Source organism: Acetivibrio cellulolyticus CD2 (genome assembly GCF_000179595.2).
GTDB classification, from domain to species: Bacteria; Bacillota; Clostridia; order Acetivibrionales; family Acetivibrionaceae; genus Acetivibrio; species Acetivibrio cellulolyticus.
In genome coordinates this window covers 966,959-1,082,301 of the sequence record NZ_JH556653.1, presented here as the reverse complement: position 1 = coordinate 1,082,301, position 115,343 = coordinate 966,959, and the positions used below count along the sequence as shown (strand labels likewise).

Here is a 115,343-nt window from a genome sequence, read left to right as displayed (position 1 = left end):
GAAGTTATATTTCATCATTGCTATAGATATAACCCGGGGTTAGAAAGACCAGTGTGTTCGGGAAATCCACACATTATATTGAGGTCCTGAACGGCTTGACCGGCGGCACCTTTTCCGAGATTATCCACTGCTGATAAAATGATAACACGGTTGAGTCGTTTATCTACAACAATACCTATATCAATATAGTTTGAGCCAGCAACATGTTTTGTTTCAGGAAGGTTGCCTTCATCCAGTATCCTAACAAAGAATTCATCCTTGTAGAATTCCTTATACAGGTCAATCAACTCTGAAGCTGACTTATCGCAGGATAGATTAGCATAAATAGTGCTAAGCATTCCTCTCTTCATAGGAGCAAGGTGCGGAGTAAACGAAATCATAATTTCTTCACCGGCTAGCAGTGACAACTCCTGTTCAATTTCTGATGTATGTCTGTGAGTAGACACTTTGTACGCCTTAAAGCTCTCAGTGCATTCACAGAACTGATTGGCCAGCTCAGTACTTCTGCCTGCGCCAGTTACACCTGATGCAGCGTCAATTATAATATTTTTAGTTTCTATTAGTTTATTTGAAAGCAAAGGGGCAATACCTAAAATAGAACATGTTGGATAGCATCCGGGATTCCCGATTATTTTTGCAGTTTTAATTGCTTCGCGGTGAAGTTCAGGAAGTCCATAAACAGCAACATCCAATAGCTCAGGCATGCCATGTTTGGTATTATACCATTTTTCATATACTTCTACATCTTTATAACGGAAGTCGCCGCTGTGGTCGACAATTCTTTTGCCCTTTTCAATGAGCTTTGGTATAACATCTTGAGATACTCCATGAGGGAGTGCAGTTATAAATATATCAGCTTTTTCCGAAATTTTATCTATATCAAGTTCTTCGCATTCCATATCGAATACATTTCTTAAGTTCGGATAAACGTCAGAAATTTTTTTTCCGACAAAACTTTGGGATATTACAGTGCTTATATTGATTTCGGGGTGATTTTGAAGAAGTCTTACTATTTCTATTCCAACATAGCCTGTAGCCCCTATTATTCCTACATTTATCATAGTATTTTCCTCCTCTTATTGCTATATGATTTATAATTATACAAAACTATGTATAAAAATTCAATATTATTTATAAATATTCATGGTGAAATATTTAATTTGGAAAAGCCATATTTTCAAGATGTTTGTATAGAGTTTATGCAAAGTTACTAATCTACAAAAATAAATTTTGTTAAAAAGTATACTAGTTGGGGGTTGGCTAAAGTGTTATATTTAATATGTAGAATAGATCGGAATAATTGGGAGGGGAAAAGATGGCAAGCGTTAAACTAAAAAACATATTCAAAAGATATGCAGGTGGGGTTACAGCTGTTAATGATTTTAATTTAGACATCGAGGATAAGGAATTTATCATATTGGTAGGTCCTTCTGGATGTGGAAAGACTACAACTCTTAGAATGGTTGCAGGTCTTGAGGAAATTTCAGAAGGTGAATTGTATATAGGAGACAAACTCGTTAATGATGTTGCTCCTAAGGATAGAGATATAGCAATGGTTTTCCAGAACTACGCTCTTTATCCACATATGAGTGTATTTGACAATATGGCATTCGGATTGAAACTCAGAAAGTTGCCAAAAGATGAAATTAAGAGAAGAGTTCTTGAAGCTGCAAAGATTCTTGACATAGAACACTTACTTGAAAGAAAGCCAAAGGCATTGTCCGGAGGTCAAAGACAGAGGGTTGCGCTCGGTCGTGCTATCGTGCGTGAACCAAAAGTATTCTTGATGGATGAGCCTTTGTCAAACCTTGATGCTAAATTAAGGGTTCAGATGAGAACTGAAATCAGTAAATTGCATCAAAGACTTCAGACAACAATCATATATGTTACTCATGACCAGACAGAAGCCTTGACAATGGGTACAAGAATTGTTGTTATGAAAGATGGATATATTCAGCAGGTTGATACTCCATCAAGCCTTTATGAAAGACCAAACAATATGTTTGTTGCAGGATTTATAGGAAGTCCTCAAATGAACTTTATAAATGCAAAAGTTGAAAAACGTGGAGAAGAAATGCACCTTCTGTTTGGAAGAGAAGATATCAAACTTCCAGAAGGAAAAGCTAAGAAACTTGAAGGCAGTGAATATATAGGTAAAGAAGTTGTTATGGGTATCAGACCTGAAAATGTTCATGACGAAGCTATGTACCTTGAAACACTTTCAGACAGCATTATAAGTGCTCAAGTTGAGGTTGTAGAAATGCTTGGTTCTGAAACATTGCTTTACTTGGTAGTTGATGAAATTGACTTTGTTGCAAGAGTTAACCCAAGAACTAAGGCAAAACCTGGCGATACTGTCAAACTTGCGTTTGAGACTAATAAAATCCATTTGTTTGATAAGGAAACCGAGAAGACAATAATGAATTAATTGACATAACAAAATTTGATATAAAGGGAAAGATTAAAATTAATCTTTCCCTTTTAAATTTTTTGTGTATAATTATATATGTACTACAAATCCCTTATTAATGATGGACTTATTTTTGATATATCTTAATAGAATGATAGGGGGGATAAAATTGGCCGTTAAGCTTTATCAAAGTTTGGTTAATCAAGTAAAAGATATAGTTAATGAAGAGTTCGGTATTATGGATGACACTGGGCTTATTTTGGCGTGCTCAAATGAAAAGGTTATTGGTCAGAATAATGCTTTGGCTCTTGAAGTAATGAGATCCAAGGATCAGTTTGTTGTTATAGACGGACAGTCTTTTCTTAAGGTTTATATAAAAAGCAAACTGGAATTTATTACTTTTATAAACTCACAGGATAAGGAGAATTACAAATACCTGTCTTTGATATCAGTAAATGCAATTAATATGAAAACTTATTATGAGGAGAAATATGATAAGTTAAACTTTATAAAAGGAATAATAATGGATAATATTCTACCCGGTGATATTACTCTTAGGGCTAAGGAACTTCATTTAGCTAATAATGTCAAGCGGGTTGTTTTTCTTATAAATACGGAAAAAGCCAAAGATATATATACCCATGAAATAATTGAAGGATTGTTTCCAGGGAAAAACAAAGACTTTGTAATTATTTTGGATGATGAGAGTACTGTTTTAGTTAAGGAGATTAAGCAGGAATTTGATTACAAGGAAATAACCAAGACATCAAGGATAATTATTGATACTCTTTCTTCAGAGCTTGTGAAGGCTAAAGTTGGGGTGGGTACTGTTGTAGATAATATAAAGGATATTGGCCGCTCATATAAGGAAGCTGAAATGGCATTACTTATTGGGGGGATATTTGATGATGACCAGCCCGTTAATGATTATAACAGGTTGGGGATAGGAAGGCTGATTTATCAACTACCTACAACATCATGTACTCTTTTCCTTAATGAGGTTTTTAAAGACGGGTCTTTTGAATCGCTCGATTCGGAAACAATGTCTACTATACAGAAATTCTTTGAAAATAACTTAAATGTAAGTGAGACATCAAGACAGTTATATATCCATAGAAATACTCTGGTTTATAGGCTGGATAAAATTCAAAAGATCACAGGACTTGACTTGCGAATGTTTGATGACGCTATAATTTTTAAGGTTGCTATGCTTGTGAAAAAATACCTTGATAGTAATAAAAGGTTTATGTAGACACGAGCAATATTTTCATCACAGTAGAGATTAACGGCAAAAGAGGGTTTTTAAGGGGTGTGTAGAATATATAATCTATATATTGCACTGTTTTTAGGAGGTTAAAGTGGTAGAATTCAGATCAGTTACAAAGGAATATTCTAATGGAACTGTGGCACTTAACAATATAAATGTTAATATAAACAAAGGTGAATTTGCTTTTATAGTAGGACAGAGCGGTTCTGGAAAATCTACTATGCTAAAGCTTATCTTAAAGGAAGAGGATCCTAGCGAGGGAGAAGTTTTTGTAAATGGGTATAATGTTTCAGCATTGAAGAGGAAGGAGATACCATACCTCAGAAGAAGTTTGGGTGCTGTTTTTCAGGATTTTAGACTTTTACCCAACAAGACAGTTTATGAAAATGTTGCTTTTGCAATGCAGATTACAGAAGCTCTTCCTAAGGAGATCAGGAGACAGGTACCGATGGCATTGGCTTTAGTAGGACTTAGCAAAAAAGCAGATGTATATCCCGGGCAACTTTCAGGAGGGGAACAGCAAAGAGTAGCTTTAGCAAGGGCTCTGGTTAATAATCCTGCACTGCTTATTGCTGATGAACCTACAGGAAATTTAGATCCTGAAACTTCCTGGGAAATAATGAAGCTACTTTCCGAAGTTAATTGCAGAGGTACAACTGTGATTGTAGCCACTCATGAGAAGGGAATAGTAGACTCAATGAAGAAGAGAGTAATTGCTATTGACAAAGGTTCTATAATCAGGGATCAGGAGAAAGGACAGTACGGAGATGAAGTTAAGAACAACCAAGTATATAATTAAGGAAGGTATGATAAATACTTATAGAAATGCCCTGATGTCTCTTGCATCTATAGGTGTTGTTACAGCTTCAATGATTATATTGGGTGTATTTCTGGTAATTACAATAAACTTAACACATAATACGGAGATTTTGAAGGCGCAACCCCAAATGCAGGTTTTTTGTGATCCTGAGTTAGATGACAGGCAGGTTATAGTCATTGAACAGGCTATTAGAACTGACTCCAGAGTTAAAGAGTATACATTTGTCTCAAAAAAGGATGCTTTTTCGAAAACAAAAGAATTGCTGGGGAACGATACGGATGTATTGCAGGGCCTTGAAGAAAGTTTTTTACCTGCTTCGTATGTTGTTGAATTAAAAAATTCTCAAGATGCGCAGGCTGTAGTTGAATCGTTCAAGGAAATTCCAGGTGTATCAAACGTAAGGTATTCCCAGAAAACAATAGATATGATTTCGAAGGTAGCAACCTGGGTTCAGGTCGGAAATGCTGCGCTGATAATTATTTTACTTGTTGTAGCTATGTTTATTATATCTAACACCATTAAATTAACGGTATTTGCTAGACGAAAAGAAATCAGCATAATGAAATATATTGGGGCAACAGATTGGTTTATAAGGTGGCCATTTGTCGTTGAAGGTGTTATAATAGGTTTAATTGGTGCAGTAATAGGATTTATAGTTGTTAGTATCGCTTATGGAACGTTTGCAAGCAAGTTTTCTGCAGGTGTTAACATTATCAAGCTTGTTAATTTAGGAGACCTTCAATTTGAAGTGATTTATATCTTTTCATTGGTAGGTATTGTTGTAGGCGCTCTGGGGAGTACTATTTCCATTAGGAAATATCTGCGTGTTTAGGGCATGTGACAAAATAATCCTTTTCATAATTCTCTCTTTAGACGCTGTTTCTTCGAAATAGTCTATGGGAAAAAGAAAGGTTGGTTATAGTCGAAGTCCTTAGAAATCTAACAAAGGAAAAAAGTTATACTAGGAGGTAGTAAACGTGAAGAAAGCTTTATGCATTTTTATTTCTATTGTAATGGTTACGTCACTTATGATGCCGGCTTTTGCTGATAAGCTCACGGATGCTAAAAGACAGAAAAGAACTGTTGATAAAAAGATCAGCGATTTGGCCAAGCAAAAGAAGACCGAAGAGAAGAAATTAAAATCAGCAAAGGAAGTAAAAGAAGAATTAGAATCAGCACAGAAAAAAGAGAATAAAGAATATCAGGGGTTATTAACTAAATTAAATGAAATAAATGATGGCATAATAGACCTCGATGAAGCAATTGCGGCTAGTGAACAGGAATACAATGATAAGATGGAGATCTTAAAAGTACGATTGAGGATAATGTATGAAAATTCCGATTTTACATATATAGATACACTGGCAGAATCAAAGAATGTTGTTGATTTCTTAGAAAGACTTGAATTGGTATCAACAATAAGTAAAAAAGATAAAGAGATAATTGATGGAATTAAAGAAGTTAAGACTGATATAGAGTACAAGAAACAAGAAGCAACTAATGAAAAAGAAAAGTTTCAGGAAATTGCTAATCAGTCTTTGAAAACGATAAATAACTTAAGTGCTTCAAGAGCAAATGTAGACGAAGAGATAAGGGATATTAATTCACGCCTTGATAAACTTGAAGATGAAGAAGATAAGCTGCTGAGTCAATCAAATGCTTTAGTAAACCAGATTAAGAATCTTCAGAGAAAAGGATCATATGCAGGTGGAAGTATGACCTGGCCATGTCCTAGTTCTTCGAGGGTATCCTCTTATTATGGAAATAGACTGCATCCTATACTCAAAAAGTATAAAATGCATACAGGAATAGATATTTCGGCAAACCAAGGTGTTTCAATAGTAGCTGCAAATAAAGGAACTGTTATTATGGCAGGTTGGCAAAGTGGATACGGAAATACAGTAGTAATTGATCATGGAGGAGGCATAACAACCTTATATGCTCACTGCAGTAAGTTGCTGGTTAGTGTCGGTGAGACAGTAAAAGCAGGCGAAACTATTGCTAAAGTTGGAAGTACCGGGATGTCGACTGGACCACATCTGCATTTTGAAGTGAGAAAAAATGGTTCTACAACTGATCCTTTAAGATATGTAAGTAAATAGTAAAATAAAATGAACCTATAGGTTTGTGCAATAGGTCCGGATAACTCCGGACCTTATTTAAATTTTTTTACAGGAAGATGAGCTATTATATTATTAAATCAACAAGCATATGATATAATGATTAAGGCTTTTAAAATAGTAACATTAATTTAAAATTAGCTTGACTTATTACAATATAAATCAGACCCTAGGGGGAAATAAAGGGAGTGTTCAGACTTTGGAAAAAAACATATTTACCGGAAAAGTTTTACCGATTATTGTTGCAGTTATAATGACAAATGCTATTACTGTGCTGGGGTTTTTATTATGGCACTATTTCAATCCGAATTATGTAGTTATACCTGATGTTACCACACAGGATCAAGCAAATGTTGCGGAGTTTAATCCAAACTATGCAATCCAGTTTAACAATAAGAATGTCCAATATGAAAATGTAAAGAAATTTGATAAAGTAAGGGATTTACTTGAAGAATACTACTATAAGGATACTAATGAAAATGAAATGCTTGAAGGTGCAATTTCAGGCATGACAGAAGCCTTGAATGACCCTTATACAGTATATTTTACAAAAGATCAAATGAAACAGTTTAGTGAAAAGTCACAGGGTAGTTATGTAGGTATAGGAGTACAAGTGCAAATGGATGAAAATGGTCTTCTGACAGTAGTGGAACCTTTTGAAGGGTCGCCAGCACTTGAGTCAGGTGTTGCCAAGGATGACAAGATAGTGAAGGTTGACGATAAGGATGTTACAACTGTTAGAGATGAAGATATGATCATAAGCATGATTAAGGGGAAAGAGAACACAAGTGTTAAGATAACAGTTTACCGACCATCTGAAGGGAAATATCTGGACTTTAACGTTACAAGGAAAAAAATAAAGGTTGTAAATATAAAAAGTGAAGTGTTGGCAGATAATATCGGATATATAAAGATTTCGATGTTTGACAGCGAGATCTCTAAATACTTTCAAGAACATTTAAATGGCTTACTCGAAAAGAATATAAAAGGACTTATAATTGACTTGAGGGATAATCCTGGAGGTGATTACGACCAGGTTTCATCAATAGCAGACAGGTTGGTACCTGAGGGGTTAATTGTTTACACAGAGGATAAGAAGGGAAATAAACAGGAGAAAAAGTCAGATGCAACTGAGTTGAATGTACCAATAGCAGTATTGGTAAATGAAAATAGTGCAAGTGCATCCGAGGTTCTTTCGGGAGCGCTTAAAGATCACAATAAAGCCACTTTGGTTGGAACAAAGACTTTTGGAAAGGGCCTTGTTCAAGCAGTAGTTAATCTGGATGATGGTTCAGGTCTGAAAGTTACAATTGCCAGGTATTTTACACCTTCAGGTGTATGCATACAGGGTGTAGGTATTGAACCAAATGTAAAAATTGAGGTTCCGGAGAAATATAAGGGTACAGCTGTATCCCAAATTCCAAGGGCTGAAGATAACCAACTTCAGAAAGCTATCGAAGTGGTTAAAGGGGCTATTAAATAACAGATTATATACATTTACAAATCAAAATTTAAATCATAAATGGAATACGTATAAAAGGCGTATTCCATTTTTTGTGTATATTTGGGTGAATTATGTACATAATACTGTTAGGAGGTGTTAATAAATGAAGGATGTAGACGAAAAATTAAAATATGAGGTAGCAAATGAGCTTGGATTGTTTGAAAAGATTAAGAAAAACGGTTGGAAGAGCCTTACTGCAAAAGAAACAGGCCGTATAGGCGGATTGATGACAAAGAAAAAAAAGATGCTCCAAATGGAAAAGGGCCAATAGATATGCATACATAATAAAATTGCTCTTTATATGTTTATCGCAATGGTATTTACTGCAAAATTGCAGATTGCCACTGCGATATATTATTTTGTAAGGATTTTTTGATTGTTGCTCTGATTGTTACTGCTGTCTTGATATGTTATAATGAAAAAGTTGAAATTTTCTTTGATGGGGGTGGAACCAATTTACTCTAACTTTGCTTATATATATGACAAGCTCATGTATGATATAGATTATACAAAATGGGCAGATTATATTGAAGAAATATTTAAAATTAATAATCATAAACCATCGTTGATCCTTGATTTGGGGTGTGGCACAGGCAATTTTTGCATTGAAATGGCTAAAAGGGGCTATGAGATGATAGGTATTGATATGTCGACCGATATGTTAAGCTGTGCTAAGTTTAAGAGTGAAGAGCAGGGGTTAAATATTTTATATCTGAATCAGGATATGACTAACTTTGAGTTATATGGTACTGTTGATACAATAGTGTGTCTTATGGACAGTCTTAATTATATACTCTACAAAAAAGATATAAAAAGAATGCTTAAGCTTGTAAAAAATTATTTAAATCCGGATGGATTATTCATTTTTGATATAAATACACCTTACAAATTTGAAAATATATTTGGAGAAAATGTGTTTTATGATATTTCTGATGAAGCAACCTACATATGGCAGAACTATTATAACAAAAAGTCAAAGGTTTGTGAGTTTGAATTGACTTTTTTTATCAAGGATTCCGAGTGCTATAAAAAGCATGATGAAGTCCATTATGAAAGGTCATACGATAAAAATGAACTCAAAGACTTGATAAATGATAGCGGATTAAAGCTTTTAAATATATATGATGAGTTAAAGTTAAGCTATCCTTCTAAAAAAAGTCAAAGAAATTTCTATGTATGTAGAGCCAACAAGATCTGACGTATTTTATAACAAGTTTATTTTAAGTTAAATTTATGTTGGAGGTTTTATGGCGTTTTTTGAAGACGTATATGAGGTAGTGCGGAAAATTCCGAAAGGTAAAGTTGCAACATATGGTCAAATTGCTAGAATACTGGGCCAGCCAAGGCGAGCTAAGATTGTTGGGTGGGCGTTGCATAAAAATCCATACTTTGGTGATGTGCCGTGCCACCGTGTAGTGAACAGAAACGGGGAAATTAGCTCGGGGTTTGCATTTGGAGGTTTGATGGAACAAAGAATATTGCTTGAAAATGAAGGTATAATTTTCGAAAAAGACGGCAAAATAAATTTGAAAAAATATATTTGGGAGCTTTAGAAATGCCATTAATTTTATAAATATAAAAATTATTGGATTGACAAGCTATAGCAAATTATGATAAACTGTTAAAGATTTAGTAATCGCATGGAAATATGCATGCTAAGTTAAAGTATCTAGTTCAGGAGGAGTGCAGGATGGAGAGAGGAAGAGTTAAATGGTTTAATGCTGAGAAAGGATTCGGCTTTATCGAAAGAGATGGCGGAAATGACGTTTTCGTTCATTTTTCAGCAATAAACATGGATGGCTACAAGACATTAGAAGAAGGTACAGAAGTTCAGTTTGAAGTTGTTGAAGGTGCTAAAGGACCTCAGGCTTCAAATGTAACAAGAGCCTAATCGGTGTCTTAAAATATTATATAAAGATGGCCGAACTCACCCCGGTATATTATATACCGGGGTTTTACATTTCTAAAAGTATATTTTTGAGATAGTAGAAAACAATAATTCAATATTTTTGTAGAATTTAAAACTTAATTTTTGTAATATATAATATGGATAAACGATTGTAATTTTAACAAAACTATGGTTTAAGGGGAAGGGATAGTTTTTATGGAAGACTATGTAATTAGGGCGACAGCGGCAGAAGGTACTGTTAGAGCAATTGCGGCAATTACTACAAATATGGTAAAGGATGCAATGAATATTCATGGGTTATCTCCGCTTGCTTCCGTTGCATTAGGAAGGACAATGACTGCTGCTTCATTAATGTCTACATTTTTGAAAGGCTCGAAGGATACACTTACTATTCAGATAAAAGGAGATGGACCTCTTGGTGGAATTGTTGTAGTTTCTGATTCAAGCGCAAATGTTAGGGGCTATGTACACAATCCATTAATTTATTTACCGCTTAATGAAAATGGTAAATACGATGTTGCAGGAGCAATCGGCAGCAATGGATACCTTAATGTTATCAGGGATCTTGGACTAAAAGAGCCATATATTGGATATGTTGATCTGGTAACAGGGGAAATAGCTGAGGATATTGCATATTATTTTGCTTCCTCTGAACAGGTGCCTTCTGTAGTAGCTTTAGGGGTACTTACAAATTCCGAAGAGTTTATTCTTAGTTCAGGTGGATTTATAATTCAACTTATGCCTGGTGCTGACGAGAATACAATTAGCCTTATTGAGGAAAAAATAAGCGGAATACCTTCTGTAACGAAGCTCCTTTCGGAAGGAAAAACTCCTGAAGATATTCTTGAACTCATTCTAGGCGATATGAATCTAAAAATCGGAGAAAAAGCTCCATGCAAATATCAATGTAATTGCACTAGAGAGCGTATGGAAAGAAATATAATGAGCCTTGGCAAAAACGAAATAATGAGTATGGTTGAAGAACAGCACGGTGCTGAAACACAGTGCTATTTCTGCAATTCCAAATATCAATTTTCAGAAAAAGAATTGCTGGATTTAATTGAATAGGGGCATCAATGTAAAGGATAATTTATAAGGAATTTTGTAGAGAATAAAAATGTATAAGAATGAGTTGTAAGACTGTGTAATAAAGAGTATATGAAAGCTTTTTAAAGGAATAAAACAATAAATTTAAATTAATAGCATTTTGGGTGTTGACTTAAGCTGATTAATTTTGTATACTATCAATTGTCGCTGAAACGCGATACGGTGGTGCGGGCGCTTAGCTCAGCTGGGGGAGCACCTGCCTTACAAGCAGGGGGTCATAGGTTCGAGCCCTATAGTGCCCACCATAAATTGGCCCGGTAGTTCAGTTGGTTAGAATGCCAGCCTGTCACGCTGGAGGTCGAGGGTTCGAGCCCCTTCCGGGTCGCCAATTTGCCCAGATAGCTCAGTCGGTAGAGCAGAGGACTGAAAATCCTCGTGTCGCTGGTTCGATTCCGGCTCTGGGCACCAAAGATTCCTGCATAGCAGGAATTGATTATGCGGGTTTAACTCAGCGGTAGAGTGTCACCTTGCCAAGGTGAAAGTCGCGAGTTCAAATCTCGTAACCCGCTCCAAAATAATACAGGATAGAGTTGCTAAAGTCAGAGAAGATATCTGACTTTTAGCATCTGAATCCAGTAAAAATATGGCGCCATAGCCAAGTGGTAAGGCAGAGGTCTGCAAAACCTTTATCCCCCAGTTCAAATCTGGGTGGCGCCTCCAATGATACCAAGCCCTCAAGGGTTTGGTATTTTTCATTATGAGGGCAAATACCGACACTTTACCGACAACCCGAAAAGTTACCGACATTTCTACCGACAGAAAACGGACAAATAAAAAAGCCCCTATACGGAGCCGGATGTTTGATACTCAATTTGCTTTGTTCCCTTGCTGCTTATCCTCACTCTGGGGATATAGTTTGTCCATATGTACTGCTGCTTCCTCATCACGTTTTTTGAAAGCATGTGCATAAATACTTAATGTTGTATTACTGCTGCTATGGCCGAGCCTCTTAGCGACAGATACAACATCCTGTCCGCAGGAGATGAGATAGGATGCACTGGTATGCCGTAGCCCGTGGAAGGTGATCTTGGGTAGGTCTGACTTATCGATGAATGCCTTCCATTGTTTAGATAACCTGTTAGGGTACATAGGTGATCCGTCTGCTCTGGTGAATAATCTATTAGGCCTGCCATCATATTCCCTTTCAGCTTTATCCTTGATATTACCTCCCTGCCATTTGTTTCCCAGCTTCACTTTACTGACTTTTTTCTCATATTCCAGATGAGAGATCATATCCATAACAGGTCTTGGCATCGAAACAATACGCTTAGAAGTTTCATTTTTAGGGTCTTTTGTGAATACGCCCTGTCCAGGTATATACTGACCTGCTTGTCTTATATCTATTGTGCATTTATCATAATCAATATCAGACCACTCCAACCCAAGTAATTCACCCAAGCGGCACCCAGAAGCAAGAGTGACATGGACGGCAGTTTTAAATTGAATGTCTGTATCTTCAAGAGCAGCAATAAGGGAAGATATCTGCTCTTGATCGTAATACTTAGGTTCTTTCTTCTTAACATGTGGCACATCGGTTCGGGTGATTGGGTTTTCCTTTATTAAGCCTTTTCTGAAAGCTGTTTGCAGTATGGTGCCAATTAATCTGTGAATATGCTTTATAGTTTGCTCAGATAGGCTATAATCTTTTATTTTTTCAGTTCCATCCTTTTTTCTATATTTTCTCTGCTTCAGCTCCCGCATATTATTATAAGCAGTATCAAGCAGCAAGGCATTTATCTCTTCCAGCTTATAACCACCTATCTCAGGAATGATATGCAGCCGGAGAAGATTGCAGTACCGATAGAACGTCAGGGGTGCTAGTTCCCGCTCCTTACTTTTCTTCCATTCCTCAGAATACTGGGCGAATGTGTACTTTGTTGGGGCTTGGAAGTTGCCAGATTCAACCTCGGCAACAAACAAGGCCAATTGCTTCTCCGCATATTTCTGTTGCGCCTCTGGGGTTTTCCCTTTTGCTTGAATAGTCTTGTATGCTTTATTACGCTTGCCGCCCCCGGTGTGACCTTTGCTGACTTCAAACTGGAACTTTCCGTTCCCAAGATCTCGCATGTAGCCTGGCATTATTATTCCTCCTCTGTGACCGCCCTTGCCTGTGACTCAAGTTCTTTTCTTGATTCATCGAATACCTGATCAATTTCTTTCAGTATTTTCTCTTGCAGATCCCTATTGACTTTATCTATACGACTTAATATCGGTGTAGTTTTAATCCTGATTTCATAAATCCTAGATGCTGCTATCTCATTAATAGATTCATAATTCCAATACCTCGGATCCCAGTTTTGCTCCAAACAATTCTCCTGCGTTTTCTCATATTCTTTATCCACTAAATCAATAAACTTATAGTATTCGTTAAATATCTCTTGTAATGTATCAGAATAGGCATCGTGCTCCAGTAAATACTCCGTTTTTTGCCCAAGATCAGAGTGGCTAATATTTGTTCTCCCTAATAGAAAATCTGTAGATACATTAAAATAATCTGCAAGTTTCAAAAGGACCCCATAACTCGGCTCTCGTTCACCAGCTTCATAATTTGATATGGTTTGATTTTTTACTCCTAATATTTCAGCCAGTTGATGTTGGTTAATTTTATTTTCCTCACGTAGCTGTTTTATTCTCTGACTCATAAGGGAATTTGCTTTTTCTTTTCTACGCATACTACACATCCTTTCATAGGTATTTTATCAAAATGTGAGCATAAAGTCAACGCATAGCATATGTTTGCTGTTGACATTTGCTAACGTTTATATTATAGTGTAATAAAAATATGCCGAATGTTGTACAAAATATAGTAAAACAACAAAGTGTGAATATAATTAAAAGGCTAGGAGGTGTGCCATATGAGAACTATAATTGCAAAACCGGATAATATCATTCAAGCTCGCTTAAAAAAATGTCTCAGCATGAGGACATTATCTAAAGAGGCTGATGTTGATGTCGCAACAATACATCGAATAGAAACTTGCAAGACTAAAAGCGTATCAGTTTCTACAGCCGGGAAGATTTGCAAAGCATTGGAAATCGACTTCGATGAAATATTCCAGATCATAGAGGGCTAGATAGGGGAGGTGCAAATAGTTATGGCTAAGCGTGAACTTTTTACAATAACAGAGCTTGTTGAATACATGGATGGAAAACTAACTAAGGATACTGCAGGAAGACTTACAAGAGAAGGAAAGATTCCTTATATAAAATTTCCTGGTATAAGGAGATACTTTTATGATCGAGAAGCTATTGATAACTGGCTGAGCGAACTTCAATCCAATTCTGTAGTGGTTCCTGATAATAAAAATGCTTTGAGAATGGTCAGGTGATGACATAATGCTTGAAATATCATTTGGGAAAAACCGCTCAGATACCAATTGGAAACCAGACTATCCAGAGTGGGCAGATCTAGTTGATCGTTTTAAAAGAGTACGCCGGACTAATGAAACTATGGCCGAATATGATGTTATGGCGAAGGAGAATCGAGACAGAATCAAAAATGGCCCAGCATTTGTTGGTGGTTTCATTAAAGGCGGGCGTAGGAAAAAGGAAAACGTTGAGAACAGATGGCTTATAACGTTAGATGCTGACAACGCAGACAATAACTTCATATTTACATCAAGCCTTATGCTCGATGGCACTGCTTATGCTATATATTCAACTCACAGCAGCAGACCAGATAAACGAAAATACCGCTTGGTAATACCCGTTGATCGAGCTATGTTGCCTGACGAGTATGCAGCAGTAGCTCGAAAGATGGCAGACAGAATCGGAATGGCATACTTCGATAAAACCACATTCGACGTACATCGGCTTATGTACTTTCCTAGCTGTTCCAAGGATGCAAAACCAGAATTATCTATTGGAGAGGGCGAGCCTTTAATAGTAGATGATGTATTGAACGAATACGCAGATTGGAGAGACCCCTCAGAGTGGCCAAAGCATCCAGACAGTGAGAAGTCGATTAATGCAGAACTCAAGAAGTTAGGTGACCCTGAAGAAAAGCCCGGTGTTATCGGTGTGTTCTGTAAACTGTACAGCATCCAAGATGGTATAGAAGCATTCATCCCAGATGTATATCTACCAACTACATCGGATGACCGTTGGACTTATGCTGGAGGCTCTACCTTCGGAGGCATGCGAATATATGATGATAAATGGATGTACAGCGAGCACCAAAGCGACCCAGCCAATGATGGGCATTGTCATAATGTATTTGACCTTATACGTATACACAAGTTCGGGCATCTGGATGAGGATGTGAAAGAGCACACTCCTAGCAGCAAATACCCAAGCTATAAGGCTATGATGGAGTTTGCGGCGAACATCCCGGAGGTAAAAAGGGAGCGTTTGGCGGATGTACAGGATGACTTTGAAGCTATTGGCACTGATCCTGATGATCCTGACGCATGGAAAATACATCTTGAAGTTGAAGCAAAATCTGGCATACCATATCCAACATCGAAGAATGCTGAATTAATACTTAGAAGTGGGGCTTTCAAGGATGTAATCGCCTATGATGCGTTTGGTAATACAGAGGTAGTTAAGCAAGATCTACCATGGAGAAAACGAGAAAGACCAAACCAAGAGTACGAGCCATGGCTTGGGTCCGATGACAAACGAATGCTGCACTATTTCGGAAAGCACTATGGCTTCAAATCAGCTGCAACAGTTCAGAACGCATTTACAGAAGTGGTACACTCCAACACATTCCACCCAATAAAGGATTATTTGGAATCAGCGATATGGGATGGAACACCTAGAATAGATTATATCTTTCGTGATTATCTTGGGACTCCCGACGGGGTCTACGAGCGGGAAGTATCTAGAAAAATACTTGTAGCAGCCTGTAAAAGGCTTTATGAGCCAGGGTGCAAATTTGATGAGGTTGTAGTTCTGGTAGGTCCTCAGGGATCACATAAAAGCAGTTTTATAGCAAGACTAGGAGGCGAGTGGTTTTCTGACAGTATCAGAAACTTTGATAATAAAGAAGCAGGCGAGCATTTGCAGCGTGCTTGGATTATTGAACTACCTGAGCTATCAGCCTTGAAAAAAACAGAATCAGAAGAAACAAAAGCCTTTCTATCGAGAACTACAGATCGTTATAGAGTTGCTTATGATCGAGTTGTTTCTGACTTTCCGAGGAAATGCGTATTTTTTGGAACAACCAACACCTTTGATTTCTTAAAGGATAATACCGGAGGACGTCGGTTTTGGCCTATAGAGGTAATTCCACAGAATCGTAAATATATCCATTTTGATCATCTTACCGATGCACTACTGGCACAGATATGGGCTGAAGCTTTGCACTATTATAAGAATGGTGAATCTGTAAGGCTTTCACCAGAAGCTGACGCTATCGCAAAAGAACGACAGGAAAATCATACAGAGATAGATCCAAGGCTAGGTAAGATTATGGAATACTTGGAAACGCCAATCAGCGATAACTGGGCACAGATGGATAAATATGAACGTAGAAATTACTATGCTTCACCAAATGGGAATATTCGCCGAGATCGGGTTAGTGCTATAGAGATATGGGTCGAGTGCATTGAAGAGAATGGAAGTATACCTAATTGGGAAGCGAGGGCAATTATCGGACTCTTATCTCGCATTCCGGGATGGGAACCATACAAAGCCAATAAAGGTCAAGCGAAAGTGCCGGGCTATGGTCTTCAAAAGGTATATGTTCGAACACAAGATAGGTAAGTCGACAGGTAAGTCGAGGTAAGCGGAAAGAATTTCCAGAGGTAAGTCGAGTAAGTGGATGGTAAGTCGAAAAAACAAGTATCGACTTACCGGGTGCAATCCAGTAAATACAATGGGTGTAGCCTTGTTGGTAAGTCGAGTAAGTAGATATTTAGTAAAAGTAATGAAATAGAGAATAAGTAGTGTATAGGCATATAAATATACACTTAAAGTAACTTAAACGTTATGTATATATAGGAAGCATAAGAATTCACTTACTCGACTTACCAAAAATGATGTAACCCTTATATTTACTGGATTGCATCGGTAAGTCGAGAGAAATAGATGGAGGTGCAGCGATTATGGAAAAACAGAAAAAGCCGGATCCTGACGCATGGAAAGCACATCTTGAAGTTGATGCAAAGACCGGGAGGCCACTCCCAACTGCTATTAATGCTGAATTAATACTAAAAAGTGAGTTCAAAGATATACTCGCCTATGATGCTTCTAATAACATCGTAGTTATAAAGGGTCCGCTTCCATGGCGAGATAGGGAAAGTCCCGATCAAGAGTATGAACCATGGCTTGGTTCAGATTACAATCGTATGCAGCATTACCTTGATAAAACATACGGATTCAGGTCAGAAAAAACTATAAAAAATGCTTTTATAGAAGTGACACGGCGAAATAGCTTCCATCCTATTAAAGACAGAAAAAAGCAGAAAGAGCCCTTGTTAGGCAATCGGATGAAAGCCGCTCTCGAATATCTGGGGGACTCCTACAAAATCAAAATGATTGATAAAGAAGACTGTATATACATCTATATAGGCAATGGCTATGATATTGAGGTTTCTGGGATTGCTCATTCACGAAAAGGCGTTTGCAATTATGTATGTGTATGGAATATGTCAAGAAGGCTATCAGTGGATTATATATGGTATCCGCAGTCATTACTAGAGCTTAAGCACATCCTTGATAGCCTAGTAAGCAAGTATGGTAGGAGGTCAAAATGAGTAATGAGGAACTTGTTCAGAAAATCAAATCAGGAGAAAAGGACTTCATGACCGACCTATGGGATCAGGTAAGACGATTTATCCATAAACAAGCGTACTTATTTATACAGCGTAGCGGTAATACAAAGGTTGAATTGGATGATCTTGTTCAATCTGGATATCTGGCTTTGTGTAGTGCAATAAAGAACTACGACCCTGATGCAGGATGTTCATTTATAGGATATTTAAGCTTCTACCTCCGACACCAATTTAGGAAAGAGATAGGAACCCGAACTAGCCGAAGGGATGTATTACTTACAGCAGAATCACTAAACAAACCAATCTCAGAAGATAATGACGAGTTGCACTTAATAGATGCTGTACCTTGTCCAGAGGCTGAATTAGCATTTGATGATATGCTCGAGCAGTTAGAACATCAACGTATTATGAATATTGTTTTTGAGTGCATGCAAAGGCTTTCACCAAGGCATAGAGATATTTTAATTCTAGCTTATTTGAAGCAAGCAAAACAAGACGAGATAGCGGAACAGTTGGGCATTGTATATGGCAGTGTTCGTCGAATTAAAAAAGATGCCTTGAGAGAATTAAGGAAAAAGCCCGCAATAGCTAGAATTCAAGCAGAACGTATATTGGATGGACTTACTAACTTCTATAAACGTAAAGGGTACACAGCTTTCAATTCAAGTTTTAGTTCAGCAGTGGAAGACCTGGTACTTAAAAGAGAGGAACTAGCTAGAAGGGCGGATATTTGGGATTATGAATCCTTGCGTAGGGGCTTCTAATTCAAGTTTTGGGGTGGTTATCATGAAGTGTATTTAATCGGCCTTCGGTATGAGGCATTAAAGAGCATACTGAACCTGTTTTTCGCATCAGTGAATGAAAAAGCGGTACCGTGATTTTTCTTGTGTGTGTTGTCCTGGGTGCTGGACGTTAAAGAGAACACCCTACCCGGCGGGTGAATGAACGCGGCTTTGTGCTTTTATGTATTATCTAATATGTATTTAGGGGCGATTAGGTTTCGCTTCTCGCCCCAAACTTTCTTTTTAGAGGACTATAGTAAAAACATATATCAAAGAAAGAAGAGGATCGAATATGCAGAGAGCAAAGAATTATATGAACGCATACGTAAGTTATGCAAAATCAGAAAGAGAAAAGTTCGAGGTAATGAAAGGCAGTAATATGTATTCACAGGAGTATTTGTTGGATGCAGAAAAGAAGATGAACCAAAAACTTGAAAGTAAACGGCAGGAATACATTAAAGGCATTAATGAGGTTATAGACGGAAAGCTTGCTGACATCACAAAACCGGATACAAGTAGCGTAGAGTATCAGACAGTAGTTTCTAACATTTTTACAAAGATGCAACTTATCGGAAGAGGGCTGACACCTAAACTGTTAAACGAGATAGTAGCACCGGCAATTGAGAAGCAGGATAACAGTACCATAGAATCAGTTAGAAGCTTTATAATGGGTATTGCGGACTTTCCAGGTGGGGCTCCAGTGAAAAGATCTTTACTGGAAAGCTTGCCAAGAGTGGTAAACCAATCTGAGTTATTAGAGAATGCAAGAGCTGAAATTAATAGAACCTTCAGCAGCAGCTATGGTGCTGGAGATATAATTAGCGGTATAGCAATCCACTACTTAGAACAGAGCGGAGTATTCAAACTGTAAGGAGAGGTGATGGTAAAATGATAACAACCTCTGAGCTATATAAAAGCTACATTGGGCTACCAAACAGAGAGTTTGAAGCGCAGGCTATCATAGGTGGTCTAGTGTATGGCAGTGATGAGGTAGTAGAATTCACTGTTGAAGATATGATTACTGGTGGGGATGAGCTAACTATCGGCACAGTCATACCTGCTAAGCTAAGTATGAAGCTAAAAACAGCAAGCGTAATATCTACTAATGCGAAGATAGTTCCCGAGATTAGGCTTAATGGTAGTGGGGGCTATACAGAATGGATTCCTATGGGCGAGTTCTATATTGATGCAAGAAAATATCAAAATGGCGTCTGGAGCTTTGAATGTGTAGATAAACTCATAACAACAGAACAGCCATACATATCTAGCTTAACGTATCCAGTGTCGATGGCTTCAGTTTTTGATGAGATATGCACTATACTGGGCATTGATTCCGATGTAGTAATTAATCCTGCTTTCCAGATCCCGTATAAGGATGAGACTATAAGCATTAGAGAAATGTTGTCCTGCATTGCATCAGCTCATAGTGCTAACATAAAGCTGAATAGAGCTGGGGAATTGATATTTGTACCTCTCACAACAAGCTTACCTGTTGCAACCATAACAGCATCCAGCTATATACGAGCAGAACAAACAAATCCTCAGAAAACTTATACTAAGCTTCAGGTAGTACATAATGCAGAAGGAGAGGTATTGGAACTTGGTACCGGAACTGATGACAATACATTGAAGTTTGAGAATCGGTTCATGTTCTTAGAGCAGAGCCAGTTCAGTAATGCGTTTTCTGTCGTGGATGGGCTTTCTTATGTTCCGTTCAATATGAGCTGGCGTGGTAGACCAGATCTGGAGACAGGGGATGCCATAAAAATAGTTTTACTTGATACAACAGAGATCACAAGCATACTTGCCGTTAACAAAATCAGCTTCAAAGGTGGTTTGCTTCAACAGAGCTCGGCACCTTCCAAAAGTGAGCAGCAAAGTGAATTCAAGTTTCAAGGATCCCTTACAAAGCAAATGGCACAACGAGTTGTAAAAGATCAAGTGTATAATGGTGCCAGCTTTGGACCCGGTTACGGGCTAAAGGTTGAACGTTCTGACGGAAAAGCTCATGTTCTTGCAAACGCGATAGAAGGAATAAGCATATATTCAAATTCTGGAAGCGGTCTTGAAAGGAATTTTTTCGTTGATACTGACGGAAGAATAAAGGCTAAAAATATTGACATCGAAGGCTCTGGAACATTTGGCGGAAATATAACGGCTGCAAACGTAACTATGCACAATGGATCCGGCACGGGAAGCCTTAACTTTAATCTTGGACCCGATCAATATATAGTATTGAAAACAGCTTATACAACAAATGGCAATACTTTAATAATAGGCAAATCCGGTATAGTTGGTGGAACACCTGCAAAAATGGAACGTATAGATTTTATGGCGGGTACTTTGTACGTGTATGATAATTTATACGTTGCAAACAATGTAACCTGTCTTAAAATTAATGGTGTTGATTCTACAGAGTACTTACATAGCAAAAACCTGACAATTAGTGACGAAATAGACCATACAACAATGTCATTTTTTGAGAATGAAACATTTAGATACAATGCTCCAATGGAAACAATGTATGGTTTAGGGAATCACGACTATTCAAATGCAAACGTAACTGGGGTAATTCCTGTAATGACTCAAGCTGAGGCTGCCGCAAAAACTGATTGGCTACCAAATCAATTGGTAATTGTTATTGACGGCGAGTAAGAAGGAGGATTCGAAATGGCACAAATTCTAAATAGATGGAATGGAACTGACTGGGTTCCGGTTTCGGTTTCAAATGTAAATGATGCAATTAAAACTTGGGATGCAGCAGCTATAACTGAACTTGAAGCCCTTGAGGCAACTTTAAAAGCGGACTATAACAGATATCTTGATTCATTAGCAGCTTATGTTGCAAGGGTGAAGGCCATTAATGACGCAAGGCAGAGCTTTTTTAAGATTATTCAGATTAGTGCGGCAGCTTCAATTAAGAATCAAGCTGCAAAATATATTCTTGATAATGGTGGATCTCTTATGCCTTCAATTCACATTGTGAATTCTTGCGATTCAGACAAACTACTCAACAGAAAGCAGCCATAATATACTGGCAAGCACAAAGCCCTTTACACTAGCTAGCGAATATATAGGACTTAAAACAAAGAAAGGTGGATTAACCATGGCTAAAGTATGGAGCACTTTAACAGACGGATATAGCAATGAGGATCAACTTACAATTCCTTTTATCAATGGAGTTGGATGGGTTCGAGATGGCGTACATATGAACCAGCTAGAAGCATGGTATGGGTATCATGTTGATAGGTCAACAGACGAGCAGCCGGATGCATTAGATAGAGCCACAAAGGCAGAAACAACGGCATTATGTGCCCAGTATTCTATTGACATGTCCAATAAGCCAAAATGGACAATTATAGCTGAATTAAGAGCCGCTATTGGGGTTGTTGCCCCAGCAGCTACTGAGTTTAAATACGGCTATGATTTAAACAGATGGCTGGAAGCTCATGAGCTAAAAGAGTAAACACAATGCCCTATACACTGGCTAACTAGTGTATAGGGCTAAAACAAAGAAAGGTGATTTAGATGGCACAACTTACATTGAAACAAAGAATATTTGTAGATGAGTACCTGATAGATTTAAACGCCACTCAGGCGGCGATTAGGGCGGGGTATTCTAAAAAGACGGCTTATAGAACTGGAGCCGACAACCTCATAAAACCTCAAATCCAAGCACAAATTCAAAAACGGATGAAAGACAGAGAAGAAAGAACAGAGATAACGCAGGATTTTGTCCTGCGAGAGCTGTATGCAATAGCAAATGCTAATGGTGCCGACTTCGCTAAAGTTGTTAAAAAGTCAATCACGCAGCCTGTGCTTGATGATGAAGGTAGCGTTATTCAAAAAGAGGAGTTCTATAATGTTGTAGAGATAGAACCAACAGACGAAATTCCAGATGAAAAGAAAAAAGCTATCGCAGGAATTAAGCAGGGCAAGCATGGAATTGAAGTAAATACCTGTGACAAGATAAGGGCTTTGGAACTGCTCGGAAGGCATCTAGGAATGTTTACGGATAAAGTGAAGGTAGATGTCGGTAGCGGTTTTGATATGCTAGAATCAATCATGATTCAGTTGAAGGAATGAAGCTGAGCTCAAATTTGAGCTCTGGTAATAGACGGCAAATCAGAATACGTTGATTATGCTGGGTAGTATTCGAGGAACTCCTGCCCTAGTTTTTATGGGCTGTAAATCAGGAGGGGTTAAATGAGTAATGAAGAAATAGTATTGGCTTATCAGACGGCAACAACGGACACTGACAAGATTAAAGCAATTAATGATCTGACAGAAGCAAATATAAAGTTACTGCATTACTTTGCTAATAGATCAGGGGGAACAGTGATAAGTGCCTGTGGTGACGTAATAACCTACGAAGATCTAATTCAAGAGTCATGGATTGCTTTACTTGGAGCAGCTAAAAGCTTTAAACCGGATAAGGGTGCATTGTTTACAACATGGGCGTCCCATTATATTAAGAACAGAATCAAACGGCACATTGGTGATTACACGCCAAAAGTAACCACGATTAGTACCAATACACCTGTAGAGCCTGACAGTGATATAACCTATGAGGATATGATACCAGATTCAGAAGCGGAAAAGAGATTCTGGAACTATATACACAATAAAGAGTTACGGTTTGAGCTTGAGCAAGTCATGAGTGGTCATCTGACAGAGCAACAGCAGGAAATAATAAAAATGTTCTATGGGTGGAATGGTTATGAATACACATTTGCACATATAGCTGGTATATACTCATGTAGCAGCGAAAACATACGGCAAATACACAACAAAGCACTACGCCAAATAAGGAAATCAGAATGGGGTCAGAGGATGCTTGCAGAGCACGAGGCTGAGATTCGGTCAAAGAAATATAACGTTAGAAGGGGAAAGGCTGTAGATATGGCAATCTTAGATGATTATTACAAGTTTGCGTATTGAAACTAGTGTGTTATAATTGGGCTTATAGGGGTGAAGTGATATGGATCGGTACATACCTGTGGAATGGTTAGTCAATAAAGACAACGATCACAAAATACGTGAGATACTCAACAAAAGATACTTTACTGATGTGGTACTTGTAAATGACCCACGACCGACAGCAGAGGAAATAGCACAGGAGCTGCAGGATATCGGTGAAACTATCATAGCTCAAAAGGTATTAGAAGGATATTTTTACGCAGACGCATAAAGGGAAGCACTCTTTAACAGGGTGCTTTTTTAGTGCTTATCTGATGAATTAATAGAATGCTTGAAAATAAAGGCTTCAACCATGTCACCTTTGAGAAACGGCGGTATTAAATCGGGGCTCAAATTTGAGCTACGTGAAATAGACTTGGTTGCTTCGTCCGTTTTAAGGACACCTCTTTTTCGCTCAACCCATATTTGGGGTAAGTGTTAATTTTTGAAATCACTCAGTCCAAATTTGGATTGAGTACCTGATAGCGTCACCATATCTTGCGGCGGCTGTACCAGTACAATCTTTTCTTTAACTAAACGCAAATTTGCGTTGAGCATCTACACCACAATCTACTGAGCCGAAATTTGGGCCGAGCATCTACACATCTACTGAGCTGAAATTTTAGCCCTGTGGCAAAAAAAAAAAGAAGGAGCAGATCGCTCTGCCCCTTATGACTTATTTTTTATTTAGTTCTTCTAGTTCTTTAATCTCTTTTCTGGCCTGAAATACATAATCAGTGATGATATCTGTAAACGTCTTGTATCTTGAAAACTCATATACTATAGCAAATTTAGCATCTTCACTACTATCAGAATACTTGTGGAAATACTCTTCTGTAAGCTCTTGTAAGACCACAAAAGCCTTTTCTAACCTATCCGACACTCTCCAAAGTCTTCTTTCAGTATCTACGGTGTTTTCAGTTTTTAATTTTTCCATATACCTTAACCTCGCTTTCTAATATATATAGTAAATATTCTAGGCTTTTGTTATATCTTGCCAAAGGTTCACATAATGCAATTATGACTACTATTTGACTACTGTAAATACAAAAAGATATTTAGAATTACCTAGAAACTCATGCAGTTCATTAGTAACTTAACTGCGTCTGAAAATCCCTGGCTATATGCTGTATCTGTGACCTCTGCTTCAACATCAGCAACCTTATTACATATTTCAGATTTAAGCTTTGGATCGTTTGAAAGTTTATTATGAATCTCTTCTATGTAGTTATTATATTTCTTGTTGCTCTTTAACTTTTCACCGATATCCTCGTATACATCTTCCATGCTCCTGCTTGTTATTAGGTCAAATAAACTTGTTTCTTTACTCATAATATTATCCATCCTTTCAAGATTAATTTTTATTTGCCTTGAAAGAGCTAATTAATGTATAATAATTGTGTCCTGCCCTGTCAAGGGTGGTACAGTGCCGGGTATTCTCTGCCATGTGAGAGTGGAAGAGAATATCCGTTTCTTAATTTTCACTTTTTCTGATTCATTTCATTAAGTATCATATTGCCGAAAATCTCTACCAAAGGCTGATGGTATTCGTCTTCATCAACCTCTTTTTCACCGATGGCTTTCTCGCCCAACTTCTGGCCTGTTTTTCTGTCAATTGTGATTTGAATAATGTGAACTTTCATAAGTAGCCTCCACTATGCTGACTGGTCAGACTTGAATAAATACTTTGATTAGTCATAAGAACCCTCCTAAAAATTTATTTGGTTTGCTCTGACTATTGATGTTATACTAATTATAACATGACACGTCATGACACGTCAATACGAATTATGAATAAACTTGATTAATAATTACTTTTCATGTATAATGTAATTAGAGGTGGTTTGATGGATAGTAAAAGGGCACCATATGCAACCAAAATACTTAAAGAGTACAAAGAGCTCATGCAGGAATTATCTACGGAAACGAGAATCCCACAAAGTAAACTGCTAGATGAAGCTATCGAGGATTTATTAAAGAAATACGGAAAAATAAAAGACACCTGATTGGTGTCTTTTTATCTTAGAAGTTGTTGTGCTTTTTTTGTTATAATAGAGAAAAAGAAGAGGAGATGGTTTTCAGATGGAATCAATTTATTGTTCAGCCATCAAAGAGGATGTAGTAGTGCATAAAATAAAAGGGAACTATTCTTGTACAGCTGGCAGGAGAGCCGAAAATTACAGAAGGTGCAGGGATGAGATACAATGCAAGTGTATAGTAGGCAATAATGGAAAGTTCAACCCATTTGAGCCTAAAAAGCCTTAATAGTGATGGGCTGAATTATCATGGTAAGGGTTTATTGTCGGTATGGGTAAGGGTTTTTTCTACCGACATTTCTACCGACAGCTTTTATAGAAAATGACCAATTTTAATCAACCATCACAAATTGTTGATGTCTCAGAAGCCGCTTATATCAATCGTTGCAAATCAGCACAAATTTTTATAAATCGTGCTTTATGGGTCTGCAAAACCTTTATCCCCCAGTTCAAATCTGGGTGGCGCCTCCAAAAGAGAATCCTCAAAAGGCTTAAATTCAAGACTTTTGAGGATTTTTATTTTACCGGGAGGTTTTATCAACTCAGTAAATTTCGGTGGGTTTTATTTTAGTCAAGTCAAAGGAATATGATTTTTATAATTGAGAAAAATATTTGTTGATCGTTGATTTGCGTTTTGTTATTATAAATTTCATAACTATCAAATATCATAAAGTTATTGACGTTTTGTGTTAATTAGAATATCATAATAGTATAAAGGTTAGTTTTTTAGAGGGGAGGCTTAGTTATGAAAACGTTATCTGCTAAGAAGTTAGCTGAAACAGTGACAAAGCTTAGAGAGGAAAAAGGACTTACTAAAGAGGAATTAGGAACTTTGACAGGCATAAATAGAATTATGATTGGCCGTATCGAACGTGAAGATTTTGTACCATCTATTGTTCAATTTGAGGCGCTAGGTAATGTTCTTGGGTTCGATGTTTCAAATATGTTTGTTGAAAAAGAAACAACCAACTCTTTTATTGCGCTTAGAAGCGAAACGATAAATGACACTGAAAAAGAAGGCGTGGACAGACTCTTTAAGATGATGATAGCACTGAGGCAACAAATTATTTTAAGGAGAAAATACGAAAATGAATCAATCCATAATGCTTAATGAATGTCAAATTGATGAAATACGAAAACTTGCAAAAGCTAAGCGCCAGTCTTTAAGCATAATCGGTGAAATCCCAATTGCTAATGATATTTTTACAATCTTGGAGCAGCTGAATATTAAATTGCTGGAGTATCCCATTCAATCAGAAGGTGATGGGCTAGCTTTTTCTGCTGCGATTATGTGTTCTGAAGAGGATGGGGAAGAACTGGTATTTATTGGGCTAAATACAGCAGACTATTTTGATAAACAGATATTTGCTATAGCACATGAATTATTTCACTATTTTACCAAAACAGCATCCCATTTAAGTCGATTAGGTGATATAGAAAATACCTTAATTGAAGCAAAAGCTAATCGATTTGCTGCTGAATTCTTATTTCCGGAAGCGGCATTAAAAAGTATAATTCTTGATGAATTTAAAACTTCAAAATTAGAAAAAGTGGCAGAGAAAACGATTCTAAGATTTATTGCAAGACTTCAATGTACATGGTGGTTACCTTATCATTCAATAGTTAAAAGGTTACATGAAATTGGCGCCATTTCAGAAGAACAATACGGAAAATTATACGGTATTGATGAAAGAGATTTGTATTCAGAATATGGTAAGATGGGAATGGCTTTTAATGAGGAAGTTTTCAAAAAACTTAATAGTAAAACAAATTCAATTGGTACTTCGATGAGGGATATAGATATTATTATCAGGAACTTTGAGGACGGATTAATTAATGAGGATAAGTTAACTGTTACTTTAGGTCTTTTTAATAAATCACCTGATGATTTTGGATATAGAGTAAATGTGTCAAATGAAGATGAAGAAGAATTTGATGCTTTCTTTTCTGGGGGAAGCTCCGATGAAGATTAATTTAACGGAAGTGAATCCTTCTCTAAAAAGTATTTTCAATAATCCAAATCAAATTATAACCCTCGATGCAAACTTTCTGATTCCACCTGATCGAAGTAGGATTACTAAAAGAGGTTTTGATTTTCCTTTATTTAAGAAAGTATGGCTTGATCCGATTTTTACAGCGTTTCCGAAGATTGCAATTCATGAGGCTGTTTATGATGAATTAGTTATTACTTCTCTTCGCGAATATGTAGAAATGTTGAAAGTTGAAAATCCCCCAAAAATTATAATTCATTCTGACTCGGAATTGACAGCTGTCGAGAAAAATCTTCGTGATTCAATCGAAGATAAAATTTACCCACATACAAATTACGATCCTAAATTAGACAATAAAGATGACCGTGGGGAGGTAAAATCGCTTTCATATATTGCAGTAAAAGGGCTTTTGTATTTTGCAGCGCATGATAATAATGCATTGCAGCTCATTGAAAAGGCAGAGCAATGGTCTACTGGACTGGATAATGTGAAAGCGATTCAGATGTATGAGCTTATATTTTATTTATACACCAAAAATCTGGGAGATAAAGATTCATTAAGAATGCTTTATAAATATCAGTACTACTTAACAGATCATGAAAAGAGGACAAACCCTGAGTGGGGTGAGTTTACTAGTACAATGGGAAGTCTATACAAATGAGATCATAGCTTAATCATAATGAAACGAGTCATTACGCCCAAGTTATAGAGAGCTGCTGCATTTTACCAGCTCTATCTTTTCTTCTACACCTGCTATAATGTTGGATTTGGACTAATCGATTCCTGTATAGGTAAAGGATATAAACAACTATATGTAAAAGAGTAAAATAAGTTAGGGGAATCAATATCCCCTAGCTTATTTTATTGTTTTTACATTTTTTATTGACAGTAACATCTATAGGTAGTAGACTGTGAATATAGCACTTATGGGTATTGTATATTAAATTTAAATGAAAGGAAAATGTACTATGGAAAATTCCCAAATAGCCAAGATAATTAAGGAAGAGCTCTTGAAGGCAGAAGAAAGAATTATTCAAAGGTTGACTTCAGATGAACCACCACAGCAAAGCGATCCATCCACCAGTCCCCGTAAACCTCTACCTGGAAACGATAATTACGCGAAGGCTTTGGCATCTTACTTAAATGGTGGAACTCACTCTGGTACAGCTAAAGAACTCGGTGTCAGTATGGCACAAGTCAAAAAGTATTACAATTGGCTTGTTAAACACGGATATCTCGAAGTAGAGAATGCTGAGTTATCCGAAGTTGAACAGCATGTAGTTAACTGCATTTACAAAAAGAAAATGTCCCTACGTGAAACGGCACAAGAACTCGAGTGCTCTGTTAGTAACGTTACTTTTCGTAGGGATAGCGCCATTCGAAAGGGATATGTGCCAGAAGAACCAGACGCTAAAAAATAAGAAACCCTCTATCGGTGTTTACTGACCTATCAATTCACTACCACAACGGTTAGTGCGGCGGGGGTCATTACGATCCCCAGCGCATGATTTCCATAATTGCTGTTGGTATGCTTTTTGACCTGCGTTGAGATTGTTGATCCCGACGGGTATATAAGGGCGAAAAGTTGAATACTGTAATATTTTGTGATACGATAATTCTGTAAAAAAGAACATATTCAAAGAATGTGAGGAAACTATAATGACGGACATTTATAGTAGCAAACAGACAACTATCAATATATCAGAAAAATCAAATATGATTTGGAACAATGCCAACCACCTTGTTGGTTTATATAAACCCCATGAATATGGAAAAGTAATTTTGCCAATGACTGTAATCAAGCGTTTTCATGATACTTTACTCCCTACTAGAGACAAGGTTTTAGAAACCTATGAAAAGGTTAAAAACTTTGAGGTTAAGGAAGGATTCTTGGAAAGTGCTTCTGGATATAGCTTTTATAACACAAGCAAATTTACATTCGATTCTTTACTTTCAGATGCAGAGCATATTGAGGAAAATTTCCGTACATACTTAAATGGCTTTTCTGACAATGTGCATGACATATTAGCCAACTTTGAGTTCGATAAAGAAATAACCAAACTTGCCAACAATAATATTTTGTTTTTTATTATTCAGGAGTTTAATAAGAAGACAAGCTATTTGGGAGCAGATTTAATTACTTCTGTTGATATGGGTTATATATTTGAAGACCTTATCAAAACATTTTCTGAAACATATAACGAAGAAGCAGGAGCACATTTTACATCAAGAGATATTATCTATTTAATGACGGATTTGCTTATCTGTGATGAAAAGGATTCAATGCTTGAGAACGGTGTAGTAAAAACAGTATATGACCAAACAATGGGGACTTCACAGATGTTGGGTTGCATGGAAGAAAGACTACATGCTCTTGATGCTGATGCGGAAATCAGACTTTTCGGACAGGAATTTAACCCTGAAACCTATGCTATTGCAAAGGCTGATATGCTTATCCGTGGTGGCAATGCGGATAATATGAAATTTGGTGATACATTATCTGATGATAAGTTTAGCGGGTACACTTTTGATTATTGTATTTCAAATCCACCATTCGGCATAGATTGGAAACGTGAAGAAGAAGCTGTTAAAGCAGAAAACAAGCTTGGAGATAAAGGCAGATTTGGAGCAGGGCTACCTAAAATTTCTGATGGACAGATGTTATTTATGCTAAATGGTGTTTCTAAGCTGAAATCCACTGGAAAAATGGCTATTATACAGAATGGTTCTCCGCTCTTTTCTGGTGATGCAGGTAGTGGCGAAAGCGAAATTAGAAGGTATTTAATAGAAAATGATTGGATTGATGCAATTATTCAGCTTTCAACCGATACTTTCTACAACACAGGCATTACTACATATATTTGGATAATTACGAAAAACAAACCTGCTCATCGTGAGGGCAAAATTCAGCTTATTGATGCATCAAAAATGGCTGAGCAAAGAAGAAAATCTATTGGGAATAAGCGTTATGACATAACAGACGAATGCAGGGATCTTATAGTAACGGCTTATGGAGAATTTCTAAATAAAGTTTATACATTGGGTGACAAAACTTGTGAAAGCAAAGTAATTGATAATGTTGACCTTGGTTATCACAAAATAACTGTTGAAACTCCATTGTATGATGAAAATGGTAATATAGTCATAAAAAACAAAAAGCCAGTAGTAGACACAAGTAAGCGTGATACCGAAAATGTACCACTAACAGAGGATATTGATGTTTACTTTAAAAGAGAAGTTAATCCATATAACAAAGATGCCTTTATTGATAAGAGCAAAACAAAAGTTGGTTATGAAATCCCCTTCACAAGATATTTCTACAAATATTTAGCTCCTGAAAATAGTGAAGATATTGCTAAAAGAATCAGCACTCTTGAGACGGATATTACTAATTCATTGAAGAAATTGTTTAGAAGGACGGTGTAGACAATGGAAAAAGCAATGAAAGATAGTGGCATTGAGTGGATTGGAGAAATACCGCAGGAGTGGGAAACGATAAAAATTAAGTATTTATCACCAGTTCTTAGGGGGGCAAGTCCGAGACCCATTGATAACCCTATTTATTTTAATGAAAACGGGGAATATGTTTGGACTAGGATTGCTGATGTATCAAAATGTAATAGGTATTTTGAAAAATACTACGAATATATGTCTGATTTAGGAACAAGCAAATCGATAAAGATAGAGCCAAATTCTTTAATCGTAAGTATATGTGCAACTGTAGGAAAACCAATCATAACTAAAGTAAAATGTTGTATACACGATGGCTTTGTTTATTTTCCTTTATTAGACCCAAAATACAATGATTTTTTATATTATATATTTAATAATGGTAGTTGTTTTGCTGGTTTGGGTAAATTAGGTACACAACTAAATTTAAATACAGAGACTGTTGGAAGTATAAGTATTCCTATAATTGATGATTCTGAATTGAAAAGTATAATCAAATATCTTGATGAAAAATGTTCCGAAATTGACAATATTGTTGAAAACACAAAAGCTTCTATCGATGAATATAAAAAATACAAGCAATCTGTGATTACTGAAGCTGTTACAAAAGGACTTAACCCAAGTGTAGAAATGAAGGATAGTGGAATTGAATGGAACAGACATATCCCTTTACATTGGAAGGTTGTTAATGGACGTAGATTGTTTGAACTCCGTAAAGATAAGGCTATGCCAGAAGATAGACAACTAACAGCATCACAAAAGTATGGAATAATGTATCAAGATGAATTTATGCAATTAGAAAATCAAAGGGTTGTTACTGTTCAAAAGGACTTTGATATATTGAAACATGTTGAGCCAAATGACTTTGTAATAAGTATGAGAAGTTTTCAAGGTGGATTAGAATACAGCCAGTTAAGGGGATGTATCAGCTCTGCTTATGTTATGTTGATACCGAACGAAAAAGTATATTGTCCATATTTCAGATGGCTATTCAAGAGTGTAAAGTATATAAATGCTTTGCAGAGCACTTCAAATTTAGTTAGAGATGGTCAAGCTATGAGATTTTCCAATTTTGTTCAAATTCCTCTTTTCCTTATACCAATTGATGAACAAAAGAGAATAGCTGATTATCTTAATGCTAAGTGTGCAGAAATAGATAATATTATTTCTAAAAAACAGCAAATTGTAACCGAACTGGAAAACTATAAAAAATCTCTAATATATGAATGTGTGACAGGAAAAAGGAGTGTCCAAACGGAGGAAAACAATCAAACGACAATGACTGTTTATCCTTTATTTCCTGTATTACTTGCGACTGATAAAAAACGCTTTGCTCAAGCGGTTTTGGCAAGCAAAATTATTGATATGACTAACACATCACAATTTGGGCGTGTTAAGCTTGAAAAAATACTATACACGGTTGAAACACATATAGGCTTTGATTTTGATACTGATTATAAGCGACAAGTTGCAGGTCCGCTTGATGGCTCAATTTATCAATGTGAAAGCATGATATCCAAAAGAAATAAGTGGTTTAATATTAATGAAAACAAAAAAGCTGTCGAATATAGTCCTGCAAAGGACATAGCTAATTATAATAATTATTATAATAAGTATTTTGTTGACTACAGTACTGAAATTGAAAGAATTATAAACATTTTCAAACCACTTTCCACTGACCAGGCAGAAATTATTGCTACATTATATGCGTCATGGAATGATTTCATCATTATAGGTAAGGCTTTTACTGATGAAGATATTGTAAATGATGTATTAAATAATTGGCATGATAGCAAAAAAAGATTTTCAAAGGATATATGGCTTTGTACTATTGACCAAATGAGAAAGCTTGACCTTGTTCCAAAAGGTTATGGTAAAAAGACAGCTATGGCATAAGGAGATGTAATAAGTGGAAGATAATGAAAAAAGATTTGAACAGGATATCGAAAGCTTTTTAACCTCCGAAATAGGTGGTTATGGTAAAGGTAATCAGAACACATATGACTTTGAAAAAGCTATCGATATGGACAAGCTTATCTCTTTTATCTCTAATTCTCAGCCGAAAGAATGGGAACGACAAGTAAAAAGGGATGGTGTAGAAGCTGAGAAAAAACTATATAAATGCCTTCAAACAAATATTGATAATGAAGGGTTAATATACGTTCTGCGACATGGAATTATTGATAGAGGTATAAAGTTTAAGTTTGTGTCTTTTCGAGCAGAAACGGCACTTAATGAAGATGTTATCAAAAGGTATAATCAGAATATTTTAACATGCACAAGGCAGTTTAGATATTCCACTCAAAATAGTAATACCCTCGATATGGTTTTGTCTTTGAATGGTTTTCCGATTATTGCCGTAGAGTTGAAGAACCAACTCAAAGGGCAATCGGTTGATAATGCAAAAAAACAATTCATGTATGACAGAAGTGAAAAGGAGTTTGTTTTCCACTTTAACAACAGAATCCTTGCATATTTTGCCGTGGACCTATATGAAGTTGCAATGACTACGCAATTAAAAGGGAAAAATACATTTTTCTTACCGTTCAACCAAGGCTCAAATGGTGCTGGTGAGGTGGGCGGAGCAGGTAATCCAGCCAGAGTCGGCAAACCAGGAGATTATGAAGTTGGTTATGTAACCTCCTACTTGTGGGAGAATGTTTTACAAAAAGATGCTTTACTTGATATTTTGCAGAGATTTATCCATCTATCAGTGGAAGAAAAAACCGAGAAGGTTAATGGCAAAAGGATTAAGAAAGTCAGCAAGAAAATTATTTTCCCTAGATATCATCAACTCGATGTAGTTACAAAGCTTATAGCTGATGTCAAAACCAATGGAAGCGGAAAAAACTATCTAATTCAGCATAGTGCGGGAAGCGGAAAAAGTAACTCTATTGCATGGCTTAGTTACCGCCTCGCAACTCTGCATAATAATAACGATAAAAATATTTTTACTTCAGTCATTGTAGTAACTGACCGTAGGGTGCTTGACAGTCAATTGCAGGATACTATTTCTGGATTTGACCATATTGAAGGTATGGTTGAAACAATCGATGAAAAGAAATCATCAAAAGATCTCAGAGATGCAATAAATGATGGTAAAAAAATAATAATCACAACATTGCAGAAGTTTCCTGTTATTTATCAGGAAATTGATGATAATAAGGGCAGACGATTTGCAATTATTGTTGATGAAGCTCACTCTTCTCAGACTGGTAACAGTGCCAAAAAGCTAAAGGCGGCTCTTGCAGATGTTGAAGAAGCATTAAAGGAATACGCTGAGATAGAAAGCTCTGAAGAAGCTGAGAATGATGCAGAAGATAATCTAGTTAAAGAAATGGTAACTCATGGAAAACACAACAACCTGTCCTTCTTTGCATTTACTGCTACGCCAAAGGAAAAAACACTTGAAATGTTTGGAGAAAAACAAACCGATGGATCATTCAAGGCGTTTCATATCTATAGTATGAGACAGGCGATAGAAGAAGGCTTTATTCTTGATGTGTTAAAAAACTATATGACATATAAGACTTGCTATAAGATAGCCAAGAATACACCAGATAATCCGGAAGTGCCAACAACAAAAGCGGTCAAAGCAGTTAGACGCTATCAGGAATTACATCCTCATAACTTACAGCAAAAGACTGCCGTAATGATAGAACAATTCAGAGAGGTAACAAAAAATAAAATTGGCGGCAATGCTAAAGCAATGGTTGTAACTGCATCAAGACTTCATGCAGTCAGGTATTATCATGAATTCAAAAGATACATTGAAAAGAACAAGTATGATGACATAGATATTTTAATTGCATTTTCTGGTGTTGTTAATGATGTAAACATCAAAGGCGATAGTGTTGCATACACAGAAGAAGGTATGAATAAAAGAGCTGACGGAACAACAATTAAAGAAAAACAGCTTCCAGAAGAATTTCACCATGATTTCAATTGCCTGATTGTTGCTGAAAAATATCAGACAGGATTTGATGAACCTCTGCTACATACAATGTTTGTTGATAAGAAGCTCGATGGTGTTAAAGCTGTTCAGACTCTTTCAAGGTTAAACAGAACTTGTAATGGCAAGGAAGATGCTTTTATACTTGATTTTGTCAATACCGCAGATGATATGAAAGCATCATTCTCAAGGTTCTATGAAGCTACAACATTGGATGAGGAAGTAAATGTAAATCTCATTTATCAGACACAAACAACACTTAGAAAATACAAGCTTTACAATAATGATGATATAGAAAATTTTGTTACCATTTACTATAAAGATGGAAAGCAGACAGATAAAGACCTTGGCAAAATGACTGCACTATTGAAGCCGGTGGTAAATAGGTACAATGAGCTTGAAACCGAGGACAGATATGAATTTAGAATGACTATCAGAAGTTTCAACAAGTGGTATTCCTATATTGCACAGGTGGTTAGACTGTTTGATAAAGACCTTCAGAAGGAATTTTCATTTACTTCGTATCTTGCCAAAATGTTACCAAAAGAGCCTGATAAGAAAATTGATTTGGATGGGAAGCTAAAACTGGAATTTTATAAATTGCAGGAGACATTTGCAGGATATATTGTTCTTAATCCGACAAAAGAAGACACTACCCTAAATAATGTGAAAAGCTTTATTCCTCAAGGGGTTACAGTAAGTGATGATGAATTGCTTGAAAGTATCATAAAAAGGATAAATGACCGATTCAATGGTGCATTTACCGAGGGTGACAGGGTAATTGTAGAAACTATATATAATAGGGTGATTAAAGATAATAAAAAGCTAAAGACCTATGCAAAAAATAATGATGCCGAGGTATTTGAAAGAAGTATTTTTCCTGAAATCTTTAAAAAGATTGCACAGGATTGTTATATGGAATCGATGACTTCATTCGGGAAACTATTTGAAGATAAGAAATTCTATAATTCAGTGATGGAGGAGATAGCCAAGGCTTCTTATAAAGATTTGCGGAGCGCTAAGTAATTATAATTTGACTGATCATGTCAGAAATGAGGTTGAGAAAATGGACAGCCGAATTAAAGTCAATAACATTAACTTATATTCATTATAAGAATCGCCCTTCAGAAGGGTGATTCTTATAATGAATATCAACGTTTCCGAATTACCTATACGGTTAGGTCAGTCCCAAAAGTCAGTCCCAAAAGAACTTTGGAAAGAAGCTGAAGCGTAAGGCTATTGCATTAGAAGAACTTAAGGCCATAGCAGGTGTATATAATTAAATTAATTGAAGCATTCGATTATATCAATCGCATGATAGAGGATAGGTGTTACAATGGGAAGTAGTGGAGAATATGCTGGTTTAATTTGGGAAGCTAATTTCACAGATGTGCCTACAAGATACGGAATTAACCAGGGGCGTGTTTATTATTTAGAAATTAAGAAAGTTGAACATCATGATGGTTATACCACGAATCAAATATTTTATAGGTTTGAAAGAGGTTGGGTTACAATCGATCGAAAATACAGTATTATTTCTGAAGTTGTCAAACATGTTATGGAATTGTATGAATAAAATGCAGTAAAGGTGATAGATACATGTTAAATATTAATTTGTGATAACAGCGGTAGATATAGATTTAATGCAATGGAGGAGCAAGAACTCAACAATTGGATGACTACCAATGCGGTATCGGCTACTGGTGAATTAGTAAACGCAGATGAATTTATTCTGGCATAAAGGTGTTAATAGAAAATATTAGGAGAAGAATAATGGCACTAGTTCAAGATGAATTAATAATAACAAAATTAAAAGACTTGCTTGCTATAAATTTGACCTTGCCATCATATCAGCGGCCATATAGTTGGAGCGTCAAGTCAACCAATACCTTATTTATTGATACATATGAGGCGTTTAAAGAAGGAATCAACGAATATCGTCTTGGATCGGTAATCTTACACAAAGAAAGCTTTGAAAAATATAATATTGTCGATGGGCAACAAAGGCTAACTACATTATCAATTCTGCTTTATTGTTTAGGCGATGACAAACAAAGTCTGTTGAAAGAAAAATACAGCAAACTATCGAATGATGTTATAGTCACAAATTTTGGCGTCCTTTCTAAAAGAGCTAACGAATTATCCTATGACGAACGTCAAAAATATAAAAATTATCTTTTAAATCAATGCACAACGGTTCAAATTGTCACAGACAGTGAGCAAGAGGCGTTTCAGTTCTTCGATTCACAAAATTCTCGTGGCAAAGAGTTAGCTCCTCATGATTTGTTGAAATCATACCATTTGCGAGAAATGAATAATGAAGATGAAAATCAAAAGGTTAAAATCATTAATCGTTGGGAAAACATAAACCAAGACGATCTAGACGATTTATTTAAAAACTATTTGTACCCACTGACTCAATGGTATAAAGGAAAAGAAGGTTTAGGTTATTCTTCAAGCAAAATTGATTCTTTCAAAGGAATAAAGGGAGCAAATATCTACAATTATGCAATATACCATAAAGCTAGTAATCTTTATGTAGAACAATTCAATGCTAACGGAAGTAATGAATTGCTTGCAGTAAAGTTTTTGAATCAATTCCAATTGACGCAACCTTTGATAGCCGGGAAACGATTCTTTAATTACACACTTCATTACGGAAATTTATTAGAAAAAATACAAAAACAAATTAATCGTTTTCATGAACGAGATGAAATTCCAAGTAAGCGTTCTGGTGATATTTACATTAAGCAGCTGTATGAATGCTCGTTATTATTCTTTGCTGATAGGTTTGGTCTTGAGAGCATAACCCAGTCTGTGATGCAGCAGCTTTACTCGTGGAGTTATTCATTACGAATGGCAATGAATGCAGTGTATCCGCAGACCATCAATAGATATGCAAAGGGTCAACATGAGCGAGCAAATTATGGAATCGATATGTTTTCTGCGATCAGTGAAATGGCAGAACCAGAAGGATTGAAGTTACTTGTGCTTAAACAGCCAGATATTGATGACAATAATAAAGAAAAATACAATGCAGTCTATCAATTGCTTTGTAAATGGAATAGGTGGTAGGAGATGACTAAAGATTTAAAAAAAATATCGGTGTCACAAATTTTTGAGAATATTAATTACCTAGTGCCGATTTATCAACGTAATTATGCTTGGAATGAAACGCAAATAGAACAATTGATTGAAGATATTGAAAGTTCTAATAGAGACTACTTTTTAGGGAATTTGATTGTTAATCAAACGGATAACAATGTTTATGAAGTGATTGATGGGCAGCAGCGATTAACGACTTTATATCTTCTTGAAAAATATTTAGGGCTTGTATTTGCTAAGGAAGCTCTGCGTTTTGAGGCTCGTGAAAAATCAAATCGCACCCTTTCTTTTGTTAGCGATAGGAGTAATCCAGGATTAATAGAAGAATTATCATCACCAGAAATCTTGAATGGTTTTCAAATCATAGATAACTACTTTAAGACGAAAAATATCGATAAAAGTAGATTTGTTAAAAAGTTGGAGAGAGTTTTTCTTATCCAAGTTCAAGTTCCACAGAATATTAATTTAAACCACTACTTTGAAATTATGAATACTCGTGGAGAACAATTAGAACTTCATGAAATAGCTAAAGCTAAGTTATTAGAAGTGCTTAAAAGCAATGAAGACAAAAATGTAGCAGCTATGATTTGGGAAAAATGTTCAGATATGAATTCGTATGTTCAGATGAATTTTGATGTTGATGTGAGAAAAAGTATCTTTACTAAGAACTGGAGCAGTCTAAGTCAATCAATTGAAGATTTTGATTCTATAAAAAGTAAAGTCTCTTTAGTGAATAAATCAACAGATAAAAAAACATTGATTGATATCTTGAGAGAGAATAGATTACTTAATGCGTCAACTACGCAATACCAAGATGAGAATGAACGATTTGAATCAACTGTTTCATTTCCAAACTTCTTATTGCAAGTCAATGCTGTCATAAGAAAACTTGGAGAAGAAGATACAAGTCTTGATGACAAACACTTCCTTAATAATCTATCTTGGGCATGGTCATCACCTAGAAAAGCAAAAGATTTTTTGTTCCATTTATTGAAGTGTAGAGTAATATTTGACAAGTATGTGTTAAAACGTGAGTTTGCTAGAGATTACAAAGAAACGGGTAAATGGTCCCTGCAACGTTTAGAAAAATATCATGATAACAAGAAAAATAGTGATAAACCTAAATATGTTGGCACTTTTGGGGATGAAGGTAATGATAATAAGAAGTTAAGAACACTTCAATCTTGTTTGCGTATTACTTATACATCACCAAAAACTATGCACTGGATTACCATTGTTTTATCTAACTTGTTAGAAAACGAGGAAACTGACATTGTTGGCTTGTTAGAAGATTATTGTAAGAAGAAAGTTGATGATTCCGATTACCAAAACAGGAATGGTTTTGGAGTTGAACGAATTGTATTTTCATATCTTGATTATTTAATCTATCGAGATGGCTATTCATATGGCAAAAAAGAAATCATATCTCCTTTTCAAGATGATTGGCAATTCCAGTTTAGAAGTTCCATTGAGCATTTTCAACCACAACATCCGGCAGAAGGAGAAACTTGGGAAGAAGAAGACTTGGACGGATTCGGTAATCTAGCCTTAATAACAGTTTCAGGGAACTCTAAGTTTTCTAACTTACCACCTGCTGGAAAAATCAATTCATATCCAAGTATCATCAATCAAAGTTTGAAGTTAAAAATCATGCAGAAAATGACAAGCTTTGGCGATGGGAAGTGGACAGAAGAAAAGGCAAGTAGACATAAATATGAAATGTTCAAAATTTTGAAAAATAAAGGGTAGAATAATACTCAAGGAATAAGGGAGGTTGCTATGCCGCGAAAGAGTAAGAATAAATTTGATATACATGGTGATACAATTTCAATAATGCATGAGGGCTGGGACCATTTGGCTTTCGCAACATATCGAGAGGATTATTATGAAGAACTATCAACACATACATGGAAACTATCAAATGGGTATCCTTCTAATGACACACTTGGCGGGGGGCTTCACCGATATATGATGGCTAAGTGGTATGGTGATGATGTTCTAAGGGATTTAACAGGAAAAGGATATGTTGTTGACCATATGAACAATGATCATATGGATTGTAGAATATCTAATTTGGAATTCTTAAAGCACAATCGTAATGTCGCTAAAGGAATGTATTTGGATAAAGAAGCTAAGAACATGAGTTATAGGCTTGCGGTGAGCCTTTTTAAAGACTTTTCCACTGGATGCTATCAGATTACAATAGGCTGTAATGACCACATTGTGACGAAAGACAGTACTGGGCAAGAGCGCCATATAAATGCAATAAAGCTCTTGTACAATTGCGACTATTCGTTGGTAGTACTTGATGCAGAAGCTATTATTACAGAATATGAAGCTGCGGGAAAGTTTTCTGTTGCAAATCTACATTGTTGCGACAAACGAATTGAAGAAGCGATTGATATTAAGTTAACTGATGAAGAGAAAAATCAAGCTTTTGTAATTCGTGATGGTGTGCCTTATTTTATTATAGGAAACGGAAAGACCTTCCTAAATTCAATACACTACGAAGCAGGATGGCTTCCACCTGAAAAGAAGTAAATGGTGTTGATATGTTCCCGAGTACCATAAAATTGTTAATATATTTCCACTACTACGAAAGAGCTTGAAAACGGTTGACATGTTCGAGCATACTGTGAAAAGCTTAATGAAAAAGATATTATGACAGATGTAACTTTGATAAGATTAAAGGTACCCTTGATGCGCTAGACTAAAAGAACCGTTAAAAGAAAAAATTGAGGTATTCAAATGCTTACTATTGAGGAATACATTACCCGAAGGAAAAAAGAAGATAAGCTCAATGAGTTTGACCTTGATGCACGCACTCAAAACATGAGAATTTGTGTTGATTATGTATTTGAGTACTTTAATAACTATCTGAATACTACAGAAGCTGATGAAAAAACTGTACTACATAATGAAAAGCTTGAGAAGTATCGTAGGCAGCTTAGGGAGTATGAGCCTGAAGTTAGGGAATGGGTTGTCGGCATATATAATGAGTATGGGAAGCAAATACATAAGTATATTGGAAACATTATGAAGGAGAATGATCTGTTCTTTTTATTTGATACTGACAGTGAATTTAGAAATGTATCATATGATTGCTATTCAAGGCTTATTAAAAAATTATCGTTTCTTAAGGATCAGACAGAAATGTTATTTCTTTTAATTAAAGACTATCACAGGGTTGAGAGTGAGCAGCGGTTTGGCTTTGGTATACCTTCAATATCCGAAGAAATAACTAATTGGGTCGATAAAACCTGGGCAAAGCACCAGGTTAATATTCTTGCTTTTGCTTACAGCTGGATAAATAGTTTTTATGAAAATGATGATATTTGGCCTTCAACACATAGAAAGAAGAGCCAATATACTTGGAGAAAGTATGATTACGATTATAAGCAGAAAAGTAATCTCTTTAACCTGGATTCACTGTATAGAAAGATGCCTAAAAAATTATTTATCAAAGGGAGGAAGCAAGAATTAGAAATTCTATTTATGTACTATTGGCTTCATGAAATGGAGGGTGATAATGATTATTGGCAGGAGTATTTAGAGGCAGTTTTGCCTGGTTTGAAAATGGAATAATACTGAGGTTATTAAAGGCAAAATACAGATAATCGCATGCTAATTTTAGGAAGAGAAATATAGGTGAGATCGAGATGAATAAAAGCAATTGTATAGATAATAAAATAATTGATAAATTGGCTCAGTATAGAAATAACAGTAAAATTATTCGGAGTAATGAAGAAAGAGAACATTCTCAAGTTAAAGTAAATAAGCATCCTCATAAAGATGAAATGTTTGTGGACCATAAATATGATAATTTGGATTGGCGGAAAGAACCTGTTGAATTTGAGAAGGAATCGTATATTTTATGTAATTTTACAAGCTGTAAATTTGGTAAGACGGCTGTCCTAGATGAAAGTAGAATGTATCATACTAAAACATCATTCTGGAATGTAACCTTTGAAAATTGTATTTTTGAAAATGTGTATTTTGAAGCATGTTATTTTTGGAATTGTATTTTCAAGAACTGTCAGTTTAAGGAGTATAAGGTGGTGTTTGAACGTTGCTGCTTCAGAAATATTAAAACTATTTATAATGAAGCAAAAAAGGAGCATGAGAAATATTATTCATCATCGGAGTTTATTAACTGCCAGTTGACCGGAATTGAGTGGCGGGAGTGTTTTGGAGATAACCTTATATTTGAAGGGAATACTTTAATACGTTCCGCTTTCAAGGATTGTGAGATGCCTGGAGTTATAATGAAAGATAACATGTTCTATTCAACATATTTTAATAACTGTGATATCAAAGATTTGAGTATAATAGGAATGCGGTATGCTGATTTAGAATTCCACTTTACAGAAAAAAGTAAAGATATCTGTATGCATAAAAATATCTATGTTGGTAAAATGGATACAAAATACTTAAATAAACATGAAGATTATGAGATCGCTAGTAAGTTTTATTACACCTTACTAGAGTACCTTGGGATGAGGAATATTGATACACAGAATATGAGCGAATACAGGTATCGTTACAACTACTATTCTATGAAGGCCAAGCCATGGTGGGAACAGATTTGGGATAGAATCAGTTGTTTACTTTGTGGCTATGGAGAAAAACTATGGAGGTTTACGATAGCATTTCTGTCTATTATTATACTGCCAGCTATTGGATACTTGTTATGTGGTTTGAAAGTTGGTAGTGAGATATATCCCTTGAAATATCATATTGGTGGAGAAGGAACATTCAATTTAATTAACCTTGTGAAAGATTTTGGTAAGTGTCTGCATTTTAGTATAGTTACATTTTCTACTGTAGGGTATGGAAATATTGTCCCGTATGGATGGAGTTATGTTATTTCAGCGGTACAAATTCTTATGGGTGTGGTGTTTATTGCGGTATTCACTTCAGTTGTTCTCAGAAAGATTCTTAAATAATAAGAAAACAATCGAAATGTTACCAAGAACGCTGACATCAATAATGGCCGATTACAAAAAATAATTGGGTACTATTTGGGTACTACTCAAATAAAATCATACCCAATAATATAACATCTTACATATGGTCTGCTAATGAAAAACCTTTAAAATACACGGGTTTGGTATGGCTTTTAAAAATGCAAAACAGCTAATTGAGTTCTGTAAAACATTTATCCCCCAGTTCAAATCTGGGTGGCGCCTCCAAAAGAGAATCCTCAAAAGGCTTAAATTCAAGACTTTTGAGGATTTTTATTTTACCGGGAGGTTTTATCAACTCGGTAAATTTCGGTAGGTTTTAGTCAAAGGAAACTTTTGATATATTTCCAGTCCATAAATCTTCTTGAAAAACTTCCCCTGTAGTATCTGAAACCCAATAACGTGCTAGTGTCGTAGTATATTCTTTATTATTAGGGTCAATATATGCAATCCTTATAATATAATAAGACATATTATCTTCGGTAGTAGTTCCAAAATTCTGAACTTCGCAATTAGGTTGAGTTAATATGATTTTATTTTCCCTAATTAAATCGTTTATAATTGTAATAGCTTCATCTTCGGAGATTTTCATTCCTTTATCAGCGGCTTTTGAAGGTTCACTTACCTTATTTGCATTTTCCTTCCTCCATTGTTCTAATGTTATCAAATCACCTGTTATAATGCCCTCAACCATTATTTTATTTAAATCTTCATTAACATAGAAAGTATTCCACCTGACGGTATGATCTGGATGATTTTCACCAACATAAATGCAATAGAAATCTTTATATTGACTATCGCTATATTTATCAGGGACTCCATCTAATCTCATAGTTAAGGTTACTTTTCCGGTGCTATCCTTTGAAAGCTGTTCCTCAAACTGCTTTATCTCCGGAACTGCTTTAGTTAAATACTCTGTAGCTTTATCCCAATTATTAACCATTTGGCCATTATAATCAATCATTTCTTTTAATAGACTACTTTTGCCATTAACAACTATTTCAATAACATTCTTTTTTTCTTTATTACATTCTACGTCAAAAACAAATTTGTTTTTATCATCAACAACTTTGAAATTCCAATATCCATTTGCGGAAGCAATACTTTTCAAAAGAGTATCGAAATATTTTGCACCTTGAGTATCTAACCTGTATACAGGGTCAAATTCAACATTGAAAATTGGGTATTGTTTGTTATTTAGCAATTCGATTTTCATTATTCTAATATTGTATTTATTTAGTACATCTTTCACAGGATGATTCCAATTTGCAATATCTGTGATTACTTCACTACTAGATGGATTTCCATTGGTTGTTTGAGAAATGGTTTCCTCTAATTTTGGTGTACTATCACCATTTGGTAAAGATTGATTATTAACCTTATTTCCGTTGCTAGCTGAATTATTTCTGGGATTGCTGCAAGAAACAAGAAGAAAAGCAGATAAAATCAATAATCCAATCAAAGAGTTCTTTAATAATTTAATTATCCCCATAATATCCTCCTAGAAGTCAATAGTATATCAAAATCATTAATTAATACTATATCATAATTTGAATTGGAATTTACAAGGAGTTTTATCAGGTTGAATTTTTTGTAAAAATTATTGACTTACCAAAAGAGCAGGGTGTATTCTGGTAATATGTACCTTATTCATTAAAAAGATTTATGACAATTTGCGAGATGTATTTCCACACCATTACTTAATTTGCTGGAAGAAATTATATCAGAATATGAGGTGAGACTATGAGAAGAGCAGATAAAGAAATAACAGATAAAACGCTCATTGATAAAATTTTGATAGAAGCTGAAGTCGTTAGACTTGCCATGGTTGATGAAGGAACCCCATACCTGGTTGCTATGAATTATGCATATGTCGATGGCTGCCTTTATATGCACTCTGCTATAGAGGGCCGGAAGATTAACATATTAAGAGAAAATAATAATGTAGCATTTCAGACGGATACAGATGTAGAACTCGTACTGAAGGAAGAAGCATGCAGCTGTAGTACAAAGTACTTGAGCGTTTTTGGAACAGGCAAAGCAACTTTTATAGAGGACAAAAAAGAAAAGGTAAAAACTTTAGATGCAATAATGACAAAGCATACCGGGAAAGCAGGATTCGAATACCCGGAGAAAATGCTGGAAAAGACGCTTATCATTAAGGTGCAAATTGAATCTGTGACAGGCAAAAAGTCTGGTTATTAAGGAGTGTGAAAGACCCTGAAATGCTTACAATAAGCACTTCAGGGATTACGGCTTTCCTATCAATTTCCTAAAGAATATTAAATATTTTGTTCTTATTTTAGTTAGGGTAATGGTTATATTTACGTATGACATGGAACTTCTTATTCGTAACGGCAGGGACAAGATATTTCAAATAAACAAGCACCTATTCATAATGACAGGTGCTTGTTTATTCAGCTTATGCTGTAAGTATATGTATCACTTATTTAAAAGTCCTTCTTTCTAAAGGTGGCTTGCCATACCCCATCTTTAGCCACTTTTTATGTATTAATTTGCACCTAACCTGCGCTAAAGCAGGGACATCAAACTTGCCAAAAAGTTTAATATAAAATGTGCAAAACTTTTTACATCTTTCATTGAAAATATATTGACTGAATTTTTCTATATCACAGTCGGCTTCTTTAAGAGATTCTGTAGCATAACCCAAGTATGAATAGGGATTGGAATCTGGTTTTTTATGATATTCGTAAAAGTCTTTAAAACAGGTGCGCTCCGTTACTGCTTGATATTTTTTTGGATCATCAAACAATGGAGAGGCAGGCTCTAATTGAACAGGAAGTACTATCACAGACATAAGGTATTTAAACTTTGCTCTTAAGTCTTTTGTCATAAGTTCAGTGTCGTTTAAATCTTCAGAGGATTCTCCTGGAAGCCCCATTGTTAAGTATATCAACATGGGGATTTCCAGTTCATCTATATATTGCATGATTTTATACATTTCATCATTTGTATAGAAGAAGCCTTTATTCATTTTTCTGACTTTTTCAGAGTAACTTTCAGGAGATATGGCAATATATGAAGTCCTCTTATCAAAAGTCTTTTCAAACTCGTCTACAAATTTTCGAGTAGGTAGCCCCCAGCATTCAAATCCCATTCCGCAAGATAGTTTTCTTCTTCTGATTTCTTGGAAAAGTTCAACAAAGTAGCTTTCATCATTAGGGAATGGGTCGAAACAAACTACAAAAGACTCATATCCATAGCTTAAAGCTTGTTCCATAGTATCAACAACTTTATTTGCGGGACGGAATATTGGTTTTGTGCGTCTACATATTTTAAATTGTGCATCTCTCCCACCACCGCAAAAACTGCAATTAACAGGACATCCTCTGCCAACCATCAATGGAAAAGTTGAAGTTGCGCCACTAACCTGTTTTTTTATATTTTCCTCTACACTTAAATTCAAGGACCAGTACATAGGTATTTTAAAATAATCCCTATACCCATTATAATGGTCAAGATAACTGAGATTTGCATAATCAACGTTTCCCAACTCGGCATAATCAGCAAGATAGGTTATTTGGTTGTCAATTATCTCACCGTTTTTTCTGTAAATGCAGTTGGCGACATTTTGGAAATCATTTCTTCCTTCCTTCAATAGCCTGGCAAGATCCAGCATGCCTTTCTCACCATCTCCGGCAATAATAAAATCAATGTGATCATAATTCTTCATTATTTCATTCGAAAACAAACTTGCAGTATAACCACCTAATATAATTTGTGTTTCCTTTGAAACTTCCTTAATTCTTTTTGCAACCTCAATTACATCATAGGACTGAAAATGCCAATGCAAGGATAGTGCAACAACTTTAATGTTATTTTCTTTAACGTACTCTGCAATGGAAAAGTTTTTATCATTGATGTATTCCAGACCCAGGTGCTTGATTTTTGATGATATTCCTTTTTTATTTAGAATATCACATAACGCAAAAACTCCCATTGGAATATAATTGATAAACATAAATTCATCCAATGGCTTGTAATAGCTAGAAAATTTAGGAACGTGGATAAACAGGAAATCGGCACAATCATTTTTAATTTGCGACATATTTCTATCCCTCCCAAAATCAATCTATTTTCTTCATTATATCATATATATGGCATAATATGACTTGAATTAATAATTTATTCTATAAAATTTTGATGATTTTTGTAATGTTTTGAATAGAAACTTTCTATATACAAAACTATTTCTTAGTTCAATACTGAATTTATACGTTACTTTCGCGTTACCTATTCGTTACTTCTGGCACTAGTTGCCAAAATTTCTTTTTTCTATAATTAAATTATCCATTGAGTTGTATTTTTTATATTCCTAAACAATTTATTATGAAAGGGGAGATTATTGTGGCTGGAAGTTTTGAAAGGAACCTAGAGGTTTTAGTAAACTTAAATGAGTTTACTGAGGAGAATGAAAAACTGGATATCTGCGCCTATGTCTTCAGTAAATCCGGGAGATTACTTGAAAAGAAGAAAGTAATCTTTAATGAAGAACAGCAAGGAGTTGGAACAGCAAATTTCAATCTTAAATTAAAGAACGACAATGTTGTTGTAAAACTTGGACCCGATGTTGAAGTACCATCAAAGTTGGTCAAACATGCACCTTTGGTTGAGAGTATCCTGTTGAAGGATGAAAAATCTTCATTATCCCTTGAGATTAAGCAGCCAATATGGACTGTTTGGAAGAGAAAACCCTATTTTATCCGTGGAAATGTTGTAAAGTCGGATAATGGTAAAGAACTTGATATACCTTATGGTGAAGTGGACATCTATGACGTAGATATCGGCTTTTTCACAAGATTAAGCGATGACATAATAGAAAGACTTAGAGACGCATTAATAGACGTTATAACAAACCCACCACCAGTATTGAATGGTTTTAAAACTGAGGAGATATTCAAACCATCCTGGTGGAAAGATGATTACTGTGGTACACATAAGCCTATAGAACCAATGCCTCATAGTTTTGAAATTGCTAAAATCCTAGAGGAATTACCTCAGGAATGGGCTTTTTCGCGTCAAAGATATGACGGGCTTTCAGAGGTTAGAGCGAGAATAAACAAAAAGATTGAATCTATGGATGCGGAAGAAAAAGTTAAATGGCTGGAATGTCAAGTTATTGAGGATGTAAAAATTTCATCAATAATCTATACAAACACTGCGCAATTAAAAAAACTACTTGTGGATAAGTTCCAATCATTCAGATATTGGCTTTGTTGGTTTCCATGGATTTATTGGATTTGGGCACCACATTTCTGGTGCAGCCTTGAAAAATTGGGAACGGCTAAAATCAAACAGGACGGGAGCTTTACAAAGTTATTATGGCTCTCTGTAAATAGAAAAGATATTCCCGATTTGTGGTTTGTTGTGCGACAACAGATAAACGGAGTGGATAGAAGAATTTATGCCCGATACCCTATTCCTTGTAATACACATTGGAATCATCCAAGTTGGGATTCGGTAAAATTGATAGTTACAGATCCTCTTGCTATTGCTTTGCACACCGAACACGATATTTCAGAGGATGACGAGCTTTGGGTTTGCCCGCTTGCTATTGGAAATTACTCCTTAAAGAATGTATATGGAACAGGGGCAGATTATGGTGCTATATCACCTTATGATTTGAGAATAGGCAGATATAAAGAGATATCAACAGGCCTTGGTGGCTCATTAGACCTATTTAAAGATGGGCCTTTTGGGGGACTAATTGGGTTAAGAGTTCTTTTCTCCTCTGCTCTTTTAGAAAAGGGTGTTAAATTCTATAAAATCAAGTACCGCTCTAATGGAAATGGTGATTGGATTTCAACAAACCATGAGGTTAGGAGGCATTATTCTCATTATAACATTGCTACGAAAGTATTAGAGTTTTTGCCATACCAACTAGGGCCTCAGACATTTGGTCAAGAGAGCAATCTGTTTGAAATACGGCCTAAACTGCCGCCTAATATAGACGATGAGCCTAATGCTGACTGGTATGTACTGGATGCAAAAGTCGATTTAATTAGTGGTTATATTGATACAACTTTACTTTCAAGCGGTTTTATTGAAATAAAGCTTGAACTCTATGACAAAAACGGTACAAGGATAAATCCACCTAACTTCGACACCGGTATCCAATTTAAATTGCCTACCAATGTAGATATATCTGATACTGTTGAGACAGAGTTGGCGTATATTGTAAATCCCGAACTTATAAAGCCTGACCCTGAAAACAATAAGTATACAGCATTTGTATTTAAGCTGCAGATTGACAATAGAACGCCTACTGCTGTAATTGAGGCTCCGATAGTAATGAGCAGTAACAATACTTCGACTGACTGCGGTATAGTGCATTATAAACCTGGAGATGCTAAAGTCAAGCTCTCTTATGAGGCTAGACATCCTAATAAGTTCGCCATGTACTCTTTTAAGGTTATAAGATGCATAGATGAAGTAATAAGTACTTCAGGTCAGGCAGGCGATATGGGTGATAGTGGTCTTTTTGAAATAAATCCACTTATTAAAAAAGATACAAACATTCCTAAATACCCTTATTTGTTGAAGTGTCACGAGGATGCTGCTTTCAGTATGAATCTCATGGTTTGGAATATGTCTTACGATGGATGGAACAGAGTAGGGAAGGATGTGCCTTATGTAAGAGCTTTTGCACTTGTACCGGAAAAATAATAATGGTTATAATTACATTTAAAAGGGGCCGGGATGGCCCCTTTTATTGTGCTTCTTCCGAACGGAGTGAAAGAGCAAAAGAGAAGAGGCTCGATGCCCCGGAATTTTTATTGTGAAGATTATGTTGTAAATGGGTCGCATATCGGCTTGTTAGGGGATTGAGATCAAACTGTTGTCGAAATTACATACTGTTATAAATTAAATTTGGTATAAAGTTCTAGCCGGACAAAATTTGACTATATAATTTGCTGGGAAATATAGATAGTAAGAGCTATGCTAATTAAGAGGGAGATATTGCCTTAAAGTGAACTTTAGGGAAATAAAATAGTTATTGGCAGTTGTTTTTGGGAATTTATTATCTAAAAGAAAGGTATTATAATTATGAAATGTTATTCTCTACAAAGATAAACTGCAAAAGTGAAGAATGTGGAGTATTTTTCACATTCGCTTTAGTAGTTTATTATTTTTGGAAAATTTAGGGGAGTGGATGGTAGTTTTATGCTAAAAAAACTAAAAAGATTTCTAATTGGTAGACCTTTAAAAAATGAGGCAGCGGGTGATGAAAAATATGGTATACTTTGGGGACTACCGATTCTTGCTAGTGATGCGATTTCATCAGTAGCATACGCTGGACAGGAAATGTTAATGGTGCTTATACCGGCGGTTGGTATGGCAGCGTATGCACAGGTTTCTTATATATCGCTGGCTATTATTGGTTTGTTGATTCTACTTATGCTTTCATATCGACAAACAATAGAAAACTACCCAAATGGTGGTGGGGCATATCTAGTAGCGAAGGACAACCTTGGAGTTCTTCCAGGTGTAATCGCTGGTGCTGCATTATCAGTGGATTATATATTAACTGTAGCAGTTAGTATTTCATCCGGTGTAGAGCAGATAACTTCCGCGTATGCACCTTTGAAGAAATATGCAGTTATTATTTGTGTAGCTGTTGTCTTGTTATTAATGATAGGAAATCTAAGAGGAGTAAGAGAGTCTTCCAAGGTATTTGGTATACCTGCTTATGCTTTTATAATTGCGATGTTATCAATGATTGTTGTTGGCTTTATTAGGCTCAAGATGGGTTATGTACCTACTCCTCCTCCTACAGTAAAAACTATAGTAAAACCAATATCAATTATCCTTATGCTGAAAGCTTTTTCAAGTGGTTGTACTGCATTGACAGGTGTTGAAGCAGTGAGTAATGCAGTACCTAACTTTAAGGAGCCTTCAACAAAAAATGCAAAGACTGTCTTGCTGCTTCTTTCAATAATTATTTTGACTTTGTTTGGCGGAACATCAATACTTGCTAATTATTACCCTGTAGATCCGGATAATGGAGCTGTTCTTATTCAGATAGCAGAAATGATTTTTGGCAGAAACTTTATGTTTATTTACATTACAGCGACTACTTTTATAATCCTTGTAATGGCAGCAAATACTGCATATGCAGGATTCCCATTGTTGATAGCTGTAATGGCAAAGGATGGTTATGTACCAAGACAATTAAGTATGAAGGGCGATAGATTAAGTTATTCAAATGGAATAATTGTTTTGTCTGCTGTTGCAACATTTCTTATTGTATTGTTTAAGGCGAATGTTTCATCATTAATAGGTTTGTATGCTATAGGCGTATTCATTTCCTTTACTTTGTCGCAGTCTGGAATGTTTGTAAGGTGGATGAAGTACAAAGGAAGTTATTGGGTAGGAAAGGCTTTAATTAACGGTGTCGGAGCTTTGGTTACTGCAATTGCTGTTGGAATAATTGCCTGGGCAAAATTCCACGAAGGTGCGTGGATAGTAGTAGTGCTTATTCCAATTATGGTTTTTGCAATGCTGAAGGTCAAAAAGCACTACATTGCTGTAGCAAAGCAGCTTCGATTTAGACCAGAGGAATTAATGGCTATTAATGTTGAAAGAGATGTTTATAGAAATCGTGTTATAGTACCTATTGATAGTGTAAACAAATCAAGTGTTAGGGCTTTAAGATATGCAAGAACGATATCTGATAATGTAGTAGCTTTTAATGTTTCTATAGATGCTGAAAGCGGAGAAAGAATTCAGGAAAAATATGCTATGCTTAAAACGGACATTCCGTTGATTGTAAAGTATTCTCCTTTCAGAAAAGTTGTTGAGCCGTTGCTCAAATTTATAGAATCTGCTGAATATGAATACCAGAAGGGCGATATGATAACAGTAATATTGCCGAAATTTGAAACAAAGTCCTGGTGGCATAAGATGCTGCATAATAATTCCAGAATCTTTATTGAGTCCGAGCTTCTCAAACACAAACATATTGTAGTAGCTGTTATGCCTCTGCAGCTTAAAGATGATAATTATGTATTAAAGAACCCAAAGTATAATTAACAATATAATCGTAAGCTTGAGATTTAAACAGATGCTGCAGTATACAACAAATACATTAATAGAGCACTCCAAATTGGAGTGCTTTTGCTTTGCTTACTTCGTTTGAAAGAGGCGAAATAAAGAGAAGAGAATTCTAAATAGAATCCTCTTCTTTGGTCTCATATAAATTATAGGTAATACACTTTGATGCTTTTCTTATTCTAGTAGGTTTGGCCTTGACTTCCAAATTGTCTTTTTTTGCCTTAGATTTCTTTGTTGTTGAGGCACCGTGCTTGCCGGCTGCTCTATTGCTGCAATTTTTGTTTGTGCAAGAGCCGTCCAACACTAATGAACCGCATGTACAAAATTCTGCCAATAATATCACTCCCTTATAAATATAAGTATATCACAAAACAACACTTTTTAGTTATTAATTTGCTAATTATTGTTTGAATAGAATATAATAATATTAATAATATAAACTTTTTAAATAAGAATGGCTCGATAGCTTTTCAAAAAGGAGATTTTAATATATAATATTTATAATTAATATTGTTTTCTGAGTACTTTTTTCCGATATATATTACGGTGGCTTCACAACTATACTTCAATGGGAGTTCTTATTCATGTTTAAAAAAAAGATTTTAATAATTGATGATACTGAATTTATGACAAAGCTAATCACTGATATCTTAAGTAGTGCGGATTATGATGTCGTTATTGCCTCGAATGGTCTGCAGGGGATACAGAAGGTTAGGGAAGAAAAGCCCGATCTGGTAATTCTTGATGTTGTTATGCCAGGTATGGACGGTTTTGAAGTTTGCAAAATTTTAAGAGACGATGAAAGTAATAATCTAATGCCTATCATTATGCTGACTGCTCAGGATAATGAAGATGATAAGCTGGCTGGACTTGAAATAGGAGCGGATGATTACATTATCAAGCCCTTTAACGGCCGTGAGCTTGTCAGCAGAGTGCGAAATACCCTAAAGCGTATTGATAGGAATAGATGGGCTAATCCGCTTACAGGTCTTCAGGGAAATATAGAAATTCAGACAGAGATAAACCAAAGAATAGCAAAGCGTATGTTGTTTGCAGTAATATATGGTGACCTTGATAACTTTAAGGCGTATAACGACGTTTATGGCTTTGCAAGTGGTGATAGGGCAATTAAGCTTACTGCGGATATAGTAGTGGATAATGTTCATAACTGTGGAAACCAGGGAGACTTTATAGGACATATCGGTGGAGATGATTTTGTTATTATCAGTACCCCTGATAAAACGGAAGCCATATGCAGAGGAATAATTAGTGACTTTGATGAGAAGATAAAGACCCTTTACTGTGATGAAGATGTTCAAAGGGGATATATCGTTACAAGCAACAGGCAGGGGCAGGTTATGAAGTTCCCGCTTATATCGATTTCACTGGCAGTAGTTACAAATGAATCAAGAGAATTAATCAGTCACATACAAATTGCAGAAATAGCTGCTGAAATAAAGAAAAAGGCTAAATCGTTGCCTGGAAGTACTTATGTAAAAGATAGAAGAAAGATTTAATGTAAAAGTTAGTGGAAGTTATGCTTTCACTATTACTAAAATGGAGGCTTTGGAGTTGGAAAAGGCGGAAATATTGTTCGAAAGCTACAACATGGCTGTTGAGGAAAGTTACAACAAAATTTTCATGAGTAATAAGTCACATGAACTTTTAAATATTGAGGATGAGACCATAAGGCAGCATCTTGCTGGAGACCTTGAAAAATGGGCGAGTACTCCTATGATAGAGCTTGATGGTATTAGTCCCGAGGGTTATTTTAAATCCATTGCAGATATGGCACAGCTTGTTGAATTGTTTAAACTTGCAGCACAGCTATGCGATAACGATATACCGGACCCGCTTAACGATAGATTAAAAACCTTTAATGAAGATGCAGTTAATGAATTATTAGCACTGGCAGCTGACAAGAGCCTTCTTTGCGATGATGATGATCAAATAATCTCATTAATGGCAATCAGGACTATTGGAAAGTGGCAATCTGTTAGTTCTTTGGAACCATTAATCAAGCTTATGTTTGAGCTTGAGGAAGATAATGAAATAGTAGTTGAAGAGATCTGCGGTACTATGATTCAGTTTGGCTCGGGTGCGGCAAATCGTATTATTGAGATTCTGGATGAAAGTAGCGATATTGGAAATTTGGAAGAATATCTTTTAGACACTTTGGTTAAAATCGGATTTACAATAAAGGATAAAAGTTTATATGATTTAATATTCAGGACAATTAAAAGTGTTTTTAATAAAATGGATAATAAGCTCTTTGGGGCAATTTGCCTTGGAAACTTTGGTGACGGGAGGGCAATACCTGCTCTTCGCGGTTTTGTAGAAAAGAATAAAAATTCTATTGATTATGAGACCTTTCTCGAAATAAAGTCATCTGTCCACAGGTTAGGTGGAAATATGGATGATATACATTTTTAATTAAGAATAAATATAATATTACCTATGATCTTTTAGCTTTTCATTTTTTCTCCTTACAATCTATTAATTGTTAAATAGGTAGTGGGAGAAAAGTTTAGAAAGGGTTATTATCTTTTAAACTCCACTTCTTAAGGTATACCTTCAAATTTGGCATTCTGTCGTTTTTTAGCAGTCAACTTGTGTATATCATTAAATATCCTGTCAAGTACTGAAAAACTTACAAGGGGGATTTGCTGTCATGAGGTTTAACAAAGGCATTTTGGTACTTATAATATTTTTAATGTGTTTTAGCATGTTTTTTACAGGATGTAATACTAAAGAGGCAGTTTTGCAGGAGATATCAATTAGTCTTGGGGGAGAGCCTCAAATATTGGATCCGCAGCTAGTTACCGATGTTATTCCTATGAGAGTGGTAAATGCAGTATTTGAAGGCTTGTGCCGAAAGGATAAGGAAGGCATTCCGATGCCCGGGGTTGCGAAATCATGGGATATTAGCGAGGATAAACTTGTATATACTTTTCATTTAAGAGAAGCACGTTGGGCAGATGGCTCACAAATTACGGCAACTGACTTTAAAGAGGCGTGGCTAAGGGCACTTGATCCTAAACCTGCAGATCATCAGCCTGCACTTTTAGGGTATTTGCTCCTTTGTATAGAAGGAGCCGAACAATATTCTTATGAAGATGGAAAGAAAGAAGCTGTAGGTATAGAGGCCAAGGACGACAAAACTTTGGTTGTAAAGTTAAAGCAGCCTACTCCATACTTTCTTGACCTTGTATGCAGCAGCGTATTTATGCCGGTAAATATGAAGTTCTATGGAAACCAGCCGCTGGTTAGCAAAATAAGTACATATGGGGCAGAAGCGCAAAACATATTGGGCAACGGGCCTTTTGCCATAAAGGAATGGAATCACGGTCAGAATATAGTGCTTGAGAAAAACGAGAACTATTGGAATGAGGAAAATATCAAGCTTGATAAAGTTAATTTCAGAGTAATTGCTGACAATTCTTCTGCTATAACGTCATTCAAAGCGGGAGAAATAGATGTTGTGAGTATTACAGAAGCTCATCAGATTGATGAACTTAAGGCTAATGGAGACAAGGTAGAGAATTATAATGTTGGAGCAACTCAGTATATTTCAATTAATAATGCAGATCCGCTGCTTAAAAATGAAAATTTGAGAAGGGCTATAGCCTTGGGCATTGACCGTAAGAACCTTGTTGATAAAGTAGTAAAAGATGGCTCAAAGGAAGCTTTAGGATTTGTCAATCCTGTTGTAAGAGGGGTGGACAAAGCTTTTAGAGATGAAACGGGTGATCTTTTTAGAGGGGATAATACAGCAGAAGCTGAAAGTTATGCTTTGAAATCTCTTGTTGAGTTGGGACTTAAAGATATGCCGAAATTGACCTTATTGGTAGAAGATATGGAAACATCAAAAAGGGATGCACAGGCCATTCAGGAGATGTGGAGAAAAAACCTGGGTATGGAAGTTGAAATACAAACAATGTCCTTTGAGTCTATTCAGGATAAAATGATGCAGAAAGATTACCAGATGGCACTTCTGATGTGGTCAGGAGATTACAACGATCCCACTTCATTTTTAGAGATCTTTGAAACAGAAAACTATTTTAATGTTGCAGGCTATAACAATCCCGATTTTGACAGTATTCTTAGTAACGCCAGGAAAGAAACCGATGACAAAAAGAGAATGAATTTGCTTAGTGAGGCTGAAAAACTATTATTTAAAAGTATGCCGATATGTCCCTTATATTATATATACAATAGTTACGCATTAAAGCCGGATGTAAAGGGCTTTTTAAGAGGAAGCAGTGCTATACAGGATATAGAGTTATACTGGACTTATATAGAATGACAAAAGTATTGTAGAGAAGAATAGTATAAACTTCTACTAAAGCAGGTGAAGGCAAAAGTGCTCAAATTTCTCATCAGAAGGATAATTCTATCTCTGATTACTGTGTGGATGGTTGTGACGTTTACATTTATGCTTATGCACCATCTGCCAGGTGATCCTTTTGTCTCAAAAAAGGCTGTGCCTCCTCAGGTATTGCAGAATGTCAACGAAAAGTATGGACTTGATAAGCCCATACTTGAACAGTACTTCATATACATTGGGAATATCTTTAAAGGAGATATGGGAATATCTATGAAGTATGCAAATAAAAGTGTCAATTCAATAATTGCCAGAGCATTTCCCGTATCCTTAGATTTAGGTTTAAGAGCACTTTTTATAGCAATTTTTATGGGATTACTTCTAGGGATTGTGGCAGCACTAAACAAAAATAAACCCTTGGATGATATAAGCCTTTTTATTAGTGTAATTGGAATATCTATACCTGGTTTTGCGTTGGGTACTCTTTCACAATATCTGCTGTGTTATAAATTTTCCGGTTTTTTAGCCAAGGCAATGGGAAGTAGCTGGAGGCTTTTTCCTGTAAGCGGTTGGGGTGGATTTAGCTATACAGTAGTTCCATCCATGACTTTAGCGTTTGGAGCAATGGCGCTGATAATAAGGATGATGAGGGCCAGTTTGCTGGATGTTATAGGGCAGAATTATATAACAAATGCAAGGGCTAAAGGATTATCCGGAAAGGAAATAATACTTAAGCATGGAATAAAAAATGCCTTATTTCCTGTAATATCAGTGCTTGGACCGTTAACTGCATCAATACTGCTTGGGTCCTTTGCAATTGAAAAGATTTTTTCAATACCTGGCCTTGGGCATTACCTTGTTTCAAGTGTGCAGGAAAAGGATTATACAATGGTTATAGGATTGTCGCTGTTCACATCGCTAATAGTAGTGTTAGTCAACACAATAACTGATATTTTGTATTCTATTATGGACCCTAGAGTTAAATTGTAGGCAGAAAATCAATAGCACTATAGAAAATAAATACGTAGATGAATAATTTTGGGCATAAAAATATTAAAAGCACCGGGTGATTACCATGCAAATATACAGAGCTGTAAAAACCGTACTTAAAAATAGAATTGCTGTAACAGCATTGGTTTTTCTAGGTGTGGTTTCTGTTGTTTCTATTATAGGACCTCTCTTATCTGAATATAATTACTATGCTCAGGATTTGAACAATTCTTTTTTGCCTCCATTTAGGGGCAAACACTTTTTCGGAACGGATAATTTTGGAAGGGATCTTTTCATTAGGGTGTGTGAAGGTGCCAAAATCTCACTAACCATAGGGATAGCTGCTGCAATGATTCAGACGTTTATCGGGGTATTATACGGGTGTACAGCAGGGATCACTGGTGGTATAGTTGATGAGGTTCTGATGCGGGTTGTTGATATGATTCATTCAATTCCCAATTTAATAATAGTAATTCTTTTGACCGTTTTTATGGGACGAAGTGAAATGACAATAATTATTGCTCTTTCAATAACAGATTGGACGGCAATGGCGAGAGTTATGAGGGGTCAAACACTTTTGCTAAGGGAGATGGAATTTGTGCAGGGTGCCAAAGTACTTGGAATAGGAAGGTTTCAGATTATTTTGAGGCACATTATTCCAAACTGCATGGGACCTATTATTGTAAACTTAATGTTGAGTATACCTGCAGCAATCTTTTCCGAAGCTTTCTTGAGTTTTTTGGGACTTGGGATAGAAGTTCCTAAAGCAAGCTGGGGAACTCTTGCAAGCGAGGGCTTTGTCTATGTTTCATCATATCCATGGATGATTATAGTTCCTTTGAGCTTTATTGCTGTTACTATGATAAGCTTTTATATGTTGGGTGATGCTATAAAAGATGCCTTGGACTCTATAGCATAGGGTGGTGGAGTGACATATGGAAAACCTTCTTGAAATATGCAATTTTTCTTTGTACTCAAAAGAGAATATAATTCTGGATAAAATAAATTTAAGCGTTGCAAGTGGCGAAATTGTTGCAGTTGTAGGAGAGTCTGGCAGCGGAAAAAGCATGCTTGCAAAATCTATTTTGAATATTGTCATCAGTGGACATTTCAGGAGAGAGGGAAGAATACTTTTAGAGGGAAAAAGCATAGAATCGCTGCCTGAAAGGCAGATGGTACAGGTAAGAGGGAAAAACGTCGGTATGATATTTCAAGAGCCCTTATCATATTTAAATCCAACTATGAAGGTTGGCAGGCAGTTGGCTGAACCGCTTGTAAAACATTGCAGTGTTAATTATAAAGAGGCAGAAGACAAGCTAAAGCTGCTGTTGGACAAACTGAAAATAAATGACCTTAAGGGATATTTGAACAAGTATCCGCATGAGTTGAGCGGCGGAATGGCTCAAAGAGGTATGATTGCCATGACAGCTTCGTGTTTGCCCAAAATAATTATAGCAGATGAGCCAACCAGTTCTTTGGATTCAATAACGCAGCAATCTATTGCAGAACTGCTTAAGAGCTTGTCTTGCGATTTTGGCATTTCAGTGATATTTATTACCCATGATCTGCTGCTGGCGGACAGGATTGCAGGTAGAGTTATTGTCTTAAGCAAGGGAAGGGTTGTTGAGGAAGGAAAAACTAGAGAAGTGTTTGAAAATCCAAAGAGTGAAGCTACATTAAGGTTGGCAGCCTCAGCACTAAAAAATGTGTGTGCGCTTGAGACAGACAGGGAGTTTAATGATAAAGAAGTATTATTAAGGGTTGCATCGGTCAGTAAACGTTTCACAAAGTGTGAGGGCGATGTATTGCAGGATATATCCTTAAGTTTGCATAAAGGAGAAACAGTCGGGTTGGTGGGGGAAAGCGGATGCGGAAAATCCACACTTGCCAGAATGATTGCAAGAATTATTAAACCATCTTTAGGAAGTATTCTTTATAAGGATAACAATATATATAAGAATAATAGATATCCGGAACTTGTTCAGATGATATTTCAAGATCCGTTTTTGTCACTGGATCCTCATATGATGGTCAATGATATAATTTTGGAAGGTGCCCGGAGAAAAAAGCATTTTACCAAAAAGGAAGCTATAGAGATGGTAGGAACATATCTGGAAATGGTAGGACTGGATTTCGCTTTGGGAACAAGGTATCCTCATCAACTCAGTGGTGGGCAGTGCCAGAGAGTTAGCATTGCAAGAGCTTTAACAATGAATCCTGAGTTAATAGTATGCGATGAGCCGACTTCAAGTCTGGATACAGTTTCGCAGGCTCAAATTCTAGATCTGTTTAAAAGGCTGAAAAGAGAAAAGGGTATGGGGTATTTGTTTATCAGCCATGATATAAGGTTATTAAGCAACATTTGCGACAGAATAGCTGTTATGCATAATGGCAAAATTATAGAATCAGGAAAGTGTAATGAAGTACTTAGTAGTTCTGCTCAACCATACACAAAGTTGCTTATACAAGCCACATATGGATGTGCAAGTACTTAAGGCCTAGAAATGCTAAAAATACAGCTTCGAATATATTTTTACTCAAGGCCTTATTGCTACATAGGAATATAAATCATAATACTTGTTCCCTGTGCTGGAGCGGAATTTATATCAAATCTTCCTTTAAGCAACTCAACGCGTTCCTTAAGTCCTGCAAGGCCAAATCCGCCATTGAGAGTTTGGTGCTTTTTAGATTGGGTTTCCATATCAAAACCTACCCCGTCATCAGTTATATGAATAGAAATACCGTTACCGTAGACTCTGAAATCAACTATAACGTTTGTTGCTTTTGCATGCTTTTGAATGTTTGTAAGGGTTTCCTGTACCATTCTGTATAGTGAATAGACAATGTAGTATTCAATTGTGGAATCATCTCCTGAAACAATGAAGTTTACATTCAGACCAGTACTTTCTTTAAACATTGCAAGCCTGTTTTCGAGAGCCTTTACTAGACCATCATCAAGATATGATGGCTTTAAGTCATAAAGAATAGTTCGTATCTCTTTCGAGGTAGATTTAATACTTGCGTTTAGGAAATTCAACTCTTTAAAGCCTTCTTCCGGCATATCATTTTGTAAATACTTTTTAGCAAGCTCAAGCTTAAGAGAAAGATTTACTACAGCCTGAGCGGGTCCGTCATGTATCTCTCTTGCTATACGTTTTCTTTCCTCTTCATGTGCCTTAAGGATTCTCTTGCTCAATATATCCAGCTCAGCGTTCTGCTTTTTTAAGTTATCGAGAAGAAGTTTCATATTGCTGTATAAAAGGTTGTTTTCAAGTACAACAGCAGCCTGTCCTGCAAGGGAACTCATAATATGCTCATCAGAAAAGTCATATGTAATGATGTTACTCAAGGATGCTTCATTTTTGTAATCTATTTTTTCGTTTTCGTTTTTCTTTTTATTAATTAGCTGAATAACACCAAGTATATTATTTTCATGGTCTTTCATAGGTATTGTAAGTATAGATCTGGTAACATAACCTGTACGTAAATCAAACGAATTGTTATGGTGATATTCAACCGTTGAATCCAATTTATAGGCATCATCAATTCTTAACGGTTTACCTGTTATAACTGAATAACCAAAAATACTGTCCTTGGTTATAGGAGATGTAAAGGTTTCAAGGTCAATATCTATGCTCGTGTTCCTTGATATTACGAATTTGAGGAGTTTATCTTTATAATTTTGATCCTTAATTGATGTCCAGTTATAAGAATTTTTATCGATAACAAGGTATATAGTACCCGCGTCCGAAGAAGTTAATTTAATACTGCTGGCAATTATCATTTCTAATAGTTTAACGGTATCTTTTTCTGAAGAGAGGGATTTACCAATTTCATAAAACTCCCTAACTTCGTACTTTAGCTGTGTAATGCTCTTTCTGTTATGTATTTCATTTGAGAGTTTATTTGTAAGGAATTTTTCATTGAGTTTTCCGGTGTTAACAAAATCAAAAATATTGCCGAAATTACCTATAGAACTTTGATCTTCACTATCAAACCCAATTAGTACATAACTTAAGTTGTCAAGGTTATTATTGAGGTAAGGGCTCATTTCAGCTAAAAAGGGATACTCAACAAACATTATTAAAGGTCCTGTGTCAACAGGGGAATATTTTGAAAGATAGTTTTCAAGGCTGTTAATTAACGTAGTACTATCGTTAATAATTGTAAATTTGTAAAAGGTATTTTTTAGAAAGCCAATAAAATTATCATAAACACTACTTGAACTGCTCAGGAAAAATACATTTTCGCTTAGCATTTTATGACTCCTTATTTTTTTGACTTGGGCATTATAAAATAAAAAAATTGCAATTGAAATAAGTTGATAAAAATATGAAAGATATATATATTATACAATAAAATATCGGCCAATTCAAATAAATATTTGATGATAATGCTTGTAGATAACATTAGTACCTAATAGGTGGGGGTTATATGATTTGTTTTAATTGCGGAATTAATCTTCGAAGTCAAGATGAGAAAGAATGCCAATTGTGTGGGGTTAAATTTGCATCCTATTGTCCAGCTTGTTTATTTCCAAACCCTGCTATGGGCAAATTTTGCTTCAACTGCGGAACTAAGCTTGAAAGTATTGAAAGCAGGAGCTCCGTTCAAAACTTTGATACGTTGTCTGAAAACAGGAGAAATGTAGCTGTCATATTTGCTGATGTTTCAGGATTTACGGCACTTTCTGAAAAGCTGGACCCTGAAGAGGTCAGGGAGCTTATAAATGAGTGTTTCAGCTTTATCACAAAACCTGTGTATGAGATGGAAGGTACGATTGATAAATACATTGGTGACTGTGTTATGATTCTTTTCGGTGCAAAGTATATACATGCAGATGATGCTAAACGGGCGGTTTTGTGCTGCATGAGGATGATGAAGCTTATAAGTGAGTTTTCAGAAGAAAGGCTCTCATCACAGGGAATTTCTTTGAACCTTTCTATTGGAATAAATTATGGACTTGTTGTGACGGGAAGTATAGGAAATACGTTTGACAAAGACTATACAGTTATGGGGGATATAGTTAATACAGCCCAGAGACTGCAGTCTAATGCACAAAGGGGGAATATACTGGTTTCAGAGTCTGTTTTTATAGAGACAAAAGATATGATTGGTTATTCTGAACCAATGGAAATAAAGGTAAAGAATAAGGAACATCCAGTAAAGTGCTATAATCCGTTGAAAGTTAAAGATGAATATTATTATGAAAATAGGACTGTCTTTGTAGGGCGTATAAAGGAGCTTAATGAACTGGTTACAACCTATAACAGCGTTCAGAATTCTGGTACAAAATGTATTAATATTGTTGGAGATGCTGGGTTGGGAAAGACAAGCATTATAAAGCTGTTCTCAACGAAATTGGGAACTGATGTAAAAAAAGTCTGGGCAGACTGCAGCTCACTGCACCAAAATAGAGCATATTATACAATTTCAAGTATCATTATGAATATTATGAACATTAATCCGGGAGATAGTATAAGTGTGAAACAGCATAGGGTATCGTCATTTCTGGATTATATTCTAAAGGACAAGACTGAGGAAGAGATAAAAAGAAATACGGATTTTATCGGTCTGGTGTTGGGACTTCCTAGAGATAATGATTTTCAGAATATTCTTAATTCAATGAATTTTGATAATGTTAGAAGAGAAATTGTCAAACAGCTATGTATTTTCTTTGTTCATTTGTCAAAAAGGTATAAGTTGGTTATTGTTGTTGATGATATTCATTGGTGTGACTCTAATTCACTTACCATAATTAGGGAACTCGTTGAGATGCTGTCAAATGCCAATATCACTTTTATTTTTTCTTCAAGGTATGAGTTGGAGGAATTAAAGAAACTTGAGAATAAGAAATATAGAGTTCTTAAAATAAGGAAATTGGACAAAAAACTCATTAAAGAAATGACCTGTACTCTTTTAAATTGTAGGGATTTGGATGAGGTGTTTTTGCATATTGTAATGAAGTTTACCAATGGGAATCCGCTATACATAGGCGAGTTTATCCAAAAGATAAGAAGAATACATAGTTTTGCAATAGTCGAAGGTGTTGCTGTTATAGATCCTTCTGAGGCTACTTCGATTCCAGGTAATATACAAAGTTTGATACTTGCAAATATATCTGAGCTTGATGATAAAGCAAGAAATTTACTGCAAGCAGCATCTGTAATAGGTAAAGAATTCCGTTTTTCTATTGTATGTGCATTAGTGGGAATGAATGTTGATGAAGCCTTTGCCTCTTTAAGGCTTCCCATACATATGAACATTATCTCGCTAAAGACCGCATATACTGCTTTTGGTGTTGTTGAAAAGGAATTCATGTTTAATCAGGATACAGAAAGAGATGCCATATATAACAATATATTAAATAAGGATAAAAGGGAATACCACAAAAAAACGGGAGACATAATTGAAGCAAGGTATGCCAAGGAAATTGAGGACTATTATGAAATACTTTTTACCCATTACAGCAAAGCCAATCAGGTAAAGAAGGCAGCGCACTATGCTTTTAAGACTGCTTTAAAATACAGGAATATATTTGATATGGAAAGTTCACTAGAATACTATGAACGTTTTCTTACGCTGACGGGGGAGGAAAAAGACTCCGTTGATGAGGCAAGAGTGGTACAGGCATATCAGGAAATAGGTTATATCAATTTTATTATGGCTGATTATGACAGGGCGCTTGGAAATCTTCACAAAGCGCTTGAAAAAGCTAAACGTTATGATGATATTTACTCTATTAAGCTTATGATTGCCGATATTTACAAGGAACAGGATGTTTATGAAAATGCGTTGAAAATACTTGAAGATATACAGTCTAAATTAAAGCCGGAAAATATACTGTACGGCAAGCTTTTACAGATGAAATGCAATATTTACAGGATAATGGGCAATCCTGAGGCTTTAGATATTGCTCAAAAGTCAGAGAAGCTTTTAACTAAAACCAGGGACTATGAAAACTTTTCAGAGATGATGAACCAGGCTGGTATCATATATTATACCAAGGGAGACATCGAAAATTCCTTGCTTTGTTTGGATAAATCATATAAATATGCTGAAAATATAAATAACCTTGCTATTATGTCAAAGGTTTCGGGGAATCTTGGGGCTATCTACCATGCTACAGGTATGATATCAAAAGCCCAGGAGTATTTTGACAAATCAATTTATATTTCAAAGAAGATATCGGACCAGCAAGGAAATATTGCAGGATGCATAAATCTTGGGATACTGTATATGGACAAAGGTTTATTTGACCAGGCAGAGATCCTTTTTAACGAGTCACTGGAGATTTCCAAGGAAATAGCAGCCAGGTTAAATGAGAGCATCATACTTACAAACCTGGGTGACATTATGTATGAAAGAGGCTTTATGGATAAAGCTCTGGATTACTATGACAAGTCCCTTGGGATAGTTAAGGAGATAAATGTGCCTATCGGGGAAGGGATTAACTATATAAGCATTGCAAGGCTTTTTATTAATGTTGAGAAATACGAGAAAGTACAGGACACTTTGAAAGCTGCATATGATATATTTGTTGAAGCAGATGAAATTGCTTATATAAGTGATTACTACAGATATATGTCTTTGTATAAGCTTAGTACAGAAAATATAGAGAGTGCTGCGGAAAACTGCGATAAAGCAATTTCGATTTCAGATGAGATAAAGAGTGATATAAGGAAGCTTAAAGCGCTGAGGCTAAAATCTAAAATATTGGCAAAGAGCTGTGAATTTAACAAGGCTATAGAACTTTTAGACGAGTCTATTACATTGTCTCACCAATTGGAATCTGACTATGAGGCTGCAAAAGGTTATTTTGGCAGATGTGGACTAAACAGTCAGTTGGGGAATTTTGAAGCAGCACAAAAAGATCTGAGCCTTGCTCAGGTATATATAAGTAACGTAGACAATTGTAGATTTGCTGAAATTGTTAGGGCGATATCATAAATAAAATTGCAAACTTTTGTTTGTAACTATACAACCCTGCTCGATTAAATGCGCTTGCCGAAAAAGAATTCCTATATACGGAATTAAGAAAATCTGATAGAATTTTTATCGAAGGATTATATGTATTATTTAATTACGTAATAGTCCCAAAACAGAGATAATAAGTAATGTAAAGGGGAGAAAAATAATGTTTAGTAGTAAAAGAATGATTTCTTTAGTCATTTCATGTGTTTTTGTTGTCCAAATTCTAACTTCAACTCTGTTCAATTCAAGTAAGGTAGAGGCGGCTTCACTGGATGGAGGTTATGAAACATCACAGTCTATAGGATCTTCTGAAGAAGAAAGCAAGGAATCAACTCGTAAAGGTGATGTGGATGGAAATGGAGAAGTAACTAGCATAGATTTTGCCCGCATGAGAATGAAGTTATTAGGATTGATAGACAGTTTTCCAGTTTCAAATGGTACTTGGGCGTCAGATGTAAGTGGTGATGGGGTGTTCAATAGTATAGATTTTGCGTTTATGAGGCAGTATATACTGGGGATTATAACCAAGTTTCCTGCAGAAGCAAATAATGTAACGCCCACACCAAATGTTAGTATAACACCAACATCAACATTAACAGATACTGAGCCACCATCAAAACCGACAGGTTTGAATTACTCATTGGTAACAGGTACATCAGTTTCAATTTATTGGGGACAGTCAACGGATAGTGATTTAAAAGATTATGCAATTTTTAAAAATGGCGAATTTGAAGTATTAACTGCTGGAGAAACAAAGTACACTTTTACAAACTTGATACCTAATGAAACTTATGAGTTTAAGGTTTGTGCAATAGATACATCAAATAATAAATCAGAATTTAGTGATGCTTTTGTTATAACAACAAAAGTAAGCAATATGGAAGAACTAAAAATGGCTTTGATTCGCAATTTTTATGACAAAGGAACGACTTATAGTTTGACTTATGATGGAGATACAACTGATCTTGAAACAAAAGTGAACCAAGCAATTTTAGATGCAGTTAATGAAAGTAATGAACCTTTTATGCTTTTAGGAGATGTATCTTGGAATACAAGCGGATATCTGGGAAATTTACAAATAACATTTGACTTTGTTTACGATGATAAAAATGAATACATGATTGTAGCCCGATCAACTGATGAATTAAAAAGGGCTTTATTATGTGGATTTTATAATAGGAATCAGAATATCAATATCATATATAAAGGAACAATTACAGAAAGTGATATAAGTGAAGCAGAAAATTCAATATTAAATGATGATACATATTTGAATGCTTGTATTGATAATTTTGATTATACTATTGCATTGAATCAAAGTATGGGGATTACCGCAATAAGATTCAACTGCAGTTATAAGACAACAAAGGAACAGGAAGAGTATATTGATAGTACGATAGAGTTTATTGTATCAAAACTGACAAATACTGATATGACTGATGATGAAAAAGAAAAACTTATACATGATTATATTCTGACTAACATTGAGTACTCGGAAGATGATATATACGGAAATCCCTATAGCGCATTATGTTATGGAAAAACTAAGTGCGATGGGTATGCAATGCTGACATACAAAATGTTGAAAGCTGCAGGTATAGAAAATATTATCGTTACAAATGAAAATCATGCATGGAATGTTGTTAAAATAAATGATAAATGGTATCATTTGGATACGACTTGGGATGATAGTAGAGAAAAAGATAATGGTTTTTATAAATACTACAATTTGACAGATGCTGAAATTTTGGAGAGTAGAAATTATAGTAATTCATATGGCAAGGAGTGCATATCAAATTATATTGCTGATTTGAGTGAGCGTAATATTGAGAATAGTGGGAAATATGGGGAGATACTAAAGGAAATTCAACAGAATGAGGACTATGTCTTTGTAAATAGCTTTAAGAATAATGCATCACTAAATTTACTATATAATGAAGTGGTGCTAAAAGAAGGAGAAAACATATCTTTAGTAGATTATGAAATTCCTGCTGAATTATATGAAAATTCATATCAATGGTCTTCAAGCAATTCAGATTTAGCAACAGTGGCTAATGGAGTGATAACAGCTAAAAAAGCAGGAACAGTAATGATTTCTGCACAATCGATGTATGGTATGTTTTATACATCAAGTCTTTTTTGCAAAGTTCATGTAATGCCTGTTGAATCGGGAGATGGTAAAACACCTCAGGTCTTATCACAGGAAAAAATCAGTGGATTTACAGACCCGAGTGTTAAGTTACAGCTAACAATTAACAGCAAGGAGGATATAAATAGCACAACAGCAGTAACAAATGCCACCGATTTATTAAGCGGGAAAATAGGATTTATTGGTGAACCGGTAAATATTACAACTACATCTAAGTTTAATTGGGCGGAAATAGGATTTAAGTTGGGCGAAGAGCCTCTTGCGAATGTTGATATAAAAGATTTGGTAATTTATTGGTATGATGAGGAAAGTGGCACAATAGTTCCTCAGGCAACAATGGTAGATGAGGAAAATGGAGTGATTTCTGCGACAGTAACTCATTTCAGCACTTATTTTGTTGCTTCCAAACAGGTGCAGAATACCACTACTACTATTGCATTTGTAATAGATAGTAAATATTCTGATCAAGCTAGTCTAAATACTTTTAAAACTAATATCTATAATACAATTATAGAATTAAGAAAAAAATCAAATATAAGGACAGTTTTTATAGATGCTCAAACTAACGAAAGCATATATAACTTATATGTTCCGGCAGAAGGAATTTATACCGGGGAAATTAATATTTCGACAAATATTAACAGTGCTTTTAATTATATAACTCCTGGATGGAAGACACCTAGCAATCAGGAAATTTTAGGTACTGTAAGCAGTGGTATGGCAAGCGGGAATGAAGAGCTGAGCAGTATTAATATAAGCGGTGTTAAAAACAGTAAATATGTGTTGATATATACTCGATGGAATGGAATTTTTGTTGATAATAACGCTATACAAATAAAAATGGGAGATACAATAGGTTTGATAGTAGGAAAAACAGTAGGGTATTATGCAGGTGGAGCAATATCCTATAACCAAACCGATATCATCCCATTGGTAGAGTTTTTACTGGAAGGGAATTATACCCAGTTAACATCCTCAAATACAAACAAAACCCCTTGGGTGCTAAAAGTAGATGGAAACAATATTGAAAATGACGTTATTGTTTTGCAAAAAATATTAGTATCACTTGGATTGTTGGAAATGCCAATAGACCCTAATACTAAGACATATGTACCGTTTGGCACCTATGCAGGTCTTACGGAGAATGCGGTTAAGAAGTTTCAGAAGAAAAATGGATTAGATCAGGACGGTAAGGTGGGTAAAATTACATGGAATAAGCTAATGCTTCCGTGGGATGAGAATAGTGCACAGCCGGACAGAAATAGTTGGAGTTATATTTATATTTTGCAAAACGATAGATTCTACACTGCAATACCACAAGTTACATTGAGCACTCCTACAAAGGGAACTAAAATAAAGGTAGGTGAACCATTAAGAATAACAGCAAACGGAACTAATTGCCACCACTTGGCAGTATTCATTAATGGAGAGTGGAAGCTGACTGTATATGGAGGCAGTAACACTACAACTATAAATTTGGTATATGACTATGTAATACCTGAAATTGGAACATATACCGTACAGGTAAAAGGAAGGAATGTACCCGGCAGCAGTAGTGGAACACTTGCGTGTTCAGAGATAGTAGAAATTGAGGGATCCCTTGAAGATGAAGAGGCTGAAGAAGATGCAAGTGAAGTGTTTAGGTTTTATTTCCCAGAAACGAGGGGAGATTCTCCAGCAACTTCTGCAAATACTAATGTAACTCCTGAAGTAGCAATTGAAGTGTTGAAAAATCTTTCGAAAGGGGAACTTCCATGGCGTCCGGAACTTTCTGAAAATGGTGGTTCAGCTTTCTTTACAACTGAGGGCAATCCATATACAGGAATTGATCCAACAAAGAATTTTAAGATTGATGTTGAACTTGTAATTCCTCAAAATAAGCTTGTTTTTGATGAACAAGCATTGCTTCAGATGTATAATAAACATAAAGAGGCATGTAAGATTGAAGCTGAAACAAAATTTCGAAATTATAAGAATTTGCCATCAGATACATTATTTAATTCAAAAAACTTAAAAGCCTTTAATAACTTCCACCATAAGTTTGCTGAAAGATTAATGTGGAATGAAGTTGGGGAAAAGGTCAGAAAGTCATCGGTTAAGGTTGGAGAAGTAGTTTTAAAAGATAGTTTCTTTTCAAAGCAAGGAGATGGTAAGTTTGTTGTAGTAGCAGATGCATCAAAAATAAAGGTTAAAGGTGGTATAGCCAGATTATCCGAACTCGTTGAAGCACGAGGAGTGGAAGCTGAGCCAGTAGTGATTGAAGCTGCTGAAGCAATGGCAAAAAAACTTAAGTGGACAGGAAGGGTTAAAACCGCATTTCGATATGGTGGAAAGATATTGATGGTTGTTGGCATAGCACAAGATGTCTACAATGTATATGTCGCAGAAGATAAGGTTAAAGCAGTTGTTGAATCAGCCGGAGGCTGGGCGGGGGCAAGTGCAGGAGCTGCAGCTTTTGCCGCTTGGTGGACTCCGGCAGATGTAGCAGGACCATGGGCTTGGGTAGTTCACGGGGTTGGAACTCTTGTTGCTGGTGGAGTTGGCTATTGGGTTGGATCTGGTGTAACAAGAACAATTTACGAACTTGTACTCGAGGATTAAGGCGTTATGTTAAGTGAAAGGGTGATACGTAATGAAAAGAGATGAATATATAAGGATTTTATCTGAATTAGCTGGACCACTTGGGCCTTTTGGAACTATAGAGTACAGTGATAAGAAAACAAACGATTGGTACGATACTTTTGATACTGACTCAATAGACGTACTAATTGATCTTTTATTAAACCCTCCAAGCAAAAAAGAACTAGGATATGAAATTCCAGAGTATTTTGATGTTGAGCTCGATGATGCCTTAGTTTCGATAGGAAAGAAATTTTTTGCCATTTTTTTAGAAAAAATTAAGGTGTTGATTGAATTAAAGCATTTAAGAGTAACGATTATCTATATTCTTGGGGGAATTGGACATCAAGAAGGTTTAGGTGTATTATCAGGTTTTATAGAAAATAGCAATGACTTAACTGATGACGAAATTTTTGGATTAATTGATTCATTAGGTAGAATTGGAGGGATAAAGGCTGAGGAAAAGTTAGAGCAAATGAAAATTATGTATTCTGATCAAAATGATATTTTGAAGCAAATAGAAATATGGTTAAAGAACATAAAGAATAAAGATAAATAAGTGGAATATCTAAACGATACATGAAAAAATGCAATATTATAGGAGTGGCACTAGCACTGGTTCGAGATGTAATTAACCCTGAAATTAGAATTTATGAACTTTTACTAGTTACAGACGGGAAATATAAATGGCACTAAGATATAATCTACTATGTTGAAAAATATAATATAGTGTTACCAGAAGAATTTATTTAACATATATTCAATCAAGTAATAATGAAGAAATGTTTATTCCCTGATTCTGGTGCAATGTTTTCTAAATAACTGTGCAAACAACATGCGATAACGCCCTTATATTATAAAGTTTGAGAACATATGTCTCTTGGTTAATAAAAAACATTGTACTAGTTATTCAGCTTTGGGGTAATACTTTATGTCTTTGCAAAGACAGATAATTTTATTTAAATATTTACTTTTTAAAAGCTGGTTATATATAATATAACTGGCTTTAATAATTCAATAGGAGATGAATACATGGCAATAAAGAAATCTGAATTATACAGTTCTCTTTGGTCAAGTTGTGATGAATTAAGGGGTGGTATGGATGCCAGCCAGTACAAGGATTATGTGTTGGTAATGCTCTTTGTTAAATATATAAGTGATAAATATGCCGGAATGCCGTATGCACCAGTCACAATACCTGAAGGCTCTACTTTCAAGGATATGGTGGCTTTAAAAGGTACTGCAAATATTGGTGATGATATAAATAAAAAGATTATTGGACCGATAGCTGAGAAAAACCAATTATCGGACATGCCTGACTTTAATGATGTAAACAAGCTGGGTAGTGGTAAGGAAATGGTGGATCGTCTTACAAATCTGATTGCAATTTTTGAGCATAAGGAGCTTGACTTCAGCAAAAACAGAGCTGATGGTGATGATATTTTAGGTGATGCTTATGAATACCTTATGCGTCACTTTGCTACTGAAAGTGGTAAGAGTAAGGGACAATTCTATTCACCGGCAGAGGTAAGCCGTGTAATTTCAAAGATAATCGGAATAAATACATCAAATGTAAATGCTCAAACTACGGTATATGACCCGACTTGCGGCTCAGGCTCACTACTTTTGAAGGTGTCGGACGAAGCAGGGATTAAGATTTCACTATATGGGCAGGAAAAGGATTCTGCAACAACCGGGTTGGCAAGAATGAATATGTACCTCCATGATAACCCGCTGCATGAGATAAAGCAGGGAAATACGCTTGCAAATCCGATGTTCAAGGATGAAAATGGGAAGCTCAAAACCTTTGACTATGTGGTCGCAAATCCCCCATTTAGCGATAAGCGCTGGGGTAATGGTGTGAATACTGAAAAAGATGAGTATGAAAGGTTTAAGGATTATGGAGTTCCGCCGTCAAAAAACGGTGATTTTGCATACCTTTTACATATAATACGTTCTCTAAAGAGCAGTAAAGGTAAGGGAGCCTGTATTTTGCCGCATGGTGTCTTATTCAGGGGAAATGCAGAGGCGGAGATACGAAAGAATATTATCAGGAAGGGCTATATCAAGGGAATTATAGGACTACCTGCCAACCTGTTTTATGGCACTGGAATTCCAGCTTGTATTATTGTGCTTGATAAAGAAAATGCAGCAAACCGCAAGGGAATTTTCATGATTGATGCAAGTAAGGGCTTTATGAAAGATGGAAATAAAAACCGTCTTCGCAGTATGGATATTCATAAAATTGTAGATGTGTTTAATAATCAGTATGAAATAGATAAATATTCTAAGATGGTGACTTTTTCTGAGATAGAGAATAATGAGTACAATTTAAATATTCCAAGGTATATAGACAGTCAGGAAGGTGAAGATGTACAGGATATTGAAGCTCATTTGCTTGGTGGTATACCAATGTATGATATAGAGGCTTTGAAGGATTATTGGAAAGTATGCCCAAACCTTAAGGGTGCTCTTTTTAGCAAAAGCTCAAGGGATAGGTATTTGGATTTAAAGGTGGCTAAGGATTATATAAAGAAAACGATTTTTGAACACACCGAGTTTAAAGCTTATTCAGATAAGATGGAAGCGCATTTCAAAGAGTGGAAGGACAAGTATATCGAGATACTTAAGGGTATGAAAAAAGGATTAGTACCTAAAAAAGTTATTGCTGACTTATCTGAAAGTATACTTGCACATTATAAGGAAACAAGTCTTATTTCTAATTATGATGTATATCAGCATCTAATGGATTTCTGGGATGAGATAATGCAGGACGATTGCTATATAATTTCTACCGATGGATGGAAAGCGGAAACATACAGGATATTGGTTGAGAATAAGCAGAAGAAAATGGTGGACAAGGGCTGGACCTGTGATCTAGTGCCAAAGGATTTGGTTATTAACAGGTATTTTTATGAGGAAAAGCAGAAGATTGAAGGACTGGAAGCTGAATGTGAGGGTGTCGCTTCACAAATAGCCGAGATGGAAGAAGAACATGGAGGAGAGGAAGGCTTTTTTGCTGAACTTGAAAAGGTTAATAAGGCCAGTGTTCAGGCTAGATTGAAGGAAGTTCGGAAGGATAAGGACGCAGTAGTGGAAAGAAAGGTTTTGGAAGATTATCTTGAGCTTTGTGAGAAAGAAACGGAATTGAACAGTAAGATCAAGGTTGCAAAGGCTGAGCTGGATGATAAGTTGTATGAAAAGTATCCAAAGCTGACAGAAGAGGAAATTAAGGTTTTAGTGGTGGATGATAAATGGATGGAAGCTATTGGGAAGAATGTACATTCAGAGATGGACAGGATTAGTCAGAGGTTGACTCAGAGGATAAAGGATTTGGCAGAGAGGTATGAAATGGCACTTCCAAAGTTGAATGATGAGGTTAAGAGGTTTGAGGAAAAGGTGAAGGCTCATCTGGAAAGGATGGGTTTATATGAAAATTGACAATGGATATAAGATGACTGAGGTAGGAGTGATACCGGAGGATTGGGAAGTAGTTGACTTTGGTGATATTGTTGAATATACAAAAGGCTTTGCATTTAAGTCGGGAGATTATTGTCAAGATGGAGTAAGAATCATACGAGTCAGTGATACTACTTATGACTCTATAAAAGATGATAATCCCATTTATATAGATACTAAAAATTGTACTAAGTACAGAAAATGGATACTTATAGAACACGATTTGATTTTTTCAACTGTTGGCTCAAAACCGCCAATGTATGATTCATTAGTTGGTAAAGTTATTATGATAACAAAGAGGTATGCAGGTAGTCTTTTAAATCAAAACGCAGTATTAATTCGTAGTAAAGAAAAAAATGTGTTTATACAAAAGTTATTGTTGAATCATTTTAGAACTAATAGATATATAAGATATATTGAGACTATATTTAGAGGAAATGCAAACCAAGCAAGTATTACACTAAAAGAGTTGTTTAAGTTTCCTATACCATTACCAATAAATTATTCTGAACAAAAAGCCATTGCAACTGCTCTTTCTGATACTGATGAATTGATACAGTCTTTGGAAAAGCTCATTGCAAAAAAACGTGCAATTAAGCAGGGAGTTATGCAGAAATTGCTTACAGGCAAAAAACGTCTACAAAAATTTAATCAAGAAACTGAGAAGTATAAAAATACTGAGGTCGGTTTGATACCCGAAGACTGGAATATAGTTAAAATAAAGAATATTGCACTTATATCAACAGGATCACGTAATACTCAAGACAAAATAGATTCAGGAGAGTATCCATTTTTCGTGCGTTCCCAAACTGTCGAAAGAATTAATAGTTATTCATACGATGGAGAGGCTGTACTTACAGCGGGTGATGGCGTGGGTACAGGTAAAGTATTTCACTATATAAGTGGGAAATTTGATTTTCACCAGAGGGTATATAAAATAAGTGATTTTAAAGATAATATAGACGGATATTTCTTTTTCTTATATTTTAAGAATAGCTTTTATAATAGAATAATGCAGATGACAGCGAAATCTTCTGTTGACTCAGTTCGTATGGAAATGATTGCAGAAATGCAAATACCTATACCACCTACCCAAAATGAACAAAAAGCAATTGCATCAATACTATCTGACATGGATGCCGAAATAACGGCTTTAGAAACAAAATTGGAAAAGTACAAAAAAATCAAACAGGGAATGATGCAGAATTTATTGACCGGAAAAATCAGACTTGTGTAATGGTAATTTTACATTGTGACGGATTGAAAAGACCGGAATATTAGAATGGAATTTATTGTTTTATTCTAAAAAGTCAACCATATTTACGAAAATTCCGTAAATATGGTTGACTTTCGTTTTTGCTGGGTATACTATAAAATATAAGTATTTTATCTTGGAGGTATGACTAATGTTAGTGATGTTTAAAGTGAAAAACTACACTTCGTTTAAAAACGAATCTATTTTAGACATGAGGGCGACTGCTTATGTGCAGCATCCTACACATGTTATACCCGTTAATGATAATTTTGGACTGCTTAAGACTACTGCTTTGTATGGTGCTAATGCATCAGGGAAATCCAATCTGATTTCAGCAATGTTCTTTTTTGAGCAATATATATTTTCTCAGTTCATTAATAAAAAAGAGAATGAAGAAATTGAACATGGAGAAGCAGGGATGAATATGAAGTTGGAGCCTTTTACTCTTTCCGATAAAGGTAATGAGGCTTCTGAGTTTGACATCATCTTTTTACGTAACGGAAAGCAGATACAGTACGGCTTTGAGTGTACGCACAAAGAGGTACTTAATGAATGGATGTTTATTGATGATAAAAAAGTTTTTGAGCGTACTGGCACAGAGCTTTCCTTTGGCAGCAAGTATCAAAAAATGCTTGGTGCTTATAAAAAGTTGCCTGCTGAAAGGCTGTATATTGCTGTTCTTGAATACTTCCTTGATGAAGAAGCCAAGGAAATAATACTCGGTGACTTTATTTCCTTTTTTCATGAAGAATACAATGTATTTACCGAAATTCTCTTTGAGTCAACTGTAAAGGGATTGGCTGGTATCGTTGGTTTGTCTAAAAAGTTGGTGAGTAACAAGGCATATAGAGAAAAGGTAGAACATTACCTCCGATTGATTGATGTTGGCATCAAACGCCTTGATGTTCAGATGGAAACCATTGTCAATGAGCGAACCGGAAAGAAAAAGAAAGAAAAAGTCGTCCGTACTGTACATGATGTCTATGACGAAAACGGAAACGTGGTTGGTGAAAAGTTGTTTGATTTGCGGCAGGAATCTACCGGTACTCTTCGTTTCCTTGCGTATATTCAAAATGTTATTGAAATGATTTCAGGGGGAGGAGTGTTCATTGTAGATGAAATGTCGGCAAGATTACATCCATTGCTGTCGAAACTCATTGTAGATATTTTCTGTTCCAGCCAGAACCAAAAAGCACAGTTGATCTTTACTACTCATGACATCTCTTTACTCAACTATAATCAGTTTCGACGTGATGAGGTGGTTTTTGTTGATAAAAATGAGCGTGGAGAGTCTGCACTCTATGCCCTTTCTGATTTAAAAGTACGTGAAGATGCGACTTTTAGCAAGGATTATCTGCAAGGAAAGTATGGGGCTATTCCCATATTTAATTATGATGAAATTATAGGTGGTGAATTGGATGGGTAGAACACAATTATCACCACAACGCCTCTCAGAAACCAAGAAAGAATATATTGGACAAATTATTATTTTTTGTGAAGGCAAAACAGAAAAATATTATTTTGACTATTTTGCAGAGATAATTAAGAAAAATAAATTTACTGACATTGAGGTGGTGTTAGAAACCGCTAACGGCAATGCACAGACTGTTTTGAATTATGCCAAGAGCTTTATGGACGATGAGGAAAACAATCGCAAGTATAAAAACTATGGTAAGTATCTGGTTTTTGATTGTGATGCTCCGCCGGACATCCAAGCAGTGGTAATGGCAGCAAAGGATTATGAACTGCTGATTTCAAACCACCTGTTTGAAACATGGCTATTGATGCATTTTGAGGATGTGGAAGTAAAGCTCACCAAGAAGCAAATCTACGACAGATTAATGAGACATCTTCATGGTGATTACATAAAAGGCCATAAAGGAAAAACTCGCGAGATTGTCCAGAATGGCAGCATTGAAAAAGCAATTGATAATGCGAAAGTTCTTGAGCAGAACTATGCAATCGAGGGCAAAAGCATATTTTCAAACATTAAAGATATGAACCCATATACAAGTGTCCATAAACTAGTCGAGCAGTTTATGATTGAGGTCTCTGGAGATTTATAAACATCTATACTAAAAAAGTTATAACTAAATCTGACAAAAAGCAAATTAAGCTGATAACCTGTTTTAGTGTCAAATGACGTAATGCTTGACCTGAGCAACTAAAATCAGTGGTCGAAAGCTTGATGATTTTTCAGCAAAAATGCCAAGGACGGCATTTTTAGCGTCTCGGGACAGGATGTCCCATAGACGCGGCGAAAAATTATCAAGCTGAGGCCTACTGATTTTTTGCGAAGGTCACGCATGGAGTCATTTGACAGTAAAACAGTAGGCACTACCTCTAAATTCAGCTCCATACTATCACAACTCCGCTAATTATAAAGCCATAACTTTAAACAGGCTTTCAATAAAAGTCATAACCGAAGCAAATTTTCTTGATAAAAAAATAATCCTACAAATACAAAATATGATAAAATATATATCGAAAATGTACAATAATCATGCATTACTAACGGAGGACAACTATGGCAAATGTAGGGGAAGTTGAGAGGAAGACACAGAACCGTATTGTAGCATTATTCAAAAATGAACTGAAATACACCTATCTTGGAAACTGGGAAGAAAGACCTGATAACAGGAACATTGAAGATGGTTTATTAACAGAATACTTAACTAAAAAAGGCTATAATAATACCCTTATTACAAAAGCCATATTTGAGCTGAAATATGCAATTAATAACTACAATGATGATCTCTATAATATAAATAAAAAAGTATACAACCTTCTTCGCTACGGTGTCAAAGTAAAAGCCGACATTGGAGAAAATTACGAGACAGTTCACTTAATTGACTGGCAACATCCTTTGGAAAATGACTTTTACATAGCAGAAGAAGTTACGGTGATGGGAGAAAAAGAAAAACGCCCCGATATTGTATTATATGTAAACGGTATTGCCATAGGCGTTCTTGAGCTTAAAAGAAGCACTGTGTCAATTGGTGATGGGATACGTCAAAGTATAGCAAACCAGCAGAAGGGTTTTATAGAGAAGTTCTTTGCTACAGTACAATTTGTTTTTGCCGGAAATGATTCTGAAGGACTTAGGTATGGTACTATTGGTACACCGGAGAAGTTCTTCCTGAATTGGAAGGAAGATATTGAGGATAACAGCCGTCTTCCGCTTGATAAATACCTGGTTAAGATGTGCAGCAAAGAGAGAATTATTGAAATAATGTATGATTTTGTTCTTTTTGATGGTGGAATAAAGAAGCTTCCAAGAGTTCACCAATATTTTGGAATAAAAGCAGCCCAGGAACATGTAAAAAGGTATGAAGGCGGTATTATATGGCATACACAGGGAAGTGGAAAAAGTATTGTCATGGTACTTTTGGCAAAATGGATTTTAGAGAACAAGCCTAATGCCCGTGTAGTAATAATAACTGACAGAGATGAGCTGGATAAGCAAATTGAAAGGGTTTTCAAGGATGCAGGAGAAAAGGAAATACTTCGTACCTCCAGCGGTAAGGATTTGATGATTCAATTATCAAATCCCACGCCAAGATTGCTATGTTCACTTGTACATAAGTTTGGGAGAAAAGGTGTAGACAATTTTGAAAGGTTTATTAAAGAACTAGAAAGTCAGCCTTCCAATGCAGTTGGAGAATTGTTTCTGTTTATAGATGAATGTCATCGAACTCAGAGCGGAAAGCTGCACCGAACAATGAAAGCAATGCTGCCGAATGCTGTGTTTATTGGCTTTACAGGAACACCACTTTTGAAGAAAGATAAGCAGACAAGTCTTGAGGTTTTTGGTAAATATATTCATACCTATAAATTCAATGAGGCTGTTGAAGATAATGTAATACTGGATTTGATGTATGATGCCCGTGATATTGACCAGAGGCTAACATCACCATCAAAAGTTGATGAATGGTTTGAAATAAAAACCAGAGGGTTAAATGAATTCCAAAAGGCTGAACTCAGGAAAAGATGGGGTACAATGCAGAAGGTTTTAAGTGCCCGTTCTCGAATGGAAAAAATCGTAGCCGATATTGTGTTTGATTTCAGTACTAAACCAAGAATAAATTCAGGCACTGGTAATGCGATTCTGGTAGCTTCTGAAATTTATGAAGCCTGTAGATATTATGAGCTTTTCCAGAAAACTGATTTTAAAGGCAAATGTGCAATTGTTACTTCCTACAATCCAAGCACAAGGGATATTACAACAGAAAATACAGGTAGTAATACTGAAACAGAAAAAGAATACATTTATAATACATATATGGAAATACTGAAGGATGTCGTACCAAAACCCAAAAAGACTAAAACAGAAACCTATGAGGATAATGTAAAAGAAAAGTTTTTAAAAGAACCTGCAAACATGAAACTTATAATTGTTGTTAATAAGCTTTTGACAGGCTTTGATGCACCAAGTTGTACATATATCTATATTGATAAATCCATGCAGGATCATGGGCTGTTTCAGGCTATATGCCGTGTAAACAGGCTAGATAGTGAGGATAAGCAGTTTGGTTATGTTGTTGACTATAAGGACCTTTTTAAAAAAGTTGAAAAAGCAGTTGCCGTATATACGTCAGAGCTTGATTATGATGAGTTTGAAAAGGCGGATTGTGATATCCTTCTAAAGGACAGAATTGAAAAAGGACGAGAAAGGCTGGAAGAAGCCATAGAATATCTGGCATTTCTTTGTGAACCAGTAAAACAGCCTAAAGGGACTCTTGAGTATATGCATTACTTTTGTGCCAATGCTGACATACCGGAGGATTTAAAGGCTAGAGAAGTTCAGAGGATGAGTTTGTATAAAGGTATAGTTGCACTAATAAGAGCATATGCAAATATAGCTGATGATATGGAAGCAGCAGGGTATACAGAAAAAGAGATTTTGGAAATCAAGAAGCTGATGGATTTTTATTTAAATCTTCGTGAGCAAATAAAACTGACAAGCAATGAAACCATTGATTTTAAAACCTATGAAGCAGATATGAGATATCTTATAGATAGTTATATACAAGCTGATGATCCAAGAAATATTTCACCATTTTGTGATATGTCTCTTATAGAGGTTATAGTAAAAACAGGAATTGCAGATGCTATAAATAGTATGCCCGATGGTGTTAAAGGCAGCAAGGAAGCGGTGGCTGAAGCTATCGAAAACAATGTCAGGAGTAAGATTATAAAAGATCATTTGATTGATCCGGCATATTTTGATGAAATGTCAGCTTTGCTAAATGCTGTTATTAAAGAACGTAAAGAAAACGCAATAGCATATGAGGAATACTTGAAAAAGATTGCAGAGCTTGCCAAAAATGTTCAGCAAGGTAAAACCGATAGCACTCCGTCAAGCTTGAATACTCCTGCAAAGAGAGCCTTGTATAATAACCTACATATGAATGAAGAATTGGCACTCTCCGTACATTATGCCATTATGAAGTCCAAGCCCGATGGCTGGAGAGGCGATAATACCGCTAAAAAAACAGTTATTAAAAGTGCCCTATATAATGTTTTAAAAGATAAAGATGAAGTAGAAAGGATTTTTGCAATTGTTGAACAGCAAAACGAGTATTAAAATGGAACAGATAAAATTTGGCGATATAGTAATTGAAGTTGAGCAAAAGGATATAAAGAATATACATTTAAGTGTTTACCCGCCATCTGGTGCAGTTCGTATAGCTGCACCATTGAAGCTTGATATGGATACCATAAGGGTGTATGCACTTTCAAAGTTAACTTGGATCAGAAAGCAGCAGGAGAAATTCCGAAATCAGGTAAGAGAAGCCCCTAGGGAATATTTAAATAGAGAAAGTCATTTCTTTAGAGGAAAGAGATATCTTTTAAAAGTTGTTGAAACAGATGCACCTCCAAGGATTGAACTAAAGCATAAAACAATGGTTTTATGCGTTAGAGCTGAAACTCCTATGGAAAAAAGACAGATAATAATTGATGAGTGGTATAGAGCACAACTTAAAGAACTAATCCCACAACTGATTGAAAAATGGGAAAAGGTAATTAAAGTAAAAGTTAATGATTTTGGAATCAGAAGAATGAAGACAAAATGGGGGACTTGTAATATTGATGTGGGTCGGATATGGATTAATCTTGAGCTTGCCAAGAAGCCTCCTCAATGTCTTGAGTATATTGTGGTACATGAAATGGTACATCTGTTGGAAAGAAAGCATAATAATATTTTTATAGCGCATATGGATAAGTTTTTACCTAAATGGAAGTTTTACAAGGATGAGTTAAACCAATTGCCTGTAAGGCATGAGAAGTGGAAGTATTAAGCTATATTTTTATATTCAATTCCTTTATCTTTTTATATACAAAGGGAATTGACATATCAATAAGCCTGGCGGCTTGTTCCACATTTCCTTTACATTCGTTAAGGGCATTTAAAATAAGCTCATACTCCATGTTTTTGATATATTCTTTGTAATTGAAAATTTTTGCACCAGCGGACTGTGAAGGCGTATTTTGCGGAATCATTGACATATCGATATTGCTACTTTCAGAAAAAATTACAGCTCTTTCAATAAAGTTCTTTAGTTCCCTTATGTTTCCGGGCCAATCATAAGAGGAAAGAGCTTTAAATGCTTCATCGGCAAGAGGATTTATTTCAGTTCCTATCTCATTAGAGTACTTTTTTATGTAATAGTTGGCAATCTGAACAATATCAACCCCCCTATCTCTTAATGGCGGGAGTTTGATTTCTATAACAGCAAGCCTGTAGAAAAGGTCGGACCTGAAGTTGTTGGCCTGTACTTCATTGTACAGGTCTTTATTGGTGGCAATGACGAATCTTGCATTTGTTTTTTTGTATTCGGTGTCTCCTACCTTTCTATATAGTCTATCCTCCAATAACTGAAGCAGTTTACTTTGTATAGATGGAGAAGCGTTTTCAATTTCATCAAAAAATATTGTTCCATCTTCAGCGACTTCAATCAAACCTTTTTTGGAAGTGATTGCTCCTGTGAATGCCCCCTTCTCGTAGCCGAAGACCTCGCTCTCAAAAATATTTTCGCCTATGTTTGGGATGGTTATCTTTACAAAAGGTTTCCTGTTCCTTTTAGTATCATTAAAGTGTATCCATCGTGCAACAAGTTCCTTACCAGTTCCTGTTTCACCCGTAATCAATACACTTGAATTGATATTCAGAATATTCTTAAATCGGGTTATGTATTTATTGGTGTTGTCGCCAATTATGTTGAAGGTTTCAAACAACGTGTTTTGAGGCATATGTTTATCTCCTATTTGAAAAATGGGGTATATGTTTATATATCGGTATAAAAAAGTATATGTTTATATAAAAAATGGAGTGCGAAATTTTTATACATATAGTAAGGCAGTTGAGTTATTACCATAAATAAACAATTGGCCTGTACGGTCCTAGGAATGTGGTACTACAAAAATTCCTGACTTTTAGGTCTACATTACTAACTTTCAATAGTTTTAGCGATTTAAACAAGTTTGGCACGGTTATTGCATTTTAATATAGTAGAATTGTATTTAGTGTATGCAGGTAATAATAAGGAGGTACTTATTTATGTTTAAGAAAATTCTATCGGGATTAATACTGGCGGTATTGCTGGTCTCTAGTGTTCCTGCAATGGCAGCACAAGGTTACGATGTTCAGAGTGTAGAGTCCTATAGTGCAAATGATAATATGGTCTTTGAGAGAACAGTTACAGTTACTGAAAAGGGTGGATCATTTGAGGTTGGCTTTGTTACTGTAAATTTCCCCAAAGACTTTCTTACAAAAGATCAATACCCAAAGACCTTTACGTTAAGGGTTTGTGCTAAGGATGGGGAAGTTGGAATAGAAGCAAGTCCTGATACTAATAATTTCTTAAAACCAGTCAAAATTAAGGTAGACGCATATACCGGCTTCTTATACGATGAAGTAACAAATCAAAACATATTTGTAAACGTTAAAAAGCAGACTATAATTGCAACACACTTCTCATGGTATAGATTCAGATAATGTTATGATGTAGGATATGTGAATGGAAATGTTGGATATAGTTTTTATAAATACGATGGCTGTCTGGATTATCGGACAGTCATTTTTTTTGTCCTTGAAAACATTGATAGTAGTGATATTGTATCAAGCATGGGTCATATGTGCAGTTTATTTGCATATGGTCAACCTACATATGAATATGCTATTTGTAGATTCATATTCAGGGGGAAAAACCAATGATTTTAGTATTGAAAAAAAAGAGAATAGCTTTAATAGCACTGCTTCTTTTACTTGTATTTGCAGCTTTTGGTATTGGTACCAGAATGAGTTTTTCAGAGCTAAAGACAACAAATAATACACCTAAAAACAGGATTGTGATTTTAGACGCAGGGCATGGTGGGGAAGATCCTGGGGCTGTGAGTGACAATGGCACAAGAGAGAAGGAAATAAACTTTTATATAGCTTCAAAAATAAAGGAACTACTTGAAGCTGAGAATTTTACAATTATAATGACAAGAGAAGATGATACACTTAAATATGAAGATGGAACAAAGAGCGTTACACAGAAAAGAAAACAAGATTTACTCAGGAGAAAAAAAATGATGGATGAATCCGGAGCAGATCTTGTTGTAAGCATTCACCTTAATAAATTTCCACAGACACAGTATTGTGGAGCACAAGTATTTTTTCCGCCAAATTCACCTGAAAGCAAGATAGCGGCTGAAGGTATCCAGAGGTCATTAAGAGATAATGTTGATCCGAATAATAAGAGAGAGGCAATGTTGAAAAACGCTGAAATTATTATACTTAAGAACCTAAAAACACCCACGGTAATTGTTGAATGCGGGTTTTTGTCAAATGAGCAAGAGGAAAGAAAGCTGGCATCCATTGAATATCAGGATAAACTTGCTATTGCGATAAAGGATGGAATACTGAAGTATTATGCGAACTAAAAGATTAGCTTATAACACTGGAACTCATTGCTTTTGCTAAAAGCAGTGGGTTCCCTTTATTTAGGAGGTTTGCAAAGCAAACTTCCTAAAATTGAGTATGATATGACAGAAATAATACAATATGATTCCATCAAAAGAGTTTGTTGAATTTATTGAGACTAGTTTTAAATTTTACACTATCAAAATGACAGGGTAATGCTGCAATTAAGCCAGGCAATGCATGAATATATTGGAAAGAGGCTTAGAAATTTTAAATATTATGGTGTAAAATTAATGATAAGTAGCAAAAAAATGTTTTGTTAGGTTGAAAATGGTATTTATTTGGTATATAATGCATTTTGAACTTTTTTATGTAACTCTAAGGAGGTGGGATAAATGAAAACAAACTAAAGTGTTAAGCAAAACAGTACGCAGACAAAATACTTTAAAAAAACACTAAAAATGGAGGGCTAAAATGTTTAAGAGCAGAAAGATTATTGCAATAGTTGTAGCTATTTTAACTGTATTACAAGTACTACCGGTTATGGCATCAGATAATATGTTAAAGAATTCAAAAAAGTTTACCCCTGCAATTGATGTGTATGAGAATGTTCCAAAGACTACGTTAACTCAGGACGAAATAGACAAACTGTATACAGACAGTAAAGCTAAGGTTGAGAGCGATTTGGCAAAGCAAAAAGATAAAAGCAGTATTCTTGGAAAAGAAAACAAAAAGAGTGCTGCTTATATGGGGATAGAAGGATTTAATTCTTTTGAATCACAGGAGGTTATGTCAGTTCCTTCAAAAAGCACAAAAAGCTCAATAGATACGTTAAATTCAGCAAGTATATTAAGTTCTGAAGTGTCATTAAGTTCAACAACTTCAACGACGAGCCAGACTGTGTTAGAACCTAACGACTTAGAGGCAGAGTTTTTGCGAGCAACCGCAAGTGGCGATAGAGCTATATTAAAATGGACACCTTCAGGTAATGAGGATGGATATAATGTTTATAGAATTGATACCCAAGACATTAATCATACAATTGTAGATCTGGGATCAACTGATGTTGAAAAGTTGGATGCTACTTTTAGTGGTTTGCTTCCTACAGATAGCCATGAATACGAATTCTTTGTACGTGCTTACAAGCTTGATACCAATGGCAACGAGGTTGAATCAGCAGACAGTAATCACATTATTGTAGCTCGTGGTACTTTTAATATAAATTCAACCAAGACACTTCAAATGAATCATGTATATGAATCGGCAAATATAGACAATTGCACAGTTGATTTGAACGGAAAGATGCTTAAGGTATGTTACGAGTTTACCCAAAATAATAGCTCTATAATCAATGTTAATAATGGAAGGTTGGTTGCGTTAAGAGATTATTCCGTAAATGGTAGTTCCACACTTAAAATGACGAATTCTGGGGACTATGTATATGTTGGAGGAACCATCTATTTCCAAACTTCCGTAATCCATGATGGAACCAAGCTGAGCAATGGAACAATACAATGTGTAGGTAATTTTAAAAGGCTTAGTACAGTAGGTAATTTTAAGCCATCAGGTGATCATAGGGTTTATTTGACTGGTTTGGATTCTAGCCAAATTACTACTATTGATTTTGGTCAAGATACCCAATCAAAATTCAATATACTTGGTATAAACAAGCCTTTGTCAAAGTATAATTTTATACCTGTGGGAAGAACCATGGATCAATGGTGCAATAAGCTGATATATATTGGCTGTAATGAAAGCTACTTCAATTTTGAAGGTGTATATTCTCCAACAGGAAATTTTAGCAGGAGCTATACTGATCTTGAAATATCTGCTCCAGGACCTGACATATCAATTGGCAGGGTCTATAATTCTAAGAACACAAAAACAGGTATATTAGGAACAGGATGGACATTCAGCTATGAAGGAAGTATTGAATTAAGTAGTGCTGCTGATGTGGCTACAGTTAATAAGCCGGATGGGTCATCATCGACGTTTATACTGTCCGGTACTACATCCACGACCAAGACTTACTCTGGTATGGATTCGAGGGATGAACTTATCTATAACATTTCAAGCGATAATTATGTATTGACAATGAAGGATAGGACAAAATATGGATTCCAAAAGGTTAATAGCCAATATTTGCTATCATATGTAGAGGATTACGTTGGAAATAGAATATCTGTAAGTTATCTGAATGGCAAAATTGATCAGATACAGGATAGTAAAGGAAGAATTGTCCAACTTGAATATGTTGTAGAAAATTCATATCCAAGAGTTAAGGTAAAAGACGTTTCTTCATCAAGAACTGTAGTGTATACTCTAAATAATAGCAAACTTGATAAAGTGACCGATGCCAATGGGTATGACGTATATTGCTTTGACTATACTGACGGCTTTAAAATTATGATTGCTGAAAAAATAGAAAATGGATCGACTGTATGGAAAACGTTAGATGATGTAAAATATAATGCTAATGGCCGGATTATAAAGCACACGGATATGTACGGCAAAGTGTCTGAATATGATTATTCCCCTAACAAGACCACTACATTCAGCACTGTGAACGGAAAGGTTATTACTACTGTGGAAATGTATGATGAGGCTAATGCAATAACGGAAAGGATAGACGATGATGGTACAAAGAGTGTAATTGAGTACTTCAAGAATCAAGTACTAGGAAACGTTTATTACAATAAATACAATGAAATTAAGAGCGAGACCGATAATTATGGGAATAAGACAATATATGATGTGGATAGCAATGGAAACTTAACAACAGTTACAAATCCTGATAAATCCATAAAAGAGTATGGTTATTATACTGATAGTGTCTTGAAGGATTTGATTAAGTTTGAGAAGGATGAAGAGAATAGTTATACATACTATGAATACTACTCAACTAGGTTGCTGAAAAAGAAATATGTTTACCGCACAAAGGTCACAACACAGCCTTATCCCGAGCTCGCAAGTCTTAACAGCACAAATTCATATATCACAACATATGAATATTGGCCTGACGGACAGATTAAATCTGTTACAGAGCCGAAGTACTATAATTCAAATCCGGTTGCGGCAACAACATATGAATATAATACAAATGGAATGCTATCAAAAATAACCGATCCAGAGGCTAAAACCGTTGAATATACTTATAACTCATACAAATTGCTCCAAAGCGAAAAAGTTTTACTGAATGGATATACAACATACCAATCAACATGGTATGACTATGATAAAAACGGAAAACTTGAAAGAAAGACTACTTGTGATAGCGATACAATTGCTACTGCCAGCAAAAAGAGTATTGAAAGGTATGTGTATGATCTGTCTGGTAGGCTTATCCAGAAGATATCTCCAAACCTTTATGATGAATCAAGCGATGATCTGGCGAACCACAAATATAACAATACTAATGTGGGCTACAGATATCAATATTATCTTGGTACAAACAAGGTTACAAAAGAAACAGACCCCGTAGGTAATGTTTTTGAGTATGATTATGATGAAAGTGGCAATATGAAAACAAAGATTGAGCCGGATCTGAATGAGTTTGGTGGAACAAACAGAACAACCTACAGGTATACTTATGACTCAAGGGACAGGATTAAAGATGTATATGTGACTCCTTACGGTGGAACTGAAATGTGGCTTGAAAGCTATGAATATCTAACTGAGTATGTTTCAGTAGATAATTATAAAAAAGTTGTTATACACAAGAAAATGCTCAACACTATGGAATTTATAACTGAAGAGATAAGATATGATTATGCTGACAGGCTTATCGAAAAAGTTAGCGATCCAGGTGGAGCCAGCGAGATTAGAATTTCAACACTGTACAATCTTGATGGAACTACAAAGAGTATAGAAGATGGTGAGGGATATGTTACTTACTATTTTTATGACACAATGAAAAGACCTGTGCACATATGGACTCCTTTTGAAGGTGAAAATGGAGTAACGAGTTCATATACCTATAAAAGGTATGTTTACGACGATTCGGGTAATAAAGTTAATGAAGCAATATTAAAAACTAATGTTGATCAGGCAACTTTTAATAATGAAACGAGCAGAAATGGAATACATGACTATGCTGTTGATGACAGATTTTATAAATCTTCATTCCAGTATTACAAGAACAACAAATTGATGGAGTCAGTAGGTTTTACTGGAGAGAGAAAGAAATACTACTATGATGGATCAAACAATGTAAATAAGACAGAAGAGTATAAGGACAATCTTGATATCAATAAAATTACGACTGAGTACATCAATAACTATCTTGGCAAGACTGCATTAGAAAAGTTGTACGTAAAAACCGGCAACATATATGGCAATGATTATAACTCAGGTACTGACTATATAATAACCTCTACTTACTATTATGATCCAGAAGGCAATATGAAAATAAGAATGTATCCTTCAAATGCAAGAATTGATCTTTACTATTACGACAATCTTGACAGGTTGATTGGTGAAACTGATTCCTCTGGTTCATATCAGGCATCATCTTCAAAGGTTTTAAACTGGCAGGGAAATCCGTTAAGCGTGATGAATCCAAGAGGTTATACAACTTATTATTCTTACGACTGGAGAGGTCTTAACAAAAAGGTTTATCTGGATAGCCAAATATCGGTATATGATGATACCACACAAACCTATGTGCAGAAGACTTATACAGCTATGAACTGGTATGACCTTGCAGGCAGAAAAATTGCTGATGTTTCCCCTAATAATTATGTAAGCACAATGGATAATATTGAAGATCCATTGGCAGCTCCAGCTTATGCTTGTAAGAATTTTAACTTCTATAGGTACGACGTAGTTGGAAGACTTGTACAGAGTGGTTTTAGAGGAGAGGAATACAATTACAACACTTCAACCTCTACTTGGTCAGCATCAAGTATATATAATTACAAGGCAAATGCTTATAACAAAAATGGCAATCTATTAACATCAACGGATGAAGGTGGCTATGTTACTGAATATAAATATACCCCGGAAGGATTAATAAAAACTAAGCTTGATCCTGAAAATAAATTGCGCACCCTTCCATTTACAGTGAAATATGAGTATGATACTTTGGGAAGAGTAACTAAGGAAAAGACTGTAAAGAGTGATACTACAGGATTAGTACCTGTACCGCCTAGTCAGGTTATAGATGAAGCTAGCGCAATAGGGGCTGAAACAACATATACTTATGAACCTCAGGTTCAATCCGGTGTAATTATAGCTAATAAAGTAACAAAGAAGGTAAATGTAACCGACAATGGCGGTGTTATGGAAACAAACATTTATGACCTTAAAGGCAATTTGACTAGTCATACCGAGTGTAAGGGCGGAACTGAATATCAAGCGACGTATGAATACAATAATTTGGGTAAGGTATCGAAAATAATAGAGCCTTACATATATGGCACCACCCAATCACAAATACAAAAGATAATGCAGTATGATACATTGGGTAATTTGGTCTATACACAGAATAAAATGAATACTGAAGCTGACACAACGGATGATATATGTGAACTTTACAGTTATAATGCTGTCAATTTGAAAGTGAAAAACCAGTGCAGACAGAGGTATAATGGAAGTGAAGCTATAACGTTATCTAGGGATTATGATGTAAATGGTAATGTAATTAGCGAAACTGACGGAAACACTGTACAAACAATATACCAGTATGACAGGTTTGACAGGATGACTACATCACAGATCACTGTTGGTGGTACTCCACATACTACAGTATATGATTATGATCTTAATGGAAACCTTATAAGAACAAAGGACTGGAGAGATAATGCATATGTTAATTTCTATGATCCGATGAACAGGGTTTACAAGAAGAAAGATCCAAAATCAGTATACTATGAAGGACTGGAATACAACTCCAGGAATTTACAGGTTAAAGCCTATGATGCACTTAATAAGCTGACAAAATACGATTATGATACAAACGGAAGGTTAATTTGCACTACTGACCCCTATTCAACCGGAACTCATAAGACTACTTTGAGTTATGACAACCTTGGCAATGTAAAGGAAAAGACAGATGCATCAAGCAAAAAGTTAAAATACACATATAATATACTTGGTAGACTTGAAAAAGTATCAGACGGTACCAACGATATATCAAGCTATACCTACTATATAGACGGAAGAATTAGAACCCAATTACTTGGGACTTTTACTACGACATACAAATATAACTGTTTTGGTGAGCTTAAGTCTGTAAGTGACCCAAATGGTGAAGGAGTAAGTTCAAAGACTGAATCTTATGAATACACACCGGCAGGACTTCTGAAAGAAAAGAAGGATAGAAACGGAATAATAACGTATTATAGTTATGACTGCCATGGAAGGCTTACAACGCAAACAGTAACAGGCAGTGATAACTCATCAGTTACAATAACGATACCTTTAGATACAGGCTACGACCAAAACGGCAACCTGAAAAAGATAATAGTTGAGAACAAGGGTGCTGGTGGAGTTGCAGAAAGTACAATAACAACAGAAAGAATTTATGATGAATTAAACAGGGTAAAAACAAAGAAAGAGACTGTTGTAGAAGGTGGAATAACGACAATAGCAGGACCTACTGTATATACTTATGATATAACAACAGGAGTTTCGTCAGGTGAAATTAAGGAAAAGAGTGAGTATCCAGGAAGCCAGACTATTGAAAAGGTATTTGACAAGGCAGGACGTTTGAAACTGGTTACCAACGGAGGAGAACAGACCGTCTATGAATATTACAACGATGGCAGAAGGTACAGGGTTACATACAAGGACAAGTTCAGGCAGACATACACTTACTATGATGACGGATTGTTAAAGGATCTGAAATCGGAAATAAAAAATACATCAGGAACATATGTTGAATCTGAGTACTACAAGTATTATTATAATACTAACCACACTATGCAGAAAAAGGATGAAAGAATAGGTGGTACAACAGCAACGTTAAAAACAACCAGCTACGGATATGATGGATTAAACAGGCTTAACCATATTGATGAACCTACAAGAATAATAGACTATACATTCGACAGCAGAGGAAACAGGGCTACTCAAACTGAAACAATAAAATCAACAAGCAAGGTAACATATACAAAGTATGATTACACTGACAACAACAGGATTCAGTATGAGACAAAGAGAAATACCAATGCCAGTGGTACAATAATACAAAAGAAGCAATACCAGCATGACAATAACGGAAACCAGTTGAAGGTATTAGATATTACAACAACAACTACTACTCTTGAAAATAACACCTATACGCTGTTAAATCAGCTTAAGACATCATGGACATCAGCAAGCAACAGTACCATGACAAATACATTCAACGGTGAAGGAAAAAGGGTAGCGAAAAAAATAGGTACAGGAACACCTGCAAGGTATTTCTACGAAGGTAATGATGTAGTATTTGAATACACAAACGGAACCGGAGCGTTAAGCGTACTGAATGTAATAGGGCTGAACCTGATATCAAGAACGTTGATAGGAACAACGAACGGCAAAGCATATTATTTTTATAACGGACATGCGGATGTAACAGCATTGATAGATGCAAGCACAAACAAAATGCGTGCACAATACCAGTATGATGACTTTGGGAATATAACGCTTGAAAAATACTATGACAGCACAGGAACTGCAACCACTGACCCCGCAAAAATGATAAAGAGCCAGGCAAGGTATGCGGGCTACCAGTATGATGAGGAATCCAAGTATTATAATCTGGATGCCAGATACTATGATCCGAAGATTGCAAGATTCCTGCAGCAGGATACATACATGGGTGAAGCAAATGATCCGTTGAGTTTGAACCTGTATACATACTGTAGCAATGACCCGATAATGTACACAGACCCGACAGGGCATAAAGAGCAAGGAACAGTATTGAAAGTTGGTTCAAAGGGTGAAGATGTTGTAATACTCCAGAAGGAGTTGGTTGAGTTAGGATGTCTAACAATGCCAAAAGGCGTTGAGTATGGTTATTACGGTAATCTGACACAAGAAGCGGTTAGACAATATCAGATTAGAGCCCGTATTACAGTTGATGGAAAAGCAGGGGACCAGACGTGGAAGGCACTGGGACTTTACTTGGAAGGTGTTGGAGATTCAAACACTCAGAAAGGAGTGCATGATCAATACAGCAAAATTCTACAGTCGAACCAAACCAGTGGAACTCCTATAGGGACAACACCAGTAATTTCAAAAGGGACTACAAGTACAAAGGTAACAAAGACTACAAGTACAAGTCAGACAGTAACAAAGAGTACAAGTACACAGGTTATTTATGGTTATGTTCCACCGGCTACAGCTGTTAGTAGGGGGACGGGAAAAGATAAAGTTAATTTAGGGCAGCCTACTGATAACAGTGGAGTCATTGATTGGATACAAGATAAATGGAATCAATTCAGTGAATGGTCAGACAATACTACTACAAAATCACAGATTGATCGAGCCAAGTTGCTTCTTCCAAAGGGTATTAACGAAAATACTCCAGGCTATACTCAAATGATAGTAGATCGTGTAATTGAAGATGATAAAATACAAGAAGTATCGATGGGCATAGCTATGGGTTCTGTAGGTGAGTTAAAGATTGTTGGTGGCCTTAGTGAAGGTAAAGGGATTACATCTCTGATTAAAAATGATAAAAGACTTATAAATGCAGCTGAAGAGATGGGTACAAATCAAGTAGCGCAAAAGGAAGCAAATGAATTGGTGTCAAAACTTCTTGAGGGCAATGTTAATCCAGGAAAAGGCACTAGTAATCTGTTTAAAGATATTTTATACCTTCGAGGAGCCAAAGGATCTAGAATATTTTATAGAAATACTCAGGAAGGAATAGAAATACTTGCAAAGGCAAGTAAAGCAAATGAATCAAAAGTAATCAAAATACTTGAACAACTTTACAAATAGGTATGGGAGGCATTAATATCAATGAAAGTAATAAAAATTGAATACCCAACTCAACTTTCAGAAATATGCGATATTGAAGATGATAATATTGATGTATTTGTAGAATTAGAAGATGGAATAACGTATACAGTTGTTGTATCAACTCCGAAAAACTATTATGATTATATGGCAAGAGAAAGTGTTGATTTTTATTGCGGTGTACCAGATATTATTGTAAAAAAACTAACGAAAGATAATATAGAAAGGGCAATTTATAAATACGCAGAAGATAGTGCATATTGGTTAAAGTATTATCATCTAGCAGGTGAGATTAATATCGATATACTAAATAAGGTGATAAAGGAAAAAGAACTTAAAAGTAAAGATATTTTTGATGCTTAAGTTTGCATTGTTTATGTAATGAAAAGAGTTGAATATTTTTCCATTTTATAGGAGCGGCTGTCTATACAGACTGATTAACCTATGGGCTTCTAGAATCGATACATTACAGTAATTCAGACATTAGATAACGAAGCCTAGTAAAAATCAATTCCTGTCTCCGTGTTTGCTAATGTGGGCAGGGATAACCAAGACCTCGATAGATAGTAATATATATACTACTCTATTGAGGTTTTGTTTTTTGAATGAAGAAATCAACAGCAGGCCTTCTGAAATCTGAAAGAAGAAAGAAATGAAGGATAGAAATGGAATAACGAATAACAACGTATTATAGTTATGATTGCCATGGTTACCTTTAAGGAATATTTTGAGTACTGATTTGGCGTCAAAAATATCGTATAATTAAATGGAGTGTTATGTAAACTAAAAATTGAAGGGGGTATATGATGCTAAGGAAACGAGCGGCGTTCTTTTTTGCAGCTATACTTGGAGTACTGGTGCTTCCTAGGGTATCTGTTTATGCTGGGGGAAATACGGTAGGGGTAATTGTAGATAATGAGTCTGCATGTACTGGAGTATATACTACTGTTGAAAATAGTACAATGATGATCCCCGCAAAAGAGCTTGCTGAATCTATTGGCGCAAGTTTCAGATATGATACCGGTACGATGACAGGAGCGGTAACGTATAAGCAAAATGAACTTGTATTCAGATTGGATAACGACATTGTTAAGTTTAACGGAAAGTACATAAAAGCACCTGCACCAATGGAAATAGAAAATTATAGGTTTATGGTGCCGACTGAATTCTGCTATGAGAAGCTTGGTATTGAGTGTTTCATTGATTATAACAAAAATAGGGTGCTAGCTTTTAGGCAAACAGATGGTAAGTTGGAATATAAAGTAAGATCAGGGGATACATTATGGATGCTTTCGAAGTTGTTTGGATCGACTGTAAGCCAAATAAAGCTTTTAAACGGCCTTGTAAGCGACAATATCAATATTGGACAAATGCTTGAGATAAAGCAATTTGATATTTATGATAATAGCTTTATGGGGTATACGTCAGGTAATGCAACGTTAAGCAGCGGACCAAGTCTAAATGTGGCTCCCGTAGGATATCTTAAACCGTGGACAGAAGTGAGTGTTACAGGCAAAACAGGAACCTGGTATAATGTAAAAACGGCAAAGGGAACCGGTTATATACATAGCAGTGTAACTTACATAAAACAAGATATTTTAGATAATAATCCTGACAGTAACTATTTTAAGAATGAGATAGCGGTAGATACATCAACAGACTATTTAACATATAAAACATATATTGTGCAAAAAGGGGATAGTGTTTGGAGTATAGCAGAGAAAATGGGAATACCCGATTATGAACTTGCTTCCGCAAATAATATCTCACGGCAAGCAACTCTATATGAAGGAGATGTATTACAGGTACCTGTCCACAATGTACCTGTTAAAAACAAGGTTTCGCCTGAATCCGGTGAAATATTGGATTGGTTCAGTGAAGCACAGTATGTTTTCCCAATAGGGAGTGTTGGAAAGGTGATTGATGTTAAGACAGGAAAAAGTTTTGCAATAAAGAGAACCATGGGTGCAAACCATGCTGATTGTGAAACTCTGACCAGTTTAGACAGCAACATGATGAAAGAAATTTTTGGCGGGTACTGGAATTGGACCAGAAGAGCCTTTGTTTTAGAGTTTAACGGAAGAAGATTTGCCATATCAATTGCGGGGATGCCACATGCAGGAGTAGATGGCGTACCGTATATGCAGAATGTTTCCAACAGAAGTGATAACTATGGGTACGGACCCAATTATGACACTATATCAGGTAACGGTATAGATGGCCATTTTGACCTATATTTTCTCAATGGAGTCAGGCATGTGGATAATCAGATTGATGCCTCACACCAGCAAAATATACTTATAGCAGGTGGATTAAGATAACAGCTAATTGCTTGTAAGAGCCGTAATTGTGAATATAACTAGAATTTTGTAATAATTACATACACCCTCATTTCACTAAAAAGTGAAGTGGGGGTGTATGTTATTTTAAGAAATTTACGAAGCAAATGTCCTAAAATGCTACTGAGATTAGTGCTTACTCACTACAACCTGATTTTCTAACATTGTCCAAATTCCTTCATCTTCCATTCCAAGCCTCCAAAGTGCGATTCCCTTTATACCAAGGTCCCATGCAAGCTCAATTTTTGCGTAGATGCTCTGGGCGTTTTCAAACCAGACTTCATGCTGGTTGCCCTGTTCATCTTCATAAGCAAACATCGGAGTTTTAGTCTCTTCATCAAATATAACCTCTTTATTGTACTTCTGGGCAAGAGCCATTGCCATGCTGTATGTTACATAGGTATTACGGCCGGTTGTAAGGTTGAAATCAAAACCGAATACCGATACTGCGCCAACTACCTTTTCTTTAGGCATTTTTGAGATTGTATACGTTAATACTCTTTCCATCCAGCCAATCGATACAACAGGTCCTGGACCGCTGCCAGGCCAGCCGTGCTCGTTATAAAGCATTGCAACAAACTCATCAACTGCGTTGCCTATTGCAGAATAATTAAATGGATCGGAAAATGGATTGAAAGGCTCATCCCTGATCCTTGCAGGGACAGACGCTGAGAAGAAATAACCGCGGGGTCTTAAGACTCTGGCAATTTCTTCATAAAGCAAGGACAGATTTGCACTGTCTTCAATGAAAACATCTTCAATGTCAATGTTAACTCCGTCAAAGTTATACTTTTGTATCAGCCTTAAGAGGCTTTGGGCAAAGGCATTTCTATTTTGTGCATTGGAGACAAGAACCTTTACAACATTTTTTGCAAGTGTTGTTCCACCTGGCCTATAGAGTAGGTTGTGCACAACCGGGAGGATTCTAACATTGTTCCTGTGCGCAATTGCAACAAGAGTTCTTATATCCTGATCTGAAAATTGTCCAAAGTTTTCTATGGTAGTTGGATTGTTTGCACTGATTCTGAACATGAAAAGACCAGTTTCAGAAATCTCTCCAATATTGTTTGTGAACGAAGTAAAGGAACTTGGAAGTGAAGGACCTTCTTCGAGGGTATAAAATCCCAGGATATCTGAGATTGGTTTGTCACCGCTATAGGCATTAAGCGTTACTATTCGTCCCGATATCCAGGCATCCTTGCCGTTATGTAAACGAACTTTATACCAACCTCTACTGGAGCCGGTAACAGGAAGTTTGGCATTTCTAACCATGCTTGTAACCACGCTGAAATTAGGCCCAGGACCACTCCTTATAAATGCTGAATCGACGTTGACGACAACTTCAGTATAAATGGGGATGGTTAACTTTTGACCGACGCTTAGTTCTATGCCTGTAAGATTATTTAAAGACTGGATACTTTCAACTGTTGTGTTATACCTTTTGGCAATCGTATACAGTGAATCACCTGGTTTAACTGTATATATTATTGGTCTTTGACGTTCTACCGGGATATTTAAACGCTGTCCTATATAGATTAAATTACTTGAAAGCTGGTTTGCCTGCTTGATTTGCTCAACAGAAACGCCGAACTTCTGAGAAATCAGATATAAAGAATCTCCTGGCTGTACAGTATACATCATATTCAATCATCATTCCTTTTTCAAAATTTGATGTCATAGCCAGTATATTCATTTGACCTATTGAAGGTTCTTTATAGGATAGAAAATAATTAAAATGATAGTTTGAGAATAAAACGAGCATGGCTAAATGCGCATTTAGCCACGCTCGTTTTTGATTTATCTGCTCAATTTTCCATTTCCAGTGCCAGTGATTCCCATAGCTCATAAAGCGACTCAAGTCTGTTTTCCATTTCCAGTTGCTTATTGTGTAGTTCCGTCAGCATGACATGATTGCTTAATACTTCCCCTGACTGCATCTCAATTTTTATAGTTTCAATTGAACTTTCTAACTGGGCAATTTCTTTTTCAGTGTCAGCATATTGTTTTTCCAATTTTCTTCTTCTTGCTTTCTCTTCCTTTGTAGCAATATGGGAAAGCTTTGAAGCTGATGCATTTTCAACCGGAGAAACAGGTTTGGATTCAATTGAAATTCTGCTTTTGTGCTGCTTAAAGCCAGAATAATTGCCTAAATAATCAATATAAGAATCCCTGTCTAATTCTAAAATCCTTGTTGCAAGTTTGTCAATAAAGTACCTGTCATGGGAAACTATAATGAGTGTTCCTTCAAACTCGGAAAGTGAACTTTCTAGTATTTCCCTTGAGTTAATATCAAGATGGTTTGTAGGCTCGTCAAGAATGAGTATATTTGATCCTGAAAGCATTATTTTTAGAAGTGAAATTCTTCCTTTTTCACCTCCGCTAAGAGTGGATATTTCTTTGAAAACATCATCACCTTTAAAAAGGAACATAGCAAGAGCATTTCTTATGTCTGTCTGTGAAAGATTATCACTTGCTTCTAAAAGTTCATCTATTATTGTGTTATTCATAGAAAGATCCGAGTGTTCCTGGTCGTAAAAAGCCTTCTTTGTGTTGTGGCCAAACTGAAAGCTTCCCGAAAAATCATCTATTTTACCGGTCAAAATTTTAAGCAAAGTGGATTTACCGCAACCATTTGGCCCTAAAATAAAAACCCTTTCGCTTTTCTTAACTTTAAAACTTAAATTGTTAAACAGCGGTCTGCCGGGATATTCCTTTGAAAGCTTGTCTACAGATAGAACATCGTTCCCGCTTTGTAAAGCTATTTTGAAATCTATTTTTATTTTGTCAGGAAGGGTTTTTGGTTTATCTATTTTTTCCATCCTGTCTATAGCTTTTTGCCTGCTTTCAGCGGCTACAATATTTTTTTCCCTGTTCCATCTTCTTTGCTGCTCAATAAAGGCTTCCATTCTAGCTATCTCTTTTTGCTGAAGTTCGAAATGCTTCTGTTGAATTTCTCTATCAAGCTCTTTTTGCTTTATATAATTTGTGTAGTTTCCGTTATAGAACTTGCATTCGCAGTTTTCTATCTCAAGAGTCCTGTTAGTTATCCTGTCTAGAAAGAATCTGTCATGGGATATAATCATAACACCTTTCCTGTAGTTGATTAGGAAATCCTCAAGCCACTCAACCGCGTTAATATCGAGGTGATTTGTAGGCTCATCCAAAAGAAGCAAGTCAGGCTCTTCAGTCAAAAGCTTTGCCATGGCAAGCCTGGTTTTTTGACCACCGCTTAAGCTGCTTGTTTTTAGATCAAACTCATCTTCACTAAATCCAAGTCCCTTTAAAATTCCTCTGGTCCGGCTGTTGTACTCGTATCCACCATTACGTGAAAAGTTATCGGATAGGTTTGAATACTCTTTCATAAAAGAGGACAAACGTTCCTCATCCTTTTCATCGCTTATGAGTTTTTCCAGATCCTTAATACGCTCTTCCATTTTTATAAGATGGGAAAAAGCGGACAATACTTCTTCAAGAATACTGTTTGAAGATTCAAGCTCTGTGTTTTGTGCAAGATACCCCAGCTTGCAGCCTTTGGAAAGATAAATATCTCCCGAGTCAGCAGCAAGGGTTGAAGTAATTATTTTAAATAGAGTTGACTTCCCTGCACCATTAACACCTACAATACCTATTTTATCTGTATCCTGAACACTGAAGGTAACATTTTCTATAATTTGTCTGGTTCCAAAGGAAATAGATATATTATTACACCCTAATACAATCATATATTTCACACCTTACACTATTAGTGAATAAAATTCTTGTGGGCATTTAGCCCTTATCGGTTTTAGAAAGTTTTCCATGCATACTTATTTATAATAAAAGTGGCAATATAAGCAAATTACAAATGCTTTCATATTTATTTTCGTATCCAATTGTAGCAGAAATGAGACTTCTAAGCAATATTGACAATAAAATAACAAAGGTGGTATAATCAAAACGCGGCAGAAGTTAAAACAATGGGGTGATTTTGCTGCGTGGACAAGATAATAGAAGGGGTTCGCGTAATTTAATCCCAACCAAAAAAGATTGAGGTGAAAGAAAGTGATGAGTCCGGATAAAAAGATTTCTATTGCTGTAATTAAGCGTTTGCCTAGATATTATAGGTATTTATCCGATTTACTAAAGTTAGGGATTACAAGAATTTCTTCCAAAGAGTTAAGTATAAGGATGGGCATTACAGCTTCGCAAATACGTCAGGATTTAAACTGCTTTGGTGGATTTGGACAGCAGGGATATGGATATAATGTTGAGCACCTTTATAATGAAATAGGGAATATCCTTGGAGTTAATAATAAATTTAAGTTTATAATAATCGGTGCAGGTAACATGGGACAGGCACTTTCAAACTATACTAATTTCGAAAAAAGAGGTTTTGAGCTTCAGGCAATTTTTGATGTCAATCCAAATTTGATTGGTAAAAAAATAAATAATGTTGAAATTATGGATTTGAATACTTTAGAGGAGTATGTAAAGAACAATAAAGTTGATATTGCAATGCTTTGTGTTCCATATGACCAAACTCCTTTAGTTGCAGATAGGGTAGCGCGACTAGGTATAAAGGGTTTGTGGAATTTTTCACCTATGGATTTGAAAATTCCTTATGATGTAATTATTGAGAACGTTCACTTAAGCGACAGTTTAATGGTTTTAGGTTATAAATTGAGTGAGAAACTCAAAAATTCATAATAACCCGTATCTAAAAATGTAAGGAATAGCTGAATTATTATTATAACATAAAAAGAATTAGCTTGGTTTTGACCAAAGCTAATTCTTTTTTATCTTAAAACTATAAATTAAAGTCTGTTTAGTACGGAAATAAATTCTGGATATGCAATGTCTAAGACTTGTGTTTTCCTTATCATGGTTTCTCCATCGGCTACAAGACCTGCGACACATAAAGCCATGGTAATAGCCGGATAATTGTATCCTTCAACTATTGTGCCGGTCAGTTTTCTGCCGCCTTCAATTATCATTCCGTCTTCTGTTTCCTGAACTGAAGCACCAAGTTTTGAAAGTTCTGTCGACAGCATCTTGAGCTTGCCTGAATCTTTTATTTTAAAGCCTTTTAAGTTGTTAATAATAGTTTTACCGCTTGCCATAATAGCTGCAACCGCTATAACCGGGATTTCATCTATAAGTCTTGGAATTAGGTCACCTTCGATTGTTACAGCTTTTAATGGAGAGGATACAACTCTTATGTCTGCAACCTTTTCGTTACTTACAGTACGCTCATTTAGTATTTCGATTTTGGCGCCCATTGACCTGTATACATCAATAATACCAGTCCTTGTCGGATTAACGCCTACATTCTTTATAACTATATCGGAGTTTGGTACTATCAGTCCTGCGGTAATAAAGTAACTTGCTATTGAAATATCTCCCGGAACTTCAATGTTCTGGGCATACAGATTTTCAACACTATGTGCTGTTACTTCCAAGCCGTTTACAGATATATCTGCGCCAAAGTAATTTAACATAAGTTCTGTGTGGTCTCTTGATTTTACAGCTTCAACTACTTTGGTATCCCCTTGAGCATAAAGGCCGGCTAAAAGAAGTGGTGATTTAATATGAGTGTCTCTTAAGGAAAGATTATGAGTTTGACCTTTTAACTTGGAGGGAAATATGGTTAGAGGACATAGATTGCCGTCGTCTCTTCCGTTAATAATTGCTCCCATATCCCTAAGTGGTTTAACAACTTTTCCAATTGGTTTTCTGACAGATGATTCATCTCTTGTCAATACTGAATTAAAAGGCTGGCTTGCTAAAACTCCAAGCAAAAGTCTCAGGGCGGTTCCTGACCTTCCTGCATTCAATGCGGAAGATGGAGGCTTTAAGCCATAAAGGCCGTTGCCCTGTATCTTTATCTTGCTATTAGCGAGAATTTCTATGCTAACATGCATCTTTCTAAAACAATCTATGGTACTTAGACAATCTTCTCCCATAAGGAATCCATCAATTTCAGTTGTTCCCTTAGCGAGAGAACCTAAAAGTATTGCTCTGTGAGAAATTGATTTATCGCCAGGTACCGTTATTTCGCCTCTCAAAGAATCCCTTTGTTCAATTAACACACTGTATTCCCCCATTCCTTTAGTAAGTGAGTTGTACCTATCCACACATTAAAAACATTATAATGGCGTGTTACAAAGCATTAGGTGCAATTGCAGCTATATTGTTAATTATATCTTTGGATCTTAAGCAATTACTTGCACTTTTTACCATTACAAACCTTTATGCTAAAGTTATTAAGACTGTTTGAATAGCAAGTTAATAATATTACTATGCAAGATCCATAGGTAAATATAATAATATTCCTAAATTTTATAGACTTTATATCCTTGGTTTGACAGTAACCCAACAGCACTTTTTACACTTTCAGAATCCGGCAGGGTAATTCTTAGGCATCCCTGTTCAAACTCTCTGCTATTTGAAACATTTATATTTTTTATATTAATTCCGTTATTACCAAGTATTGTTGCAATCTCACCAATTATGCCAGGTTTGTCTACAACGTCAACTATGACTTCGTATAGAGAAATAAGCAGTCCTTTTCTATTATCCGGTATAGAGTCGCGTAGTTCTTTGGCTGTGCTAAAATAGTTGTTTATACCTTTGGAGTCATTATCATCCATACGCTGTTTAAATTCATATAATGTTTCAACAAAGGTATCTAAAACTCCTTTAATTTTTTGCTTGTTGCTCAATACTACATTTTCCCACATTTCAGGACTTGAGGATGCAATTCGCGTTATATCTTTAAATCCACCTGCAGCTAAGGTTTGCATCTTACCATCAGGATAGTCTGATTTTCCAACCAGGTTTACTAATGCTGATGCAATAATATGGGGAACATGACTTATTGTGGCTGTTACAAAATCATGATCTTCTGCATCTATTACTACGGGAAGTCCTCCTATGTGGTTTATTATATCGCGCATAGTTTCAATATCAGTGTTCTGCGTACTCTTAGCCGGTGTTAGAATATAATATGCATTCTCAAACAAATGTGACAAACTTGACATAAAACCAGATTTTTCAGTACCTGCCATTGGATGTCCACCTATAAAGCGGGGAGGATTATCCATTGAATTCACAAAATTTACAATCTCCGACTTAGTACTTGCAACATCAGTTATTAGGCAATCAGGTCCAACTTTTTTGGCAAGTTTCTTTATATATTCAATAGCATTTTTTACCGGGGTACAAACGAAAATTAGGTCTGAATTATATACATCATCATTTAGCTCTGTGTACCCATGTGATACATACCCTTCTTTCAATGCCTGATCTAAGCTTTGATTACTTATATCGACAGCTGTGATGTCAGTAATATCCAAACGTTCCTTTAGTGCTTTTGCCAGTGAGCCACCTATAAGCCCAAGTCCAATAACTGTAACCTTTTTAACCGCCATGTTTAAACTCTCTTCCTAATATTTCGGCAATTTTAGCAATATCTTTACACAAATCGTCAAAATCTTCAGGTGTTAACTGTTGTGCTGCATCTGATAATGCACATTTAGGGTTTGGATGAACTTCAATTATCAAACCATCAGCTCCTGCAGCTATAGCTGCTTTTGAAAGAGGAAGTATATATTGAGTTTTGCCGGCTGCATGGCTTGGATCTACAATTATAGGCAAATGGCTCATGTTTTTTACTACAGGAACCGCACTTATATCTAATGTGTTCCTTGTTGCAGTTTCAAAGGTTCTAATACCTCTTTCGCAAAGAACTACATTATAATTACCTTCATTCATAATATATTCAGCAGCGTTCAACCATTCGTCAATAGTAGTAGCTGAACCGCGCTTAAACAAAACAGGTTTTTTTGATTTTCCAATCTCTCTTAGCAGTTGGAAATTCTGAACGTTTCTAGCACCTATCTGGAACATGTCAACATATTTATCTGCAATCTCAACAGCTTTTTCACTGGTAACTTCAGTTATTATGTTGAGGCCGGTTGCATCCTTTGCTTCCTTCAATAGTTTGAGGCCTTCTTCTTCAAGCCCTTGGAAGGCATATGGAGAAGTTCTGGGTTTGAATGCGCCGCCCCGCAAGAATTGAGCACCTGACTTTTTTACAGCAACAGCAGCAGATATAATCTGATCATGACTTTCAACTGCACAAGGTCCTGCCATTATGACCAATTCCTTGCCGCCGATTTTAACACCATTGACTTCAACAATACTTGATTCAGGCTTAAAAGTTTTGCCAGCCAATTTATATGATTCCACTATAGGAACAAGTTTTTCAACACCAGACATTAACTCTAAAGGAACATCATTCAACTTCCTTTTATCACCTATTATACCTATAATAGTTCTTTCGGAGCCTTTTGAAATATGTACCCCAAGACCAAGAGAACTAAGAATTTTTGAGATTTCCTGTATATCATTATCCTTAGAACTAGGTTTCATTACAATAATCATAAATGTACCTTCCTTTCTACCTGCAAATTCTTTTTTAATAATATATTTCCAATCTTCAATACTACTTGAGATAAGTAATAAAGAAGCTATATGTAGTGTATATTTTAACCCATTAGATAAAGAAAATTTTCGAAGAACAGGGAAATAAATATTTCTGTGCATTTTTCAGACCATTTGTTACTTTCTTTTAATTTACAATGATAATATAGAATTGTCAATAAGAATAAGAGATATAAGGGGGCTAGAAATGTTACTCATTATTTACACATATTAGTATATATATTATAATGAAAGCAAAGCAAAAAACTTTTTATGAGAAAAGGAAAATTGGAAGATTAATAGAATTATATTGTTAATATAATATTATACCGGTTGTTTAGTTTGTTTAAAGTCTTAAAGTTGTACATAATCCTTCGTAACCTTATAGTTGGTTTTAAATAATATATTAAATATTAAAGGGGGAATTGGTATGAAAGACTTTACTTCTGACAAAATCAGAAATGTCTGCCTGATCTCGCATGGAGGGGCGGGTAAGACAACCCTTACTGAAGCGATGCTGTTTAATTCAGGCGTTTTGGAAAGGTTTGGACGGGTTGAAGATGGAACAACTACATCGGACTTTGACCCTGAAGAAATAAAGCGAAAGAATTCTATTAGCACATCTGTCTGTACTTGTGAATGGAAAGATCACAAGATCAATGTAATTGACACTCCCGGGTATTTCGATTTTGTAGGAGAAGTTAAGCAAGGTATTAGAGTTGCTGACAGTGCAATTATTGTGGTGCCAGCCAAAAGTGGTGTGGCAGTCGGAACCGAAAAAGCATGGGCATATGCAAATGAAAGAAACATCCCCAGAATGTTTTTTGTAAATGGTATGGATGATGAAAATGAAGACTTCTATAAAGTGTTGGATCAGTTGATCAGCACGTTTGGAAAAAATGTTGTAGCTTTTGAAATACCGATAACAGAAGGTGGAAAATTTATAGGCTTTATAAATCTTGTTACGATGACAGCAATGAAATTTGATAAGGATAAATTGGTAGATATAGATATTCCGGCTAATTTGAAGGATAAAGTTGAAGAAATAAGGAACTCACTAAAAGAGGCTGTCGCAGAGACAAGTGAAGAGCTGATGAGCAAATTTTTTGACGGAATTGAATTTACGGAAGAAGAGTTTGCCAAAGGGCTGCATGAGGGAATAAAGGATGAATCTTTGGTGCCGGTTTTCTGTGGATCAGCATTAACAAATCAAGGCATAAAGATTCTTATGGATTCAATAATACACCTGATGCCTTCGCCGATTGAGTCTGGAGTGGTTAAAGCTACTAAACAGGGAAGTGATGCGATTGTTGAGTTGAAAGCAGATCAGAGTTCGCCGCTTTCTGCTCTGGTATTTAAGACTATAGCAGACCCGTTTGTTGGTAAGATTTCAATGATGAGGGTATTTTCCGGAGTGTTGAAATCTGATTCTACAGTATATGACGCAGCTACTGATAAAGCTGAGAAGATATCACAATTGTTCGTGTTAAGAGGGAAAAAACAAATTCCGGTAACTATGCTTGTAGCTGGTGATATAGGAGCAGTTGCAAAGCTTCAAAGTGTTAATACAAATGATACATTGTGCAGTCAGTCAAATGCAGTAGTATTGGATAAAATTGAGTTTCCAGAGCCTGTTATATCAATGGCTGTTGAACCGAAGACCAAGGGAGACGAGGAGAAAATCGGTACCGGTTTCCATAGGCTTCAAGATGAAGATCCTACCTTTAAGGTTTTATTAAATACAGAAACGCATCAAACTATTATTTCAGGAATAGGCGAAATACACTTGGATGTAGTTGTAAGCAAACTTAAAGCAAAGTTTGGTGTATCGGTTAATCTTACAGACCCCATAGTTCCATATAGAGAGACAATTAAAAAGAAGGTTAAAGTTGAAGGAAAGCATAAAAAGCAATCGGGTGGACATGGCCAATATGGACATGTGTGGATTGAATTTGAACCTGGCCAAAATGAGGGTTTGACTTTTGAAGAAAAGATATTTGGAGGTTCGGTGCCGCGACAGTATTTCCCGGCTGTAGAGAAAGGTCTTCAGGAAAGTATTAAAAAAGGAGTTCTGGCAGGTTATCCGGTTGTTAACCTCAAAGCAACCCTTGTTGATGGATCTTATCATGCTGTTGACTCCTCTGAAATGGCATTTAAGATTGCTGCCCATTTAGCTTATAAGAAGGGTTTAGAACAAGCATCACCTGTGTTGCTCGAACCTATAGCACATGTTGAAGTTTATGTACCTGATAGTTACATGGGTGAAATTATAGGAGACCTCAATAAGAGAAGAGGAAGAGTTATGGGGATGAACCCGCAGGATGGAGGCATCCAACAGGTCTTAGCAGAAGTTCCGCAGGCAGAAATGTTTAAGTATGCCACAGATTTGACTTCTATGACTCAAGGAAGGGGCAGATTCAAATTATGGTTTGAACGCTATGAAGAAGCGCCGCCTAATGTAAGTCAGAAAGTAATTGAAGAATCCAAGCACAGATTGGAAGAAACTGAATTCGAATAATTGATATGCAAAACGGGTTACTGCATTAGGACAGTAGCCCGTTTTTATTTGACGAATTTGCGAGGCAAATGTCCTAAAATCTAAGGAGTTAAATGCCTGAAAGATTTTTATTTAGTACTAGGGGTTCTACCTTGTTTTTACTAAAAAATTTACATCACTCTGCAATCCTCAGTCGTTCCACAACACTCTGTTTGTCTACTCCTATAAATGCCAGATACGGAATTAATGCCGATAAAATAAGCAATACAGGATATGAAATAAGCAATGGCAGTAATTCAAACTTATAGCTCATAAACCAAACCGCTTTTGAAAGCTGCGAAAGAACACCTAAAGTGAATATTATTGTTAAGATGAATGAAACAGCTATAGTATAAAAACCACAATATAGGCCTTCATATATAATCATCTTTCTGAGCTGCCTCTTTGTCATACCCACGCTTTCCATCATTGCAAACTCCCTCCGCCGCGTGATAATGCTTGTGAATACCGAGTTTATAAAGTTTAATATTCCTATAATTCCGATTATCAGGCAAAGCACTCCGCCTACGGAAAGTATCGTATTTTGCAAATCTTCAAATTCCTTTTTATATGTTTCACGGGAATTGTACGACATTTGAATCTCCACAGATTCTGTGTAAGACTTTATAAATGCTTCAAGTTCATCCTCTTTACCAGCCTTTGCATTGCAAATGTAAGTCATAGGTATAGGATTTTTATCGTAGGTACGTAATTCTTCAAGCGGCATGGCGAACGTAACGGTTCCATAACAACGGCTGCAATTTGTAGGTCGCATACGGTAATACCCCATAACCTCGTATTCCTTTGCATCATCAAAGTTCGTACTTGAAGCATCCTGAAAAGCTTTTAACTTTACCTTTTCTCCAATCTTATATAAAGCTTTATCATACATGATATTTCCGTTATCATCATCGTTTAGACCAAGAAGCAGGAATTTTCCGGTTCTGAATTTTTCTTTATCATACCTTCCCTTCACGATTTCAAGGTTTTCAAGTACAAAATCCTCCATTGCATAAATATCTGCAGAAGTAAAAGAAGAACCATCAGGTAAGTGTATTTTGCCAGCCTCGTATTCAACATTTCCATCATATTTTGATATAATCATCATCTGAGGAATATTATAAATCACCCCGCCTCTGTCAAAGCTTTTCTGCCCTTCAATAGCAGAAATCATTGTCTTCGAAACTGGAGTCTCGGCGCTAAATTTATATTTGTAATATGCAGCATGAGCAACCTGAAAGTCAACATGGATAAATTTGCTGACAAACTTATCCATATTAAAACTTCCTGTAAGAGTATACACTGTATTAAGTAAAACTAAACTCAAAGAAATAGAAACCACTGTAATAAAAGTCCTCTTCTTGTTTCTTCCAAGGTTTGAAAAGGCCATTTTATGTAGCTTACCGCCATTAGTTCCATTTTTTGCTCTGTTCGATCTGCTATGAATATTACTACTCACACCGTTGTATTTTACAGCTTCAACAGGCGAAATATATGATGCTGTTTTTGCAGGTTTTCTACAGCTGATATATACAGTAAACAGTGCAAATATTGCTGAGCCAATAAAAATAACAGGATTAATAGAAACTGTTGCAACGATTGTACTCGAACCTTTTAAAATTAAAGGCAGCAGGATTTTTCCCAATAAAAACCCAAATACCAAACCAGCTGGAATTCCTATTGCGGACATTTTTAGTGCTTGTACCAGAAGTATTCTCTTTATTTGCTTTTTTGTTGTACCTATAGTCTTTAGAAGGCCATAAAATCGGATATCCTAGATTATCAAATATCCCGTAAACACTATCAACAAAGCACCTATCAATATTGCAAACCAGACCGAAAGGTTACCTTCGGAAGTTGTAGAAAAATAAGCCCAGTTTGCACCATATTGAATTACATTTTCACCATTTCCCTCAACTTTATAGCCGCTATCTGAAATAACCATCATCATATTCGCATCAATATTGCGACTGTTTTTAAAGAGTACATGAGCCTGGCAGGAGCCAATACTATCACCATTTTTATAGTATTGCTGTCCTCTTCCCGCAAGGTTTACTTCAATAAATTCCTTTGAGACCGTTATAATTCCAGCCGAAAATGCTGGATCACCCTTGTAGTATCCGGTAAGTATAAACTCTTTTTCTTCTGTCCTATCCCTAAAATCACAGAGCAAAGTTACCTTTTGCCCGATTTTGTGTGGAACTCCAAGAAGATCCAAAGTGACAGTATCTGTTGAAATCTCATTCTTGGCCATGGGTAGTCTCCCTGTTGTAGGAAAGTTAAAACCAAGCTTTGCACTTGTTTTATCGTTATAATCGATTTCTGTGTAGCGTTTCAGGAGTTTTTCATTGACTGCTTCACCTGCATATATACTCAAACCAACCTCTTTAATTAAAGGATGTTTTGCAAGTCTTTCATATTGCTCATGAGATAGGTATTTAAAAGAACCATGTGCATAACCGCCAGCCATGCGCATACTGCTCTCCTCAATACTCTCAATCATTCCTGTTCCAATTGTAAAAAGGGTAGTAAACAAAATTGTGGTAAGTATAATTGCCAAAATAGCAATAGAGTTTCGGGACCTGTTTGCTTTGTAACTCTTTAGCGCAAGATTTGAGACAGCCTTCCTGTTTGACACCTTAACCATTGCTATCACCACCTGAAATCCTGCCGTCTTCAATTCTTATGATGCGGTCAGCCATTTGTGCAAGTTCTTCATTATGAGTAATCATCACAATGGTTTGACCGAATTTCTCACCTGTAACCTTTAAAAGACCTAAGACATCCTGGCTTGTTCTGCTGTCTAAGTTACCTGTAGGCTCATCTGCAAGAACAATGGCAGGTTTTGTTGCTATTGCCCTTGCAATTGCAACCCTCTGCTGCTGTCCGCCCGAAAGCTGATTGGGCAGATTGTTCAGTTTGCTCTCAAGTCCTAAGGTTGTTACAATTTTTTCTATATATTCCCCATCCACCTTATTACCGTCCAACTCGATGGGAAGTACAATGTTTTCATACACATTCAACACAGGCACAAGATTATAGCTTTGAAAAACGAATCCGATTTTCCGTCTTCGAAAAATAGTCAGCTCATCATCCTTTAAAGAAAAAATATCCTTCCCGTCAACCTTCACTATGCCGCTTGTTGGACGGTCAAGACCTCCAAGCATATGTAAAAGTGTTTACTTTCCACTGCCTGATGTTCCTACAACTGCTACAAATTCGCAAGGTTCAATAGACAAATTTACTTTGTCCAATGCTCGTACAAGATTTGGTTCAGTACCATAAAATTTATTCAAATCTGTTGTCTCCAGAATACTCATTAAAGCACCTCCTGTATTTATTATCTTAAGTTTAGTACATCAATCTTTCGAGAAGCTTTCTGAAATCTAACAGTTTTGACACAATTCTAACCGTGCGGAAGAAATACAGAAAATGTAGAACCCCTTCCAACCTTTGAGTCTACTTTAATGTATCCTCCTTGTGCACAGATAATCTCTCTTGCGAGGTACAATCCAATACCAACACCCTCCTCACTGTGAACCTGAGGCGAGCGGTAAAACCTTTGAAATATCTTTGCCTGTTCATCTTCTGATATTCCCATTCCATTATCACAAATATCTATTCGTACAAACATCTCATATGCAGTTGCTGAAATTATTACTTTACCGCTTTCAGATGTATATTTTACGGCATTATCCAGAATATTCATCACTGCTTCACAAGTCCATTTATGGTCAAACACAGCCTCAATATCATTACAGCTTTGGCTTATAGTAATCTGCTTTGCTGACACCTTTGGGGAAAGGTTTGCTGCGCACTCCTCAATAAGCTTTTTGACTGAACATTTTTGAGGCTTTACCGATATAATGCCCGTTTCCATGCGTGACATTTTGACCAGTGACTGAATAAGAAAACTCAATTTATCCGATTGTCTTTCAACCTCGCTGACAAGCCTTTTTTGATCCTCAGTCAAGCTTTCCTCCGAGAGCAGGTTAATATATAGCAGAATATTCGAAATTGGAGTCTTGGTTTGGTGAGAAATATCTGATATGAGCGTCTTGATCTTATTTCGCTCTTCAAAAAGTGCTTTTTGGTTGCTGCTTAAGATGCCAAACTCTCGTTTTAGCTTTGATTCAAGTGCCGACAGAATGGATTCATCGAAGGTTTCCTCATTAAAACTGCCTAAAGTAACGTTGTCAATGATCTTCTCCAACCTCTTAAGCAGCCTTTGTGACCGAATACGATTGATAACTACAAAGACAGTTGCACCAATTAATACTCCGGCTGCAAAAATCAAAATCATTAAAACAGCTTGCAATCCATTATACGATACAACATTATACATCTGATTTCACCTTCCATGTATAGCCCATGCCATATACTGTTTGAATATATACAGGTTGAGACGGATCATCCTCGAGTTTGTTCCGTAACCTTCGAATTGTGACAGAGAGGGCATTTTCGTTTACAAAATCCGCCCCATCACTCCACACTCTGTCTATAAGGGTATCACGAGTAAGAATGTTTCCCCGATTTTCCAGCAGAATACGGAGCAGTTTTTGCTCAGTCTTACTCAGCTCAATCTCCTTGCCGTTTTTTGTAAACAACATAGCATCAAAATCAAAGTAAATTCCATTTACTGTATATTTACCACTCTTCGTTTTTTCAGTGGGTTTTCGTAGTTGTGCCAATATTCTTGCCCGAAGAATTGCAAGGCTGAATGGTTTGGTAATATAGTCATTTGCTCCTATTTCAAAGCCCGTTACAACATCTATTTCCATATCGTTTGCTGTCAGAAAGATAACAGGCACATCTGAACTATTGCGTACTATTTGGCAAAAGTCGAGACCACTTCCATCGGGCAGGTTTATGTCCAATATAATAAGGTCAAATTTCTGACAGGCAAATTCTTTCTCTGCTGACTTTTTGTCAAAACATTGAATAAACTCGAAGCCTTCCTTTTTCATTGCAAGGACAATACCGTTACTGAGAGCAACATCATCTTCAACAATTAAGATTTGGGGCATATAAATCCTCCTCTTATTCAATGAGTAAAATTATTGGTATTTATTATAACATAAAAAAATCTCCCAGAGATTCTATCTATGATAAATATATAATATACAATTTATCATTGAAGGAATGGGTGAACTTCACTTGGAAGTCATTGTAGACCGTATGATGACTGAGTTTAATGTTGAGGCTAATATTGGTAAACCTAAAGTTGCCTACAAGGAAACCATTCGTAAGAAAGCTAAAGCAGAAGGTAAGTTAGTTAAACAAACTGGCGGAGGCGGGCAGTATGCTCACTGCGTATTGGAAATTGAGCCCATGGAACGTGGAAGTGGTTTCGAGTTTATTTCCAAAATTACAGGTGGGGCTATTCCAAAAGAATACATAGGTCCAATAGAATCCGGTATTCGAGATGCTTTGAATTGTGGAGTTTTAGGTGGCTACAATGTTGTAGATATAAGGGTTACTCTATTAGATGGTTCATACCATGAAGTTGATTCCTCAGAAATGGCATTTAGGACTGCTGGTTCCATAGCATTTAAAGAGGCATGTCGAAAGGCGGAGCCTATATTGTTGGAACCTATAATGAGAGTTGATGTATCTGTTCCGGAAGAATACACAGGTGAAGGAATTGGCGAAATCAATATCAGACGGGGCAGGCTAGAGGGAATAGAAGCGAGATCTGGCTGTCAAATGATCAGAGCTAATGTACCGCTTTCTGAAATGTTTGATTTCTCAACACCCCTTCGTTCTAAAACACAGGGACGTGGAAATTTCAGCATGCAGACCAGTCACTTTGAAGAAGTTCCTAACAACATCCAGGAACGTGTTTTAGGTAAAACGCGATAGTTTTGTTTTTCTGTAGAGATAATGGAAGGTGTGAAAATTTATTTTTCCACCTTCTATTATTTTCTGCTTTAAGGCCTCTTTTTCATGTATCGAAATTAAAATAATTATTACCAAGTTATAATATCTAGTTTTAATTTATAATATAATATGCTATAATAACTCTAAAATGTTAATACTTGTATTGAGATAGTGCTGATAGGCGTAATTGCAAATTATACAATGACAATATAGAGGTTGCTTGAAAAATAAGTTAGATAGTTTATTAATACTTTGTGCATAGATCGCACAGCGAAAGGAATGATAGTTAATATGATTATAACACCAAAATTCCGTGGGTTTATTTGTACAACATCACATCCTGTAGGTTGTGAATATAATGTCAGACAGCAAGTGGAGTACGTTAAAAAACAAAAGAAAATTAATGGGGCAAAAAAAGTACTAGTTATAGGTGCTTCAACAGGATATGGTCTATCATCAAGAATAGCGGCGGCCTTTGGCTGTGGTGCTGCTACAATTGGTCTGTTTTTTGAAAAGCCTGCATCTGGAAACAGAACAGCTTCAGCAGGGTGGTACAATTCAGCGGCTTTTGAGAAGATTGCAAAAGAAGAGGGGATATATGCTAAAAGTATAAATGGTGACGCTTTCTCAAATGAAATTAAGCAGCAAACTATTGAATTAATTAAAAAAGACCTTGGTAAGGTTGATTTGGTTATTTACAGTTTGGCATCACCAAGGAGAACTCATCCGGATACAGGAGAAATATTTAATTCTGTTATTAAGCCAATAGGACCTGCATATACTTCAAAGACAGTGAATTTCCATACTGGAAAAGTTGAAAATATCACTATTGAGTCTGCTAATGAAGATGAAATCAGACAGACTGTTGCTGTGATGGGCGGGGAAGACTGGGATATGTGGATGGATGCGCTTAAAAAAGCTGATGTTTTGGCTGAAAATGCTATAACATTGGCATATTCATACGTCGGTCCTGAAATGACACATGCTGTCTATAGAGAGGGAACCATAGGAAGGGCAAAAGATGATCTTGAGGCTACAGCATATAAAATTACTGATAAATTAAAAGATATTGGCGGCAAGGCATATGTATCTATAAATAAAGCTGTTGTAACACAAGCCAGTGCTGCTATACCTGTAATTTCACTTTATGTAAGTATTCTTTTCAAAATAATGAAGAGTAAAAATACCCATGAGGGCTGCATAGAGCAGATGTACCGAATGCTTGAAGATAGAGTATATTCAGGTGATATGAAGCTGGATAGTAAAGGGAGAATCTGCATGGACGATTGGGAAATGGCAAAGGATGTTCAAGCTGAAGTAGCCAAAGTATGGGATAAGGCAAATGATGATAACATTAATGATATTTCTGATGTAGAAGGCTATAGAACAGAGTTTTTTAAGCTTTTTGGATTTGGATTTGATGCTGTTGAATATAGTGAAGATGTGGATATAGAAGTTATGGTTGAAAGTATTAAATAAAATTTTAATAAGCTAAATGTTATTTATACCCAAAAAAACAAGTCTCCAATAAACATGGTCATATACCGTTTTTACTGGAGACTTGTTTTATATTACCAAAGTAATATTTTGGAAAAATATGTTATTACTTTGGTAATATTTAAAATTATCTCAATATGATGTAAAATTTAATAGACTATAGAAAACTTTGGAAACGGCTTCTATTTCGAATAACAATTTTATAATAGTATTCTAATGGGGGGAATTAAGATGATTAACATAATAATTGCTGATGATCAGGAAATCTTGAGAGAAAGCCTTAAAAGTTTAATTATGCTTGAACCGGATTTTAAAGTGGTTTCAGTTGCCCAAAATGGTCTGGAAGCTTTTGAACTCTGTAGTAAGTATATGCCAGATGTGGTATTAATGGATGTGATAATGCCATCACATAATGGTCTTGAAGGTATTAAGCTAATAAAAGAAAAGTTTGACTCCATAAAAGTGATGATGTTAACCTCTTTTGAGGATCAGAAATATATATCAAAATCATTGGAATACGGAGCTGATGGGTATATTTTGAAAGATATAAACCCTGAGATGCTAAAACTGGCAATTAAATGTGTATACTCCGGAATACCTGTAATACATAAAAATGCACTTGCCATATTAACTAAAAATGTTGGTACAACTGATTCTAATGATTGCAAACATGAAAGCGTCAAACAAAACATTACATTTACTTCAAAAGAGCTGGAGATAATTGACTTAATAGCTAAAGGAAAATCAAATACCGATATTGCCAAAGAAGTCTTCTTAAGCAAAGGTAGAATAGCAAATATAATTACCAGAATATTTGAAAAAACACGTTTGAATGATAGAACAGAGCTTGCAGTTTATGCAATAAAAAATCACATTGTTTAATAACGGAGGTCTCAATATTTGGATGTGAGTTTGACAGGTATTTTTATCCAACTAAACAATAGTATATTGGAATGCATATTGATATTATTTGTATACCAGTACATAATAGGACAAAAGGATTTTGTATTTAAAAACAAACTAAAATCATTTGTATTTTTGATTTTATATATTGCATTTTCATTCTACATTGATTATTTCTTTAAAACGCGGATAAGCTTTATAATTTATATCTTATTTTATACTTTTGTGCTTGGTTATTTGTCGCTGCTCGGTCTGTTTGACCGCTCTTTGCCCAAATTTTGTGTCCGTATATTTTGCTCATTAACCCTGTCCGATACTTCACCGAACAGGGTAATTAATTACCAATTGAATTCATCTTCAATTATGAGCCTTACTACATGATCATCTATCAACTTTGTTTGCCTTTGTGCTGCGTGCATCAGGCAGGCTATACATACTTTATTGATTTTCCTTGCTACTCCATGAGAATAGTCATAAATTTCGCCAATAGCCTTCTCGGTAAATATATCCCTGGTTTCTCCTGCATATTCAAGATGCTTTTTGATGTATTCTCCGGTTTGTTGCCGATCGTAAGGGGTAAGGTGATAACGTATATCTATCCTTTGGCATATTGCCTCATATATCTGTTTTTTCAGAACATCTCTAAGTTCACTCTGTCCCGCTAGAATTAAACTCATTGGATTGTATGAATCCATCTTAAAGTTTAAGAGAAACCGTACTTCCTCTAGCATTTCTCTTGATAAAAGATGTGCTTCGTCTGATATTATCACTGGTATCCTCTTTTGTGTTTCTATGAGGTTCGATAGCTCACGGGTTTAACTGACGTTTTGCATCTCCTCTGTAAAATTTTGCTTCGCAACCTAGTTGGTTTAATACCTCCCAGTAGAAAATTTCTTGGTGTTAAAGATGAATCACTTATGTACAT

General features: G+C 35.8%; 87 protein-coding genes, 5 tRNA genes and 2 pseudogenes. 72 read left to right on the top strand and 22 right to left on the bottom strand.

Features of this window, described 5'->3' with window-relative positions; translation table 11 throughout:
• Positions 1 to 20: 20 nt before the first annotated feature.
• Entirely contained in the window at positions 21 to 1,061 is a 1,041-nt protein-coding gene (gene argC, locus ACECE_RS0206900) for an N-acetyl-gamma-glutamyl-phosphate reductase (protein ID WP_010245933.1), read from the bottom strand.
• A gap of 254 nt (positions 1,062 to 1,315) precedes the next feature.
• Between argC and ACECE_RS0206895 the strand changes: the two genes are divergently transcribed.
• From ACECE_RS0206895 to ACECE_RS0206820, 16 genes are all read left to right on the top strand, one after another.
• Positions 1,316 to 2,428 (top strand): ABC transporter ATP-binding protein, encoded by a 1,113-nt coding sequence (locus ACECE_RS0206895; RefSeq protein WP_010245931.1) that lies wholly within the window; start codon positions 1,316 to 1,318, stop codon positions 2,426 to 2,428.
• Between the two features lie 151 nt (positions 2,429 to 2,579).
• Positions 2,580 to 3,662, top strand: coding sequence for a helix-turn-helix domain-containing protein (locus ACECE_RS0206890; RefSeq protein WP_010245929.1), 1,083 nt, complete (start codon positions 2,580 to 2,582; stop codon positions 3,660 to 3,662).
• 106 nt (positions 3,663 to 3,768) lie between these two features.
• Entirely contained in the window at positions 3,769 to 4,476 is a 708-nt protein-coding gene (gene ftsE / locus ACECE_RS0206885) for a cell division ATP-binding protein FtsE (protein WP_010245926.1), read from the top strand.
• Positions 4,445 to 5,329 carry a permease-like cell division protein FtsX gene (gene ftsX / locus ACECE_RS0206880; protein WP_010245923.1) on the top strand — a complete coding sequence of 295 codons (885 nt, stop codon included), beginning with the start codon at positions 4,445 to 4,447 and terminating at the stop codon, positions 5,327 to 5,329. Before ftsE ends, ftsX begins: the two co-directional genes overlap by 32 nt.
• Positions 5,330 to 5,474: 145 nt before the next feature.
• A complete protein-coding gene (locus ACECE_RS0206875; protein WP_010245920.1) occupies positions 5,475 to 6,599 on the top strand; it encodes a murein hydrolase activator EnvC family protein in 1,125 nt (374 codons plus the stop codon).
• A 217-nt stretch (positions 6,600 to 6,816) separates the two neighbouring features.
• Positions 6,817 to 8,100 carry a S41 family peptidase gene (locus tag ACECE_RS0206870; RefSeq protein WP_010245917.1) on the top strand — a complete coding sequence of 428 codons (1,284 nt, stop codon included), beginning with the start codon at positions 6,817 to 6,819 and terminating at the stop codon, positions 8,098 to 8,100.
• Between the two features lie 124 nt (positions 8,101 to 8,224).
• Positions 8,225 to 8,392, top strand: a complete 168-nt coding sequence (locus ACECE_RS0206865; protein WP_010245914.1) for a small, acid-soluble spore protein, alpha/beta type — start codon at positions 8,225 to 8,227, stop codon at positions 8,390 to 8,392.
• A gap of 168 nt (positions 8,393 to 8,560) precedes the next feature.
• The gene (locus ACECE_RS0206860; RefSeq protein WP_117385790.1) at positions 8,561 to 9,319 is read left to right on the top strand and encodes a class I SAM-dependent DNA methyltransferase; all 759 of its coding nucleotides are present in this window, start codon (positions 8,561 to 8,563) and stop codon (positions 9,317 to 9,319) included.
• Between the two features lie 49 nt (positions 9,320 to 9,368).
• A complete protein-coding gene (locus ACECE_RS0206855) occupies positions 9,369 to 9,674 on the top strand; it encodes an MGMT family protein (RefSeq protein ID WP_010245900.1) in 306 nt (101 codons plus the stop codon).
• A gap of 137 nt (positions 9,675 to 9,811) precedes the next feature.
• Positions 9,812 to 10,012, top strand: coding sequence for a cold-shock protein (locus tag ACECE_RS0206850; protein WP_010245897.1), 201 nt, complete (start codon positions 9,812 to 9,814; stop codon positions 10,010 to 10,012).
• A gap of 213 nt (positions 10,013 to 10,225) precedes the next feature.
• Positions 10,226 to 11,098 carry an Hsp33 family molecular chaperone HslO gene (hslO, locus tag ACECE_RS0206845; protein WP_010245894.1) on the top strand — a complete coding sequence of 291 codons (873 nt, stop codon included), beginning with the start codon at positions 10,226 to 10,228 and terminating at the stop codon, positions 11,096 to 11,098.
• A 208-nt stretch (positions 11,099 to 11,306) separates the two neighbouring features.
• Positions 11,307 to 11,382: transfer RNA gene (locus ACECE_RS0206840), tRNA-Val, on the top strand.
• 6 nt (positions 11,383 to 11,388) lie between these two features.
• Positions 11,389 to 11,465: transfer RNA gene (locus ACECE_RS0206835), tRNA-Asp, on the top strand.
• Positions 11,466 to 11,469: 4 nt separating this feature from the next.
• Positions 11,470 to 11,545: transfer RNA gene (locus tag ACECE_RS0206830), tRNA-Phe, on the top strand.
• Positions 11,546 to 11,574: 29 nt separating this feature from the next.
• Positions 11,575 to 11,649 (top strand) — tRNA-Gly (locus ACECE_RS0206825).
• 73 nt (positions 11,650 to 11,722) lie between these two features.
• Positions 11,723 to 11,797 (top strand) — tRNA-Cys (locus tag ACECE_RS0206820).
• Positions 11,798 to 11,944: 147 nt separating this feature from the next.
• Here the strand turns inward: ACECE_RS0206820 and ACECE_RS0206815 are convergent.
• Entirely contained in the window at positions 11,945 to 13,216 is a 1,272-nt protein-coding gene (locus ACECE_RS0206815; RefSeq protein WP_010245891.1) for a tyrosine-type recombinase/integrase, read from the bottom strand.
• 2 nt (positions 13,217 to 13,218) lie between these two features.
• Entirely contained in the window at positions 13,219 to 13,809 is a 591-nt protein-coding gene (locus tag ACECE_RS30040; protein ID WP_010245887.1) for a helix-turn-helix domain-containing protein, read from the bottom strand.
• Positions 13,810 to 13,992: 183 nt separating this feature from the next.
• On the opposite strand from ACECE_RS30040, the gene ACECE_RS0206805 reads away from it, so the two are divergent.
• From ACECE_RS0206805 to ACECE_RS0206750, 12 genes are all read left to right on the top strand, one after another.
• Positions 13,993 to 14,211 (top strand): helix-turn-helix transcriptional regulator, encoded by a 219-nt coding sequence (locus ACECE_RS0206805; RefSeq protein ID WP_010245884.1) that lies wholly within the window; start codon positions 13,993 to 13,995, stop codon positions 14,209 to 14,211.
• Positions 14,212 to 14,232: 21 nt separating this feature from the next.
• Entirely contained in the window at positions 14,233 to 14,466 is a 234-nt protein-coding gene (locus ACECE_RS0206800) for a helix-turn-helix domain-containing protein (RefSeq protein WP_010245881.1), read from the top strand.
• A gap of 7 nt (positions 14,467 to 14,473) precedes the next feature.
• Positions 14,474 to 16,846, top strand: coding sequence for a virulence-associated E family protein (locus ACECE_RS0206795; RefSeq protein ID WP_010245879.1), 2,373 nt, complete (start codon positions 14,474 to 14,476; stop codon positions 16,844 to 16,846).
• Between the two features lie 341 nt (positions 16,847 to 17,187).
• Positions 17,188 to 17,838 (top strand): hypothetical protein, encoded by a 651-nt coding sequence (locus ACECE_RS0206790; RefSeq protein WP_010245876.1) that lies wholly within the window; start codon positions 17,188 to 17,190, stop codon positions 17,836 to 17,838.
• A complete protein-coding gene (locus ACECE_RS0206785; protein WP_010245873.1) occupies positions 17,835 to 18,620 on the top strand; it encodes an RNA polymerase sigma factor in 786 nt (261 codons plus the stop codon). Before ACECE_RS0206790 ends, ACECE_RS0206785 begins: the two co-directional genes overlap by 4 nt.
• Positions 18,621 to 18,930: 310 nt before the next feature.
• Positions 18,931 to 19,509, top strand: coding sequence for a hypothetical protein (locus ACECE_RS0206780; protein WP_010245870.1), 579 nt, complete (start codon positions 18,931 to 18,933; stop codon positions 19,507 to 19,509).
• Positions 19,510 to 19,526: 17 nt separating this feature from the next.
• Positions 19,527 to 21,293, top strand: a complete 1,767-nt coding sequence (locus ACECE_RS0206775) for a hypothetical protein (protein WP_010245867.1) — start codon at positions 19,527 to 19,529, stop codon at positions 21,291 to 21,293.
• Positions 21,294 to 21,308: 15 nt separating this feature from the next.
• Positions 21,309 to 21,668 carry a hypothetical protein gene (locus tag ACECE_RS0206770; protein ID WP_010245864.1) on the top strand — a complete coding sequence of 120 codons (360 nt, stop codon included), beginning with the start codon at positions 21,309 to 21,311 and terminating at the stop codon, positions 21,666 to 21,668.
• 76 nt (positions 21,669 to 21,744) lie between these two features.
• A complete protein-coding gene (locus tag ACECE_RS0206765; RefSeq protein WP_010245861.1) occupies positions 21,745 to 22,104 on the top strand; it encodes a hypothetical protein in 360 nt (119 codons plus the stop codon).
• A 62-nt stretch (positions 22,105 to 22,166) separates the two neighbouring features.
• On the top strand, positions 22,167 to 22,724 hold the full coding sequence (locus ACECE_RS0206760) for a terminase small subunit (protein WP_010245857.1): 558 nt from the start codon (positions 22,167 to 22,169) through the stop codon (positions 22,722 to 22,724).
• A 120-nt stretch (positions 22,725 to 22,844) separates the two neighbouring features.
• Positions 22,845 to 23,579 carry a sigma-70 family RNA polymerase sigma factor gene (locus ACECE_RS0206755; protein ID WP_010245854.1) on the top strand — a complete coding sequence of 245 codons (735 nt, stop codon included), beginning with the start codon at positions 22,845 to 22,847 and terminating at the stop codon, positions 23,577 to 23,579.
• A 40-nt stretch (positions 23,580 to 23,619) separates the two neighbouring features.
• Complete coding sequence (locus ACECE_RS0206750; RefSeq protein WP_010245851.1) at positions 23,620 to 23,829, top strand: hypothetical protein; 210 nt, start codon at positions 23,620 to 23,622, stop codon at positions 23,827 to 23,829.
• Positions 23,830 to 24,273: 444 nt separating this feature from the next.
• Here ACECE_RS0206750 and ACECE_RS0206745 read toward each other — a convergent pair whose 3' ends face one another.
• The 3 genes from ACECE_RS0206745 to ACECE_RS31005 form a co-directional block, all read right to left on the bottom strand.
• Positions 24,274 to 24,534 (bottom strand): hypothetical protein, encoded by a 261-nt coding sequence (locus ACECE_RS0206745; RefSeq protein ID WP_010245848.1) that lies wholly within the window; start codon positions 24,532 to 24,534, stop codon positions 24,274 to 24,276.
• 131 nt (positions 24,535 to 24,665) lie between these two features.
• Positions 24,666 to 24,929: a hypothetical protein gene (locus tag ACECE_RS0206740; RefSeq protein ID WP_010245845.1), complete on the bottom strand. Its 264-nt coding sequence runs from the start codon at positions 24,927 to 24,929 to the stop codon at positions 24,666 to 24,668.
• A gap of 149 nt (positions 24,930 to 25,078) precedes the next feature.
• Entirely contained in the window at positions 25,079 to 25,240 is a 162-nt protein-coding gene (locus ACECE_RS31005; RefSeq protein WP_162862500.1) for a hypothetical protein, read from the bottom strand.
• Between the two features lie 204 nt (positions 25,241 to 25,444).
• Between ACECE_RS31005 and ACECE_RS30035 the strand changes: the two genes are divergently transcribed.
• The 15 genes from ACECE_RS30035 to ACECE_RS0206660 all read left to right on the top strand — a co-directional run bounded on the left by ACECE_RS30035 (position 25,445) and on the right by ACECE_RS0206660 (position 43,077).
• Positions 25,445 to 25,603: a ribbon-helix-helix domain-containing protein gene (locus ACECE_RS30035; RefSeq protein WP_010245842.1), complete on the top strand. Its 159-nt coding sequence runs from the start codon at positions 25,445 to 25,447 to the stop codon at positions 25,601 to 25,603.
• A gap of 76 nt (positions 25,604 to 25,679) precedes the next feature.
• Positions 25,680 to 25,862, top strand: a complete 183-nt coding sequence (locus tag ACECE_RS0206725) for a hypothetical protein (RefSeq protein WP_010245839.1) — start codon at positions 25,680 to 25,682, stop codon at positions 25,860 to 25,862.
• 516 nt (positions 25,863 to 26,378) lie between these two features.
• Positions 26,379 to 26,744: a helix-turn-helix transcriptional regulator gene (locus ACECE_RS0206720; RefSeq protein ID WP_010245836.1), complete on the top strand. Its 366-nt coding sequence runs from the start codon at positions 26,379 to 26,381 to the stop codon at positions 26,742 to 26,744.
• Positions 26,722 to 27,606 (top strand): ImmA/IrrE family metallo-endopeptidase, encoded by an 885-nt coding sequence (locus ACECE_RS0206715; protein ID WP_010245833.1) that lies wholly within the window; start codon positions 26,722 to 26,724, stop codon positions 27,604 to 27,606. The genes ACECE_RS0206720 and ACECE_RS0206715 overlap by 23 nt, the downstream gene beginning before the upstream one ends.
• Complete coding sequence (locus ACECE_RS0206710) at positions 27,596 to 28,285, top strand: hypothetical protein (protein WP_010245830.1); 690 nt, start codon at positions 27,596 to 27,598, stop codon at positions 28,283 to 28,285. Before ACECE_RS0206715 ends, ACECE_RS0206710 begins: the two co-directional genes overlap by 11 nt.
• A gap of 289 nt (positions 28,286 to 28,574) precedes the next feature.
• The gene (locus tag ACECE_RS0206705; protein WP_162862499.1) at positions 28,575 to 29,045 is read left to right on the top strand and encodes a sigma-70 family RNA polymerase sigma factor; all 471 of its coding nucleotides are present in this window, start codon (positions 28,575 to 28,577) and stop codon (positions 29,043 to 29,045) included.
• A gap of 238 nt (positions 29,046 to 29,283) precedes the next feature.
• Positions 29,284 to 31,050 carry a type I restriction-modification system subunit M gene (locus tag ACECE_RS0206700; RefSeq protein ID WP_010245824.1) on the top strand — a complete coding sequence of 589 codons (1,767 nt, stop codon included), beginning with the start codon at positions 29,284 to 29,286 and terminating at the stop codon, positions 31,048 to 31,050.
• A 3-nt stretch (positions 31,051 to 31,053) separates the two neighbouring features.
• Positions 31,054 to 32,970: a restriction endonuclease subunit S gene (locus ACECE_RS29160; RefSeq protein WP_010245821.1), complete on the top strand. Its 1,917-nt coding sequence runs from the start codon at positions 31,054 to 31,056 to the stop codon at positions 32,968 to 32,970.
• A gap of 13 nt (positions 32,971 to 32,983) precedes the next feature.
• Entirely contained in the window at positions 32,984 to 36,052 is a 3,069-nt protein-coding gene (locus ACECE_RS0206690) for a type I restriction endonuclease subunit R (protein WP_010245818.1), read from the top strand.
• A 310-nt stretch (positions 36,053 to 36,362) separates the two neighbouring features.
• On the top strand, positions 36,363 to 36,602 hold the full coding sequence (locus ACECE_RS0206685) for a DUF7678 domain-containing protein (protein ID WP_010245815.1): 240 nt from the start codon (positions 36,363 to 36,365) through the stop codon (positions 36,600 to 36,602).
• A 197-nt stretch (positions 36,603 to 36,799) separates the two neighbouring features.
• Positions 36,800 to 38,101 (top strand): DUF262 domain-containing protein, encoded by a 1,302-nt coding sequence (locus ACECE_RS0206680; RefSeq protein WP_010245812.1) that lies wholly within the window; start codon positions 36,800 to 36,802, stop codon positions 38,099 to 38,101.
• A gap of 3 nt (positions 38,102 to 38,104) precedes the next feature.
• Entirely contained in the window at positions 38,105 to 39,880 is a 1,776-nt protein-coding gene (locus ACECE_RS0206675) for a DUF262 domain-containing protein (protein WP_010245809.1), read from the top strand.
• A gap of 30 nt (positions 39,881 to 39,910) precedes the next feature.
• Positions 39,911 to 40,672 (top strand): HNH endonuclease, encoded by a 762-nt coding sequence (locus ACECE_RS0206670; RefSeq protein ID WP_010245806.1) that lies wholly within the window; start codon positions 39,911 to 39,913, stop codon positions 40,670 to 40,672.
• 207 nt (positions 40,673 to 40,879) lie between these two features.
• Positions 40,880 to 41,716 carry a hypothetical protein gene (locus ACECE_RS0206665; protein WP_010245803.1) on the top strand — a complete coding sequence of 279 codons (837 nt, stop codon included), beginning with the start codon at positions 40,880 to 40,882 and terminating at the stop codon, positions 41,714 to 41,716.
• Between the two features lie 74 nt (positions 41,717 to 41,790).
• Complete coding sequence (locus tag ACECE_RS0206660; protein ID WP_010245800.1) at positions 41,791 to 43,077, top strand: ion channel; 1,287 nt, start codon at positions 41,791 to 41,793, stop codon at positions 43,075 to 43,077.
• Positions 43,078 to 43,414: 337 nt separating this feature from the next.
• On the opposite strand, the gene ACECE_RS0206655 is transcribed toward ACECE_RS0206660, so the two are convergent.
• On the bottom strand, positions 43,415 to 44,587 hold the full coding sequence (locus ACECE_RS0206655) for a hypothetical protein (protein WP_010245797.1): 1,173 nt from the start codon (positions 44,585 to 44,587) through the stop codon (positions 43,415 to 43,417).
• A gap of 251 nt (positions 44,588 to 44,838) precedes the next feature.
• Between ACECE_RS0206655 and ACECE_RS0206650 the strand changes: the two genes are divergently transcribed.
• Positions 44,839 to 45,300 carry a pyridoxamine 5'-phosphate oxidase family protein gene (locus ACECE_RS0206650; protein ID WP_010245794.1) on the top strand — a complete coding sequence of 154 codons (462 nt, stop codon included), beginning with the start codon at positions 44,839 to 44,841 and terminating at the stop codon, positions 45,298 to 45,300.
• Between the two features lie 241 nt (positions 45,301 to 45,541).
• On the opposite strand, the gene ACECE_RS0206645 is transcribed toward ACECE_RS0206650, so the two are convergent.
• Positions 45,542 to 47,164: a B12-binding domain-containing radical SAM protein gene (locus ACECE_RS0206645; RefSeq protein ID WP_010245790.1), complete on the bottom strand. Its 1,623-nt coding sequence runs from the start codon at positions 47,162 to 47,164 to the stop codon at positions 45,542 to 45,544.
• Positions 47,165 to 47,445: 281 nt separating this feature from the next.
• Between ACECE_RS0206645 and ACECE_RS0206640 the strand changes: the two genes are divergently transcribed.
• Positions 47,446 to 49,782, top strand: a complete 2,337-nt coding sequence (locus tag ACECE_RS0206640) for a hypothetical protein (RefSeq protein ID WP_205410162.1) — start codon at positions 47,446 to 47,448, stop codon at positions 49,780 to 49,782.
• Positions 49,783 to 50,280: 498 nt separating this feature from the next.
• Positions 50,281 to 52,149, top strand: coding sequence for an APC family permease (locus tag ACECE_RS0206630; protein ID WP_010245785.1), 1,869 nt, complete (start codon positions 50,281 to 50,283; stop codon positions 52,147 to 52,149).
• A 133-nt stretch (positions 52,150 to 52,282) separates the two neighbouring features.
• Here ACECE_RS0206630 and ACECE_RS0206625 read toward each other — a convergent pair whose 3' ends face one another.
• Positions 52,283 to 52,513 carry a hypothetical protein gene (locus tag ACECE_RS0206625; protein WP_407636646.1) on the bottom strand — a complete coding sequence of 77 codons (231 nt, stop codon included), beginning with the start codon at positions 52,511 to 52,513 and terminating at the stop codon, positions 52,283 to 52,285.
• A gap of 241 nt (positions 52,514 to 52,754) precedes the next feature.
• Between ACECE_RS0206625 and ACECE_RS0206620 the strand changes: the two genes are divergently transcribed.
• The 6 genes from ACECE_RS0206620 (at position 52,755) to ACECE_RS26825 (ending at position 59,979) form a co-directional block, all read left to right on the top strand.
• Positions 52,755 to 53,687 carry a GGDEF domain-containing response regulator gene (locus ACECE_RS0206620; protein ID WP_010245781.1) on the top strand — a complete coding sequence of 311 codons (933 nt, stop codon included), beginning with the start codon at positions 52,755 to 52,757 and terminating at the stop codon, positions 53,685 to 53,687.
• 40 nt (positions 53,688 to 53,727) lie between these two features.
• Positions 53,728 to 54,603, top strand: a complete 876-nt coding sequence (locus ACECE_RS0206615) for a HEAT repeat domain-containing protein (protein WP_456048996.1) — start codon at positions 53,728 to 53,730, stop codon at positions 54,601 to 54,603.
• Between the two features lie 238 nt (positions 54,604 to 54,841).
• Positions 54,842 to 56,476 carry a peptide ABC transporter substrate-binding protein gene (locus ACECE_RS0206610; RefSeq protein ID WP_010245776.1) on the top strand — a complete coding sequence of 545 codons (1,635 nt, stop codon included), beginning with the start codon at positions 54,842 to 54,844 and terminating at the stop codon, positions 56,474 to 56,476.
• Positions 56,477 to 56,533: 57 nt separating this feature from the next.
• Positions 56,534 to 57,484: an ABC transporter permease gene (locus ACECE_RS0206605; RefSeq protein WP_026073730.1), complete on the top strand. Its 951-nt coding sequence runs from the start codon at positions 56,534 to 56,536 to the stop codon at positions 57,482 to 57,484.
• 85 nt (positions 57,485 to 57,569) lie between these two features.
• Positions 57,570 to 58,403 carry an ABC transporter permease gene (locus tag ACECE_RS0206600; protein ID WP_010245770.1) on the top strand — a complete coding sequence of 278 codons (834 nt, stop codon included), beginning with the start codon at positions 57,570 to 57,572 and terminating at the stop codon, positions 58,401 to 58,403.
• Positions 58,404 to 58,419: 16 nt separating this feature from the next.
• The gene (locus ACECE_RS26825) at positions 58,420 to 59,979 is read left to right on the top strand and encodes an ABC transporter ATP-binding protein (RefSeq protein ID WP_010245767.1); all 1,560 of its coding nucleotides are present in this window, start codon (positions 58,420 to 58,422) and stop codon (positions 59,977 to 59,979) included.
• 56 nt (positions 59,980 to 60,035) lie between these two features.
• Here ACECE_RS26825 and ACECE_RS0206590 read toward each other — a convergent pair whose 3' ends face one another.
• Positions 60,036 to 61,742 carry a GAF domain-containing sensor histidine kinase gene (locus ACECE_RS0206590; protein ID WP_010245762.1) on the bottom strand — a complete coding sequence of 569 codons (1,707 nt, stop codon included), beginning with the start codon at positions 61,740 to 61,742 and terminating at the stop codon, positions 60,036 to 60,038.
• A 176-nt stretch (positions 61,743 to 61,918) separates the two neighbouring features.
• Here ACECE_RS0206590 and ACECE_RS0206585 point away from each other — a divergent pair, with 176 nt between their 5' ends.
• From ACECE_RS0206585 to ACECE_RS0206545, 9 genes are all read left to right on the top strand, one after another.
• The gene (locus ACECE_RS0206585) at positions 61,919 to 65,434 is read left to right on the top strand and encodes an adenylate/guanylate cyclase domain-containing protein (RefSeq protein WP_010245759.1); all 3,516 of its coding nucleotides are present in this window, start codon (positions 61,919 to 61,921) and stop codon (positions 65,432 to 65,434) included.
• A 187-nt stretch (positions 65,435 to 65,621) separates the two neighbouring features.
• Positions 65,622 to 70,208: a dockerin type I domain-containing protein gene (locus tag ACECE_RS29155; protein ID WP_010245757.1), complete on the top strand. Its 4,587-nt coding sequence runs from the start codon at positions 65,622 to 65,624 to the stop codon at positions 70,206 to 70,208.
• A gap of 31 nt (positions 70,209 to 70,239) precedes the next feature.
• On the top strand, positions 70,240 to 70,785 hold the full coding sequence (locus ACECE_RS0206575; protein WP_010245754.1) for a HEAT repeat domain-containing protein: 546 nt from the start codon (positions 70,240 to 70,242) through the stop codon (positions 70,783 to 70,785).
• Positions 70,786 to 71,258: 473 nt separating this feature from the next.
• Positions 71,259 to 73,667, top strand: coding sequence for a type I restriction-modification system subunit M (locus ACECE_RS0206570; protein WP_010245751.1), 2,409 nt, complete (start codon positions 71,259 to 71,261; stop codon positions 73,665 to 73,667).
• Positions 73,657 to 74,922: a restriction endonuclease subunit S gene (locus ACECE_RS29150; RefSeq protein WP_010245748.1), complete on the top strand. Its 1,266-nt coding sequence runs from the start codon at positions 73,657 to 73,659 to the stop codon at positions 74,920 to 74,922. The genes ACECE_RS0206570 and ACECE_RS29150 overlap by 11 nt, the downstream gene beginning before the upstream one ends.
• Before the next feature lie 169 nt (positions 74,923 to 75,091).
• On the top strand, positions 75,092 to 76,366 hold the full coding sequence (locus ACECE_RS29145) for an AAA family ATPase (protein ID WP_010245745.1): 1,275 nt from the start codon (positions 75,092 to 75,094) through the stop codon (positions 76,364 to 76,366).
• Positions 76,359 to 77,006, top strand: coding sequence for an RloB family protein (locus tag ACECE_RS0206555; RefSeq protein WP_010245742.1), 648 nt, complete (start codon positions 76,359 to 76,361; stop codon positions 77,004 to 77,006). Before ACECE_RS29145 ends, ACECE_RS0206555 begins: the two co-directional genes overlap by 8 nt.
• 461 nt (positions 77,007 to 77,467) lie before the next feature.
• Positions 77,468 to 80,527: a type I restriction endonuclease subunit R gene (locus ACECE_RS0206550; protein WP_010245739.1), complete on the top strand. Its 3,060-nt coding sequence runs from the start codon at positions 77,468 to 77,470 to the stop codon at positions 80,525 to 80,527.
• Between the two features lies 1 nt (position 80,528).
• Positions 80,529 to 81,242 (top strand): M48 family metallopeptidase, encoded by a 714-nt coding sequence (locus ACECE_RS0206545; protein WP_026073729.1) that lies wholly within the window; start codon positions 80,529 to 80,531, stop codon positions 81,240 to 81,242.
• A 1-nt stretch (position 81,243) separates the two neighbouring features.
• On the opposite strand, the gene ACECE_RS26805 is transcribed toward ACECE_RS0206545, so the two are convergent.
• Positions 81,244 to 82,194 carry a sigma 54-interacting transcriptional regulator gene (locus ACECE_RS26805; protein WP_010245732.1) on the bottom strand — a complete coding sequence of 317 codons (951 nt, stop codon included), beginning with the start codon at positions 82,192 to 82,194 and terminating at the stop codon, positions 81,244 to 81,246.
• Positions 82,195 to 82,501: 307 nt separating this feature from the next.
• Between ACECE_RS26805 and ACECE_RS26800 the strand changes: the two genes are divergently transcribed.
• The 5 genes from ACECE_RS26800 (at position 82,502) to ACECE_RS0206510 (ending at position 95,121) form a co-directional block, all read left to right on the top strand.
• Positions 82,502 to 82,939 (top strand): hypothetical protein, encoded by a 438-nt coding sequence (locus tag ACECE_RS26800; RefSeq protein WP_010245730.1) that lies wholly within the window; start codon positions 82,502 to 82,504, stop codon positions 82,937 to 82,939.
• A gap of 215 nt (positions 82,940 to 83,154) precedes the next feature.
• Positions 83,155 to 83,871 carry an N-acetylmuramoyl-L-alanine amidase gene (locus ACECE_RS0206525; protein WP_010245724.1) on the top strand — a complete coding sequence of 239 codons (717 nt, stop codon included), beginning with the start codon at positions 83,155 to 83,157 and terminating at the stop codon, positions 83,869 to 83,871.
• Between the two features lie 454 nt (positions 83,872 to 84,325).
• On the top strand, positions 84,326 to 92,782 hold the full coding sequence (locus ACECE_RS0206520; RefSeq protein WP_010245721.1) for an RHS repeat-associated core domain-containing protein: 8,457 nt from the start codon (positions 84,326 to 84,328) through the stop codon (positions 92,780 to 92,782).
• Between the two features lie 21 nt (positions 92,783 to 92,803).
• Entirely contained in the window at positions 92,804 to 93,163 is a 360-nt protein-coding gene (locus tag ACECE_RS0206515) for a hypothetical protein (protein ID WP_010245717.1), read from the top strand.
• A 443-nt stretch (positions 93,164 to 93,606) separates the two neighbouring features.
• Positions 93,607 to 95,121: a LysM peptidoglycan-binding domain-containing protein gene (locus ACECE_RS0206510; protein ID WP_010245715.1), complete on the top strand. Its 1,515-nt coding sequence runs from the start codon at positions 93,607 to 93,609 to the stop codon at positions 95,119 to 95,121.
• A gap of 147 nt (positions 95,122 to 95,268) precedes the next feature.
• Here ACECE_RS0206510 and ACECE_RS0206505 read toward each other — a convergent pair whose 3' ends face one another.
• Together ACECE_RS0206505 and abc-f are read right to left on the bottom strand one after the other, a co-directional pair.
• Positions 95,269 to 96,780 (bottom strand): LysM peptidoglycan-binding domain-containing protein, encoded by a 1,512-nt coding sequence (locus ACECE_RS0206505; RefSeq protein WP_010245711.1) that lies wholly within the window; start codon positions 96,778 to 96,780, stop codon positions 95,269 to 95,271.
• Between the two features lie 164 nt (positions 96,781 to 96,944).
• Entirely contained in the window at positions 96,945 to 98,861 is a 1,917-nt protein-coding gene (gene abc-f / locus ACECE_RS0206500) for a ribosomal protection-like ABC-F family protein (protein WP_010245709.1), read from the bottom strand.
• 322 nt (positions 98,862 to 99,183) lie between these two features.
• Between abc-f and ACECE_RS0206495 the strand changes: the two genes are divergently transcribed.
• The gene (locus ACECE_RS0206495) at positions 99,184 to 99,825 is read left to right on the top strand and encodes a redox-sensing transcriptional repressor Rex (RefSeq protein WP_010245705.1); all 642 of its coding nucleotides are present in this window, start codon (positions 99,184 to 99,186) and stop codon (positions 99,823 to 99,825) included.
• A gap of 107 nt (positions 99,826 to 99,932) precedes the next feature.
• Here ACECE_RS0206495 and aroA read toward each other — a convergent pair whose 3' ends face one another.
• Positions 99,933 to 101,207 carry a 3-phosphoshikimate 1-carboxyvinyltransferase gene (aroA, locus tag ACECE_RS0206490; RefSeq protein ID WP_010245703.1) on the bottom strand — a complete coding sequence of 425 codons (1,275 nt, stop codon included), beginning with the start codon at positions 101,205 to 101,207 and terminating at the stop codon, positions 99,933 to 99,935.
• A 62-nt stretch (positions 101,208 to 101,269) separates the two neighbouring features.
• On the opposite strand from aroA, the gene ACECE_RS32555 reads away from it, so the two are divergent.
• Entirely contained in the window at positions 101,270 to 101,395 is a 126-nt protein-coding gene (locus ACECE_RS32555) for a hypothetical protein (protein ID WP_456048995.1), read from the top strand.
• Between the two features lie 55 nt (positions 101,396 to 101,450).
• Here ACECE_RS32555 and ACECE_RS0206485 read toward each other — a convergent pair whose 3' ends face one another.
• Together ACECE_RS0206485 and aroF are read right to left on the bottom strand one after the other, a co-directional pair.
• Positions 101,451 to 102,548 carry a prephenate dehydrogenase gene (locus tag ACECE_RS0206485; RefSeq protein ID WP_010245700.1) on the bottom strand — a complete coding sequence of 366 codons (1,098 nt, stop codon included), beginning with the start codon at positions 102,546 to 102,548 and terminating at the stop codon, positions 101,451 to 101,453.
• Positions 102,538 to 103,563, bottom strand: a complete 1,026-nt coding sequence (gene aroF, locus ACECE_RS0206480) for a 3-deoxy-7-phosphoheptulonate synthase (RefSeq protein WP_010245697.1) — start codon at positions 103,561 to 103,563, stop codon at positions 102,538 to 102,540. Before aroF ends, ACECE_RS0206485 begins: the two co-directional genes overlap by 11 nt.
• Positions 103,564 to 104,032: 469 nt before the next feature.
• Between aroF and fusA (ACECE_RS0206475) the strand changes: the two genes are divergently transcribed.
• Complete coding sequence (fusA, locus tag ACECE_RS0206475) at positions 104,033 to 106,120, top strand: elongation factor G (protein ID WP_010245695.1); 2,088 nt, start codon at positions 104,033 to 104,035, stop codon at positions 106,118 to 106,120.
• A gap of 154 nt (positions 106,121 to 106,274) precedes the next feature.
• Here fusA (ACECE_RS0206475) and ACECE_RS29140 read toward each other — a convergent pair whose 3' ends face one another.
• The 5 genes and pseudogenes from ACECE_RS29140 to ACECE_RS0206455 all read right to left on the bottom strand — a co-directional run bounded on the left by ACECE_RS29140 (position 106,275) and on the right by ACECE_RS0206455 (position 111,165).
• Positions 106,275 to 107,909, bottom strand: a complete 1,635-nt coding sequence (locus ACECE_RS29140) for an ABC transporter permease (RefSeq protein ID WP_268871013.1) — start codon at positions 107,907 to 107,909, stop codon at positions 106,275 to 106,277.
• A gap of 3 nt (positions 107,910 to 107,912) precedes the next feature.
• Positions 107,913 to 108,785: a hypothetical protein gene (locus ACECE_RS29135; RefSeq protein WP_051033533.1), complete on the bottom strand. Its 873-nt coding sequence runs from the start codon at positions 108,783 to 108,785 to the stop codon at positions 107,913 to 107,915.
• A pseudogene (locus tag ACECE_RS26790) lies at positions 108,778 to 109,458 on the bottom strand (ABC transporter ATP-binding protein). Before ACECE_RS26790 ends, ACECE_RS29135 begins: the two are co-directional and overlap by 8 nt.
• Positions 109,459 to 109,544: 86 nt before the next feature.
• Positions 109,545 to 110,483, bottom strand: a complete 939-nt coding sequence (locus ACECE_RS0206460; protein WP_010245688.1) for a sensor histidine kinase — start codon at positions 110,481 to 110,483, stop codon at positions 109,545 to 109,547.
• Entirely contained in the window at positions 110,476 to 111,165 is a 690-nt protein-coding gene (locus ACECE_RS0206455; protein ID WP_010245686.1) for a response regulator transcription factor, read from the bottom strand. Before ACECE_RS0206455 ends, ACECE_RS0206460 begins: the two co-directional genes overlap by 8 nt.
• Before the next feature lie 97 nt (positions 111,166 to 111,262).
• Here ACECE_RS0206455 and fusA (ACECE_RS0206450) point away from each other — a divergent pair.
• From fusA (ACECE_RS0206450) to ACECE_RS0206440, 3 genes and pseudogenes are all read left to right on the top strand, one after another.
• A pseudogene (gene fusA / locus ACECE_RS0206450) lies at positions 111,263 to 112,000 on the top strand (elongation factor G); the annotation flags it as partial.
• 309 nt (positions 112,001 to 112,309) lie between these two features.
• Positions 112,310 to 113,497 (top strand): enoyl-ACP reductase FabV, encoded by a 1,188-nt coding sequence (gene fabV / locus ACECE_RS0206445; RefSeq protein WP_010245682.1) that lies wholly within the window; start codon positions 112,310 to 112,312, stop codon positions 113,495 to 113,497.
• A 249-nt stretch (positions 113,498 to 113,746) separates the two neighbouring features.
• Complete coding sequence (locus ACECE_RS0206440; protein ID WP_010245681.1) at positions 113,747 to 114,397, top strand: response regulator transcription factor; 651 nt, start codon at positions 113,747 to 113,749, stop codon at positions 114,395 to 114,397.
• 359 nt (positions 114,398 to 114,756) lie between these two features.
• On the opposite strand, the gene ACECE_RS26785 is transcribed toward ACECE_RS0206440, so the two are convergent.
• Positions 114,757 to 115,188, bottom strand: a complete 432-nt coding sequence (locus tag ACECE_RS26785) for an ExeA family protein (RefSeq protein WP_010245679.1) — start codon at positions 115,186 to 115,188, stop codon at positions 114,757 to 114,759.
• Positions 115,189 to 115,343: the final 155 nt, after the last annotated feature.

What these genes read in the sequence shown, in the direction of transcription:
- ACECE_RS32555 (WP_456048995.1), top strand. Translation starts at nt 101,270, where the DNA reads ATGGCGTGTTACAAAGCATTAGGTGCAATTGCAGCTATATTGTTAATT.
- ACECE_RS0206850 (WP_010245897.1), top strand. Translation starts at nt 9,812, where the DNA reads ATGGAGAGAGGAAGAGTTAAATGGTTTAATGCTGAGAAAGGATTCGGC.
- ACECE_RS0206815 (WP_010245891.1), bottom strand. Translation starts at nt 13,216, where the DNA reads ATGCCAGGCTACATGCGAGATCTTGGGAACGGAAAGTTCCAGTTTGAA.
- argC (WP_010245933.1), bottom strand. Translation starts at nt 1,061, where the DNA reads ATGATAAATGTAGGAATAATAGGGGCTACAGGCTATGTTGGAATAGAA.
- aroF (WP_010245697.1), bottom strand. Translation starts at nt 103,563, where the DNA reads ATGATTATTGTAATGAAACCTAGTTCTAAGGATAATGATATACAGGAA.
- ACECE_RS0206770 (WP_010245864.1), top strand. Translation starts at nt 21,309, where the DNA reads ATGGCACAAATTCTAAATAGATGGAATGGAACTGACTGGGTTCCGGTT.
- ACECE_RS29145 (WP_010245745.1), top strand. Translation starts at nt 75,092, where the DNA reads ATGTTAGTGATGTTTAAAGTGAAAAACTACACTTCGTTTAAAAACGAA.
- ACECE_RS26805 (WP_010245732.1), bottom strand. Translation starts at nt 82,194, where the DNA reads ATGCCTCAAAACACGTTGTTTGAAACCTTCAACATAATTGGCGACAAC.
- ACECE_RS0206745 (WP_010245848.1), bottom strand. Translation starts at nt 24,534, where the DNA reads ATGGAAAAATTAAAAACTGAAAACACCGTAGATACTGAAAGAAGACTT.
- ACECE_RS30035 (WP_010245842.1), top strand. Translation starts at nt 25,445, where the DNA reads ATGGATAGTAAAAGGGCACCATATGCAACCAAAATACTTAAAGAGTAC.
- ACECE_RS29160 (WP_010245821.1), top strand. Translation starts at nt 31,054, where the DNA reads ATGGAAAAAGCAATGAAAGATAGTGGCATTGAGTGGATTGGAGAAATA.
- ACECE_RS0206800 (WP_010245881.1), top strand. Translation starts at nt 14,233, where the DNA reads ATGGCTAAGCGTGAACTTTTTACAATAACAGAGCTTGTTGAATACATG.
- ACECE_RS0206615 (WP_456048996.1), top strand. Translation starts at nt 53,728, where the DNA reads ATGGAGGCTTTGGAGTTGGAAAAGGCGGAAATATTGTTCGAAAGCTAC.
- ACECE_RS0206785 (WP_010245873.1), top strand. Translation starts at nt 17,835, where the DNA reads ATGAGTAATGAGGAACTTGTTCAGAAAATCAAATCAGGAGAAAAGGAC.
- ACECE_RS0206795 (WP_010245879.1), top strand. Translation starts at nt 14,474, where the DNA reads ATGCTTGAAATATCATTTGGGAAAAACCGCTCAGATACCAATTGGAAA.
- ACECE_RS0206510 (WP_010245715.1), top strand. Translation starts at nt 93,607, where the DNA reads ATGCTAAGGAAACGAGCGGCGTTCTTTTTTGCAGCTATACTTGGAGTA.
- ACECE_RS0206720 (WP_010245836.1), top strand. Translation starts at nt 26,379, where the DNA reads ATGAAAACGTTATCTGCTAAGAAGTTAGCTGAAACAGTGACAAAGCTT.
- ACECE_RS26825 (WP_010245767.1), top strand. Translation starts at nt 58,420, where the DNA reads ATGGAAAACCTTCTTGAAATATGCAATTTTTCTTTGTACTCAAAAGAG.
- ACECE_RS0206585 (WP_010245759.1), top strand. Translation starts at nt 61,919, where the DNA reads ATGATTTGTTTTAATTGCGGAATTAATCTTCGAAGTCAAGATGAGAAA.
- ACECE_RS0206660 (WP_010245800.1), top strand. Translation starts at nt 41,791, where the DNA reads ATGAATAAAAGCAATTGTATAGATAATAAAATAATTGATAAATTGGCT.
- ACECE_RS0206495 (WP_010245705.1), top strand. Translation starts at nt 99,184, where the DNA reads ATGAGTCCGGATAAAAAGATTTCTATTGCTGTAATTAAGCGTTTGCCT.
- ACECE_RS0206505 (WP_010245711.1), bottom strand. Translation starts at nt 96,780, where the DNA reads ATGATGTATACTGTACAGCCAGGAGATTCTTTATATCTGATTTCTCAG.
- abc-f (WP_010245709.1), bottom strand. Translation starts at nt 98,861, where the DNA reads ATGATTGTATTAGGGTGTAATAATATATCTATTTCCTTTGGAACCAGA.
- ACECE_RS0206575 (WP_010245754.1), top strand. Translation starts at nt 70,240, where the DNA reads ATGAAAAGAGATGAATATATAAGGATTTTATCTGAATTAGCTGGACCA.
- ACECE_RS0206750 (WP_010245851.1), top strand. Translation starts at nt 23,620, where the DNA reads ATGGATCGGTACATACCTGTGGAATGGTTAGTCAATAAAGACAACGAT.
- ACECE_RS0206685 (WP_010245815.1), top strand. Translation starts at nt 36,363, where the DNA reads ATGGGAAGTAGTGGAGAATATGCTGGTTTAATTTGGGAAGCTAATTTC.
- fusA (WP_010245695.1), top strand. Translation starts at nt 104,033, where the DNA reads ATGAAAGACTTTACTTCTGACAAAATCAGAAATGTCTGCCTGATCTCG.
- ACECE_RS0206645 (WP_010245790.1), bottom strand. Translation starts at nt 47,164, where the DNA reads ATGTCGCAAATTAAAAATGATTGTGCCGATTTCCTGTTTATCCACGTT.
- ACECE_RS0206715 (WP_010245833.1), top strand. Translation starts at nt 26,722, where the DNA reads ATGAATCAATCCATAATGCTTAATGAATGTCAAATTGATGAAATACGA.
- ACECE_RS0206780 (WP_010245870.1), top strand. Translation starts at nt 18,931, where the DNA reads ATGCAGAGAGCAAAGAATTATATGAACGCATACGTAAGTTATGCAAAA.
- ACECE_RS0206550 (WP_010245739.1), top strand. Translation starts at nt 77,468, where the DNA reads ATGGCAAATGTAGGGGAAGTTGAGAGGAAGACACAGAACCGTATTGTA.
- ACECE_RS0206895 (WP_010245931.1), top strand. Translation starts at nt 1,316, where the DNA reads ATGGCAAGCGTTAAACTAAAAAACATATTCAAAAGATATGCAGGTGGG.
- ACECE_RS0206570 (WP_010245751.1), top strand. Translation starts at nt 71,259, where the DNA reads ATGGCAATAAAGAAATCTGAATTATACAGTTCTCTTTGGTCAAGTTGT.
- ACECE_RS0206525 (WP_010245724.1), top strand. Translation starts at nt 83,155, where the DNA reads ATGATTTTAGTATTGAAAAAAAAGAGAATAGCTTTAATAGCACTGCTT.
- ACECE_RS0206515 (WP_010245717.1), top strand. Translation starts at nt 92,804, where the DNA reads ATGAAAGTAATAAAAATTGAATACCCAACTCAACTTTCAGAAATATGC.
- ACECE_RS31005 (WP_162862500.1), bottom strand. Translation starts at nt 25,240, where the DNA reads ATGAAAGTTCACATTATTCAAATCACAATTGACAGAAAAACAGGCCAG.
- ACECE_RS29155 (WP_010245757.1), top strand. Translation starts at nt 65,622, where the DNA reads ATGTTTAGTAGTAAAAGAATGATTTCTTTAGTCATTTCATGTGTTTTT.
- ACECE_RS0206805 (WP_010245884.1), top strand. Translation starts at nt 13,993, where the DNA reads ATGAGAACTATAATTGCAAAACCGGATAATATCATTCAAGCTCGCTTA.
- ACECE_RS29135 (WP_051033533.1), bottom strand. Translation starts at nt 108,785, where the DNA reads ATGGTTAAGGTGTCAAACAGGAAGGCTGTCTCAAATCTTGCGCTAAAG.
- ACECE_RS0206670 (WP_010245806.1), top strand. Translation starts at nt 39,911, where the DNA reads ATGCCGCGAAAGAGTAAGAATAAATTTGATATACATGGTGATACAATT.
- ACECE_RS0206460 (WP_010245688.1), bottom strand. Translation starts at nt 110,483, where the DNA reads ATGTATAATGTTGTATCGTATAATGGATTGCAAGCTGTTTTAATGATT.
- ACECE_RS0206520 (WP_010245721.1), top strand. Translation starts at nt 84,326, where the DNA reads ATGTTTAAGAGCAGAAAGATTATTGCAATAGTTGTAGCTATTTTAACT.
- ACECE_RS0206455 (WP_010245686.1), bottom strand. Translation starts at nt 111,165, where the DNA reads ATGCCCCAAATCTTAATTGTTGAAGATGATGTTGCTCTCAGTAACGGT.
- ACECE_RS0206640 (WP_205410162.1), top strand. Translation starts at nt 47,446, where the DNA reads ATGAAAGGGGAGATTATTGTGGCTGGAAGTTTTGAAAGGAACCTAGAG.
- ACECE_RS0206620 (WP_010245781.1), top strand. Translation starts at nt 52,755, where the DNA reads ATGTTTAAAAAAAAGATTTTAATAATTGATGATACTGAATTTATGACA.
- ACECE_RS0206630 (WP_010245785.1), top strand. Translation starts at nt 50,281, where the DNA reads ATGCTAAAAAAACTAAAAAGATTTCTAATTGGTAGACCTTTAAAAAAT.
- ACECE_RS29150 (WP_010245748.1), top strand. Translation starts at nt 73,657, where the DNA reads ATGAAAATTGACAATGGATATAAGATGACTGAGGTAGGAGTGATACCG.
- ACECE_RS0206655 (WP_010245797.1), bottom strand. Translation starts at nt 44,587, where the DNA reads ATGGGGATAATTAAATTATTAAAGAACTCTTTGATTGGATTATTGATT.
- ACECE_RS0206775 (WP_010245867.1), top strand. Translation starts at nt 19,527, where the DNA reads ATGATAACAACCTCTGAGCTATATAAAAGCTACATTGGGCTACCAAAC.
- ACECE_RS0206675 (WP_010245809.1), top strand. Translation starts at nt 38,105, where the DNA reads ATGACTAAAGATTTAAAAAAAATATCGGTGTCACAAATTTTTGAGAAT.
- ACECE_RS0206740 (WP_010245845.1), bottom strand. Translation starts at nt 24,929, where the DNA reads ATGAGTAAAGAAACAAGTTTATTTGACCTAATAACAAGCAGGAGCATG.
- ACECE_RS0206555 (WP_010245742.1), top strand. Translation starts at nt 76,359, where the DNA reads ATGGGTAGAACACAATTATCACCACAACGCCTCTCAGAAACCAAGAAA.
- ACECE_RS26800 (WP_010245730.1), top strand. Translation starts at nt 82,502, where the DNA reads ATGTTTAAGAAAATTCTATCGGGATTAATACTGGCGGTATTGCTGGTC.
- ACECE_RS0206700 (WP_010245824.1), top strand. Translation starts at nt 29,284, where the DNA reads ATGACGGACATTTATAGTAGCAAACAGACAACTATCAATATATCAGAA.
- ACECE_RS0206680 (WP_010245812.1), top strand. Translation starts at nt 36,800, where the DNA reads ATGGCACTAGTTCAAGATGAATTAATAATAACAAAATTAAAAGACTTG.
- ACECE_RS0206485 (WP_010245700.1), bottom strand. Translation starts at nt 102,548, where the DNA reads ATGGCGGTTAAAAAGGTTACAGTTATTGGACTTGGGCTTATAGGTGGC.
- ACECE_RS0206705 (WP_162862499.1), top strand. Translation starts at nt 28,575, where the DNA reads ATGAAAGGAAAATGTACTATGGAAAATTCCCAAATAGCCAAGATAATT.
- ACECE_RS0206710 (WP_010245830.1), top strand. Translation starts at nt 27,596, where the DNA reads ATGAAGATTAATTTAACGGAAGTGAATCCTTCTCTAAAAAGTATTTTC.
- ACECE_RS0206545 (WP_026073729.1), top strand. Translation starts at nt 80,529, where the DNA reads ATGGAACAGATAAAATTTGGCGATATAGTAATTGAAGTTGAGCAAAAG.
- ftsX (WP_010245923.1), top strand. Translation starts at nt 4,445, where the DNA reads ATGAAGTTAAGAACAACCAAGTATATAATTAAGGAAGGTATGATAAAT.
- ACECE_RS0206725 (WP_010245839.1), top strand. Translation starts at nt 25,680, where the DNA reads ATGGAATCAATTTATTGTTCAGCCATCAAAGAGGATGTAGTAGTGCAT.
- ACECE_RS0206610 (WP_010245776.1), top strand. Translation starts at nt 54,842, where the DNA reads ATGAGGTTTAACAAAGGCATTTTGGTACTTATAATATTTTTAATGTGT.
- ACECE_RS0206765 (WP_010245861.1), top strand. Translation starts at nt 21,745, where the DNA reads ATGGCTAAAGTATGGAGCACTTTAACAGACGGATATAGCAATGAGGAT.
- ACECE_RS0206790 (WP_010245876.1), top strand. Translation starts at nt 17,188, where the DNA reads ATGGAAAAACAGAAAAAGCCGGATCCTGACGCATGGAAAGCACATCTT.
- ACECE_RS0206860 (WP_117385790.1), top strand. Translation starts at nt 8,561, where the DNA reads ATGGGGGTGGAACCAATTTACTCTAACTTTGCTTATATATATGACAAG.
- ACECE_RS0206440 (WP_010245681.1), top strand. Translation starts at nt 113,747, where the DNA reads ATGATTAACATAATAATTGCTGATGATCAGGAAATCTTGAGAGAAAGC.
- fabV (WP_010245682.1), top strand. Translation starts at nt 112,310, where the DNA reads ATGATTATAACACCAAAATTCCGTGGGTTTATTTGTACAACATCACAT.
- ACECE_RS0206760 (WP_010245857.1), top strand. Translation starts at nt 22,167, where the DNA reads ATGGCACAACTTACATTGAAACAAAGAATATTTGTAGATGAGTACCTG.
- ACECE_RS0206650 (WP_010245794.1), top strand. Translation starts at nt 44,839, where the DNA reads ATGAGAAGAGCAGATAAAGAAATAACAGATAAAACGCTCATTGATAAA.
- ACECE_RS30040 (WP_010245887.1), bottom strand. Translation starts at nt 13,809, where the DNA reads ATGCGTAGAAAAGAAAAAGCAAATTCCCTTATGAGTCAGAGAATAAAA.
- ACECE_RS0206855 (WP_010245900.1), top strand. Translation starts at nt 9,369, where the DNA reads ATGGCGTTTTTTGAAGACGTATATGAGGTAGTGCGGAAAATTCCGAAA.
- ACECE_RS0206755 (WP_010245854.1), top strand. Translation starts at nt 22,845, where the DNA reads ATGAGTAATGAAGAAATAGTATTGGCTTATCAGACGGCAACAACGGAC.
- ACECE_RS0206865 (WP_010245914.1), top strand. Translation starts at nt 8,225, where the DNA reads ATGAAGGATGTAGACGAAAAATTAAAATATGAGGTAGCAAATGAGCTT.
- ACECE_RS0206665 (WP_010245803.1), top strand. Translation starts at nt 40,880, where the DNA reads ATGCTTACTATTGAGGAATACATTACCCGAAGGAAAAAAGAAGATAAG.
- ACECE_RS0206600 (WP_010245770.1), top strand. Translation starts at nt 57,570, where the DNA reads ATGCAAATATACAGAGCTGTAAAAACCGTACTTAAAAATAGAATTGCT.
- hslO (WP_010245894.1), top strand. Translation starts at nt 10,226, where the DNA reads ATGGAAGACTATGTAATTAGGGCGACAGCGGCAGAAGGTACTGTTAGA.
- ACECE_RS0206590 (WP_010245762.1), bottom strand. Translation starts at nt 61,742, where the DNA reads ATGCTAAGCGAAAATGTATTTTTCCTGAGCAGTTCAAGTAGTGTTTAT.